Raw genomic sequence first — 113,987 nt, 5'->3', positions numbered from 1 at the left:
GGCCTGGGTGGCATGGGCGGCGCCCAGCCATTGGCCGCAACGCTTGCCGGCGCCTGTTCGCTGAACATCGAGTGCCAGCAGAGCCGCATCGATTTCCGCCTGGAAACCCGCTACGTCGATGAACAGGCCACTGACCTGGATGACGCCTTGGCACGCATCGCCAAGTACACCGCCGAAGGCAAGGCCATCTCCATCGCCCTGCACGGCAACGCCGCCGAAATCCTGCCAGAGCTGGTCAAGCGTGGCGTGCGCCCAGACATGGTCACCGACCAGACCAGCGCCCACGACCCGCTCAACGGCTACCTGCCGGCTGGCTGGACCTGGGAGCAGTACCGCGACCGCGCCCAGACCGACCCGGCTGCCGTGGTCAAGGCCGCCAAGCAATCGATGGCCGTGCACGTCAAAGCCATGCTCGACTTCCAGAAGCAGGGCATCCCGACCTTCGACTACGGCAACAACATCCGCCAGATGGCCAAGGAAGAGGGCGTGGCCAACGCCTTCGACTTCCCGGGCTTCGTGCCGGCCTACATCCGCCCGCTGTTCTGCCGCGGTGTCGGCCCGTTCCGCTGGGCCGCGCTGTCGGGCGACGCCGAAGACATCTACAAGACCGACGCCAAGGTCAAGGAACTGATCCCCGACGACGCCCACCTGCACCGCTGGCTGGACATGGCCCGCGAGCGCATCAGCTTCCAGGGCCTGCCGGCGCGTATCTGCTGGGTTGGCCTGGGCCTGCGCGCCAAGCTGGGCCTGGCGTTCAACGAAATGGTGCGCAGCGGCGAGCTCTCGGCGCCGGTCGTCATCGGCCGTGACCACCTGGACTCGGGCTCGGTGTCCAGCCCCAACCGCGAGACCGAAGCCATGCGCGACGGCTCCGACGCGGTCTCCGACTGGCCGCTGCTCAACGCCCTGCTCAACACCGCGGGCGGCGCCACCTGGGTTTCGCTGCACCACGGCGGTGGCGTGGGCATGGGCTTCTCCCAGCATTCGGGCATGGTCATCGTCTGTGACGGTACCGATGAAGCGGCCGAGCGTATCGCCCGCGTCCTGACCAACGACCCAGGGACCGGCGTGATGCGCCACGCCGATGCCGGTTACCAGATCGCCATCGACTGCGCCAAGGAGCAGGGCCTGGACCTGCCGATGATCACTGGCTGATCGCCGCGCTTTGGATCGCACCCCTCAGGGGTGATACTGAACAACAAGAAGGGGCCCGATGGCCCCAAGCGATTGGAGTAGCGAAGTGACCGAATTGACCCTCAAGCCCGGCACCCTGACCCTGGCCCAACTGCGTGCCATCCATGCCGCGCCTGTACGCCTGCAGCTGGATGCCAGCGCCGCGCCGGCCATCGACGCCAGCGTCGCCTGCGTCGAGCAGATCATCGCCGAAGACCGCACCGCCTACGGCATCAACACCGGTTTCGGCCTGCTGGCCTCGACCCGCATCGCCAGCCATGACCTCGAGAACCTGCAGCGCTCGCTGGTGCTGTCCCACGCCGCCGGTATCGGCGCGCCGCTGGACGACAGCCTGGTGCGCCTGATCATGGTGCTCAAGATCAACAGCCTCAGCCGTGGCTTCTCCGGTATCCGTCGCAAAGTGATCGACGCGCTGATCGCCCTGGTCAACGCCGAAGTCTACCCGCACATCCCGCTCAAGGGCTCGGTCGGCGCCTCCGGCGACCTGGCCCCGCTGGCGCATATGTCGCTGGTGCTGCTGGGCGAGGGCAAGGCCCGCTACCAGGGCCAGTGGTTGTCGGCCACCGAAGCCCTGGCCGTCGCTGGCCTGGAGCCGCTGACGCTCGCCGCAAAAGAAGGCCTGGCGCTGCTCAACGGCACCCAGGCATCCACCGCCTACGCCCTGCGCGGCCTGTTCCAGGCCGAAGACCTGTACGCCGCGGCCATCGCCTGTGGCGGCCTGAGCGTCGAGGCGGCGCTGGGTTCGCGTTCACCGTTCGATGCGCGCATCCATGAAGTGCGTGGCCAGCGCGGCCAGATCGACACCGCTGCCTGCTTCCGTGACCTGCTGGGTGATTCCAGCGAAGTGTCGCTGTCGCACAAGAACTGCGACAAGGTCCAGGATCCGTACTCCCTGCGCTGCCAACCACAGGTCATGGGCGCCTGCCTGACCCAGATTCGCCAGGCCGCCGAGGTGCTGGGCATCGAAGCCAACGCCGTGTCGGACAACCCGCTGGTGTTCGCCGCCGAGGGTGACGTGATTTCCGGTGGCAACTTCCACGCCGAACCTGTGGCCATGGCCGCCGACAACCTCGCCCTGGCGATCGCCGAGATCGGCTCGCTGAGCGAGCGTCGCATCTCGCTGATGATGGACAAGCACATGTCCCAGCTGCCGCCGTTCCTGGTGGAGAACGGTGGGGTCAACTCCGGCTTCATGATCGCCCAGGTCACCGCCGCCGCGCTGGCCAGCGAGAACAAGGCGCTGTCGCACCCGCACAGCGTCGACAGCCTGCCGACCTCGGCCAACCAGGAAGACCACGTGTCGATGGCCCCGGCCGCTGGCAAGCGTCTATGGGAAATGGCCGAGAACACCCGTGGCGTGTTGGCCATCGAATGGCTGGGCGCCTGCCAGGGCCTGGACCTGCGCAAGGGGCTGAAGACCTCGGTCAAGCTGGAGCAGGCGCGCCAGGCGCTGCGCCGCGAAGTGCCGCACTATGACCGCGACCGTTTCTTCGCGCCGGACATCGAAGCAGCCTCCACGCTGCTGGCCAACGGCACCTTGACTGGCCTGCTGCCGGCTGGGGTTCTGCCTAGCCTGTGATACCGCATTCGCCGGCAAGCCGGCTCCTACGGGGTTCTCTGTAGGAGCCGGCTTGCCGGCGAACGGCCCTCATACTCACGACCAGAACAACAATAAGGACGTGACATGCAACAAGCTCAAGGTCTCAAGCGCGGGCTATCGGCCCGGCATATCCGTTTCATGGCGCTCGGTTCGGCAATCGGTACCGGGCTTTTCTACGGCTCCGCCTCGGCCATCCAGATGGCCGGCCCGGCCGTGCTGCTGGCCTACCTGATCGGTGGCGCCGCAGTGTTCATGGTGATGCGCGCCCTCGGTGAGATGGCCGTGCACAACCCGGTGGCCGGCTCCTTCGGTCACTACGCCAGCACCTACCTCGGCCCCATGGCCGGCTTCATCCTCGGCTGGACCTACGCCTTCGAGATGGTCATCGTCGCCATCGCCGACGTGACGGCCTTCGGTATCTACATGGGCTTCTGGTTCCCCGAGGTCGCCCGCTGGATCTGGGTGCTGGGCATCGTCTTCCTGATCGGCGGCCTGAACCTGTGCAACGTGCGGGTCTTCGGCGAGATGGAATTCTGGCTGTCGCTGCTCAAGGTCGGCGCCATCGTCGCGATGATCCTCGCCGGCCTCGGCATCATGGCCTTCGGCTTCAGCCAGGTGGGTACCGGGCACGCGGTCGGGGTGAGCAACCTGTTCGAGCATGGCGGCTTCATGCCCAATGGTGTCAGTGGCCTGATCGCTTCGTTCGCGGTGGTGATGTTCGCCTTCGGCGGCATCGAGATCATCGGCGTCACCGCCGGTGAGGCGAAGGACCCACAGCGCGTGATCCCCAAGGCGATCAACGCCGTACCACTGCGTATCCTGCTGTTCTATGTGCTCACCCTGTTGGTGCTGATGTGCCTCTACCCGTGGCCGCAGATCGGCAGCCAGGGCAGCCCGTTCGTGCAGATCTTCAGCAACCTGGGGATCGGTTCCGCCGCGGCCGTGCTCAATATCGTGGTGATCTCGGCAGCTATCTCGGCGATCAACAGCGACATCTTCGGCGCCGGCCGCATGATGTACGGCCTGGCCCAGCACGGCCAGGCGCCGCGTGGCTTCGGCAAGCTGTCGAAACACGGCGTGCCGTGGATGACCGTGGTGGTGATGGGCGCGGCGCTGCTGGTTGGCGTGCTGCTCAACTACCTGATCCCAGAGAACGTGTTCCTGCTGATCGCCTCCATCGCGACGTTCGCTACCGTGTGGGTGTGGCTGATGATCCTGGTCACCCAGGTGGCCATGCGCCGCAGCATGAGCCGCGAAGAGGTCGCCCAGCTCAAGTTCCCGGTACCGTTCTGGCCTTATGGCCCGGCCCTGGCCATTGCCTTCATGGTGTTCATCTTCGGTGTGCTCGGCTACTTCCCCGACACCCAGGCAGCGTTGATCGTCGGCGTGATCTGGGTGGTGTTCCTGGTGGCATCCTACCTGCTGTGGTGCAAGCCGCGCGCGGGCCGGGGCGAGCCGGCCCAGGAGCCTGTCGAGCTGCACCGTTGAAGCTTACAAGGAGATCCTGATGAGAACCCTCTGGCAGCACTGCCACGCAGCGACCATGACCGAGGGCCGTTACTCGGTCATCGAGGACGCGGCAATCGTCATCAGCGCTGGCCTGATCGAATGGATCGGCCCGCGCGGTGAGGTACCGCCGGTCGCGGCCGACCGCGTCGTCGACCTGGGCGGCGCCTGGGTGACGCCTGGGCTGATCGACTGCCACACCCACGCGGTGTTCGGTGGCAACCGCAGCGGCGAGTTCGAACAGCGCCTGCAGGGCGTGAGCTATGCCGAGATCGCCGCCCAGGGCGGTGGTATCGCCAGCACCGTGCGGGCCACCCGCGCGGCCAGCGAGGACGCGCTGCTGGCCAGTGCCCGCCAGCGGGTCCAGGCGCTGATGCGCGACGGTGTGACCACGATCGAGATCAAGTCCGGCTACGGCCTGGACCTCGAGAACGAACGCAAGATGCTGCGCGTCGCCCGGCGCCTGGGCGAGGAACTGCCAGTGACCGTGCGCAACACCTGCCTGGCCGCCCACGCCCTGCCGCCGGAATACGCGGGCAGGGCGGACGACTACATCGACCATATCTGCGAGCAGATGCTCCCGGCACTGGCCACCGAGGGGCTGGTGGATGCGGTGGATGCGTTCTGCGAACACCTGGCGTTCTCGCCAGCCCAGGTCGAGCGCCTGTTCATCAAGGCGCGCGCGCTGGGGCTGCCGGTCAAGCTGCACGCCGAGCAGTTGTCGTCGCTGCACGGTTCGAGCCTGGCGGCACGCTACCAGGCGCTGTCGGCCGACCACCTGGAGTTCATGACTGAAGAGGACGCCATCGCCATGGCCAAGGCTGGCACGGTCGCCGTGCTGCTGCCGGGTGCGTTCTACTTCCTGCGTGAAACCCAGCTGCCGCCGATGGATGCCTTGCGCCGCCATGGGGTGAAGATTGCCCTGGCCAGCGACCTTAACCCCGGCACCTCGCCGGGGCTTTCGCTGCGCCTGATGCTGAATATGGGGTGCACCTGTTTCCGCATGACCCCGGAAGAGGCCCTGGCCGGCGTCACCCTGCACGCCGCCACCGCGCTGGGGCTGGGCCACAGCCATGGTTCGCTGGAAGTGGGCAAGGTGGCGGACTTCGTCGCCTGGCAGATCGAGCGCCCAGCCGACCTCAGCTACTGGCTCGGCGGCGACCTGCCCAAGCGCGTGGTGCGCCTGGGCCATGAAATATCCAATTGAGCGAGGCGACATGGACAAGGTTTTGAGTTTCCACCAGGGCCGCCTGCCCTTGCTGATCAGCATGCCCCACGCCGGGTTGAACCTGACCGCCGCGGTGCGCGACGGCCTGGTCGAGCCCGCGCGCAGCCTGCCGGACACCGACTGGCACATCCCTCGTCTGTACGACTTCGCCCGTGAACTGGGTGCCAGTGTGGTGGCGGCGGAGTACTCGCGGTTCGTCATCGATCTCAACCGGCCGGATGACGACAAGCCGCTCTATGTCGGCGCCACCACCGGTTTGTACCCGGCGACCTTGTTTGACGGCGAGCCGTTGTTCAAGGATGGCCAGGTGCCGACCGCCGACGAACGGGCAACGTACCTGGAGGGGATCTGGCGGCCCTACCACGAGACGATTCGTCGTGAACTGGACCGCCTGCGCGACGAGTTCGGCTATGCATTGTTGTGGGATGCCCACTCGATCCGTTCGCTGATCCCGCACTTGTTCGACGGCAAGCTGCCGGACTTCAACCTGGGCACCTTCAATGGTGCCAGTTGCGATCCGGTATTGGCCGAGCGGCTGCTGGGTGTTTGCGCCGAGTTCCCGGCTTACAGCCATGTGCTCAACGGGCGTTTCAAGGGTGGGCATATCACCCGCCATTACGGTGATCCGGCCAACCAGATTCATGCGGTGCAACTGGAGCTGGGGCAGTGCACCTATATGAATGAAGTGGAGCCGTTCGGCTATCGCGAAGATTTGGCACAGCCGACGCAGGTGGTGCTCAAGCGCTTGTTGGAGACTGTGCTGGCGTGGGGTGAGGAGCGGTACCGGGGTGGTTCGCGAGGGTAGGGCATTCGACCGCGTCAGGGCTTACAGGTGTTCGCCGCAGGGTTTGTGGCGCCTGTGAGATCGAGCGCCGCCTGCGCGGCGCATCGCGGATGAATCCGCTCCTACAGGGCCAGTTCGGCACGACGCGGTATGTCGCCAGGCGCCAAGGATGGCAACCATGGCCTCGCAGGTGCGGCACGTTGCAATCGATGTAGGAGCGGATTCATCCGCGATGCGCCGCGCGGGCGGCGCTTGATCTCGAGGGCGCTGAAGAGCCCTCGTTGAACACCTGCCAGCCCTGATGCAATCTCAATCCATGCCCTCCGCCCGTGCCTCCCATCGCCAGCAAGCCCAAAAACCCGACGATTCACACGGACACATGCTCTTCGCGCAATTCAGGTTTATGATGCCCAACGGCAGATAAAAACCTCACACGGAGTGCGCAATGCAGACCCTCTACCCGCAGATCAAACCCTACGCCCGGCACGATCTGGCCGTGGAAGCGCCGCATGTGCTGTATGTCGATGAAAGCGGCTCACCGGAAGGTCTGCCCGTGGTGTTCATCCACGGCGGCCCGGGCGCCGGCTGCGACGCGCAAAGCCGTTGCTACTTCGACCCCAATCTGTACCGCATCATCACCTTCGACCAGCGCGGTTGTGGCCGCTCCACGCCCCACGCCAGCCTGGAGAACAACACCACCTGGCATCTGGTCGAGGACCTGGAACGTATCCGCGAGCACCTGGGCATCGAAAAGTGGGTGCTGTTCGGCGGCTCGTGGGGTTCGACGCTGGCCCTGGCCTACGCCCAGACCCACCCCGAGCGTGTGCATGGCCTGATCCTGCGCGGGATCTTCCTGTGCCGCCCGCAGGAAATCAGCTGGTTCTACCAGGAGGGCGCCAGCCGCCTGTTCCCCGACTACTGGCAGGACTACATCGCGCCGATCCCGCCGGAGGAACGCGGCGACCTGGTCAAGGCCTTCCACAAACGCCTGATCGGTAACGACCAGATCGCCCAGATGCACGCCGCCAAGGCCTGGTCCACCTGGGAGGGCCGTACCGCCACCCTGCGCCCGAACCCGCTGGTGGTCGATCGCTTCTCCGAGCCGCAGCGTGCCCTGTCGATCGCCCGCATCGAATGCCATTACTTCACCAACAATGCATTCCTCGAGCAGGACCAGCTGATTCGCGACATGCCGAAGATCGCCCACCTGCCGGCGGTGATCGTGCACGGTCGCTATGATGTGATCTGCCCGCTGGACAACGCCTGGGAACTGCATCAGGCCTGGCCGAACAGTGAATTGAAGGTCATCCGCGACGCCGGCCACGCCGCCTCCGAGCCTGGCATCACCGACGCCCTGGTGCGCGCTGCCGACCAGATGGCCCGGCGCCTGCTCGACCTGCCCCTGGAAGAAGCATGAAGGGGTTGATCCAGCGCGTACGCGGCGCGCGGGTGGAAGTGGCGGGGGAGATCGTCGGCGCCATCGACAACGGCTTGCTGGCGCTGGTGGCGGTCGAGCCTGAAGATACGCCCGAGCATGCCGACAAACTGTTGCACAAGCTGCTGAACTACCGGGTGTTCAGCGACGAGCAGGGCAAGATGAACCGCTCGCTGAAGGACATTGGCGGTGGCCTGCTGCTGGTGTCGCAATTCACCCTGGCCGCCGACACCCGCAACGGCATGCGCCCGAGCTTCTCGACGGCGGCACCGCCGGCCCTCGGCGCCGAGCTGTTCGACTACCTGCTGCAGCGAGCGCAGGGCCAGCACCCGGATGTGGCCAGCGGTCGCTTCGGTGCAGACATGCAGGTGCATCTGGTCAATGATGGCCCGGTAACATTTATGTTACAAATATGAGGTCAAAAAACCCTTTGTTTGTCGAAAAACAAGGGGTTTTGTACGATAAATAGTTTGTCCAGCCTGATGCGTTGTAACGCATCCTGCTGGATAATCGCGCGCTGCATGAACCTGCGTTCGCAGGTTCGTTTCACTTTGACTCGAGCATTGTCAGGATCCGTTTGGGGAATCATTACGCCCTCACGGGGTCCGAACAGTGCTCGCCAACCCGGCATTGGTCGCTGGCCGTTGGTTTCATGATCTGTTTTCGGCGAGGATTGCTCGTGATTGTAAGCCCCTGTATTGCACCTAGAATCCCCGGTACCCGGCTGCGCAAGGCCATGCTGGCCGGCGTGGCGCTGGTCGGCCTGTTGAGCGCGGGCCAGCTGTGGGCATTCAATCTTGACGATGTTGCAGCCAAGGCAAAGGATCTGGCCGGCCAGAAGTACGAGGCACCGAAGAGCAACCTGCCTCCGGTGTTCCGCGACATGAAGTACGCCGACTACCAGAAGATCCGCTTCCTCCAGGAAAAAGCCGAGTGGGCCAAGGACAAGACGCCGTTCAAGCTCTCGTTCTACCACCAGGGCATGCATTTCGACACGCCGGTGACGATCAACGAGATCACCGCCAACAAGGTCGAAGAGATCAAGTACGACCCGAGCCGCTTCGAGTTCGGCGACGTGCCGCATGACGCCGACGCCACCAAGAACCTCGGCTACGCCGGTTTCCGCGTGCTCTACCCGATCAACAAGGCCGACAAGCAGGACGAGATCATGACCCTGCTTGGCGCCAGCTACTTCCGCGTGGTCGGCAAGGGCCACCGCTACGGCCTGTCGGCCCGTGGCCTGGCCATCGACACCGCGCTGCCGTCCGGCGAGGAGTTTCCGCGCTTCCGCGAGTTCTGGATCGAGAAGCCCAAGCCGAAAGACAAGCACCTGGTGATCTACGCGCTGCTGGATTCGCCGCGTTCCACCGGCGCCTACAAGCTCACCCTGCGTCCGGGCGAAGACACCCTGGTCGACGTCAAGTCGCGCGTCTACCTGCGTGACAACGTCAGCCGCCTGGGTATCGCGCCGCTGACCAGCATGTACCTGTTCGGCCCCAACCAGCCGTCGAAAGTCATGAACTACCGCCCGGCCCTGCACGATTCCGAAGGCCTGTCGATCCATGCCGGCAACGGCGAGTGGCTGTGGCGCCCGCTGAACAACCCGAAACACCTGGCCGTGAGCAACTTCAGCGTCGAGAACCCGCGTGGTTTCGGCCTGCTGCAGCGTCAGCGCGACTTCAGCGACTACGAAGACCTCGATGACGAATACGAGAAGCGCCCAAGCACCTGGATCGAGCCGAAAGGCGACTGGGGCAAGGGTACCGTCGATCTGGTCGAGATCCCGACCGCCGACGAGACCAACGACAATATCGTGGCGTTCTGGAGCCCGGAAAAGCTGCCGGAAGTAGGCAAGCCGTTCGAGTACGACTACCGCCTGCGCTGGACCATCAAGGAAGACCAGCTGCACTCGCCTGAGCTGGGCTGGGTCAAGCAGACCCTGCGCTCCACCGGCGACGTCAAGCAGTCCAACCTTATCCGTCAGGCCGATGGCACTGTTGCCTTCCTGGTCGACTTCATCGGCCCGAACCTGGCCACCCTGCCGGCGGACACCGCCGTGCGCAGCCAGGTCAGCGTCGGCGACAACGCCGAAGTGGTTGAGAACAACCTGCGCTACAACCCTGAGACCAAGGGCTGGCGCCTGACCCTGCGCCTGAAGGTGCAGGATCCGAAGAAAGCCACCGAGATGCGTGCCGCGCTGCTGCACGACGTACCGGTCGAGGCGCCGAAACCCGCCAAGGACAGCAAGCAGGACAAGGCCACGGCCAAGCATGCCCACGCCAAGGCTGAAAAAGCCAAGGCCGAGCAGCCTGCCGAGCAACCCGCCGCCGACGCGGCATCCACCAACGGGACCCCGGCCACCACCGAGAAAGTGCTGACCGAGACCTGGAGCTATCAGTTGCCTGCCGATGAGTAACTCAAGCGCAAGGCCGGAATCGCTGAGCGAGTACCTGGCCCACCTCCCCCTGAGCGACGAGCAGCGCGCGGAACTTGCCCGCTGCACCTCGTTCAGCGAGCTGCACCAACGCCTGGCGGCCCAACCGGCCGCCAGCACCACCGAGGCCGCCCAGGCCTCGGTGGGCCCGCGTCTCACCGTCGGCAGCGCCGCCGAACTGGAGGAGGCCGAGATGCTCGGCGTCGACGCCAGCGGGCGGCTGTGCCTGAAGATCGCCCCGCCGATCAAGCGCACCAAGGTCGTCCCCGAACCGTGGCGCACCAATGTGCTGATCCGCATGTGGCGGCGCATGACCGGCCGTACCAACGCCCCGCAGCCGCCCAAGCGCGAGCTGCCGCCGGCGCGCTGGCGCACGGTCGGTTCGATCCGCCGCTACATCCTGCTCACCCTGATGATCGGCCAGACCCTCGTCGCCGGCTGGTACATGAAGGGCATCCTGCCGTACCAGGGCTGGTCGTTCGTCGACTTCGACGAAATCGTCCACCAGCCGCTCTGGGACACGGTGGTCCAGGTCTGGCCCTATGCCTTGCAGACGTCCATCCTGGTGCTCTTCGGCATTCTCTTCTGCTGGGTGTCGGCGGGCTTCTGGACCGCGTTGATGGGCTTCCTCGAGCTGCTCACCGGGCGTGACAAATACAAGATTTCCGGCAGCAGTGCCGGCAATGAGCCGATCGCCCCCGAAGCGCGCACCGCGCTAGTGATGCCGATCTGCAACGAAGACGTGCCGCGCGTGTTCGCCGGCCTGCGCGCAACGTTCGAGTCGGTGGCCGCCAGCGGCAACCTCGACCGTTTCGACTTCTTCGTGCTCAGCGACACCAACGACACCGACATCGCCGTCGCCGAACAGCAGGCCTGGCTGGACGTGTGCCGCGAGGCGAAAGGCTTCGGCCGCATCTTCTACCGCCGCCGTCGCCGCCGCGTGAAGCGCAAGAGCGGCAACCTCGACGACTTCTGCCGTCGCTGGGGTGGCGAGTACAAGTACATGGTCGTGCTCGACGCCGACAGCGTCATGAGCGGTGAGTGCCTGAGCAGCCTGGTGCGCCTGATGGAGGCCAACCCGGACGCCGGTATCATCCAGACCGGGCCCAAGGCCTCGGGCATGGACACCCTGTATGCGCGCCTGCAACAATTCGCCACCCGCGTGTACGGCCCGCTGTTCACCGCCGGCCTGCACTTCTGGCAACTGGGCGAGTCGCACTACTGGGGCCACAACGCGATCATCCGCATGAAGCCGTTCATCGAGCACTGCGCCTTGGCGCCGTTGCCGGGCAAGGGCGCCTTCGCCGGTGCGATTCTCTCCCACGACTTCGTCGAAGCCGCGCTGATGCGCCGTGCCGGCTGGGGCGTGTGGATCGCCTACGACCTGCCGGGCAGCTATGAAGAGTTGCCACCCAACTTGCTCGACGAACTCAAGCGTGACCGTCGCTGGTGCCACGGCAACCTGATGAACTTCCGCCTGTTCCTGGTCAAGGGCATGCACCCGGTACACCGCGCGGTGTTCCTCACCGGGGTGATGTCGTACCTGTCGGCACCGCTGTGGTTCCTGTTCCTGGTGCTGTCGACCGCGCTGCTGGCGACCAATACGCTGATGGAACCGCAATACTTCATCGAGCCGTTCCAGCTCTATCCGCTGTGGCCGCAGTGGCACCCGGAGAAGGCCATCGCGCTGTTCTCCACCACCATCGTGCTGCTGTTCCTGCCCAAGCTGCTCAGCGTCATCCTGATCTGGGCCAAGGGCGCCACCGAGTTTGGCGGACGCATCAAGGTCACCCTGTCGATGTTGCTGGAGATGCTGTTCTCCATGCTGCTGGCGCCGGTGCGGATGATCTTCCACACCCGCTTCGTGCTGGCCGCGTTCCTCGGCTGGGCGGCGACCTGGAATTCGCCGCAGCGTGACGACGACTCCACCCCGTGGAGCGAGGCGGTGCGCCGCCACGGTCCGCAGACTCTGCTGGGCATTGCCTGGGCGAGCCTGGTGGCCTGGCTGAACCCGAGTTTCCTGTGGTGGCTGGCGCCGATTGTCGGTTCGCTGGTGCTGTCGATCCCCGTTTCGGTGATCTCCAGCCGCGTGCGCCTGGGCCTGGCGGCCAGGGACGAGAAGCTGTTCCTCATCCCCGAGGAATACGCCACCCCGCCCGAGCTGCTGGCCACCGACCAGTACACCCACGAGAACCGCTGGCATGCCCTGCACGACGGTTTCGTGCGTGCCGTGGTCGACCCGCGCCAGAACGCCCTGGCCTGCGCCATGGCCACCGCGCGTCACGGCCAGGCGGCACCGATCGAGGCACTGCGCGCCGAACGCGTTGCCAAGGCGCTGGAAGTCGGCCCGAAAGGCCTGGACGGCAACACCCGTCTGGCCCTGCTGAGCGACCCGGTGGCGCTGTCGCGCCTGCATGAGCGGGTCTGGGCCGAGCACAACGCGGCCTGGATCGATGTGTGGCGTGCGTCGATCGACAACGATCCGCACTCGCCGCTGCTGCCGCTGCATCCGGAGAGCGTGGCTCAGCCAGCCCTGGCTTGAGCCTGATCCACCCGTTCGCCGGCAAGCCGGCTCCTACAGGTTCACCCCCGACCTCGTAGGAGCCGGCTTGCCGGCGAACAGGGGCAACACCTCCCGCCTTCTTATTGTTTTTTTGGCCAACAAAGTCCCCCCGGCTCTAGGTCCCAGCCCACGCATGCGTTAGCATCCCACCCGACATTGCGCATCGGTCTGTCAGGCCATGCTTACAAGAACAAATCGTGTACTTCTTGCTAGGGGACTTGGTGATGATGAAGAAATACCTGTCGCGACTGCTGGTCGGTGCGACCGCCCTCATCGCGGTAACCGCCGCCCAGGCCGGCGCCATCGACGACGCGGTCAAGCGCGGCACCCTGCGTGTGGGCATGGACCCGACCTACATGCCGTTCGAGATGACCAACAAGCGCGGCGAGATCATCGGCTTCGAAGTCGACATTCTCAAGGCGATGGCCAAGTCCATGGGCGTCAAGCTGGAGACCGTCTCCACCGCCTATGACGGCATCATCCCAGCCCTGCTGACCGACAAGTTCGACTTCATCGGCAGCGGCATGACCCTCACCCAAGAGCGCAACCTGCGCCTGAACTTCAGCGAACCCTTCATCGTCGTTGGCCAGACCCTGCTGATCCGCAAGGAGCTGGTGGGCGAGATCAAGTCGTACAAGGACCTGAACAACGAGAAGTACCGCATCACCTCCAAGCTGGGCACCACCGGCGAGATGGTCTCCAAGAAGCTGATCGGCAAGGCCAAGTACCACGGCTACGACAACGAGCAGGAAGCGGTGATGGACGTGGTCAACGGCAAGGCCGACGCCTTCGTCTATGACGCGCCGTACAACGTGGTGGCGGTGGAGAAGGCCGGTGCCGGCAAGCTGGCGTTCCTGGAAGAACCCTTCACCTACGAGCCGCTGGCCTTCGGCCTGAAGAAAGGCGACTACGACAGCATCAACTTCATCAACAACTTCCTGCACCAGATCAAGCATGACGGGACCTACGATCGTATCCACGACAAGTGGTTCAAGAACAAGGACTGGCTGAAGGAAATGGAATAAGAGGCAGCTTCAAGCCGCAAGCTGCAAGTTGCAAGAAGAGGCGGGGCGGAGTAAGGCCCATTTTTCTTGCAGCTTGTGGCTTGCGGCTTGTCGCTTTCTGGAGCGAGCAAGTGATCAAACATAAGAAAGCCCAGTGGCCCTGGCATGGGTTGACCGCGCTGGTCCTGGTGGGCCTGGCGTTCAGCCTGTACCTGGCCACCTCGATGATTTCCTACGAGTGGCGCTGGAACCGCGTTCCGCAATACTTTGCCTACAAGGCCGAGGAAACCCAGCGTGCCGCCAACCCAGGCACGATCGAGGAAATCGTGGTGTCCGGCGACAATGCCCGGGTCACCCTGAAAGATGAAGGCGGTGACACCCAGGTCATCGACGTTGCCAAGGACAGTCTGCTGCTGGCCCGTGGCGATGATGTCGCCGAAGGCGACGCCATCGGCGTGACTCGTCATTGGGCTGCCGGCCCCTTGGCCTGGGGCCTGTGGACCACGCTGTGGATTTCGGTGATCTCCGGCGCCCTGGGCCTGGTGATCGGCTTGTTCGCCGGCCTGTGCCGGCTGTCGAACAACCCGACCCTGCGCGACTTGTCCACGGTCTACGTCGAACTGGTACGCGGCACGCCGCTGCTGGTGCAGATCTTCATCTTCTACTTCTTCATCGGTACCGTGCTCAACCTGTCCCGCGAGTTCGCCGGGGTCGCGGCCTTGGCGCTGTTCACTGGCGCCTACGTGGCCGAGATCGTCCGTGCCGGCGTGCAGTCGATCGCCAAGGGCCAGAACGAAGCGGCGCGCTCGCTGGGCCTGAACGGCAGCCAGTCGATGCGCCACGTGATCCTGCCCCAGGCCTTCAAGCGCGTGCTGCCACCGCTGGCCGGACAGTTCATCAGCTTGGTGAAGGATACTTCGCTGGTGTCGGTGATCGCCATCACCGAGCTGACCAAGAGCGGCCGCGAGGCCATCACCACGTCGTTCTCGACCTTCGAGATCTGGTTCTGCGTGGCAGGCCTGTACCTGCTGATCAACCTGCCGCTGTCGCATATCGCCAGCCGGCTCGAGCGGAGGCTTGCGCAAAGTGATTGAAGTCCGTGATCTGCTGAAAGTCTTCGACACCCGCGGCCAGGTGGTGCGCGCGGTGGACAACGTCACCACCGGTGTCGCCAAGGGCGAGGTGGTGGTGGTGCTCGGGCCGTCGGGCTCGGGCAAGTCGACCTTCCTGCGCTGCCTGAACGGCCTGGAGCACTTCGACGATGGGCATGTGTCCATCAATGGCCTGCAACTGGACGACCCGAAGACCGATATCAATGCTTATCGACGCGAAGTCGGCATGGTGTTCCAGCACTTCAACCTGTTCCCGCACATGACCGTGCTGGAGAACCTGTGCCTGGCGCAGAAAGTGGTGCGCAAGCGCGGCAAGGCCGAGCGCGAGGCCAAGGCCCGTGCGTTGCTGGAGAAGGTCGGCATTGCCCAGAAGGCCAACGAGTACCCGTCGCGGCTCTCGGGCGGCCAGCAACAGCGGGTGGCCATTGCCCGGGCCCTGGCGATGGACCCGAAGGTGATGCTGTTCGACGAGCCGACTTCGGCGCTCGACCCGGAAATGGTCGGCGAGGTGCTGGACGTGATGAAGACCCTGGCCCAGGAAGGCATGACCATGGTCTGCGTCACCCACGAAATGGGCTTTGCCCGGGAAGTGGCTGACCGCGTGCTGTTCTTCGACCATGGCAAGCTGCTGGAAGACTCGGCGCCGCGGGAGTTCTTTGCCGCGCCGAAGGATCCGCGCGCGCAGGCGTTCCTGCGCCAGGTCCTGTAGTACCTGTTCGCCGGCAAGCCGGCTCCTACAGGCATTTGTAGGAGCCGGCTTGCCGGCGAACCGGCCTCAAAGGCTGAACCGCCCCACCATCCCCCGTAACGCCCGCCCCAGCTGTTCCAACTCCCCACTTGAAGCCGCCGTCTGCTCACTGGCCTCACGGGTCTGATCGGAAACGTCCCGCACATTCATCACGCTGCGATTGATCTGCTCGGCAACCACGCTCTGCTGTTCGCTGGCGGTGGCAATCTGCTGGTTCATGCCCTGGATGGTCGACACGGTTTCGGTGATCTGCCCCAGTGCATCGCCCGCCTGGCGGCTGAGTTCGACGCTCTGCTCGGTGAGCTGCCTGCTGTCGTCCAGTAGGCCCATCACCTGGTCGGTACCGCTGTGCAGGTTGTCGATCAATTGCTCGATCTCCTCGGTGGACTGCTGGGTGCGCTGGGCCAGGCCACGCACTTCATCGGCGACCACGGCGAAGCCGCGTCCGGCCTCGCCAGCCCGTGCCGCCTCGATGGCGGCATTGAGCGCCAGCAGGTTGGTCTGCGCGGACACCGACTTGATCACATCGAGGATTGAACCGATACGTTGGCTTTCCCCGGCCAGGTGGCCCATGGCGGCCTGGCAGTGTTCCATTTGCCCGGCCAGTTGCTCGATACGCCCGACCGCCTGGGCCACCACCTGGTCGCCGCGTTGCGCCTGCGCATCGGCCGCAGTCGCCGCCCGTGAGGCCTGCTCGGCGTTCTGCGCCACTTCCTGGACCGTGGCACTCATCTGGTTCATCGCCGTGGCCACTTGGTCGGTTTCCTCTTTCTGCTGACCGACCCTGAGCTGAGTCTGCTCGCTGACCGTCGCCAGATCGTCGACTGCCTGGGATAGCTGGGCCACACCGTGGTCAATACCCCCCAGCAGGTCGCGCAGGCTCAAGGTCATCGCGCGCATGCTGCCTTGCAACTGCCCCAGTTCGTCACGACGTTGTACCTCGTCGACCTGGCTCAGATTGCCTTGGGCGATACGTTCGGCCTGGCGCAGGGCCTGTTTCAGCGGCACGGTGATCTGCTGGCTGATCAACCAGGCGGCCAGGGCACCGATCAGCAGGGCCAGCAGGGCGACGCTGGTCATCAAGCTGCGGGCGGCCAGGGCCTGCTCGTCACGCTGTTCGACCTGGTGATTGCTCAGGGCCTGGCTGCTGGCCGTGATCTGGTTGCCCAGCTGCTCCATGTCGTTCTGCAGCTGTTCGACGCTGATCGCTGCCTGGGCATACTGGCTGAGCTGTTCGCGAAAGCGGGCCAGGTTGCTGGTTACAGGAGCGGGCAGGGCGCTGTCGAGATTGACGCGCGGCAACCACTGGCGCAGTTGCTCGAGGGTGGTCTCGGCTCTAATTGCGGCGTTCTGGCCGACCTGCTCGAAGGCTTGCAGCGGCTCGCTGTAATAGGCCGGAACAGAGGCTTGCTGGCTGGCGATCTCCACCTGCCGTTCAAGGGTTTCGATGAAGTTGAGGGCTTCCCCTTGGGCGCTGGTCTGGTTGAGGCGCTTCACGAGCTGGCCTTGCAGCTCACTGATAGCGTGTTCCAGTTCACTGGTTTGGCTCTGCAGCGCGTCGTGCCGCTGTTGTCGAGCTTGCGCGGCGTGCTGGAGCTTGTCGAAGTCGGTCCGGTAGCGGCCGACGATTTCGCCCTTGTCCGTCAGCAGGCGCACATCTTCCGGGGCACTGTAGCGCGGTCGCATGGTGGCCAGCAGGCTTTCGACCTGGCCGAGTGTCTGGGCGAGCTGGGCACGGCTCTCGTCGTCGCCAAGCACCCGGAAGGTGATGCGCTCGGCGCGCAGGTCCTTGCTGTAGTCGTTGAGCTGGGCGATCTGGGTGAGCTTTTCCGAGCGGTCGATGGCATCGTCGAGGGCGAGCCAGCCGGTCAGGGTGGTCAATGAGGTGAGCAGCAGGACCACGGCAAAGCCCATGGTCAGCTTGAGGCGCACGCTGAGGTGGCCAAGCAGGCGGTTGAAAGGTCCGAGCATGGTGAGTCTCCGGCGAATGGGTTCAGGGGACTCATCGGCCGGGACTGCGTGGGACTGGACCTGAGATTTGGGTAGGAAAATTCCTAGCGATAAATAAGAAAATTCGTGAAGAGCGCGCTGGGCTCTGTAGGAGCGGCTTCAGCCGCGATGCAGGCACCGCGGTGTGTGGCACCCGCTTCGCGGGTGATCGCGGCTGAAGCCGCTCCTACAGAGGCCTGGCCATTAAAGCCTGAACCGCCCCACCAACCCTTGCAGGTGAGTGCCCAGCCGCGCCAGTTCGACGCTGGAGCTGGCGGTCTCTTCGCTGGCGGCCGAAGTCTGGTCGGAGATGTCGCGCACGTTCATCACGCTGCGGTTGATCTCTTCAGCGACCGCGCTCTGCTGCTCGGCGGCGGTGGCGATTTGTTGGTTCATCGACTGGATCGACGACACGGTGCGGGTGATGGTGTCCAGCGAACTGCCGGCGCGACGGGTCAGCTCGACACTGCTGTCGGTCAGCTCGCGGCTGCTGTCCATCACGCTGGCCACGCGCTGGGTGCCGCTCTGCAGGCCGGCGATCAGTTCCTCGATTTCCTCGGTGGACTGCTGGGTACGCTGGGCCAGGCTGCGCACCTCGTCGGCGACCACGGCGAAACCGCGCCCGGCTTCGCCGGCTCGGGCGGCTTCGATGGCGGCGTTGAGCGCCAGCAGGTTGGTCTGCTGGGCCACCGATTTGATCACGTCGAGCACGCTGCCGATCTTGTCGCTTTCGCTCTTGAGCTGGTTCATCGCCTCGCTGGAGTTCTGCACTTCGCTGGCCAGGCGCTCGATCTGGGCGATGGCCTCACCGACCACCTTGTCACCTTCGCGGGCTTGCTGATCGGCCATCAGCGCCGCTTCCGAGGCCTGTTCGGCATTGCGCGCCACTTCCTGCACGGTGGCGGCCATCTCGTTCATGGCGGTGGCCACCTGGTCGGTCTCGACCTTCTGGTTATTGACCCCGCTGCTGGTCTGCTCGGTCACCGCCGACAGCTCCTCGGCGGCGCTGGCGATCTGGGTGACGCCGTCGCCGATACCACCAATCAGTTCGCGCAGGCCCTGGGTCATGCGCTGCATGCTGGCCTGCAACTGGCCCAGCTCGTCGCGGCGGGCGACCAGGGTGTCCTGGCGCAGGTCGCCGTTGGCCACGCGTTCGGCGGCGGCCAGTGTCTGGCGCAGCGGCACGATGATCTGCCGGGTGATGGCGAAGGCGGCCACAACGCCCAGCAGCAAAGCCAGGACGGTGGCACCGGCGAGCATGGACTTGGCCTGCTGGGTGCCCTGGTCGCGGACCTGGGTCTGCGAGACGGTCATGTCCTGGCTGGTGCTCAGCAGCACTTGGCCCTGTGCCGACATACGCTGCAACGCCTGTTCGCTGGCAGCCTGGGCGCTGCCAAACTGGTTTACCGCGTCACGGTAGGCGGCCAGCGCGGTGGCGGCGTCGTCGAGGCTGGCGGCGAACTCGGCGGGCAGCTTGGCCGGCAGCGCCTTCAGCACCGGCAGGGCCTGGTCGATGGCGTTCAGCGCGGTCTGCTGGAACTCAGCCTTGCCGCTGTAGGTGTAGCCGCGCACCTGGAAGCGTGCCTGCTGCAACAGGGCGCTGACCTGCACCACCTGCTCGTATTGGCCGATATCGCCGCCCTGCAGCAAGCGCTGCTGGACTTTGCCGATCAGCTCGGCGGCCTTGTCGGCGCTGTCGCCGAGCATGCCGCGGCTGGCTTCGCGGCGCTGGCCGGCCTGCTTGAGCTCGGTGAAGGCCTGCTGGTACTGGCGGATGGCATCCTGTTGCTGGTCCAGGCGCTGACGGTCGCCGGGCAACTCGATCTGCCCGAGCATGAACTGCACCTGGCGCTCGAGGTTGGCCAGGGCCTTCTCCATCGCGCCTACGGCGGCGTCATCGCGGTTGCGTTCGTAGTCCTGGCGGGCGAGGCGCAGGTCCTGGGTGTACTGGTGGATCACCGAGATGTTGCCGAGCTTGTCGCCACGGCTGGTCACGCTATCGATGCCCATCCACCCGGTGAAGGTGATGCCCAGGGTGAGCAGCAGCACCAGGCCGAAGCCGACCCCCAACTTGCGATTGACGCTTACATTCCCCAGTGACTGGGCAAACCAACGGTACATAGACGACTCCCCGGCGCGTGGCAGTGCGGATTATTGTTCTCTTGCACAGGCCATCGGCGAGGGGCGGGGAAACTTGATGGTAAAAACTTGACTCGTGCGTCAGAAAATTCGCGAGAGCAGGGCGGTAACCGCCGTTTCCACGCGCAGGATACGATCGCCCAGTTGTACCGGTGCCAAGCCAGCTTTGCCCAGCAGCTCGACTTCGTAGGGGATCCAGCCGCCTTCCGGCCCGATCGCCAGGGTGACTGGGCCTTTCACTGCGCGCGGGCAGGCCGGGTAGGGGCCGGGATGGCCGACCAGGCCCAGGGTGCCTTCGGCGATGGCGGGCAGGCGGTCCTCGACGAAGGGCTTGAAGCGCTTCTCGATGATGACCTCCGGCAGCACGGTGTCACGGGCCTGCTCCAGGCCGAGAATGAGGTTCTCGCGGATGCTCTCGGGTTGCAGGAACGGCGTCTGCCAGAAACTCTTCTCGACCTTGTAGCTGTTGACCAGGATCAGCCGTGGCACGCCCAGGGTAGCGACCGTCTGGAACAGCCGGCGCAGCATTTTCGGGCGGGGTACGGCCAGCACCAGGGTCAGCGGCAGCTTGGCCGGTGGCGCCTGGTCGAAGGCCACCCGCAGTTCAGCCTCATGGCCTTCCAGGCGGATTACCTCGGCCTTGCCCATCAGGCCGCCGATACGGCCGACGCGCAGGCTGTCGCCCACCGCGACGCGGTGGATTTCCTGCATGTGGGTGAAGCGGCGGTCAGCCAGGATGACGCGGTCGGCCGACACGAAGTCGGCCTCTTCGAGGAGCAACAGGTTCACGGTTGGGTCGCAGGCGGCTGGTCGTTGTGATCGTTGGGGGCTTCATCGTGTTCGTGGCTACGCTTGCGGATCAGGCTGCCGCACAGCACGCCGACCTCGAACAGCATCCACATGGGCACGGCGAGCAGGGTCTGGGAGAAGATGTCCGGCGGCGTGAGGATCATGCCGACCACGAAGCAGCCGATGATCACGTACGGGCGGATCTTCTTCAGGTACTGCACGTCGACCACGCCGATCCACACCAGCAGCACCACCGCCACCGGGATCTCGAAGGCGACACCAAAGGCGAAGAACAGGGTCATGACGAAGTCGAGGTAGCTGGCGATGTCCGTCATCATCGACACGCCTTCCGGCGTGGCGGCGGCGAAGAAGCTGAACATCAGCGGGAACACCAGGAAGTAGGCGAAGGCCATGCCGGCGTAGAACAGCAGGATGCTAGACACCAGCAGCGGGATGGCGATGCGCTTTTCGTGGCGGTACAGGCCAGGGGCGATGAAGCCCCAGATTTGCTGCAGGATGAACGGGATCGCCAGGAACATCGAGACGATCATGGTCAGCTTGAACGGCGTCAGGAACGGCGAGGCCACGTCGGTGGCGATCATCGTCGCGTTGGCCGGCAAGTGGGCGCGCAGCGGCGCCGAGACCAGGGTGTAGATCTGCTGGGCGAAGGAGAACAGCCCGGCGAAGATCAGGAAAATGGCGGCGACGCAACGCAGCAGGCGGGTGCGCAGTTCGGTCAGGTGCGAGACCAGCGGCATCGGCTGGTCATGTTCCGGATTTTCGCTCATGGGGCTCGTGGCGGTTGTGGCGGCTCGGAGGGTGGCACTGCGGCGGGCTGCGCGGGGGCGGCCTCGGCGGCAGGCGTGACGGGCGTTTCAGGGGTGGCCGGCGGCTGCGCGGGCGGCACCAGAGGATTGAGGATGCGCTTGGCCTCCTGTTCCATCTGCAGGATGTGCTCGTTGTGCAACTGGCGGCGGATATCGTCGGCGCCGATCTCGCGCTCCACTTCCATCTTGATGGCGTTGAAGCTGCGCTTCAGCCGGCCGATCCACAACCCTGCAGTGCGCGCGGCGCCCGGCAGGCGCTCGGGGCCGAGCACCAGCAGGGCGACCAGGCCGACGAGCAGCAGCTCGCTGAAACTGATGCCGAACATGGCTCAGTCTTTCCGCTGCGGCTCTTGGACCGGCTGGGCCTGGCCCTCGATGGTGTGGCCTTGGGCCTGCTGCGTGGTGTTCTGTACCGGTGGAACCGGTTGGGCCGGTGGCGGGGTCTGCTCGGCAGGCTTGTTTTCTTCTTCGTTCATGGCCTTGCGGAAGCCCTTGATCGACTCGCCCAGGTCGCTGCCGAAGTTCTTCAGTTTCTTGGTGCCGAACACCAGCACCACGACGACCAGCAGAACGATCCAGTGTTTCCAGTCAAAAATGCCCATTTCGTACTCCTGAGAAATATGTGTCGGTCTATCGGGCCCTGGGGGCTGCTGTGCAGCCCATCGCGGCTCAAGGCCGCTCCTACAGGGGTTTCAGGCGACGCGGCCCCTTGTAGGAGCGGCCTTGCGCCGCGAAAGGGGCGCAAAGCGCCCCCGGCAATCTTCAGGCAGAAGGCTGACGCGCGGCCTTCTCATCATGCCCGGAAAGCCCGAACCGGCGCTCCAGCTCGTCAAGCACCGCCTGTGGATGCTGGCCCAGCGCGCTGAGCATGACCAGGCTATGAAACCACAGGTCTGCGGTCTCATAGATGACATCGCTGTAATCCTTGCTGACGGCGGCATCCTTGGCGGCGATGATGGTCTCGATGGACTCTTCGCCGAGCTTCTCGAGGATCTTGTTCAGCCCCTTGTGATACAGGCTGGCCACATAGCTGCTGTCCGGCGCCGCCTGCTTGCGTTCTTCCAGCACCTCGGCGAGGCGGTTCAGTGTGTCGCTCATGTTAGTGTCCTGCGCTGTAGATGGCGCCCGGATCCTTCAGGACCGGGTCGACGGTTTTCCACTGGCCGTCTTCGAAGACGCGGTAGAAGCAGCTCTCGCGGCCGGTATGGCAGGCGATATGCCCCAGCTGCTCGACCATCAGGATGATCACGTCGGCGTCGCAGTCCAGGCGCATCTCGTGCAGCTTCTGCACATGGCCCGACTCCTCGCCCTTGCGCCACAGCTTGCCACGCGAGCGTGACCAGTAGATGGCACGATGCTCGGCGGCGGTCAGGGCGAGGGATTCACGGTTCATCCAGGCCATCATCAGCACGCGCCCGGTCTTGTGGTCCTGGGCGATCGCCGGCACCAGGCCATCGCTGTTCCACTTGATCTCGTCCAGCCAGTCTTTCATCGTCGACTCCAAACCGGGCCCGCTCCTGTACCGGGCCTCTTGCGCTAGTGTGCCAGCCAGCCGCGCGGCTGGCTATCGGCGCACGATCAGGTACAGGCCCGCGGTCAGCATCAACCACGCAGGCCAGGCGGCTGGAGCGCTGAGACTGACTGCGCCTGCAGCCAGGGTGGCGCCGCCGCCGAGCAGGCCGGCACCGAGCAGGCGCAGCGCCCAGTTGTCGCCTTGGCGGCGCCGCTCAGGCAGCTGTGCATCGTTGAGGTGCGGCTGCGACAGGCGCTCGAGCAGGTCGCGGGTCATGTCGGCCAGGTGCGGCAGCTGCTCGGCCTGGTTGTACAGGTTGCCGATCACCGCCTTCGGGCTCATGCGCTCGCGCATCCAGCGCTCGAGGAACGGCTTGGCGGTGCTCCACAGGTCCAGGTCCGGGTACAGCTGGCGGCCCAGGCCTTCGATGTTGAGCAGGGTCTTCTGCAATAACACCAGCTGCGGCTGGACTTCCATGTTGAAGCGCCGCGCGGTCTGGAACAGGCGCATCAGTACCTGGCCGAAGGAGATGTCCTTGAGCGGCTTTTCGAAGATCGGCTCGCACACGGTACGGATCGCCGCTTCGAACTCGTTGACCTTGGTCTGCGCCGGCACCCAGCCCGAGTCGATATGCAGTTGAGCCACGCGGCGGTAGTCGCGCTTGAAGAAGGCGATCAGGTTGCGCGCCAGATAGTCCTGGTCCTCGGCCGTCAGGCTGCCGACGATGCCGCAGTCGATGGCAATGTACTGCGGGCTCCAGGGCTTGACCGTGCTGACGAAGATGTTGCCCGGGTGCATGTCGGCATGGAAGAAGCTGTCGCGGAACACCTGGGTGAAGAACACTTCGACCCCACGCTCGGCGAGCATCTTCATGTCGGTGCGCTGGTCGGCCAGGGTGGCCATGTCGGTGACCGGCACGCCGTAGATGCGCTCCATCACCAGCACTTTCGGGCGGCACAGGTCCCAGTAGACCTGGGGCACGTACATCAGCTCGGAGCCCTCGAAGTTGCGCCGCAGTTGGCTGGCGTTGGCCGCCTCGCGCAACAGGTCGAGTTCGTCGTAGATGGTCTTTTCGTAGTCGCCGACGATCTCTACCGGGTGCAGGCGACGGGCATCGGCCGAAGCGCGTTCGGCGGCCTTGGCGATCAGGAACAGCCAGGCCAGGTCCTGGGCGATGACCGGCTTGAGGCCCGGGCGCACCACCTTGACCACCACTTCCTCGCCACTCTTGAGGCGGGCGGCATGCACCTGGGCCACCGAGGCGGAGGCCAGCGGCTCGACATCGAAGCGGCTGAACACTTCACCCACCTTGGCGCCGAGCTGCTCTTCGATCAGCGCCACGGCGTGCTGCGGGTCGAACGGCGGCACCCGGTCCTGCAGCAGCATCAGCTCGTCGGCGATGTCGGTGGGCAGCAGGTCGCGGCGGGTAGAGAGCAACTGGCCGAACTTGATGAAGATCGGCCCTAGGTCCTGCAATGCCAGGCGCAGGCGCGCGCCACGGCTCAGCGCCAGCGGCTTGCGCGGCAGCCAGCGCCAGGGCATCAGCAGGCGCAGGCTGGCCAACCACCAGGGCAGCAAGGGTTGTTCGAACAGCAGGTCATCGAGGCGGTAGCGGATCACGACGCGCTGGATGCGCAACAGACGGCGGACGGCGAGCAGCTTCATGCGTTATCGCTGGTATCAAGAGTGTGGGCGAGGCGGCGCAGGCGCGCCTCGAGGCGTTCGATGTCGACTTTCAGCGCATCGAGTTCGCTGAAGGCCGCTTCGGCTTCGCGTTTGCCGACCAGGGTGCGAGATTCTTCGGCCAGGTATTCGGAGAGGTTCTGGCTGAAGCGGGCCAGGCCCTGCTTGGTCCAGCGCGCGCGCAGCCGTAAATGGCCGGCGATCAATGCCGTTGGTACCGGGCCGAGCCAGCGTTGCAGCTCGTATTCCCAGTCCAGGTCGAGGTCCTGCAGGATGCCGAACAGGTCGAGCATCACCGCGCTGTCGCCATGCAGGGCAACCTGCGGGCTGTGCAGCACGGCGGTCTTGTCCTTGGCCAGGGCCAGCTGTGCCAGGCGCCCGGCGGGGGCGCGCAAGGTGCAGTCGACCTCGCCCTGCCAGTGGGCGGCGAGCATCAGGCCTTGTTCATCGGGCAGCACGAACAGCTTGAGGGCCGGCTGCACGCAGTCGATCTCGACCACCTTGCCTTCGAGCATGGCCAGCCGCGGCAGCGCGGTGCTGTCCAGGCGCAGGACGCGGTTGAGCCCGTGCTCGACGCTGGCGAGCAGGCCGGCCAGCAGCATCAGGGCTTGATTCCCCGGTGCACGGCGACGATGCCGCTGGTCATGTTGTGGTAGGTGACACGGTCGAAACCGGCCTCGACCATCATCGCCTTGAGGGTTTCCTGGTCGGGGTGCATGCGGATCGACTCGGCGAGGTAACGGTAGCTTTCCGAGTCGTTGGTGATCAGCTTGCCGGCCAGTGGCATGAAGGCGAACGAGTAGGCGTCGTAGGCCTTGGACATCAGCTTGTTGGTGGGCTTGGAGAATTCCAGCACCAGCAGACGCCCGCCCGGCTTGAGCACGCGCAGCATGGAGCGGATGGCTTCATCCTTGTGCGTCACGTTGCGCAGGCCGAAGGCGATGGTCACGCAGTCGAAGTGGTTGTCCGGGAACGGCAGCTTCTCGGCGTCGGCCTGGACGAATTCGATGTTGCCGGCCACGCCACGGTCGAGCAGGCGGTCGCGGCCGACCTTGAGCATCGATTCGTTGATGTCGGCCAGCACCACCTGGCCGGTCGGGCCGACCAGGCGCGAGAACTTGGCGGCCAGGTCTCCGGTGCCGCCGGCGATGTCCAGCACCCGGTTGCCGCTGCGCACACCGGACAGCTCGATGGTGAAGCGCTTCCACAGGCGGTGCATGCCGCCGGAGAGCACGTCGTTCATCAGGTCGTACTTGGCGGCCACCGAGTGGAACACTTCGGCGACTTTCTTCGCCTTCTGGCTCTCGGGCACGTCCTGGTAGCCGAAGTGTGTGGTGGGTTCGGCGTGGTCGCCTTTGCGCGGGTCGGTCATTTCGCTTCACCAGAAAAAAATTACGGCCATTCTAGGGGGATCGGGCGCATTTGTCTTGACGGGGTGTGCCGTCGGGCGGGCGGGGGCATAATGGCGCCATTGTCTTCATATCCAGGAACACCCGCATGACCCAGATCAGCGTCGAACGCAAACACTCCCTCGGCCGCGAAGCCGTCCGCGCCAAGGCGCAGGCGCTGGTGGACCGGCTGGCCCAGGAGTACGACCTCAAGGCCCGCTGGAACGGCGACCGTGTCGATGTGTCGCGCAGCGGCGCCAATGGCAGCGTGCAGATCTTCGACGACAGCATCCGCGTCGAGCTCAAGCTGGGCATGATGCTGTCGATGATGAGCGGCACCATCAAGGGCGAGATCGAGCGGGCGCTGGACAAGGCTTTGGCCTGAGGGCCGGCAGCTGCAAGCTACAAGCTACAAGCTGAAGCAGGTCGGCGAAGGCTTTGCTTTTGCTTTTGCTTTTGCTTTTGCTTTTGCTTTTGCTTTTGCTTGCAGCTTGCAGCTTGCAGCTTGCAACTGCCTTTAGGGTGTGAATTCTAATTTCCTTCCCTACCTTATGCTCAAGCCCGCAATCCATGGGCAGTTTCTCCCTCCCATCATGAGCATGAGGTGAAGAGCATGGCCAAAGTGAGTCTCAAGCACAAAGACGACGACCAGGGCACCCTGGGCGAAGTGCGCGGCTACGCGCGCAAGATCTGGCTGGCGGGCCTGGGCGCCTACGCCCGCGTCGGCCAGGAAAGCACCGACTATTTCAAGGAGCTGGTCAAGGCCGGCGAAGGCGTCGAGAAGCGCGGCAAGAAGCGCATCGACAAGGAACTCGACGCCGCCAACGGCCAGCTTGACGAAGCCACCCGTGAAGTGACCCGCGTGCGCGGCAAAGTCGAGGTCCAACTGGACAAAATCGAGAAAGCCTTCGACGCCCGCGTCGGTCGCGCCTTGAATCGCCTCGGCATTCCGTCTAAACATGACGTTGAGGCGTTGTCCATCAAGCTTGAACAGCTGCACGAGCTGCTCGAGCGCGTCGCGCACAAACCATAAGGAGAGCAGGATGGCTGGCAAGAAGAACACCGAGAAAGAAGGTAGCTCCTGGGTCGGCGGAATCGAGAAGTACTCCCGCAAGATCTGGCTGGCTGGCCTGGGTATCTACTCGAAGATCGACCAGGACGGTCCGAAGCTGTTCGACACGCTGGTGAAGGATGGCGAGAAAGCCGAGAAGCAGGCGAAGAAAACCGCTGAAAACGTGGCTGAAAGCGCCAAGTCGTCGACCAACTCCCGGGTATCTGGCGTGAAAGACCGCGCGTTGGGCAAGTGGAGCGAGCTCGAAGAGGCTTTCGACAAGCGCCTGAACAGCGCCATCTCGCGCCTGGGCGTGCCCAGCCGCAATGAGATCAAGGCCCTGCACCAGCAGGTCGACACGCTGACCAAGCAGATCGAGAAACTGACCGGTGCTTCGGTCACCCCGATCTCCAAGGCAGGCGCGAGCAAGACCGCGGCCAAACCGCTGGCCAAGGCCGCCGCCAAGCCGGCAGCCAAGACCGCCGCAGCGAAGCCCGCTGCCAAGCCTGCGGCTAAAACCGCAGCGGCCAAGCCTGCGGCCAAACCGGCTGCCAAGCCGGCCGTGGCCAAGAAGCCTGCGGTGAAAAAAGCTGCTCCGGCCAAGCCTGCGGCTGCTGCGCCAGCAGCAACCGCGGCCCCGGCACCCAGCGCGGCGCCGGCCAGCGCCACTCCGTCGGCACCGGTGAACGCGGCCGCCCAGGCCTGACACCGCGTCGCCCTCGATCGCGGGGCAAGCCCGCTTCCACGCAGCTCACCCAGGGCACGTGGGAGCGGGTTTGCCCCGCGATCATTTCAACCCTCCAGGTACCTCATCGCCAACTGTTCCGCCGCCCTGCGCGCCGGTGCCTGCAGATGCGGCGCCACCAGCATCATCACCTGGTACACCACCACCCCCACATCGCCCTCGCGGCCGATCACCCGCTGGTAGTCCAGCGAGCAGATCAGGGTCAGGGTGATCTGTTCCACCAGTTGCCCCAATGCCTGGGTCTCGCTGGTCACCTGGCCCTGGGCCTTGAGGCTGGCCAACAGCGCGGCCAGGGTCCGCTTGAGGGCGTTGATCAGGCTGCGCATGCCCCGCGCCAGCTTGGGCAGGCGGCCGGTGAGGTTGGACAGGTCCTGAAGCAGGAACCGGTACTGGGCCATGCGTTCGACGATCAGGTGCAGGAACAGCCAGTAGTCTTCGGCCTCCAGTTGGACGTCCAGCGGTGGGTCGAGCAAGGTCATCAGCTCTTCCTCGAAGCGCTCGAACAAGCCGATCACCAGCGGTTCCTTGCCGTGGAAGTGGTAGTACAGGTTGCCCGGGCTGATGCCCAGTTCGTTGGCGATCTCCAAGGTCGAGACGTTCGGTTCGCCCTGGCGGTTGAACAACTGCAGGGCGCATTCGAGGATACGGTCGCGGGTTTTCATCCGTTCAGCGGGCCATCACATAGTTGCCCGGCGCAGGGCCCAGCGGTGGATAGGTGGCGTTGCCAAGTTCCGTGCGCTGCGGCTTGAGTGTGCCCGAGCGCTGGCTGATCCACTCCTGCCACAGTGGCCACCAGCTGCCGTCGCGACGCTGGGCATCGTGGAACCAGGCCCGTGGGTCGCTGGACAGCTTGGGGTTCTCGAGATAGTACGACTTGGGGTTGCCGGGCGGGTTGATGATGCTCTGGATATGCCCGCTGTTGGCCAGCAGGAAGCGCCGGTCGCCACCGAGCAGCAGGGCCGAGCGGTACACCGCGTCCCAGGGGGTGATGTGGTCGTTGCTGCCGGCTACGGTGAAGCTGTCGAGGTCGACCTGCTTGAGGTCGATGGGCGTGCCGCAGACTTCGAGCCCTTCGGGGAAGGTCAGCGGGTTGAGCTTGAAGAAGTCCAGCAACTCGCCGTGATAGGCGGCGGGCAGGCGGGTACTGTCGGCGTTCCAGTAGAGAATGTCGAACGCCGGTGGCTTCTTGCCCATCAGGTAGTTGTTGACCCAGTAGTTCCAGATCAGGTCGTTGGGGCGCATCCAGGCGAAGATCCGCGCCACCTCGCCGCCGTCGAGCACGCCGCGCTGGTAGGAGCGACGCTTGGACGCCTCGATGGTCTGCTCGTCGGCGAACAGGCTGGCGGGGCTGTCGAACTGGCTGTCGAGCATGCTGACCAGGTAGGTGGCGCTACGCACCTTGCGCAGTTGCTTCTTGGCCTGCAAGTGGCCCTGCAGGGCCGCCATGGTCAGCCCCCCGGCGCAGGCCCCCATGAGGTTGAGGTCGCGGCTGCCGCTGATGCTGCGGCAGGCATTCAGCGCTTCCTCCAGTGCCTGCACGTAGCTCGACAGGCCCCATTCGCGGTGGCGCGGGTCGGGGTTGCGCCAGCTGACCATGAATACCTGCAGGCCGTTCTTGAGCATGTACTGGACGAAGCTGTTGGTCGGGCTGAGGTCGAAGATGTAGTACTTGTTGATTTGAGGGGGTACCACCAGCAAGGGGCGGGCGTACTGTTGTTCGCTCATGGGCTTGTACTGGATCAGCTCCAGCAGCTCGTTGCGAAACACCACCGCGCCCGGGGTGGCGGCAAGGTTGCCACCGACCTCGAAGGCGCGTTCGTCAACTTGGCGCGGAAGGCCGTCGTTGTGGCGCAGGTCGTCCAGCAGGTAGCTGGCGCCGCGCAGCAGGCTCTGGCCGCCGGTGTTGAACAGCTCCTTGACCGCCAGCGGGTTGAGCAGTGAATTGCTCGGGGCCACGGCGTCGCTGACCAGGGTGAACAGGAACTGCGCACGGGCACGATCGTCGTCACTCAGGGTGCTTTCCTCGATCCAGCGGCGGGTCTGCTTCTGCCAGGCGAGGTAGGCCTGCAGGCCGCGGCGGTAGAGCGGGTTCTCGCTCCAGGTCGGGTCGCTGAAACGGTTGTCGCGGGCATGGGGCTGGAACGGCGTGTCGCCGAGGATCACCCGGCCCAGGGTGCCGCCCAGCTCCAGCAGGTGGCGTGCGGTGTACAACGGGTGGCGCAGGCCGTGGCGGCCGACATGGCGCAGGGTCGACAGCAGGTCGCGACCGCGCAGGCCATTGATTGCGTTCTGCAGGTTCATGCTGGTGGCGGGGACCGGTGTCGTCCCTGTTGCCGGTTTGTCTTTCATGCCAACACTCCATCGTCAGGCCAGCAAGCGCTGGAACACAGCAAGGGCGGGCCGGCGCGTACTCCATGCGCCGGCCCGGCGTCAGCCGCCGGAGGCGGGTCGGGGGTGCATGACCGCGCGCTGGCGCTCTTGCTGGAGGAATTTCATGATGATCGGGGCGACGGCCTCGGCCCGGGTGATCAGGAACAGATGGCCATCGTCGATTATGTGTAGCTGCGCATTGGGAATTCGCCAGGCCAGCAGGCGCATGTTGATCAGCGGGATCAACGGGTCGTCGTCGCCGGCCAGCACCAGGGTGGGCTGGTGGATCTTGTGCAGCCAGTGGATGCTGGTCCAGCCAAGCCCGGCGAACAGCTGCCAGTAATAGCCCAGCTTGCCGCCGGAACGCACCTTCGAGGCATGGTGCAGGGCCAGGTCGGGGTCGCGGCGAAAACCACCGCCATAGATGGTCGGGGCGATGCGGATCACGTGGGACGGTTGGATGTAGCGCCGCGGGCTGGCCATCATCCACAGCACCTTGGGTTTGCCCGGCACCATCACCGCGCCGGCGGCGGTGGCGGCGAGCACCAGTTTCTTGCAGCGCTCCGGGTAGTCGTGGGCGAACTGCTGGGCCAGGGCGCCGCCCCAGGACACGCCGATCGCGTTGACCTGGCCGTAGTCCAGGTAGTCGAGCATGCGCGCCGTCAGCTTGGCCAGCCCGGGGAAGCGGTAGGGGTGGCGGGGCGTCGACGAGCCGCCGACGCCGGGCACGTCGAAGGCGATCACCTCCAGGTCCGGGTCCAGGGCCTCGATGAACGGGAACACCAGTTCGAGGTTGGCACCGATGCCGTTGAAGATCAGCAAGGGTGTCAGGTGCGGCTTGCCCGGACGGACCGCGGTGCGGATGGACTGATCATCCAGCTCGACGGTCCTGAAGATGTAGGGTGGCGGCATACGCGTAACTCTGTGGTGGACGTAGCGCGGTGATGCGCCACGGGGCGCACCACCGCGGTTTCACTCAGCGTTCGTGGACGTAGGTACCCGGCGATGCCTCGCCGGCGGCGTAGGCACGGTTGCCCAGGCGTGTGGGCGCCTTCTTCAGTTCGCCCGCGCGCTCGCCCAGCCAGCTCTGCCAGTGCAGCCACCAGGAGTCGGCGTGCTTGACCGCGTTCTCCTGCCAGGCCACCGGGTCGTCCGGGCGGTCCTCGCCGGTCATGAAGCGTGCCTTGGGGTTGCCTGGCGGGTTGAGGATGCTCTGGATATGCCCGCTGTTCGATAGCACGAACTCGATCTTGCCGCCGAACAGGTGCGCCGAGCGGTAGCACGATTGCCAGGGGGTGATGTGGTCGGCGGTGCCGGCGACGCTGTAGATGTCGCAGTCGACCTGCTTCAGGTCGATGGCGGTGCCGCACACTTCCAGGGCGTTGGAGCGGATCAGCGGGTTGTTCTTGAACATCTCGATCAGGTCGCCGTGGAAGGCGGCCGGCAGGCGCGTGGTGTCGTTGTTCCAGAACAGGATGTCGAACACCGGCGGCTCGTTGCCCAGCAGGTAGTTGTTGACCCAGTAGTTCCAGATCAGGTCGTTGGGGCGCATCCAGGCGAACACCTTGGCCATGTCGCTGCCTTCGAGCACGCCGGCTTGGTAGGAGTGGCGCTTGGCCGCCTCCAGCGTCTGCTCGTCGACGAACAGCGCCACCTGGGTATCGACCGTGGTATCAAGCACGCTGACCAGCAGCGTCAGGGCGTTGACCTTCTTTTCGCCGAGTGCCGCGTAATGGCCCACCAGCGCGGTGCAGGTGATGCCGCCCGAGCAGGCGCCGAGCATGTTCAGGTCCTTGCTGCCGGTGATCGCCAGCACCGCGTCGACCGCTTCCTTGAGCGCGTCGATGTAGGTGGACAGGCCCCACTCGCGCTGCGCCTTGGTGGGGTTGCGCCAGCTGACGATGAAGGTCTGCTGCTGGGAGCGCAGGCAGAAGCGCGCCAGGCTCTTTTCCGGGCTCAGGTCGAAGACGTAGAACTTGTTGATCTGCGGCGGCACCACCAGCAGGGGGCGGGCGTGCACCTGTTCGGTGATCGGGCTGTACTGGATCAGCTCCAGCACGTCGTTGCGGTACACCACCGCGCCTTCGCTGGTGGCCAGGTTCTTGCCTACCTCGAAGGCTTCCATGTTCACCTGGCTGGGCATGCCGCCGTTGTTGACCAGGTCCTTGGCCAGGTGGGAGAGGCCGTCGAGCAGGCTCTTGCCGCCGGTCTCGAAGAAGCGCTTGACCGCAGCGGGGTTGGAGAGGGTGTTGGTGGGCGCCATGGCCTCGGTCATCAGGTTGATGACGAACTGGCCGCGGCTGATGTCCTGGGGCGACAGGTCGCTTTCGCCGATCCAGTCGTGCAGCTCCTTGCGCCAGGCCAGGTAGGTTTGCAGGTAGCGGCGGTACAGCGGGTTGTTGCTCCAGGCCGGGTCACTGAAGCGACGGTCGTCGCTTTCAGGCTGGAGGCTCGATTTGCCCAGCAGCACGTTCTTCAGCTCCAGGCCGAAATGCGCCACGTGCTTGGCGCTGTGTAACGGTTGACGCAATGCCTGGCGCAATACCGTGCGCGCCGAGGTCAACAGATCCTTGCGGCGAATGCCGATGACCGGGTTCAGCCCCAGGGTGTTCTCCGAGGCCTGCCGCTGCAACTCATCGTTGTTCTTGTTACTCATCTACGACGCTCCGTTGTCCTGAGACGAGTACCGGTGTGCTGTGACAGCCCGGTACTGCTACTCGGGTGACCAGTGATAAGGAACAGCGGTGCTGCGACCGGAGGCGTGTCAGTGATGAGCGGCGGGATTTTCTGCGTGTGAAGACAGCCTGCTTTCGCTCGCGACCTCTACCTACCGGCCTGGCCCTGCTTGCTCGAAATGCAATGCAGGGAACTTGCCAGCTCCATTGGTTACCCGACTTTCGTGTAATGCGCAAGACAGCCAGTCTTTGGCTGCCATCCAGGCATTCAAGCAGATGAGATTAGAAAATGCGCTCTAAAGCGTGGGGGCCTTGAGCTAGAGCATCAGTTTCACGACCGATTCCGACGGGTCGCGGGATTTGCCGGCCTTGTGCAATTCGTCCAGATAATCGGCCCACAATTGCGCCTGGCGCAGGCACAGCTGTTCCAGGTATTCCCAGGTGAACAATCCGGAGTCATGGCCGTCGTCGAAGGTCAGTTTCAGTGCATATTGACCGGCTGGTTCCAGGCCGCTGAGGCCGACATTGATCTTGCCGAACTGCAGGATGGGGTTGCCGTGGCCCTGGACCTCGGCGGAAGGGGAGTGCACGCGCAGGAACTCGGCGGGCAAGTGGTAGACCTCGCCGGGGGCGTAGGTGAGGGTGAGGGTCTTCGAGGCTTTGTGCAGGTTGATCGCGGTGGGCAGGCGGGCCATGGGCTAGGTCTCTCTCAGGCTTCAAGCGGCAAGCTTCGAGTGATTTTGGCCATTGTGCAAGGGGCTGCTACGCAGCCCATTCGCGGCACAAGGCCGCTCCTACAGAGGATCGCGATTTCCTGTAGGAGCGGCCTTGTGCCGCGAACGGGCCGCGCAGCGGCCCTATGCGGTCACAGGATGTAGCGCGACAGGTCTTCGTTCTGCGCCAGCTCACCGAGGTGGCTGTTCACGTAGGCCGCGTCGATGTGGATCGGCTTCTCGTCGTGGGTGCTGGCCAGGTCGCCGGCGCTGAACGACACCTCTTCGAGCAGGCGCTCGAGCAGGGTGTGCAGGCGGCGGGCACCGATGTTCTCGGTCTTCTCGTTGACCTGGAAGGCGATCTCGGCCAGGCGCTTGAGGCCTTCGTCGGCGAACTCGATGTGCAGGCCTTCGGTCTTGAGCAGCTCGCGGTACTGTTCGGTCAGCGAGGCGTGCGGCTCTTTCAGGATGCGCTCGAAGTCTTCCGGGGTCAGCGCCTTGAGCTCGACACGGATCGGCAGGCGGCCTTGCAGTTCAGGCACCAGGTCGCTGGGCTTGCTCAGGTGGAACGCGCCGGAGGCGATGAACAGGATGTGGTCGGTCTTGACCATGCCCAGCTTGGTGTTGACCGTGCAGCCTTCGATCAGCGGCAGCAGGTCGCGCTGCACACCTTCGCGGGACACGTCGGCGCCGCCGACATTGCCACGCTTGGCCACCTTGTCGATCTCGTCGATGAACACGATACCGTGCTGCTCGACCGCTTCCAGGGCCTTGGCCTTGAGCTCTTCCTCGTTGACCAGGCGGCCCGCTTCTTCATCGCGGACCATCTTCAGGGCTTCTTTCACCTTCAGCTTGCGGCTCTTGCGCTTGCCCTTGCCCATGTTGGCGAACAGGCTCTGCAGCTGGTTGGTCATCTCTTCCATGCCGGGCGGCGCGGCGATATCGACGCCCATGCTCTCGGCGACTTCGATCTCGATTTCCTTGTCGTCCAGCTGGCCTTCGCGCAGGCGCTTGCGGAACAGCTGGCGGGTGTTGGAGTCGCCGCTGGACTGCTGGGCTTCCTCGCTGAAGCTGCTGACCCGCGCCTGTGGCAGCAGGGCATCGAGGATGCGGTCTTCGGCGGCGTCTTCGGCGCGGTGGCGCACGCGGACGATTTCCTGCTCGCGCAGCATCTTCAGCGCGGCGTCGGCCAGGTCGCGGATGATCGACTCGACGTCACGACCGACGTAGCCGACTTCGGTGAACTTGGTCGCCTCGACCTTGATGAAAGGCGCGTTGGCCAGCTTGGCCAGGCGGCGGGCGATCTCGGTCTTGCCCACGCCGGTGGGGCCGATCATCAGGATGTTCTTGGGGGTGACTTCGGCGCGCAGCTCGGCGGGCAGCTGCATGCGTCGCCAGCGGTTGCGCAGGGCGATGGCGACGGCGCGCTTGGCGTCGTCCTGGCCGATGATGTGGCGGTTGAGTTCGTGGACGATTTCGCGGGGGGTCATGGACATGATGTATGGGCTCCTCGAGCAGGGTGATCAGTGTGGAAAAGTCCCGCTGCGAGCGGGACGCCAAAACAACTGATTCACTCGGCCAGGTCCTGCTCCTCGATGGTCAGGTTGTGGTTGGTGAACACGCAGATGTCGCCGGCGATGTTCAGGGCGGCCTCGGTGATTTCCCGGGCCGACAGGTCGGTCTTGTTCAGCAGGGCGCGGGCCGCGGCCTGGGCGTAGCCACCGCCGGAGCCCATGGCGATCAGGCCGTCCTCGGGCTCGACCACGTCACCGTTGCCGGTGATGATCAGGGATGCGTCCTTGTTGGCCACGGCCAGCATCGCCTCCAGGCGGCTGAGCGAGCGGTCGGTGCGCCATTCCTTGGCCAGCTCGACGGCGGCGCGGACCAGGTGGCCGGAGTGTTTCTGCAGTTGCGCTTCAAAGCGCTCGAACAGGGTGAAGGCGTCGGCGGTGGCACCGGCGAAACCGGCGATGACCTGGCCGTTGTACAGGCGACGGACTTTCTTGGCGTTGCCTTTCATCACGGTGTTGCCGAGGGAAACCTGGCCGTCGCCGCCCATGACGACTTTGCCGTTACGGCGGACAGAAACGATGGTAGTCAAGGGAGAGTCTCCACGCAGCGGGGCGAAAATGCCTGATGCCGACTCATATGGGGGGAGGGGGGAAGGATTTCAACCGCAAAGGATGAGCGGTGCCAAGACAGGATGTTTCCGAAAGCGCAGGACTTGCGTGATCCCCGTAGGAGCCGGCGTTGCCGGCGAACACCGGCATAGCCGGTGCCATGCACCGCGGCGCACGTTTCGCCAGCAAGGCTGGCTCCTACAGGGGGATCATCAGGCCTCGTGGCAGATGTGCCCGTCGACCAGGGTGTAACGCACCGCGCCCGGCAGGCAGTGGCCGATGAACGGGCAGTTCGCGCCGCGGGAGTACCACTGCTCGCCAGCAACGGTGGACGCCTTCGGATCGAACAGCACCAGGTCCGCCGCGCCACCCACCTTCAGCTCGCCGGCCGGCAGGCGCATGGCCGCAGCTGGGCCGCTGCTCAGGCGCGCCAGCAACGTGGGCAGGTCGAGCAGGCCGTCCTCCACCAGGGTCATGGCCAGTGGCAGCAACAGCTCGACGCTGCTGATACCCGGTTCGGTGGCGCCGAACGGCGCCAGCTTGGCATCACGCTCGTGGGGCTGGTGGTGGCTGGAAATCGCCTGGATCACCCCGGACTTCACCGCCTCGCGCAGGCCGTCGCGGTCGGCGGCGGTGCGCAGCGGCGGCTGCACGTGGTACAGGCTGGAGAAGTCGCGCAGGGCCTCGTCGGTGAGGATCAGCTGATACAGCGCCACATCGGCGGTAACCGGCAGCCCCAGCGCCTGGGCCTGGGCGATCAGCCGCGCGCCTCGGGCGCTGGTGATCTGGGTGAAGTGGGCGCGCACGCCAGTCTGCTCGACCAGCAGCAGGTTGCGGGCCAGGGCCACGGTCTCGGCGGTTTCCGGGATGCCGGGCAGGCCGAGGAAGCTGGCCATCGGGCCTTCGTGGGCGAGGCCGCCCTGCGACAGGTCGCGGTCCTGGGAGTGGAACACCACGGTCAGGTCGAAGGTCGCCGCGTATTCCAGGGCACGGGCCAGGGTGCGGTTGTTGGGGATCTCTTTCAGGCCGTTGCCGAAGGCCACGCAGCCGGTGTCGCGCAGGGCGACCAGCTCGGCCAGTTGTTCACCTTCCAGGCCCTTGGTCAGGGCGCCGACCGGGTAGACCTTGCTGTTGGCCGCCTCGCGGGAGCGGTCGAGGATCAGTTCGGCGACGGCGGAGGTGTCGAGAATGGGCTTGGTTTGCGGCGGGCAGCATAGGCTGGTGACGCCCCCGGCCACTGCGGCGCGGGTCTCGCTGGCGATGGTGCCCTTGCGGCTGTAGCCCGGCTCGCGCAGCGATACGCCAAGGTCGACCAGGCCCGGGGCGGCCACCAGGCCATCGGCCTGGATTGTGCGGCTGGCGCTGAAGCCGGCCGGGGCCGCGCCGATGGCGGCAATGCGGCCGCCTTCCAGGTGCAGGTCGGTGACGCGGTCCAGGCCGCTTGCAGGATCGATGACCCGGGCGCCGATAATGCTGATGGTCACTGGGCGTTCTCCTGGTCGAATTGACGTTGCGCGTTCTGCCCGCTCATGGCCATGGACAGCACGGCCATGCGCACGGCGATGCCGTAGGTGACCTGGTTGAGGATCACCGAGTGCTTGCCGTCGGCCACCGCCGACTCGATCTCCACGCCGCGGTTGATCGGGCCCGGGTGCATGACGATGGCATCCGGCTTGGCCCCGGCCAGGCGCGCGGTGGTCAGGCCGAACAAGCGGTAGAACTCGCCTTCACTGGGCAGCAGGCCACCGGCCATGCGTTCACGCTGCAAGCGCAGCATGATCACCACGTCGACGTCCTTCAGGCCTTCGGCGAGGTCGGTGTAGACCTTCACCCCATACTGTTCGATGCCGATCGGGATCAGCGTCTTCGGGCCGATCACGCGGATATCCGGGCAGCCCAGCGCCTTGAGCGCGAGCATGTCCGAGCGGGCCACGCGCGAGTGCAGGATATCGCCGACGATCGCCACCGACAGGTTCTCGAAGCTGCCTTTGTGGCGACGGATGGTCAGCATGTCGAGCATGCCTTGCGTGGGGTGGGCGTGGCGGCCATCACCGCCGTTGATCACCGCCACGTCCGGGCACACGTGCTCGGCGATGAAGTGGGCGGCACCGGAATCGGAGTGGCGCACGACGAACATGTCGGCGGCCATGGCCTCGAGGTTGCGCAGGGTGTCGAACAGGGTCTCGCCCTTGCTGGTCGAGGAGGTCGACACGTTCAGGCTGATCACGTCGGCCGACAGCCGCTGGGCGGCCAGCTCGAAGGTGGTGCGGGTACGGGTGGAATTCTCGAAGAACACGTTGCACACGGTCTTGCCGCGCAGCAACGGGACTTTCTTCACTGCCCGGGCGCCGACTTCGAGGAACGAGTCGGCGGTGTCGAGGATCTCGGTGAGCAGTTCGCGGGGCAAACCGTCGAGCGAGAGAAAGTGGCGCAGCTGGCCCTGGTCATTGAGCTGCAGCGGGCGCTTGGCGTCGAATGGCGTCATCGCGGGGGACTCTTAAAGGGCGGAAGCGGGGGCGAGGTCCTGGCGCTCGAGGGCGAGCGGCGTGGGTCCAGTCAATTTTACCCGTTCATGGGCGGCCAGGGACAGGGTGGCGCCCAGCACGTTCGGGCGGATCGGCAGTTCGCCGGCATCCAGGTCGAGCAGGCACACCAGCGTCACGCTGGCCGGGCGGCCGTAGTCGAACAGTTCGTTGAGGGCGGCGCGGATGGTACGACCGCTCATCAGCACGTCGTCCACCAGCACCAGGTGCTGGCCCTCGATCTCGAACGGCAACTCCGAGGGGCGTACCTGCGGGTGCAGGCCGTTCTGGCTGAAGTCGTCGCGGTAGAAGGACACGTCCAGGGTGCCCAGCGGGCTGTCGTCACCCAGCGCTGTCTGCAAGGCCTGGGCTACCCACACGCCACCGGTGCGGATGCCGATGAAGCGTGGCTCGGTGATTTCACGGCGGGCCAGGTGGGCGCGAAGGTCGACGGCCATCTGCCGGATCAGGTCGGCGGGATTGGGTAGGCTCATTGCGTGCTCCTTGGAGGGCGGGCGCCGGATCCAGCCGGCGGCAAAGCGGAATTAAGTGTTGGCCTCCAGCCAGCCTTGCAGCAGCAGGGCGGCGGCGATGGCGTCGACCGGGTTGTCGCGGTAGCTGCCGTGGCGGCTGCCACGGGCCATCTGCTCGCCCTTGGCTTCGAAGGTGGTGAGGCGTTCGTCGTGGGTGTGCACGGGCAGGTTGAAGCGGCCATTGAGGCGGCGGGCGAACTTCTCGGCGCGCTCGCTCATGTCGCTGGGCGTACCGTCCATGTTCAACGGCAGCCCCACGACGATGGCGTCGGGTTTCCATTCCTTGATCAGCTTCTCGACCTGGTTCCAGTCCGGCACGCCGTTCTGGGCCTTGAGCACGCACAGTTCACGGGCTTGGCCGGTGATCACCTGGCCGACGGCCACGCCAATCTGTTTGCTGCCGTAGTCGAAGCCCAGCAGCAGGCGCAGTTCGGCCATCAGGCGTGGCCCGCCTGGCTGGTCAGCAGGCTGAGGTTGATCCCCAGGCTCGCGGCGGCGGCGCCCAGGCGCTGGTCGCTGGCCAGGCCGAAGATGATCTCGGGGTCGAACGGGCAGTTGAGCCAGGCGTTGTCGGCCAGCTCAGCCTCCAGCTGGCCGGCTTCCCAGCCGGCGTAGCCGAGGGTGATCAGGCTCTTTTTCGGGCCCACGCCGGCGGCGATGGCCAGCAGCACGTCCTGCGAGGTGGTCAGCGACAGCCCTTCCAGTGCCACGGTGGCCTGGAAGCTGCACTCGTCGCTGTGCAGCACGAAGCCGCGGTCGGTCTGCACCGGGCCACCCTGGTAGATGGGCACCTGCAGCGTGCTGGCCGGTGGTTGCTCGTTCGGGCGCAACTGCTCGAGGATGTCGGCCAGGTTCAGCTCCTGCGGGCGGTTGATCACCAAGCCCATGGCACCGTTGGCGTTGTGCTCGACGATGTAGGTGAGGGTCTGGGCAAAGTTCGGATCGGCCATGTGCGGCATGGCGATCAGGAACTGGTGCTTGAGGTAGCTGGGGGCGAAGGTTTTCATGAGCGCTAGTGTGGCGCCAGGTGGTGAGGCTGGCAAGGTGGTCGAGCGCCGCTTATGCGGCGCATCGCGGTTGACGCAGGCACAGGTACGTTGCAAAAGATGTAGGAGCGAATTTATTCGCGATGCGCCGCACGTGCGGCGCTCGATATCCGCACCACCACAAGATCCAGTCTCTTCACCGGCCTGGTCAATTGCTCGACAACCGGTCGCCACGGGCAAAGCGCCAGGTGCGGATGATCTCCAGCCGGTCGAACTCGGCCAGGTCGCCGGTGAACGGCGCGAACGGCGCCGCCAGGCGCACGATGCGCTGGGCCGCCTGGTCCAGCACCGGCTGGCCGGAGGACTCCAGTACCAGCACCTCATACAGTGAACCGTCGCGGTTGATCGACACCATCATCCGCAGGCTGCCGTACATCTGCTGGCGCCGGGCTTCCTCGGGGTAGTTGAGGTTGCCGATGCGCTCGACCTTCTTGCGCCACTCCTCCTTGTACCAGGCGCCCTTGTCGCGCATGGTCGAGGCGGCGTTGAGGCGGTGGATGCGCGGGCGCTTGGCGTACAGCTGCTGTTCGTTGGACAGCTCCGCCTCGAGGCTGGCGATCTGGCTGGACAGCTGCGAGCTGTCGAAGTCCACCACCTTTGTGGCTGGCGCCGTTTGCGGTTTGTTTTCCTTCGGCTTGGGCTCGACTTTCTGCGGCTTGGGCGCCTTCGTCGCGACCACGGATTTCTCCGGTGCCGGTGGCGTTTCCTGGCGGGCGGCGGGCGGCGGGGTGACCTTGTTGATCTTGCTGTCCTGGAACGGCGCCACTTCAGTGGTCTTGGGCACCGCCTTCTTCTCCAGGGTGCCGCTGCCCTGCTGGTTCTCCTGGGCCTGATAGTCGGCCTTCTCAGGCGTTTTTTCGCTCTTGAAGGTGGCCAGGGTGATGTCCATGGTGTGGCGGATTTCGGCCGGCTTGACCACGGTGAAACCCACCCCCAGGATCAGCGCCAGGTGCACCAGGGCAGCCAGGAACAGGGTGAAGCCGAGCCGGTCCACCGGGCGGACGCGGGGTGGCAACAGGTCGGCGGGGATGTCGGCGGGCAGCGTCATCGAGTATCCAAAGGCAGCTTCGAGTCACAAGCTGCAAGCTTCAAGTAAAAGCGGCGTGGTGCAGGCCTGCACATTCTTGCGGCTTGCAGCTTGAAGCTTGCGGCTGCGCATCATACCCCACTGCGCGTGTTTGCCACGTGTCGGCGGTCAGCGTGCCTTCAACTGGCGATCAATGGCGTCCATCAGCTTGCCGCCGATGTCGGTGTTGTAGGCAGCGTCGATCTCGCGGATGCAGGTCGGGCTGGTGACGTTGATTTCGGTGAGATGGTCGCCGATCACGTCCAGGCCGACGAACAGCAGGCCCTTCGCCCGCAGGGTCGGGCCGACCTGGGCGGCGATCCAGCGGTCGCGCTCGCTCAGCGGCCGGGCTTCGCCACGGCCGCCGGCGGCCAGGTTGCCGCGGGTCTCGCCGCTGGCCGGAATGCGCGCCAGGCAGTAGTCCACTGGCTCGCCGTCGATCATCAGGATGCGTTTGTCGCCGTCCTTGATCGCCGGCAGGTAGGCCTGGGCCATGATCTGCTGGGCCCCGAGCGCGGTCAGCGTTTCGAGGATCACCGACAGGTTGGGGTCGCCGACCCGGTGGCGGAAGATCGAGGTGCCGCCCATGCCGTCCAGCGGCTTGAGGATCACGTCACCATGCTGGGCGGCGAATGCGCGGATGATGTCCGGGCGGCGGCTGACCAGGGTCGGTGGCGTGCACTGCGGGAACAGCGTGGCGAACAGCTTCTCGTTGCAGTCGCGCAGGCTCTGCGGGCGGTTGACCACCAGCGCGCCATCGGCCTCGGCCTGCTCCAGCAGGTAGGTGCTGTAGACGAACTCCATGTCGAAGGGCGGGTCCTTGCGCATCAGGATCACGTCCAGGTCACCCAGCAGGTTGTCCTGCTCCTCGCCTAGCTCGAACCAGCGCGCCGGGTCGGCGAACACCTTCAGCGGGCGCATCCGCGCGCGGGCCTTGCCTTCGCCCTGGTACAGGTCGCGCTGCTCCATGTAGAACAGGCTCCAGCCGCGGGCCTGGGCGGCCAGCAGCATGGCCAGCGAGCTGTCCTTTTTATAGGAGATGGACGCGATGGGGTCCATGACAATCCCGAGGCGAACGCTCATGGGGTAATTCCTCTTGGCGGCGGGTGGCCGCGATGGCACGAAAAGAAAAGTGGCTCAGGGTGGCGCCGGGCGCGCCCGCGGTCAAGGGGCTGGCGGATGGAATGGCCATCGGGAGTGTGCTAAAAAGGCTCGATCCAGCTTCAAGCGTCAAGCTTCAAGCTTCAAGCTGCAAGAAAGCCAGACCGCACCGCACACCGATCTGTTTTTCTTGAAGCTTGAAGCTTGCCGCTCAGACCAGAGCTGCAAATGATGGCGAACTTTATGGAACAACCCCTGAAGGTGATGGTGATCGACGACTCCCGCACGATCCGCCGCACCGCGCAGATGTTGCTTGGCGAGGCGGGCTGCGAGGTGATCACCGCCAGCGATGGTTTCGACGCCCTGGCGAAGATCATCGATCACAAGCCGCGGATCATCTTCGTCGACGTGCTCATGCCGCGCCTGGATGGCTACCAGACCTGCGCGGTGATCAAGCACAACAGTGAATTCAAGGACACCCCGGTGATCCTGCTCTCATCCCGCGACGGCCTGTTCGACAAGGCCCGCGGCCGGGTGGTCGGTTCCGACCAGTTCCTGACCAAACCGTTCAGCAAGGAAGAACTGCTCGACGCGATCCGCGCCCATGTGCCCGGTTTCGCCGTGCAAGACCAACCCGCACCCTGACACCGCCAACACCGGCAGGGTTTCACGTTCCTCATGGGGAAACAGCATGGCCCGAGTTCTGATTGTCGACGATTCGCCGACAGAGTTGTACAAGCTGACCGCGATACTGGAAAAAAACGGCCATCAAGTCCTCAAGGCCGAAAATGGCGCCAATGGCGTAGCCCTGGCGCGCCAGGAGAAGCCGGACGTCGTCCTGATGGATATCGTCATGCCCATCCTCAACGGCTTCCAGGCGACCCGCCAGTTGGCCAAGGATCCGGCGACCAAAGCCATCCCGGTGGTGGTGATCACCGCGAAGGACCAGGAAACCGACCGTATCTGGGCCCAGCGCCAGGGCGCCCGTGACTTTCTGACCAAACCCGTGGAAGAAGACGCCCTTATCGCCAAATTGAAAGAAGTGCTCGGCGCTTGACCACCCGGCCTCAGGGCGCGTCGCTGACCGCCTTCGAGCTGTTGCTGGACATCGACCGCCGTTGCCGCCTGCTGGTCGCCGACCAGCCGCCTCAGGACACGCGCCTGCAGCAGTGGAGCGGCATCGGCTTTCGCATTGCCGGGCAGTGGTTCGTCGCCCCCATGGGCGAGGTTGCCGAGGTGCTGCGCGAACCCCGCAGCAGCCGGGTGCCAGGCGTCCAGCCCTGGGTGCGCGGCGTGGCCAACCTGCGTGGGCGCTTGCTGCCGCTGATGGACCTGTGCGCCTTCTTCGGCCTGGGCCCGGCCGCCGCTGCCGGCAAGCAGCGGCGCGTGCTAGTGCTGGACCACGAGGAGCTGTTCGCCGGCCTGCTGGTGGACGAGGTGGTGGGCTTGCAGCACTTTGCCCTCAGCAGCCTGGAGCTGTCACCGCCGCAGCCGCTGATCCGCGCGGCCGCGCCTTTCGTGCAGGGGTATTTCCCCCGTGAACGCAACTGGGCGATCTTCAGCCCTTTCGCCCTGGCCCAGGCCCCGGGTTTTCTCGATGTGGCGTTGTAGAGGATTTTCGACGTGAACAAGCCCGGCCCCACCGTCGTCGCGCCGGCCGTTTCCCCGGCCGCCGTGGCCCAGCGCCCACGCAGCACCGCGCAGATCACCGTGCTGTTCGTGGTGCTGATCCTGTCGATCATCCTGCTGTTCGCCAATTTCGCCTACCTCAACACCCAGGCCAACCACGACAAGCAGTACATCGGCCATGCCGGCGAACTGCGGGTGCTGTCGCAGCGCATCGCCAAGAACGCCACCGAGGCGGCGGCGGGCAAGGCACTGGCATTCAAGCTGCTCAGCGATGCGCGCAACGACTTCGAGCGCCGCTGGAGCTACCTGCGCGAGGGCGACAAGGCCACTGGGCTACCGCCCGCGCCAGTGACAGTGCGCGACGAGATGGACGCGGTGCGCCAGGACTGGGAAAACCTGCGCAAGAACACCGATACCATCCTCGCCAGCGAGCAGACCGTGCTGTCGCTGCACCAGGTCGCGGCCACGCTGGCCGAGACCGTGCCGCAATTGCAGGTCGAATACGAAAAGGTGGTGGAGATCCTGCTGCAGAGCGGCGCCCCGGCCAACCAGGTGGCGGTGGCCCAGCGCCAGTTGTTGCTCGCCGAACGGATTCTGGGTTCGGTCAATACCGTGCTGGCCGGCGACGACACCTCGGTACAGGCGGCCGATGCCTTCGGCCGCGACGCCAGCCGTTTCGGCCAGGTGCTCGAAGGCATGCTCGCCGGCAACCCAGCGATCCAGGTGACCCGGGTCGAGGACGCCGACGCTCGCGCACGCCTGGCCGAGATCGCCGAGCTGTTCCAGTTCGTCGCAGGCTCCGTGGACGAGATCCTCGAGACCTCGCCCGAGCTGTTCCGTGTGCGCGAGGCCGCCGGTAACATCTTCAGCCTGTCGCAAACGCTGCTCGACGAAGCCTCGCACCTGGCCAACGGCTTCGAGAACCTGGCCGGCGGGCGTACCCTCGACACCGTCGGCGGCTATGTGCTCGGCTTGCTGGCGCTGGCCTCGATCATCCTGATCGGCCTGGTGATGGTGCGCGCCACCAGTCGCCAGTTGCGCGAAACCGCCGAGAAGAACGAACGCAACCAGCAGGCGATCATGCGCCTGCTCGACGAGATCGAGGAGCTGGCCGACGGCGACCTGACTGTCACCGTATCGGTCACCGAGGACTTCACCGGTGCCATCGCCGACTCGATCAACTATTCGGTCGACCAGCTGCGCGACCTGGTCGCCACCATCAACCACAGCGCCGAGCAGGTGGCCGCGGCGGTGCAGGACACGCAGAACACCGCGCGCCAGCTGGCCAAGGCCTCGGAACACCAGGCCGAGCAGATCAGCGAGGCGTCGGAGGCGGTGGGCGACATGGTGGAGTCGATCGACCGGGTGTCGGCCCATGCCTACGAGTCGGCCAAGGTCGCCGAACGTTCGGTGGCCATCGCCAACAAGGGCAACGAGGTGGTGCACAACACCATCCATGGCATGGACAACATTCGTGAGCAGATCCAGGACACTGCCAAGCGGATCAAGCGCCTGGGTGAGTCCTCCCAGGAGATCGGCGACATCGTCAGCCTGATCGACGACATTGCCGAGCAGACCAACATCCTTGCCCTCAACGCCGCCATCCAGGCCTCGCTGGCCGGCGAGGCCGGGCGCGGCTTCGCCGTGGTCGCCGACGAAGTGCAGCGCCTGGCCGAGCGCTCGTCCTCGGCCACCCGCCAGATCGAGGCGCTGGTGCGCACTATCCAGGCCGATACCAACGAAGCGGTGATCTCCATGGAGCAGACCACCGCCGAAGTGGTGCGCGGCGCGCGCCTGGCCCAGGACGCGGGCGTGGCCCTGGCCGAGATCGAAGGGGTATCGCAGACCCTGGCCGACCTGATCCACAGCATCTCCGATGCGGCCCAGTTGCAGACCTCGTCCGCCGGGCAGATCTCCCACACCATGGCGGTGATCCAGCAGATCACCGCGCAGACCTCGGCCGGCTCTGGCGCCACCGCCGACAGCATCCGCCACCTGGCGCGCATGGCCAGCGAGATGCGCCGTTCGGTGTCCGGCTTCACCCTGCCCAAACCGGTCGAGCGTCAATGAAAGGGGCGAGTGTGATGGCCGGCCCGCTCAGCGGCGCGCGGCACGACACCGTCGCCCTGGCCTGGACCAAGGCGCCGATCCTCGATTGCCTGGGCCAGGCGCGCCAGGCCCTGGAGCGCTTTACCGGCATGCCCGAGGATCTGTCGATCCTCGCGTTCTTCGTCGACAACCTGCACCAGGTGCACAACTGCCTGCGGCTGCTCGAACTGCCGGGTGCCGCGCGCCTGGCCGAAGAGCTGGAACTGCTCGGGCGGGCCATGGCCGAGGGCCAGGTCAGCCCCCGTGGCGAGTGCCTGGGCGCGTTGTTCCGCGGCCTGGAGCAGTTGCCTCCGTACCTCGACCGCTTGCGTGGCGCACGGCACGACCTGCCATTGGTGGTGATGCCACTGCTCAACCAGCTGCGTGTCTGCCGGGGCGCCGAGCCCCTGGCCCAGGGCAGCCTGCTGGGCGACCTCGGCCAGCGCCTGGCGGGCGCCGAAGACCTGGCCAACCTCGACCTGTCGCTGGGCAACTGGCGGGAGCACATGCAGGCCGGCTCCGGTCGCGATGCGTTGCGTTCGGTGGTGATGGCGCTGTGTGACGACCTGATGCGCATCAAGGAGCGCCTCGACCCGTTCGTCAGTGGCGAGCGACAGCCTCGCGAGCCTCTGGAAAACCTGCTGGCGCCGTTACGGCATGTGGCCGACACCCTGTCGGTGCTGGGCTTCCAGCAACCACGGCGGGTAATTATCGATCAGGTGCTGGCGTTGCAGGCCCTGGTCGAGCGGGACGATGGCGTGGACGAAGCGGTGCTGATGGACGTGGCTGGCGCGCTGCTCTACGTGGAAGCGACCCTGAATGGCATGGTGGGGCCGCTGGAGGAGACCGCGCCGGGCAACTTGCCGGGCTCGGACCTTGCGGAGATTCGCCAGCTGGTACTCAGTGAAGCGCTCAACGTGCTGCAACAGGCCAAGGACCTGATCGGCGACTGCCTGGAGTCCGACTGGTCGCGCCAGCGCCTGCAGGCCCTGCCTGGGCTGTTGCACCAGGTGCGTGGTGCCCTGGCGATGCTGGCGCTGCCCGCAGTCGCCGAAGTGTTCGCCGGCTGTGCCGGGTATGTCCAGGGCTGGTTGGTGCACCTCGAGGAGGAGCCCCTGCCCGACGAGCTGGCGCACCTGGCCGACGCCCTCAGCGCCGGCGAGGCCTATCTGCAATGGCGCGTGGCCGACCCGCTGGCCGACGCCCAGCGGTTCATCGACATGGCCCATGCCAGCCTGGCCGCCCTGGGCGTGCAATGCCAGCGAGTCGATGCCGGGCAGTCCATCGATGGCATCGACGATGAGTTGCGCGACGTGTTTCTCGAGGAAGCCAACGAACTGCTGCCCGAGACCGAGCGCCACTGGCTGCGCTGGCGTGCGGACAACAGCCTACGCGAACCGCTGGTCGAAGTGCGCCGGGCCTTGCACACGCTCAAGGGCAGTGGGCGCATGGTCCATGCCGAAGCCGTGGCAGAGCTGGCCTGGGGCGCCGAGCACCTGCTCAACCGCGTGCTGGAAGGGCGCATCGTGCTCAGCCCGGAAGGGTTGGTGGCGTTGCAGCAGGTGTTCGTGCGCCTGCCCGACCTGCTGGCCGATTTTGCTGCCAGCCAGTTGCCGCCTTCGGCCGAGATCGAACAGTTGGCGGGCCACCTGCATGCACTGGCACTCAACGATACGCCGGCCAGCGCCAGCATCGACGGGCTCGACCCGCACCTGCTGGAGATTTTCCGCAACGAGGCCCTTGGTCATCTGGCCGGGCTCGATACGTTCCTGCAAGGCGCCGATGTGCAGGGCACCGTGGTCAGCGACAGCCTGCAGCGCGCGTTGCACACGCTCAAGGGCAGCGCCGCCATGGCCGGGGTGATGCCGGTGGCGGAGCTGGCCACCGCGCTTGACCGCCTGGTGCGGGAGTACAAGGGGCACCAGCTGTCGCTGCACATGGCCGAGATCGAACTGCTTGAGGCAGCCCGTGCCTTGTTCCACCTGGGCCTGGCCCAGCTGGGCAGCACGCCGCTGGCCGCCATTCCCGGCGCTGCACAGTTGATCGAGCAGGTCGGACAGACCGTCGACAACCGTCTGGCGCAGCATCAGGACGACCTGCATCAGCCACGGCGCAGCCGCCGCGACCCGCAGTTGATCAGCAGTTTCCTGGCCCAGGGCATGGACATCCTGCTCGATGCCGAAGCGCTGCTGATGCATTGGCAGGCGCACCCAGGCGAGCGCCAGCCGCTGGAGACCTTGCTGGATGACTTGACCAACCTTGGACACAGCGCCCATCAGGCCGAGCTGTGGCAGGTGGATGAGATCTGCGAAGGGCTGCTCGACCTGTACGGCGCGGTGGAGGAGGGTAGCCTGGCGGTCACGCCACGGTTGTTCGCCGTGGCGCAGCAGGCCCATGAAGCGCTGCTCGACATGTTCGATGAGATTGCCGCCGGGCAGGACCTGGATGCCCGTCCGGAGAGCTTGGCGGCATTGCGCGGCCTGTTGGACGATGCGCTCGAACCGGGTGCCATGGGTGTGGTTGGCGCTGACCGAGTGACGCCGCTCCCGGGTTCAGGCGAACTGCCGGACCCTGCGATGGTCGAGCTGTTCCTGGAAGAGGCGCGGGACATCCTCGACAGCGCCGACCAGGCCTTGCAGCAGTGGAAGGCCGATCCGGGCAGCCTCTGCGCGCTGTCGGCCCTGCAGCACGATGTGCTGACGCTCAAGGGTGGAGCACAGATGGCCGCCATTGGCGCGGTGGAGCTCCTTGCCCAGGAGCTGGCGCTGCTCTACGAAGGCCTGGTTGACCGCCGCCTGGGTGCCAGCGCGGCGTTGTTCGACCTGCTCGGGCGTAGCCACGGCGCGCTGGCCGGGATGCTGCACAGCGTTCAGCAGGGCCATATACCCGCATCGGCGGTGGCGCTGCTCGGCGAACTGCGCGAGTTCCGCCATACCTCGCCGCCACCGGGCCAGACAGAACAGCTTGAGGAACAACACGAGGCCGCAGGCGACAAGGAGCTGTTGGAGGTTTTCCTCGAAGAAAGCTCCGATATCGTCGAGAGCGCCGCGCAATCGCTGGCCCTCTGGCAGGCCGACCCGCGCAACACGGTCGAAGTGGAGAACCTGCTGCGCGACCTGCACACGCTCAAGGGCGGTGCACGGATGGTGGAGATCGCCGCCATCGGCGACCTCGCCCATGAACTGGAGTTTCTCTACGAGCTGTTGGCTGCCGGGCGCCTGCCATCGACCCCGGCGCTGTTCAGCCTGCTGCAGAACTGCCACGACCGCCTGGCGCACATGCTCGACGCGGTACGCCTGGGGCAGCCGCTGCACGCCGCCACGGCGCTGATCGACTACATCCGCAACTTCTCCAGCGCCGCCCTCACCGACAGCGCGGCTGGCCAGGTCCAGGGCGAAGTCGCCCCGGCCGATACACCGACCGCCGCGCCCGAGAGAGCCGCGGGGGACATGGTCAAGGTCGACGCCGAACTGCTCGATGATCTGGGCAACCTGGCCGGCGAGCATTCGGTGATCCGCGGGCGGATCGAGCAACAGGTCAACGACGCCCAGTTCGCCCTGAACGAGATGGAAACCACGCTGGAGCGCATGCGCGACCAGCTGCTGCGCCTGGACATCGAAACGCAAGGGCGGATCTCCAGCCGGCAACAGTTCGAAGGCGATGCCTACGACGACTTCGACCCGCTGGAGATGGACCGCCATTCACAGTTGCAGCAGTTGTCCCGGGCCCTGTTCGAGTCGGCCTCGGACCTGCTCGACCTGAAGGAAACCCTGATGCAGCGCGCCCAGGAGGCGCACAGCCTTCTGCAGCAGCAGGCGCGGGTCAACAGCCAGTTGCAGGAAGGCCTGACCGCCACGTTGATGGTGCCGTTCGAACGCCTGGTGCCGCGTTTGCAGCGGGTGGTGCGGCAGGTGGCCAGCGAGTTGGGCAAGCAGGTCGAACTGGTGGTCGGCAACGCCGAGGGCGAGCTGGACCGCAGTGTGCTCGAACGCATGGTTGCGCCGCTGGAGCATATGCTGCGCAACGCGGTCGACCACGGCCTTGAAGCCCGCGAATCCCGTCTGGCCGCCGGCAAGCCGGAGCTGGGCACCATCCACCTGAACCTGTTGCACGAGGGCGCCGATATTGTCATCGAGATGAGCGACGACGGTGCCGGCGTGCCGCTGGAGGCGGTGCGCAACAAAGCCATCAAACGTGGCCTGCTCGACCCGCAGGCGCGCCTGAGCGACCACGAGATCCTGCAGTTCATCCTGCGCCCGGGGTTCTCCACGGCGGAGAAGATCACCCAGATCTCCGGGCGCGGCCTGGGCATGGATGTGGTCCATGAAGAGGTCAAGCAGCTGGGTGGCTCCATGAGCATCGAGTCCAGCCCTGGCAAGGGCGCGCGCTTCCTGATCCGCCTGCCGTTCACCGTGTCGATGAACCGGGCGCTGATGGTGCACCTGGGGGAAGAGCAGTACGCCATTCCGCTGAACACCATCGAAGGTATCGTCCGGGTGCCGCCTGCTGAGCTGGAGGCTTGCTATCGGCTCGACCCGCCGCGCTACAGCTATGCCGGACACGACTACGCACTGCGCTACCTGGGCGAGCTGGTACAGGGCGGTGGGCAGCCAAGCCTGCTGGGCCAGAGTGTGCCAGTGCCGGTGCTGCTCACCCATTCCCACGAGCAGTCATTCGCTATCCAGGTCGACAACCTGTCGCCCAGCCGCGAGATCGTGGTCAAGAGCCTGGGGCCACAGTTCGCCGCCGTGCCTGGGTTGTCGGGCGCGACGTTGCTTGGCGATGGCCGGGTGGTGCTGATTCTCGACTTGCTCGGCCAACTGCGTGGCCAACAGCGGCGCCTGGCACGTCTGCCGGGTGCGGCGGGCAGCCAGCGCGGGCTGGTCGGGCCGACGCAACGGCGGCCGCTGCTGGTGATGGTGGTGGACGACTCGGTGACTGTGCGCAAAGTCACCAGCCGCCTGCTCGAACGCCATGGCATCAGCGTGCTGACCGCCAAGGATGGTGTCGATGCCATGGCCTTGCTCGAGGAGCACCGCCCGGATGTGCTGCTGCTGGACATCGAGATGCCGCGCATGGACGGTTTCGAGGTGGCCACCCGCATTCGCCGCGACGAACGCCTCAAGCAGTTGCCGATCATCATGATCACCTCGCGCACCGGGCAGAAGCACCGCGAGCGGGCGATGGCCATCGGCGTCAACGAGTACCTGGGCAAGCCTTACCAGGAATCGGTGCTGTTGCAGAGCATCGCCCATTGGAGCCAGAACCATGCTTGACCACATCGCCGGCCAGCGCAGCAGCCTGACCGGGCTGTTGCTGCCCCTGGGCGACCGGACGCTGGTGTTGCCCAACGTCGCGGTGGCCGAACTGATCGGCCAACCTGCCATCGCCTGCGAGCCCGGTGAGCCGGCCTGGCACCTGGGCTGGGTCGACTGGCGCCAGCAGCGCCTGCCGCTGATTGGCTTCGAGACGGCTTGTGGTGGTCATACCCCGTCTGGCGAGCGGGCGCGGATCGTCGTGCTCAATGCCTTGGGCGACACGGGGCTACGCTACCTGGCGATGCTGCTGCAGGGGATTCCGCGTTCGTGCAAGCTCGACAGCCAGCTCAACTACGTGGATGTACCGCTGGCCGAGTTCGAGCTGGCGGCGGTGCAGGTGGGCGAGCAGGTGGCGCGGGTGCCGGACCTGGCGGGGTTGGAACGGTTGGTGCGTGACGCCGAACTGCAATCAGCGGCCAATTAGAATGGACCGATTCGCCGGCGACCCCGCCGAACCTGTAGGAGCCGGCTTGCCGGCGAACCGGTCGCAAAGCAGTCTTTTCCGGAACCCGCACCGCTTCAGGAGGTCTGTGCCTGCATGTACCATGGTGAACGTTTCAACGCCTGGACCCACCTGGTCGGTGCGGTGCTGGCCTGCATTGGTGCGGTCTGGCTGATCGTCGTGGCCGGGGTCCAGGGCGACCCCTGGAAGATCGTCAGCTTTTCCATCTATGGCTTCACGCTGCTGCTGCTCTACAGCATCTCCACCCTCTACCACAGCACCCGCGGGCGGGCGAAGCGGGTCATGCGCAAGCTCGACCACCTGTCGATCTACCTGCTGATCGCCGGCAGCTACACCCCGTTCTGCCTGGTCAGCCTGCGCGGGCCCTGGGGCTGGAGCTTGTTCGGGGTGGTCTGGGGGTTGGCGGTGATTGGTATGCTGCAGGAGATCAAACCGCGTTCGGAAGCACGCATCCTGTCGATCATCATCTACGCGGTGATGGGCTGGATCGTACTAGTGGCGGTCAAGCCGTTGCTGTCTAGCCTGGGGGCAGCAGGCTTCGCCTGGCTGGCGGCCGGCGGCGTGTTCTACACCGTCGGCATCATTTTCTTCGCATTCGACAGCCGGTTCCGCCACTGGCATGGCATCTGGCACCTGTTCGTGATTGCCGGGAGCCTGATGCACTTCGTGGCGGTGTACCGCTACGTACGCTAGAAGTCGCCCCACAGCTGCTGCGCCACCGACAGCGCCACCACCGGCGCAGTCTCGGTGCGCAGCACCCGCGGGCCTAGGCGGGCGGCGTGGAAACCAGCGGCCTTGGCCTGCTCGACCTCGGTATCGTTGAGGCCGCCTTCGGGGCCGATGAGGAAGGCCAGGCGGGCGGGCTTGGCATGGCTGGTCAGCGGCGCCGCCACGGGGTGCAGGACTAGCTTGAGGTCGGCGTCGCAGCCCTTGATCCATTCCGCCAGGGTGACCGGCGGGTGGATGACTGGCACGCTCGAGCGGCCGCACTGCTCGCAGGCGCTGATCGCCACCTGGCGCCAGTGGGCCAGGCGCTTGTCGGCGCGCTCGTCCTTCAGACGGACCTCGCAGCGCTCGCTGACGATCGGCGTGATTTCGTTGACGCCTAGTTCAGTGGCTTTCTGGATCGCCCAGTCCATGCGTTCGCCGCGGGACAGGCCCTGGCCGAGGTGGATGTGCAGCGACGATTCGGCTTGGCCGGGGAGGGCCTGGTCGAGGCTGACGCGCACGGTTTTCTTGCCCACCTCGAGGAGTTGGCCGAGGTATTCCTGGCCACTGCCGTCGAACAGCTGCACGGCGTCGCCGGGGGCCATGCGCAGTACGCGGCCGATGTAGTGGGCCTGGGCTTCGGGGAGCTCGTGCTCGCCGAGGCCAAGCGGGGCGTCGATGAAGAAGCGGGAAAGTCTCATGGTTCTACTCGGAATCTGATGGAGGCACCGCCCTCTGTAGGAGCGGCCTTGTGCCGCGAAAGGGCTGCGAAGCAGCCCCAGGTTTTCAGCTTCGCAGCAGAAATTGCCGGGGCTGCTCCGCAGCCCTTTCGCGGCACAAGGCCGCTCCTACAGGGACCGGGTGACGGCATGGGGCCTAGCCCGGATCACGGAAATCGGGGTGGAAATCGGCCGGTACCGCCACGCTGACACTGTCACGGGTGGCGATGTCGATCCCTTCGCTGGCCACTTCGGCCAGGAAGTCGATCTGCTCCGGTGTGATCACGTAGGGCGGCAGGAAATACACCACACTGCCCAACGGGCGCAAGAGCGCGCCACGGCTCAGGGCATGTTCGAACACCTTCAGGCCACGGCGCTCCTGCCAGGGGAAGGCGACCTTGCCGGCCTTGCCCTTGACCATCTCGATGGCCAGGGCCATGCCGGTCTGGCGCACTTCGGCGACGTGGGCGTGGTCGGCCAGGTGCGCGGTTGCGCTGGCCATGCGCGCCGACAGGGCCTTGTTGGCTTCGATCACGTTGTCCTGGGCGAAGATGTCCAGGGTCGCCAACGCCGCGGCGCAGGCCAGCGGGTTGCCGGTGTAGCTGTGCGAATGGAGGAAGGCGCGCAGGGTCGGGTAGTCATCGTAGAACGCCTGGTACACCTTGTCGGTGGTCAGGCAGGCGGCCAGCGGCAAATAGCCGCCGGTCAGGGCCTTGGACAGGCACAGGAAGTCCGGGCGGATGCCGGCCTGCTCGCAGGCGAACATCGTCCCGGTACGGCCGAAGCCTACGGCGATTTCGTCGTGGATCAGGTGCACGTCGTAGCGGTCGCAGGCTTCGCGCAGCAGCTTGAGGTACACCGGGTGGTACATGCGCATGCCCCCGGCGCCCTGGATCAGCGGCTCGACGATCACGGCGGCGATGGTGGCATGGTGCTCGGCCAGGGTTTGTTCCATGGCAGCGAACAAGTTCCGCGAGTGCTCCTCCCAGCCCATGCCTTCGGGGCGCAGGTAGCAGTCCGGGCTGGGCACCTTGATCGTTTCCAGCAGCAGGGCCTTGTAAGTCTCGGTGAACAGCGGCACATCGCCCACCGACATGGCGGCGATGGTCTCGCCATGGTAGCTGTTGGTCAGGGTGACGAAGCGCTTCTTCTGGGGTTTGCCGGTGTTCTGCCAGTAGTGGAAGCTCATCTTCAGCGCCACTTCGATGCACGACGAGCCGTTGTCGGCGTAGAACACCCGATCGAGGCCGGCCGGGGTCATGGCCACCAGGCGCTCGGACAGCTCGATCACCGGCTGGTGGCTGAAACCGGCGAGGATCACGTGCTCGAGCTGGTCGACCTGGTCCTTGATGCGCTGGTTGATGCGCGGGTTGGCGTGGCCGAACACATTGACCCACCAGGAACTGACCGCGTCCAGGTAGCGCTTGCCCTCGAAGTCCTCGAGCCAAACGCCTTCGCCGCGACGGATCGGGATCAGCGGCAGCTGCTCGTGGTCTTTCATCTGGGTGCAGGGGTGCCACAGGACCTTCAGGTCGCGTTGCATCCACTGATCGTTGAGGCCCATGGGCGCTTCTCCTGGCATTGCGGCTTGGTTGGACCGCGTAAGCCTAAGCAATGCGACAGGGCAGGACAACCTTGGGGCTCATTGACGACGGATGGGCGTCCATTTCAGGTTGCGGATATGCAGCTGCGCGTGCTGGGAGGTCGACAGGGTCAGGCGGCGCAACGGCCCTGGCAGAACCTGCCACCTGGGCTCGGTGGCGTAGGCCCCGGGAACGCTGTCGATGGAAAAGTCTTCGGCAAGGGTCAGCCAGAAGAAATGGGCGGGCTCATCGGGCCGGTCAGCCTGGTCGGGGCGTTCGATCTCCAGCAGGGTCTGGGGGCACTGATCGGCGTCGTCGCAGACCGCGTAGAACTCCATGGCCAGGCAGTCGACCTCGCGGGCGAAGCTGATTTCGACATCGCATTGGCTACCGATGATCAGTTCGGTATCCCTTTGCCCGGCAGATGGCCAGAAACCTGTGCACAACGAGCCATTCGACTTGATCTGCAAGCCCGACGAGGTGCGCCAGGGCTGCTTTTTCTCGAGCAATTGCGGGGACACGCTGGCGAACCGCTTCTGATAGATCATCGCGCCTCCTGGCAGGCGAATGGGGCCAGGGCGAGCATTGACCAAACGTTGCACCGTGGGCAACTGACAAAATTACCAGTTGCCAAAGGCACTTGATGGCACTGCGGTGGCAGGGTGGGCAGAGGTGACGTATTCTTAACGCATCTGCCCCGGGGGGCGTTCCCCTCCTTCTTCCCTAAAAACCCTCTTACCGGAGTTCGCCATCATGGCTGCTGCTTGGGTGCGCCTGTGCGCGTTTGTATTGATTGGGGTGTCCAGCGGCGCGACGCTGGCCAAAGACAAGACTGCGATCGTTGTCGGCGGCGGCCTGGCGGGCCTGACCGCCGCCTACGAGCTGCAAGGCAAGGGCTGGCAGGTCACCCTGCTGGAAGCCAAGCCGGGCATGGGCGGGCGTTCGGGCCTGGCCACCAGCGAGTGGATCGGCAACGGCAAGACCCAGCCGGTGCTCAACCAGTACCTGGAGCAGTTCAAGGTCGCTACGTTGCCAGCGCCGGAGTTCGTCCGCACCCCCGGTTACCTGATCGACGGTGAGTACTTCAGCGCCGCCGACCTTACCGCCAAGCAACCGACCACTGCCGAAGCGCTCAAGCGCTACGAGAAGACCCTCGACGACCTGGCACGCTCCATTGAAGACCCGCTCAACCCTGCGGCCAACAGCACCTTGTTCGCCCTGGACCAGATGAACGTATCCACCTGGCTCGACAAGCTGCAACTGCCGGCGACCGCCCGTCAGTTGGTCAACCAGCAGATCCGCACCCGCTACGATGAACCGTCGCGCCTGTCGCTGCTGTACTTCGCCCAGCAGAACCGTGTCTATCGCAACATCAGCGACCGCGACCTGCGCGCCGCACGCCTGCCAGGCGGCAGCCCGGTGCTGGCCCAGGCGTTCGTCAAGCAACTGAAGACCATCAAGACCAGCTCGCCGGTCACCTCCATCGTCCAGGACAAAGACGGAGTGACGGTCAAGGTCGGCAGCGTCGGCTACCAGGCGGACTACCTGGTGATGGCCGTGCCGCTGCGCGCCCTGGCCAAGATCCAGATGACCCCGGGCCTGGACAACCAGCACCTGGCTGCGCTCAAAGGCACCAACTACGGCTGGCGCGACCAGCTGATGCTCAAGTTCAAGAACCCGGTCTGGGAAAGCCGCGCGCGCATGTCCGGCGAGATCTTCAGCAACGCCGGCCTGGGCATGCTGTGGATCGAACCGGCGCTCAAGGGCGGGGCCAATGTGGTGATCAACCTGTCCGGCGACAATGCGCGCCTGCTGCAGGCGTTCGGCGACAAGCAGATGGTCGACCAGGTGCTGATTCGCCTGCATGCGTTCTATCCGCAAGCCCGTGGCGCGTTCACCGGCTACGAAGTGCGCCGCTACAGCACCGATGCCGGTACCGGTGGCGCCTACCTGGCCTACGGCCCAGGCCAGATCAGCAAGTACTGGCGCCTGTGGGAGCGCCCGGTGCAGCGCATCACCTTTGCCGGTGAGCACACCGACGCGCTCTATCCAGGCACCCTGGAAGGCGCCCTGCGCAGTGGCCAGCGTGCCGCCAGCCAGGTGCAGGAGCTGGCGGCAGGCAAGTCGTTCGACCCGGTCAAGGCCGCGCCGGTGGCTGCCGCCGCTGCGGTGGGCGCTGTTGCGGCCAAGGACAAGGGAGGGTTCTTCTCCAACCTGTTCGGCGGCTCCTCCGACAAGGCACAGCCAGCACCTGCCAAGGTCGAGCCGGTCAAGACCGAAGCCGCTGCGCAGGACAAGCCAGGCTTCTTCTCCCGTCTGTTCGGGGGTGGCGACAAGCCGCAAGCCAAGGTTGCACCGGTTGCCAAGGCTGAAGAGGCAGCACCTGCGCCTGCCCAGGCTCCTGCTCCGGTAGCCCCGGTAATCGAGGCAAAGGAAGAGCCCGTCAAGCCGACCGCTACCAAGCCAACCCCGGCCAAGGCAGTCGCCAAGCCAGCGGCCAAGCAGGCAGCGCATAAGCCCGCGACCAAGCCTGAGCCGGTCAAGAAAGCCACGGCCAAGTCCGAGCCTGTGAAAAAGCCAGTGGTGAACAGTCAGGCCAACGCGAACTGATAACTGGCTCTTCGCCAGCAAGCCGGCTCCTACGTAGGAGCCGGCTTGCTGGCGAAATGTTGGCGCACCCCTCCCGGATTGGCAGCCTCCCTCGCAACGTCTATCGTTAATGTTTCCTTAATGGGAAGGTTGCAGACTAAATATCGGATTTTTCGATTATCCGAAGCAATTTTTTCCGCTTTTATTCGATACGTTACGCGCTAGTCTGTGCACAGCTTTCACGGGGAAATACGCCAACATGCAACTGCGCAACTCATCTTCTCGCTATGGCCTGGTCAGCATCGTCCTGCACTGGGGCGTGGCGCTGGCGGTCTTCGGCCTGTTCGGCCTGGGGTTGTGGATGGTCGGCCTGGATTACTACAGCCCCTGGCGCAAATCCGGCCCCGACCTGCACAAGAGCATTGGCCTGGTGCTGTTGGCGGTCATGCTGCTGCGCGTGCTCTGGCGTTTTGTCAGCCCGCCACCGCCAGCACCGGCCAACCACGGCAAGGCGACCCGCCTGGCCGCCAAGCTTGGCCACCTGGCGCTGTACCTGGGGTTGTTCGCGGTGATGATCGCGGGCTACCTGATCTCCACTGCCGATGGCGTCGGCATTCCGGTATTCGACCTGTTCGAGGTGCCGGCCTTGGTCAGCGACCTGCCAGACCAGGCTGATACTGCCGGGGTGATCCACCTGTGGCTGGCGTGGGGGCTGGTGATCTTCGCCGTCCTGCATGCACTGGCGGCACTCAAGCACCATTTCATCGACCGTGACGCGACCCTGACCCGTATGTTGGGCCGCAAAGCTTGACCCTCAACCTCAATTGCAATGGAAGGAACGTAAGGATGTTGAAAAAGACTTTTGCCGCCCTGGCGCTCGGTACTGCCCTGATTTCCGCCGGCCAGGCCATGGCTGCCGAGTACAAGATCGACAAGGAAGGCCAGCACGCGTTCGTCGACTGGAAGATCAGCCACCTGGGCTACAGCTTCATCCACGGCACCTTCAAGGATTTCGACGGTAACTTCACCTGGGACAGCGCCAAGCCCGAGGCCAGCAAGATCAACGTCGACCTGAAGACTGCCAGCCTGTGGTCGAACCACGCCGAGCGTGACAAGCACATCGCCAGCAAAGACTTCCTGGATGTGAAAAAGTATCCGGAAGCCAAGTTCGTCTCCACCAGCGTCAAGTCGACTGGCGACAAGACCGCTGATGTGACGGGCGACCTGACCATGCACGGCGTGACCAAGCCGGTCACCTTCAAGGCTGTGTTCAATGGCGAAGGCAAGGACCCGTGGGGCGGCGAGCGTGCTGGCTTCAACGCCACCACCACCCTGAACCTGAACGACTTCGGTATCAAGGGCCCGGGCGCTACTTCGCAGACCCTAGACCTGGACATCAGCGTCGAAGGCGTTAAGCAGAAGTAATCAGTTGTACCAACAAAAACGCCGCCCATTGGGCGGCGTTTTTGTTGGTGTGCCGTACAGCTTCGCCGGCAAGCCGGCTCCTACGATGATCGGTGTAGGAGCTGGCTTGCCGGCGAACGGGCCTCAACCCTTGCGGGTCAGCAGAGCCGGACGCTCACCCCGTGGACGGCTTGGCAGGTCGTCCAATTGCTCGGGTGTCGGATAACGGTCGAGCTTGGATTCCTTGCGAATGATCACTGGCGCGCTCTGCGGCTCGCGCGGGTTACGCACGGCCGGTTCCTGGCGCGCGGTGTCGTCGCGACGGTTGCGGCCACCATTGTTGTCACGACGAGCACCGCCGCTACCGCCACCATTGCGGGCACGTTTTTCGCCGGAACCCTGGTTCTGGCCCTGACGTTGCTGGCCGTTGCCACGGCCTTGACCCTGACCCTGGCCACCGCCGCTACGCTGGCCGGAGCCCTGGGCTTGACCGGCACTACCGCCCGGACGGCGGTTGCGGCCCTGGTTCTTGGCGTTCTGGTAGGGGCTGACGTAATCGGCGCGGTTACCGAAGTTGTCGACATCGTCGTCCAGGAACTCTTCCGGATCACGGTCGGCCGGTGCCGACTGGGCGGGTTTCTGGCCTTGGCCGGTTTGCTGCTGGCGCGGCTTCTTGTCACGCGGCTTGCGTTGCTGGCCTTGCTGTTGCTTGTCGCCGGACTTTTCCTTGTCGGCCTGTTTTTCAGCGGCAGGCTTTTGCTTGCCTTTGTCCTTGCCCTTGTCCTTGCGCCCGCCACTGCCTTCCTTGCCGCCTTCGCCGCGAGGTTGCTGGTTGCGGCCACCGCGGCCATTGTTCTGCTGGCGCTCGCGGACTTCCGGCTTCTCCGCCTCGACGGTCGATGCATCGAAGCCCATCAGGTCACCATCGGGGATCTTCTGCTTGGTGACGCGCTCGATGCTCTTGAGCAGCTTCTCTTCGTCCGGCGCGACCATCGAGATGGCCTCGCCCGAGCGACCGGCACGGCCGGTGCGGCCAATGCGGTGTACATAGTCTTCCTCGACGTTGGGCAGTTCGAAGTTGACCACGTGGGGCAGCTGGTCGATGTCCAGGCCGCGGGCGGCGATGTCGGTGGCGACCAGCACACGCACGGTGTTGGCCTTGAAGTCGGCCAGGGCCTTGGTGCGGGCGTTCTGGCTCTTGTTGCCGTGGATCGCAGCGGCGGTCAGGCCGTGCTTTTCCAGATACTCGGCCAGGCGATTGGCGCCATGCTTGGTGCGAGTGAACACCAGCACCTGTTCCCAGGCACCCAGGGTGATCAGGTGCGCCAGCAGTGCGCGCTTGTGGCTGGCTGGCAGGCGATAGACGCGCTGCTCGATACGCTCGACCGTGGTGTTCGGCGGCGTGACCTCGATACGCTCGGGGTTGTGCAGCAGCTTGTCGGCCAGGTCGGTGATGTCTTTGGAGAAGGTGGCCGAGAACAGCAGGTTCTGGCGCTTGGCCGGCAGCCGCGCGAGCACTTTCTTCACATCGTGGATGAAGCCCATGTCGAGCATGCGGTCGGCTTCGTCCAGGACCAGGATCTCGACGCGGGAGAGGTCAACGCTGCCTTGGCCGGCCAGGTCGAGCAGGCGGCCAGGGCAGGCGACCAGCACGTCGACGCCCTTGGCCATGGCTTGGACCTGAGGGTTCATGCCAACGCCGCCGAAGATGCAGGCACTGATGAAATTCAGGTCGCGGGCATAGACCTTGAAGCTGTCGTGCACCTGGGCTGCCAGCTCGCGGGTTGGCGTGAGCACCAGCACGCGCGGCTGGCGCGGGCCATGGCGTTGCGACTTGTCGGGGTGGCCACCTGGGAACAGGCGCTCGAGAATCGGAAGCGCGAAGCCGCCGGTTTTACCAGTACCTGTCTGGGCGGCAACCATCAGGTCGCGGCCTTGCAACACGGCGGGAATGGCCCGCTGTTGCACCGGAGTGGGCTGGGTATAGCCCGCAGCCTCGATAGCGCGGACAAGAGCCTCGGAGAGACCGAGGGAAGCAAAGGACATGGGCAATCCTGTTCTCGTGGGGGCTGGGCCCGATGGGGTGTTCTGCCTGGCGCGACGGGCATCGGAGGGATGCGATCGCGTCCGGTCCAGCTGGGCTGTCACGGTGTATCCGGGGAACGGTTGGCGGGCATCTTTCATGCGCTGCCGTCGTTTGGGATGCCCGTGGTGAGGCCGAGCGTCCGGGCGTGAGCCTGGCGGGAAGGCCCGAGTATAACAGAGCAATCAGCGCGTGCTGCGTTCCTGCTGCTCAACGGTGACAGGAAAGTTATCCAGGTTGTCATACCGCAAGGCAATGGCGGCGTAGGCGGGCTCCTGCTTGAAGCGCCGCAGTTCATCTGAAAAGGCCTTGGCCAGCTGCTCCCGGCCCGGTTTGCGCGCCAGCCCCAGGTACTGCTGGCGACGGCTGATCACCATGGGCAGGGCCTCGACCGTCTGCTCCATGCCGAGTTGCCGGCTCAGGAAGCGACCGACCCGGCGATCGGTCACCAGCAGGTCGATGCGCCCCAGCGCCAGCTTGCCGAAATTGGCTTCCTGGGTCGGGGCCGACTCGCGGCGAAACAACGCTGAATTGTCGAAGGCATCACCATAGTTGTAGCCCGGTGAGGTCCCCACGGTCAGGCCGGCCAGGTCTTCAGGGCGTTCGATGGTGTGGCGCCGGGCGCGGGCCTGATACAGGATGAACTCGACATCCGACATGGGCTCGTCCGGATAGATCAGGAAGCCCTGACGCGATTCGACCCGAAAAGTATCCATCACGCCGTCAGCCAGCCCTTGCTGGATCATCGCCATGCAGCGCTTCCAGGGCAGGAATTCCCACTCCACCTCGACACCCAGGCGTTTGAATACCTCGTTGGTGACTTCGTAGTCGATGCCTTTGGCCTGGGCATTGTCCTGGTAGAGGTAAGGCGCCCAGTCATCACTGACGATACGCAGCCGCTCACTGTGTGCCTGGGGGCTCAGGCATAGGAGCAGTAGAAGACAAGCAGGACGCAGGAGTGAGAGCAGGGCGCGTGTCAGGGGCAAGGTCGGTGCCCCTGTGGTGACGTGCCCGGCATGTCGATCAGGCCTGTTGCTGCTGGAGCAGGTGGGTTTCTATGGCCTGCCGATGCTTGCCAAGCGCCAGGCGCAGCCCGGGTTGGCGCAGGCATTGGCGCAATTGCGCCGCATCCAGTTGGCCATGACGTTGGCGGAGGTTCTCGAGGGCCTTGTCCCACCAGGCAGACGCGCAGGCGCGGTCGAACTCGTTCTCGTAGGGATAGCAGCCGTACAGCAACTCCCGGGCAAACTGCCGCTGGCTGTGTGGCAAGGTGAGGCTCAGAGCCTTGTAGCCCAGGCGCTGTAGCCTGGGAGGGCGAGGCAGTTGGTCATTGACCAGGCGCACATCGGCAAGCGCTGCGGCGCTCAGCGGTGCGTCACCATGCTTGCGCAGCCAGGCCTGGATCTTGGCACGGAACTGGGCCTTGCGGCTCCAGTAGTGGTGGATCACATCGGTGCAGGTGTTGACCTGCAGTGTGCGGTAGGCCGCTACTGCCAGGCAGAACTCCTCGAGGATGTAGGCTTTTTGGGCGAGCAGGTAGAACTCGTCCATCATGGCGATGGAGTGATCCAGTATCGAGGCGTCTTCTTTTGCCAGGCCGATCACACCGGAGTTGAGCAGCGGCATCTGGCGGTCGGCCAGGTCACGGGCCTCAAGCGTTGACAGCAGGTGCTTGTACAGCAGGCACTCGGGGTGCTCGCCATAACGCCCGACGATGGCGTTGCACAGCAGGCTGCCAGGGGCGACTCGCCGAAACAGCTGCACGGGGGATGTGCGGAAGAACGTGTCGGTGTCGATGAGCACGGCCAGCGGGTGGTGCTCGAGGACCTGGCGCAGCAGCACGTGCTTGCTGCGGAAATGATAGCCGTGGGGCTGGTTCCAGGCGTTTCGCGTGGCCTCGTCGAGCAGGTGCAGGGTCACGGGCAGCTTGCCATAAGGCGCGGGGTCGTCGGTGTAGACCTGAAAGTCCATGGTCTCGCCCGGTTGCAGATGGGCCAGGGCGCTGACAATGCTGAAGCACGCCTCCTGGTGGTAGGTGGCCGCACCGAATGCCAGGTAGACGAGCTGAGGAGTGGTGTTATGAGGGTGTTGCATGCTGGCCGCTAACCTATTGCGAGGCGAAAGTGAATAAGGCTTTAGCCTAAGCCAAAGCCTTCTTCATAGCTCGAAATAATTATTACCGGGAAATACCTTTAGCGCGGCAGCTTCAAGTTGTTCCAGATGGCCAGGCTCGGCTCGGCCTGGTTGAGGGTGTAGAAGTGCAGGCCAGGCGCGCCGCCTTGCAGCAACTGCTCGCACATGCGGGTGATCACTTCCTCACCGAAGGCCTGGATGCTGGCGGTGTCGTCGGCATAGGCTTCCAGCTGCTTGCGGATCCAGCGCGGGATCTCGGCGCCGCAGGCGTCGGAGAACCGTGCCAGCTTGCTGTAGTTGGTGATCGGCATGATGCCGGGCACCACCGGGATGTCCACGCCCAGCTTCTGCGCGCGCTCGACGAAGTAGAAGTAGCTGTCGGCGTTGAAGAAGTACTGGGTGATGGCGCTGTCGGCGCCGGCCTTGACCTTGTGCGCAAAGTTGGCCAGGTCCACTTCGAAGTTGCGTGCCTGGGGGTGCATCTCCGGGTAGGCAGCGACTTCCAGGTGGAAGTGATTGCCGGTTTCCTGGCGAATGAACTCGACCAGGTCGCTGGCGTAGCGCAGCTCGCCGCTGGCCATGCCCATGCCGGAGGGCAGGTCGCCGCGCAGGGCGACGATGCGCTTGATGCCGGCGGCTTTGTATTCGGCGAGCAGGGCGCGCAAGTCGTCCTTGCTGTCACCCACGCATGACAGGTGCGGGGCGGCGGGGACCTTCACTTCGCTCTCCAGCTGCAGCACGGTGTTGAGCGTGCGGTCGCGGGTCGAACCACCGGCACCGTAGGTGCAGGAGAAGAAGTCCGGGTTGTAGCTGGCCAGCTGGCGGGCGACGCCCATCAGCTTTTCATGGCCGGCGTCGGTCTTGGTGGGGAAGAACTCGAAACTGTAGCGGCGTTCCTGAGACATCACTCGTTCCTCAAGCAGCAAGCTTCAAGCGACAAGCTGCAAGTAAAAGCCAGACCGGTGATGGCCGATCTGGCTTGGGTACATTCAAGAGCTTCCAAGGCTGAGTCGCAAGCGGCAACGGCACGGTCTGCCGTATCTTGCCGCTTGCAGCTTCAAGCTTGCCGCTTAGTAGCGGTAGGCGTCCGGCTTGAACGGACCTTCGACGGTCACACCGATGTACTCAGCCTGTTGCGGGGTCAGTTGGGTGACCACGCCACCAAAGCCGCGGACCATTTCCAGGGCCACTTCTTCGTCCAGCTTCTTCGGCAGCACTTCCACGGTCAGGCGCTCGGCCTTCTTCGCGGCAGGCAGCTCGGCGAACTTCTGCTCGAACAGGAAGATCTGTGCCAGGACCTGGTTGGCGAACGAACCGTCCATGATGCGGCTCGGGTGGCCGGTGGCGTTGCCGAGGTTCACCAGGCGGCCTTCGGCCAGCAGGATCAGGTAGTCGTCGTTCTGCGGGTCGAAGGTGCCGGCGCCGGTGCGGTGGATCTTGTGTACCTGTGGCTTGACCTCTTCCCACGCCCAGTTCTTGCGCATGAAGGCGGTGTCGATCTCGTTGTCGAAGTGGCCGATGTTGCAGACCACGGCGCGCTTCTTCAGGGCCTTGAGCATGTTGGCGTCGCAGACGTTGACGTTACCGGTGGTGGTGACGATCAGGTCGATGCGGCCCAGCAGGTCCTTGTTGATGCCGGCTTCGGTACCGGTGTTGATACCGTCCTTGAACGGCGAGACGACTTCGAAGCCGTCCATGCAGGCTTGCATGGCGCAGATCGGGTCGACTTCGGTGACCTTGACGATCATGCCTTCCTGGCGCAGGGACTGGGCCGAACCCTTGCCCACGTCACCGTAGCCGATCACCAGGGCCTGCTTGCCCGACAGCAGGTGGTCGGTGCCGCGCTTGATGGCGTCGTTCAGGCTGTGACGGCAGCCGTACTTGTTGTCGTTCTTGCTCTTTGTGACCGAGTCGTTGACGTTGATCGCCGGGACTTTCAGCTCGCCTTTGGCCAGCATGTCCAGCAGGCGGTGCACGCCGGTGGTGGTCTCTTCGGTCACGCCGTGGATCTTCTCCAGCATGGCCGGGTATTTCTTGTGCAGGATTTCGGTCAGGTCGCCACCGTCGTCCAGGACCATGTTGGCGTCCCAAGGCTGGCCATCCTTCAGGATGGTCTGCTCGATGCACCACTCGTATTCCTGCTCGGTTTCGCCTTTCCAGGCGAACACCGGGATGCCGGCGGCGGCGATGGCGGCGGCGGCCTGGTCTTGAGTGGAGAAGATGTTGCAGGACGACCAGCGTACTTCAGCGCCCAGGGCGACGAGGGTTTCGATCAGCACGGCGGTCTGGATGGTCATGTGGATGCAGCCGATGATCTTTGCGCCCTTGAGCGGTTGCTCGGCTTGGTACTTGCGGCGCAGGCCCATCAGCGCGGGCATTTCCGATTCGGCGATGATGACTTCCTTGCGGCCCCAGTCGGCCAGGGAGATGTCGGCGACCTTGAAGTCGGAAAAACCAGCAGGCGTGTTTATAGCGCTCATTGAGAGCCTCCATTCGTAGTGTGCGAATGGGCGCCGTTGTGCGTTGAGCGTCCGCTGTGCGGACAACGCCCCAACCGAGCCTGACAGGACGAACCTGCTGCAGCGCCCCTCGGATGGGTGGCGGGAACGGCGGCCGCAGGGGCCACCGTCGAAAGTGCCGGGCGATTATAGCGGGGCTTTCGATGCATCCCAAGGGCTAAACAGCACAGACGGGCTCACTGAGGGCGGCCGTTGGTCCGCAATGCAAGACGCAAGGTGAGGTGGGCCATGGGGTCGCAGCCCTGGGCCAGTACCATTACCTGCCAGCTCAGCGCGAACTCGCCCGGTGTGTCGCACTGGATACGCCAGTGATAAGTATCGACCAGGCGGCTTTCCGGTTGCAGGGGGGCCGAGTCATCGGGAAGCGCCAGGGGCAGGTCGCGTTGCTCGACCAGCTCGATGTCCAGCGGCGGTTCGCTGGCGGGGCTGTGGCTGAACAGCATTTCTTCGCCGAGCAGCGCCACCGGGACCACCTTGAGGAGCAGGGTGTCTCCGGTCGCCACGTCCAGTGCTGGCGAGTCGAGAAGCAGGGTTTCGTCCGATGTCGGGCGGGTGTGCAGGATGCACAGGTGCCGGGGATCGAGTTCGGCGGGTGCGCCGGGGTCGTCGGGGAGTTGCGCGAAGGCCTCCAGCAGGCCCCGGGTGTCGACGATCAGCAGCAAGTGGTGGGGGGCGTTCTCCGTAATCATGATGCGCTCCTTCCTTGAGCACCAACGATAGAGCCGGGTACAGGCGCGCACCGCCGGCCCGAGGCTCGGCAGTGCGCGGCGTGGATCAGTTGGTGATGGTGATGAACGGATCCCATTCGAAGTAGCCACAGCACTTGCAGTCACGGTCGATGATCATGAACTTGAAGTGGTAGGTGACCTTGCCTTGCGCGAGCAGGTCGCCGCGCCAGTAGTAGTTTTCGTTGACCTGGCAGGTTGGCACGGTCTTGTTGTTGGCGTTTGGTACGGCGGTCTGCACCTTGGCCTTGAGGGCGCGCGGATCCTCCAGCAGTTGATGGTTCGGATCGTCCGATACGAACCCATAGAGGATCACCGACTGCTCGAAGCCGAACGAGATGCTTTGCTCGCGCCAGCGGACCACATCGCCCACCCGGCCCTTCAGGTGCAGCTCACCCCCGGCCTGGCCGGAGATGACGTTGTCCTGGTAGGTGACCATGTAGATGTGTTCCGGCTGGATGAACGTGGGCTTGTTCGGGTCCTTGCTCGCGTTGGGGAACTTCTTGAGGATGGTTTCGGTATCGAAATTGATGCTGACATCAATGATTCTGGACATAGTGGATTCCCTTTCACTGATTTCGAGTAGGTCAATGGTGAGCCTCAGTCGCTCTCCACTGGCACTGCCCGGAGCCTCGCTTCCTGCGAATGCCGGTCTAGCCGCGCCGTATGCCAAGTTCCGGTTGTCCGACCACTTGGAGTGACCTGCGGGTCACAGGATCAGGCTAGATCCGTGGGGGTGGGTGTCAAACCGCGGCCTGCGGATACTGACCAATGGTCGTAGGGCGTGGACATGGTTGACGCAAGTCAATGGGACTACCATGTAGGGCGTGGCTGGACCGGCTGATCCGCCGCCCGCCACTCGACGTTCATGAGGCCACCGGCCAGGAGTACAGATGAACTTTCACACCCGCAAATGGGTAAAACCCGAAGACCTCAACCCCAACGGCACGCTGTTCGGCGGCAGCCTGCTGCGCTGGATCGACGAAGAGGCGGCGATCTACGCCATCGTCCAGCTGGGCAACCAGCGCGTGGTGACCAAGTACATTTCCGAGATCAATTTCGTCAGTGCCTCGCGCCAGGGCGACATCATCGAGCTGGGCATCACCGCCACCGAGTTCGGTCGCACCTCCATCACCCTCAAGTGCGAAGTGCGCAACAAGATCACCCGCAAGGCGATCCTGACGGTGGACAAGATGGTCTTCGTCAACCTGGGCGAGGATGGCCAGCCGGCACCGCACGGGCGCACCGAGATCAAGTACATCCAGGACCAGTTCCCGGACAGTGCCGTCGAGTAAACGCCGCAAGGAAGGTAGGAGCCAGCCTTGCTGGCGAACCCCAGGCACCGCGGTGCATGGCACCGGCCATGCCGGTGTTCGCCGGCAAGGCCGGTTCCTGCGCCGCGGGTCATTCGGCCGGTTGGCTCACCTTGCGCACCACTTTCCCGACCGTCAAACCCTGCACCAGGATCGACGACAGCACCACGATGTAGGTGATCGACAGCAGCAGGTCGCGCTCATCGCCCTGCGGCAGCGACAACGCCAGGGCCACCGACACACCCCCGCGCAGGCCACCCCAGGTCAGCACGCGAATAGTGCCTTGGGGCACGCTGCGCCAGCGGCGTAGCAAGACGATGGCCGGCGCCACGGTCAGCAGCCGCGACAGCAGCACCGCCACTGCCAGCACGCCACCGGCCGCCAGGTGCAGCCAATTGAACGGCAGCAGCAACAGTTCCAGGCCGATCAGGGCGAACAACAGGGCGTTGAGCATGTCGTCGATCAACTCCCAGAACCCGTCCATGTAGCGGCGGGTCATATCGTTCATCGCCAGGTTGCGCCCCAGGTTGCCGATGATCAGGCCGGCCACGACCATGGCGATCGGCGCCGAGACATGCAGCTCGTAACACATTGCCGAACCACCGATGACCAGTGCCAGGGTCAGCATGACCTCGACCTGGTACTGCTCGACGCTCTTGATCATGCGGTAGGTGGCATAGCCGATCAGGCCGCCGAAGACAATGCCACCGATGGCTTCGCGGGCAAACAGGGTGGCGGTTTCGGCGACGCTCGGGGTTTCACCCAGCTGGATGATGCCCAGCAGCACGGTGAACACCACCACCGCCGTGCCGTCGTTGAACAGCGACTCACCGACGATGGTGGTCTTCAGCGGTTTCGAGGCGTTGGCGGTACGCAGGGCGCCCAGCACGGCGATCGGGTCGGTCGGCGAGATCAGCGCGCCGAACAGCAGGCAGTAGATCAGCGGCACGTTCCAGCCGAACAGGGCGAACACCCAGTGCGCCAGGTAGCCGATCACCACGGTGGCGATCAGCACGCCCAGCGTGGCCAACAGGCCGATCGGCCAGCGGTAGCTGCGCAGGTCGGCGAGGTTGACGTGCAGGGCGCCGGCGAACAGCAGGAACGACAGCATCCAGTGCATCAGCAGATCATTGAAGTCGATCTGGTTCATCAAGCCTTCGACGCGCTCTTCCAGGCCGGGGAAGCCGATCAGGCTCAGGCCCTGGAGCAGCAGGGAGAACAGCAGTGCGGTGACCATCACGCCGATGGCCGGCGGCAGGCCGATGAAGCGGTAGTTCACGTAAGTGAGGAGGGTGGTGAGGCAGATAAACGCGGCAACTAATTCAAGCATCCCGAATCCTGTGACAGTGGCTTCCAAGTCGTTACCCGAAGTGCCCGGGCAGTTCTTTGATGATCTGGCGGCGGGCTCGGGACACACCCTATGACCGGAATTACCAAATTCGTCCCGCCCCCCCCTGTAGGAGCCGGCTTGCCGGCGAACCAGCCGGCACGCTATATAGTGATCGCCTCTCATCGGCCCCAAGGATCCAAAGGCGTGTTGGCAACCTCCCTGGTACTGGTCGCGGCCCTGCTGCACGCCACCTGGAACACCCTGATCAAATTCAGCGCCGAACGCCTGCTGGTCATAGCCAGCATGGACCTGGTCGCGCTGGTCTTCGCGGTACTGGCGGTGGCTTTCGTCGACTTTCCACCGGCCACTATCTGGCCTTGGCTACTGGCTTCGGCGCTCGCCGAACAGCTGTATCGCTACCTGTTGATAAAAGCCTACAAAGTGGGTGACCTCGGCCTGGTCTATCCGCTGATGCGTGGCCTGTCGCCATTGGTCGTGCTGGGGCTGACCCTGGCCTTTGCCGGCGAGTCGCTCAGCCAGCAACAGATCATCGGCATCCTGCTGATCCCGTGTGGCATGGCCTGCCTGCTGTGGCAGGGCGGGGGCGGTGATCGCCTGCCCTGGTCGATGCTGCCGGTGGTGGCGCTGATCGGCCTGTGCATTGGCTGCTACACCTGGTTCGATGGCCAGGCCGTGCGCCTGTGGGGCAAGCCCATGGACTACCTGGTATGGCTGACCCTCCTCAGTGCCTGGCCGTTCCCGCTGTTGGCCGGCGTTGCCCGCCGCCCGCAGTTCGCGCTGTTCTGGCGCACCCAGTGGCGGCTGGGGCTGGCCGTGGGGCTGTGCGTGCTGCTGAGCTACGCTCTGGTGCTGTGGGCCATGCACCTGGGCTCGGTGGCCGAAGCGGCGGCGTTGCGCGAGCTGAGCGTGATCCTCGTGGTGCTGCTGGGCATGCGTTACCTCAAAGAACCTTTTGGCGGGCCGAGACTCCTAGCTTGCGGGCTGGTGCTGGCAGGCATGCTGGTGATGAAGCTCTGAACCTATCCCTGTGAACAAGGAGTCCTGTGCATGACCGTAGCCCTGTGGTGCATCCTGATCGCGTTGGTCCTGCCACCGCTTTGTGCATTGATTGCCAAAGTGAGCAGCGGCCGCTTCGGGCTGAAGGACAATCACGATCCGCGCGCGTTCCTCGACAAGCTGGCAGGCCTGCCGCGGCGTGCCCATGCCGCGCAGCAGAACGGCTACGAAGCATTTCCGGCGTTTGCCGCGGCGGTGCTGGTGGCCGATATCGTCGGCAATGCCGAGCAGGTGACGCAGGATGTGCTGGCGGTGCTGTACATCACCAGCCGGCTGCTTTACATCATCTGCTACCTGGCGGACTGGGCGGCATTGCGCTCGCTGGTCTGGTTTGCCGGGCTGGCGTTGATCGTGTCGTTCTTCGTGGTATCGATCTAGCACCGCGTCGCCCTCTTCGCCGGCAAGGCCGGCTCCTACAGGTACGGCGGGCCCCTGGGGGGCCGCCATGCCGATTCAGGGGACTTTGGGTACGTCTGGCAACGGCTTGCCCTTGGGCCAGAGCATCCAGATCTGCCCCTGCTGTTTCATGTTGCCCGCTAGCTCGCCGGCCGCAGGCCCAGTGCCCCAGAACAGGTCCGCACGCACCTCGCCGGTAATGGCGCCACCAGTATCCTGCGCACCCACCGGGCGCACCACCGGCGAGCCGTCGGGGCGTGTGGTGGAGAGCCATAGCAGGCTGCCCAGTGGAATCACCTTGCGATCGATGGCCACGCTGTAGCCGGCGGTCAACGGCACGTTGAGCGACCCGCGGGGGCCTTCGTTGCTGTCCGGGCGGGTGCCGAAGAACACATAGCTGGGGTTGCTGGCCAGCAGTTCCGGTACGCGCTGCGGGTTGGCCTGGGCCCAGGCGTGGATGGCGCCCATGCTCACGTCCTCTTTCTTGAGCTGGCCCTGCTCGATCAGCCAGCGGCCGATCGGCCGATAGGGGTGGCCGTTCTGGTCGGCGTAGCCCAGACGCAATTGCCGGCCGCTTTCCAGCTGGACGCGGCCGGAGCCCTGGATCTGCAGGAACTGTAGGTCCATCGGGTCGGTCAGCCAGGCCAGCACGGGGGCCTTGGCGCCCTCGCGGTTGATCACCTCGGCGGTGTCGTAGGGCTTGAGCACGCGGCCTTCAAGGCGCCCGCGCAGGCGTTTGCCCTTGAGCTCGGGGTACACGCTTGCCAGGTCGACCACGATCATGTCTTCGGGGACGCCATACACCGGTACCTGGGCAGCTTCGGTGCGTGTCAGGCTGCCGGGGTAGACCGGTTCGTAGTAGCCAGTGATCAGGCCGTTGGCATTGTTCTCGGCCGAGCGCAGGCCGTGGACCTGCAGGTTCTGCTGCAGGAAGGCGCGTACCTGGGCAGGGTCTGCCGCGACGCCGGTGGCAGCCGTGCAGGTGTCAGCCCAGACCGGGTCGCGGGTGAGTTTCTCGCAGCCATTGCGCCAGGCCTGGAAACCGGCCAGCAGGTCGTTGTCGTTGACCGTGGGCAGGTCTTGCCAGGTGGCGTTGGTGTAGGTGGCAATGGCATGGGGTTCGGGCTTGGCGTTCTCGCCGCCATTGCAGCCGGCCAAGAGGGCCAAGGCCGGGAATGCCCAAATGAGATGGCGCATTACAGATGTCATGAATGTGATCCTGATGCGGGCGAAGATGAAAAATCGCCCCTGTTTTCTGTGTGGCTATTGGTCTTTGCCCGACAGGCGGTGATACTGGCCGCCCGTTTTGCCAGGCCAAAGTGACCGTGATGTTCAAGCGATTGACCGTAGTTCTGCTCGCCGCCCTTGCCCTGAGTGCCTGTGACCGCGTCGACCCCAACTCGCCGTTGGGCCAGCGCAAGGCCATTTTCAAGGCGATGCTCAAGACCAGTGAAGACATGGGCGGCATGTTGCGTGGCCGCTTGCCGTTCGATGGCGCCAAGTTCGCCGACGGTGCGGCGAAGCTCGATGGCCTGTCCCATCAGCCCTGGCAGCATTTCCCGCAAGTGCGTGACCAGGGTGACAGCAGCGCGCGGCCGGAAGTCTGGGAGCGTCAGGCCAGGTTCCAGGAGCTTGCCCGCCAATTGGAGGGTGTTACCGGCGAACTGGTCGAGGTGACCCGCACCCAGCCGCTGGATGTTGCGCAGATGAAGGCGCCGATGGACAAGGTCGAGGCGGCGTGCAAGGCCTGTCATAGCGAGTTTCGCAATCATTGAAGTATCGGGGCTGCGGAACAGAGTCCTCTGTAGGAGCGGCTTTAGCCGCGATGCAGGCGGCACGGTGTGCGGCACCCGCTTCGCGGGTGATCGCGGCTGAAGCCGCTCCTACAGTGATCGTGTGAGGGCTAGCGCTCCAGCTCATCCACGGCTTCCTGCAGTTCTTTCTTCGCTTCGGCGAGCTTGTCCTTGCGCTTGTTGATCTTCTCCGCGTCGCCCTTCTTCATGGCCTTGTCCAGGTCCTTGGTGCGCTGGTTCACTTCGTGACGGGCATCGAGCACTTTCTGTTCGCGCTCCTTGCGCAGGCCCGCATCGGTGCAGTGTTCGGTGACTTCGGCGAGGGCTTTCTCCAGCCCGGCCTGCTGGTCGCTGTTGCCATGGGCACGGGCCTGTTCGATCTGCTCGCCGATGGCCTGGCGCTTGGCCGCGCAGCCGGTCAACGCGGGTTGCTCCTCGGCGGCCAGCGCGGCCTGGGCAGTCAGGCCGAGCAAGGCGGACAGTGCGATGGACGAGAGCAGTTTCATCAGGGACTCCATTCGAAGGCTGGGCAACGGAAAGCGAAATGCTGCCCTGATCCGAGGAAATTAGAAACCCTCGATTTCATGGGCGCGCAGGCGTTGGGCCAAGGCTTGCACCTGCTCATGGGAGAGGAATGCCTGCAATTGCGCGGCGCGACCGGCACCGACACCCGGTTCGGCAAGCCATTGCTCGATGTTTCTGGAGGCCAGGGCGGACCAGTCGGCCCCTGGCGAGAAATGGCTTGGGGCCGGCAGGCCAAGGCCCCGCAGCCAACGTTCGAAAGGTTGCCGGCGCCCACGGGAAAACGCCTGTAGCAAGCGTTCGGCTCGCGTCTGGGCGATACCCGGCACTTCCAGCAGGTCCTCCCGGGTCAGCTCCAGCCAATCGCTCAAGGTGGTGACCTTTCCGCTTTCGACCAGTTGGCGCCAGACGCCGGAACCGACCCCGGCCATGTCCAACCCCTTGTTGCCACCCAGCCAGGCCAGGCGGGCGAGAAACTGCTGCTGGCAGGCCGCGCTGGCCTGCCAGCAGCTCAGGAAGTGATGGTCCGCTGGATCGGGCGCGACCACTGCCGCGCGCAGCGGGCTGCGATGTACCACGCTTTCCACCCGTGGGATGGTCAAGCCCGCCAGGCTTACCGCCACCTGGTCACCCGAGCGGATGTCCAGTTGCGCCCAGCGGGCCAGTGAACCGAGGCTGACCTGGCTGATCCGCCGGTCATCCAACTGAAGAGGTTCCAGTTGCAAAAGCGGTGTGATTCGCCCGGTCCTGCCGATGCGAAAGCGAACGTCGCGAACCTGTGCCAGGGCCTGGCTGAAGGGGTATTTCCAGGCGGCGATCCAGTAAGGGGCCTGGGCTCTCCAGCGCTGTGCCGGTGGTCGGCTGTCCTGGCGCAGGATCACGCCGTCGGTGGCAAAGGGCAGGGCGGTCCGGTACCAGTGCTGGCGCCAGTGCGCCGCGGCGTCGAAACCCTCGATGGCGACGCTGAAACGCTGGCTGTCGACAAAGCCCAGGGCGGTCAGTTGTACCAACCGTTCAGCCTGGGTGTCTGGCCCCGAGGGCCAGTCCCAGACGAACAGGCCGATGCCCGCGCCCTGCTCGTCGCTCAGTTGCTTGCGTGCCAGCAACCCGGCGACGATGCCTCGCGCGTTGGCGCTGCCCGCCTCGGCTTGCACGTGGTCGGCGAGGCGCCAGTAGAGTTCGCCTTGGAAAACGGTGTCCAGCGGTTGCGGCAGTTGCCGCACGATACGACCCAGCCGGGGGATGTGTCGGCTCCAGTCATGCCCCAGCACGCCATCACCTCGGCTGAGCAACTGGGTCAGATGGCCTTGTTGGTACACCAGTGACACGGCCACGCCATCGACCTTGGGCTGTATCCACACGCCCTGCCGGCCCTGAAGCCAGCGCTGTACCGCAGGCTCGTCGCGCAGCTTGTCGACGCCGGTGTGCGGCACCGGGTGAGGGACCTGGCCACGTGCGCTGGCCAGGGGAGCATCGTTGCTCGCCAGGTCGAAACAGCCTTGCAGGTGCCGAAGGTGTTGGCGGCTCTGGTCGTAGAGTTCGTCCGCCACCAGCGCGACGCCCTGGCGATGATAGTGATCGTCCCAGTGGGCGAGGGTCTTGAGCAGTTGACTGACCTCGGCCCGGGCGCGCTGTGCCGGCCAGTCGGGACACGGCCCGTGATCGGCCAGGGCCAGGCCAGGAACGAACAGCAATGGCATGAGCAGGCGCAGCAGCATGGCCAGCCTCCTTGCGTGGCGCTTTGGAGTGCTCAGCCTAGGCAGGGGTGGTGGATTCTGCGCCGGGGAAATGTCAGCCGGTATTTCACGAAAAAGCCCCTGCCGATCGCTCGGCAGGGGCTTTCGTTTACCGCTGTAGGAGGCTTACAGGCCGGCAGCGTCACGCAGCGCCTGGGCACGGTCGGTGCGCTCCCAGGTGAAGGTGGTGAAGGTGTCGTCGCCGACGGTCTTCTGCTGCGGGGTACGGCCGAAGTGACCGTAGGCGGCGGTTTCCTGGTACATCGGGTGCAGCAGGTCGAGCATCTTGGTGATGGCGTACGGGCGCAGGTCGAAGCACTCGCGTACCAGCTGGACGATCTTGTCGTCGGACACCTTGCCGGTGCCGAAGGTGTTGATCGAGATGGAGGTCGGCTGGGCCACGCCGATGGCGTAGGACACCTGGATCTCGCAGCGCTCGGCAAGGCCCGCGGCGACGATGTTCTTGGCTACGTAACGGCCGGCGTAAGCGGCCGAACGGTCGACCTTGGACGGGTCCTTGCCGGAGAACGCGCCACCGCCGTGGCGGGCCATGCCACCGTAGCTGTCGACGATGATCTTGCGACCGGTCAGGCCGCAGTCGCCCACCGGGCCGCCGATGATGAAGTTGCCGGTCGGGTTGATGTGGTACTGGGTGCCCTTGTGCAGCAGCTCGGCCGGCAGGGTGTGCTTGACGATCAGTTCCATCACCGCTTCCTGCAGGTCTTTCTGCGACACTTCAGGGTTGTGCTGGGTGGACAGGACGACGGCGTCGATACCCACGACCCGGCCGTTTTCATAGCGGCAGGTGACCTGGGACTTGGCGTCCGGGCGCAGCCAAGGCAGCAGGCCGGACTTGCGCGCTTCGGCCTGACGCTCGACCAGGCGGTGCGAGAAGCAGATCGGGGCGGGCATCAGCACGTCGGTCTCGTTGCTGGCGTAGCCGAACATCAGGCCCTGGTCGCCGGCGCCCTGGTCTTCCGGCTTGGAGCGGTCGACGCCTTGGGCGATGTCCACCGACTGCTTGCCGATGATGTTCATCACGGCGCAGGTGGCGCCGTCGAAGCCGACGTCGGAGCTGTTGTAGCCGATGTCGATGATCACTTTGCGCACCAACTCTTCCAGGTCGACCCAGGCCGAGGTGGTGACTTCGCCGGCGATGATGGCGACACCGGTCTTGACCAGGGTCTCGCAGGCGACGCGGGCGTATTTATCCTGGGCGATGATCGCGTCCAGGACTGCGTCGGAGATCTGGTCGGCGATCTTGTCCGGATGCCCTTCGGACACGGACTCGGAGGTGAAAAGGGAGTATTCGCTCATCTCGATGGGTTCCTGAAATTTACCGATGTTGTGTGTCGCCAGCGGCCCGCTGGAAGTGCCGGACCTGGATCTGGAAACCGTTACGCAAGCCTACGTAGAGGCTGTCCCCGGGGGTCAGCCCGGCAGCGTCGGCCCAACGGGCCAGGTCGTCCTGCTCGAAGCCAAGCCACAGGTCGCCGCAGGCTTCGCGGGCCCACCCCTGGTCATGGCTGCACAGCTCGGTGACCAGCAGGCTGCCGCCCGCCTTCACCCGTTTGGCCAGCAGGCGCAAGGCCAGGGCCGGGTCGCTGAAATGGTGCAGCACCATGTTCAGCACGACGCAGTCGGCTTCCACATCCGTTGCACCCAGTGCATCGGCCAACTGCAGGTTTACGTTACTCAATTCGTTGCGCTCGCAGACCTGGCGGGCCAGTTCGAGCATGGTCGGGCTGTTGTCCATGGCCGTGACCTGGGCGAAGCGCCGTGCCAGGTCGGGCAGGAAACCGCCGTCACCGGGGCCGACCTCCAGGGCACTGGCGCCGGCCTCGAAACTCAGGTTGTCGAGCAGCGCCAGCAGGCTCTCGCGGTATTGCGGCAGGCCGGCAATCAGGTCTTGCTGGGCGCGGAACTTCTCTTCCACGCGCAGGAAGAAGTCCTGGCTGGTGGCCGCGCGGCGCTGTTGGACCTGGGCGATGCGCGCTTGCACGTCCTGGGCCAGCGCGAGGTCGTCCACCTCTTCGAGCAGCGCCGTGTGCAGGCGGCCGCCCAGGCGCTGGCTGTCGGGCAGGGCGCGGCGGTAGAAGATCGCGTTGCCTTCGCGGCGGGTCGCGACCAGGTCGGCCTGGGCCAGCACTTTCAGGTGGTGGCTCATGCCTGACTGGCCGATGTCGAAGATCTGCGCCAGTTCCAGCACGCCGAACGAGTCGTTGGCCAGCGCCCGCAGCACGTTCAGGCGCAACGGGTCGCCGCTGGCCTTGCACAGGGCGGCCAGTGCGTCGTTACGTTGAGGCGTGATAGGGGCGTTGACGTTCATGGGGCGGGAGTCTAGACAGGCATCGTTGCCCTAGCAAGACCAATATCAAAAAGTTTTGATATTGGCGACAGGCTGCAAGCGGCAAGCACCAAGCCGCAAGATAAAGGGCAGATCAGCTGCCCCGCTATCTTGGCTTGCAGCTTAAAGCTTGCCGCTTGGCGCTTAAATGTTTGCCCCCGGCCCCCGCAGTGGGCGAAAATGGCCGCCTTTTTTCGTTTCACTACTTATTCAAGCCCCAGGAGACTCAGCGATGCCCAGCCGTCGTGAACGTGCCAACGCCATTCGTGCCCTCAGCATGGATGCCGTGCAAAAGGCCAACAGCGGCCACCCAGGTGCCCCCATGGGTATGGCGGATATCGCCGAAGTGCTTTGGCGCGACTACCTGAAGCACAACCCGAGCAACCCGAGCTTCGCCGACCGCGACCGCTTCGTGCTGTCCAACGGCCACGGCTCGATGCTGATCTATTCGCTGCTGCACCTGACCGGCTACGACGTCACCATTGATGACCTCAAGTCGTTCCGCCAGCTGCACAGCCGCACCCCGGGCCACCCGGAGTTCGGCTACACCCCGGGCGTCGAGACCACCACCGGCCCGCTGGGCCAGGGCCTGGCCAACGCCGTGGGCTTCGCCCTGGCGGAAAAAGTACTGGCCGCCCAGTTCAACCGTGAAGGCCACAACATCGTCGACCACAACACCTACGTGTTCCTCGGCGACGGCTGCATGATGGAAGGCATCTCCCACGAGGTCGCCTCGCTGGCCGGCACCCTGGGCCTGAACAAGCTGGTCGCCTTCTACGACGACAACGGCATCTCCATCGACGGTGAAGTGGAAGGCTGGTTCACCGACGACACGCCGAAGCGCTTCGAGTCCTACGGCTGGCTGGTGATCCGCAACGTCGACGGCCATGACGCCGACGAGATCCGCACCGCGATCGACACCGCGCGCAAGAGCGACCGTCCGACCCTGATCTGCTGCAAAACGATCATTGGTTTCGGCTCGCCGAACAAGCAGGGCAAGGAAGACTGCCACGGTGCTCCGCTGGGCAACGACGAAATCGCCCTGGCCCGCAAGGAACTGAACTGGAACCACGCACCGTTCGAAGTCCCGGCCGATATCTATGCCGAGTGGGATGCCAAGGCCAATGGTGCCAAAGTCGAAGCCGAGTGGGACCAGCGCTTCGCTGCTTACGCTGCTGCCTTCCCTGAGCTGGCCAGCGAGCTCAAGCGTCGCCTGAGCGGCGAGCTGCCGGCTGACTTCTCGGAAAAGGCCGCCGCCTACATCGCGGAAGTCGCCGCCAAGGGCGAAACCATCGCCAGCCGCAAGGCCAGCCAGAACGCCCTGAATGCCTTCGGCCCGCTGCTGCCTGAGTTCCTCGGCGGCTCGGCCGACCTCGCCGGCTCCAACCTGACCCTGTGGAAAGGTTGCAAGGGCGTCGAAGCCAACGACGCCAGCGGCAACTACGTCTTCTACGGCGTACGCGAGTTCGGCATGACCGCGATCATGAACGGCGTCGCCCTGCACGGCGGCCTGGTCCCTTACGGCGCGACCTTCCTGATGTTCATGGAGTACGCCCGCAACGCGGTGCGCATGTCCGCGCTGATGAAGCAACGTGTGATCCACGTCTACACCCACGACTCCATCGGCCTGGGCGAAGACGGCCCGACCCACCAGCCGATCGAGCAGCTGACCAGCCTGCGCAGCACCCCTAACCTGGACACCTGGCGCCCGGCCGACGCGGTCGAGTCCGCCGTGTCCTGGAAAGCTGCCCTGGAGCGCAAGGACGGCCCGTCGGCGCTGATCTTCTCGCGCCAGAACCTGCAGCATCAGCCACGCGACGCCCAGCAGATCGCTGATATCGCCCGTGGCGGTTACGTGTTGAAAGACTGCGCCGGCGAGCCAGAGCTGATCCTGATCGCCACCGGTTCCGAAGTGGGCCTGGCGGTTCAGGCGTTCGACAAGCTGACCGAGCAGGGCCGCAAGGTTCGCGTCGTGTCGATGCCGAGCACCAGCGTGTTCGACGCCCAGGATGCCGCCTACAAGCAGTCGGTACTGCCGCTGCAAGTCGGTGCGCGCATCGCCATCGAAGCCGCTCATGCTGACTTCTGGTACAAGTACGTCGGCCTCGAAGGCCGCGTGATCGGCATGACCACCTACGGTGAGTCGGCGCCGGCCAGCGCGCTGTTCGAGGAGTTCGGTTTCACCCTGGACAACATCCTGGGCACCGCCGAAGAGCTGCTGGAAGACTGATACAGGAAAGGCGAGGGCCTTTGGCCCTCGTTCGCGGCACAAGGCCGCTCCTACAGGGCACTGCGCATGCCGTTCCCTGTAGGAGCGGCCTTGTGCCGCGAATGGGCCGCGCAGCGGCCCCGTTCAACCGCCGGAGTTCAAGAGCTACCTATGCCCCACCCGCGTCCCTACAAAGTTGCACTCAACGGTTACGGCCGCATCGGCCGCTGTGTCCTGCGCGCGCTGTTTGAGCGAGGGGCGAAGGCCGGTTTCGAGATCGTCGCGCTGAACGACCTGGCCGACCAGGCCAGTCTGGAGTACCTGACGCGCTTCGACTCCACCCACGGGCGTTTCCCCGGCGAGGTGAAGGTCGACGGCGACTGTCTGCATATCAATGGCGACTGCGTGAAAGTGTTGCGCAGCGCCACCCCTGAAGGCATCGATTGGGCGGCCCTGGGCATCGACCTGGTGCTGGAGTGCTCCGGTGCCTACAACACCCGGGCCGACGGTCAGCGTTTCATCGACGCCGGCGCGCCCCGGGTGCTGTTCTCCCAGCCCATGGCCAGCGAGGCGGATGTCGATGCCACGGTGGTCTATGGCGTGAACCAGGATTGCCTGACCGGCGACGAGCTGCTGCTGTCGAACGCTTCGTGCACCACCAACTGCGGCGTGCCGCTGCTGCGCGTGCTGGACCAAGCCTTCGGCATCGAGTATGTGCAGATCACCACCATCCACTCGGCGATGAACGACCAGCCGGTGATCGACGCCTACCACCACGAAGACCTGCGCCGCACCCGTTCGGCGTTCCAGTCGGTGATCCCGGTGTCCACTGGCCTGGCGCGCGGCATCGAGCGCCTGCTGCCGGAACTTGCCGGGCGAATCCAGGCCAAAGCGGTACGTGTACCCACTGTCAACGTGTCGTGCCTGGACATCACCCTGCAGACCTCCCGCGACACCAGCACCGAGGAAGTCAACCGGGTGCTGCGCGAGGCCGCCCTGGACGGCCCGCTGAAAGGCCTGCTGGCCTACACCGAGCTGCCCCACGCCAGCTGTGATTTCAACCATGACCCGCATTCGGCCATCGTCGATGCCAGCCAGACCCGCGTCTCAGGCCCACGCCTGGTGAACCTGCTGGCCTGGTTCGACAACGAATGGGGGTTCGCCAACCGTATGCTCGACGTTGCCGAACACTTTCTGCACGTCGTCCACCCCACCCGCAGCAAACAGCCCTGAAGGACTGCATTCATGACCGTGTTGAAGATGACCGACCTCGACCTGCAAGGTAAGCGCGTACTGATCCGCGAAGACCTCAACGTGCCTGTGAAGGACGGTGTGGTAACCAGCGACGCGCGTATCCTGGCAGCGCTGCCGACCATCAAGCTGGCCCTGGAAAAGGGTGCGGCGGTAATGGTCTGCTCGCACCTGGGCCGCCCGACCGAAGGCGAGTTCTCCGAAGAGAACAGCCTGAAGCCGGTCGCCGCTTACCTGAGCAAGGCCCTGGGTCGCGACGTGCCGCTGGTCGCCGATTACCTCGACGGCGTCGAAGTGAAGGCCGGTGACCTGGTGCTGTTCGAGAACGTGCGCTTCAACAAGGGCGAGAAGAAGAACGCCGACGAGCTGGCGCAGAAGTACGCTGCCCTGTGCGACGTGTTCGTCATGGACGCCTTCGGCACCGCCCACCGCGCCGAGGGTTCCACCCACGGTGTTGCCAAGTTTGCCAAGGTCGCGGCCGCAGGCCCGCTGCTGGCTGCCGAGCTGGATGCCCTGGGCAAGGCCCTGAAAGCCCCGGCCAAGCCGATGGCCGCCATCGTCGCCGGCTCCAAGGTTTCCACCAAGCTGGACGTACTGAACAGCCTGAGCACCGTGTGTGATCAGCTGATCGTCGGTGGCGGCATCGCCAACACCTTCCTCGCCGCCGCCGGTCACCCGGTCGGCAAGTCGCTGTACGAGCCTGACCTGGTCGAGACCGCCAAGGCCATCGCCGCCAAGGTCAGCGTGCCGCTGCCGGTCGATGTGGTGGTTGCCAAGGCATTCGCCGAAGACGCCGAAGCCACTGTGAAGGCCATCGCCGACGTGGCGGCCGACGACATGATCCTGGACATCGGCCCAAAGACCGCCGAGCAGTTCGCCGAGTTGCTGAAGACCTCGAAGACTATCCTGTGGAACGGTCCGGTTGGCGTGTTCGAGTTCGACCAGTTCGGCAACGGCACCAAGGTGCTGGCCAAGGCCATCGCCGACAGCGCCGCGTTCTCCATCGCCGGTGGCGGTGACACCCTGGCGGCCATCGACAAGTATGGCGTTGGTGCCGATATCTCCTACATTTCTACCGGTGGTGGCGCGTTCCTCGAGTTCGTCGAGGGCAAGGTCCTGCCAGCGGTGGCAATCCTGGAAGAGCGGGCCAAGGCCTGATTTTGAAGGCGCCTGGCAAAGGGAGCGACCTGATGGTCAAGCAATTGCCTGTGATGATCGTGGCCGTGTTGCTGGGCGCCTGCTCCAGCAACCGGGGCAGCGACGCAGACCCGGCGCAGCCGCCCCAGGGCGGCTGCTACCAGTCCCAGTGGCAGGCCGAGACCGCGCCGGTGATCAACAAGCGCCTGGGCCCGGACGGCCTGGAAAAATACGACGACGAACACCAGCGCAAGGCGGCGGGCTGCCCTTGATCGGGTGGCGGGCAACCTAAAGCAGGTTTCGTGGTCTTGGACATTGGGGCCGCTGTGCGGCCCATCGCCGGCAAAGCCGGCTCCTACAGGCGACGCGATCCTTGTAGGAGCCGGCTTTGCCGGCGATGGGCTGCATAGCAGCCCTCAACGAGGTTTTAAGATGAAAGCGCTTCTGGCCGCTCTGGCCCTGGCGACTCTGGCAGGCTGCTCGATGCTGCAACCTGCCCAGCCTGCCCCGGCGGACAACTGGACCCGCTGGGTCTGCGACAGCCAGGCCGAGGTGTTGTGGCGTTTCGCTGACGCAAAACAGGATGCGGTCGACGTGCGCCTCGGCGGCGGCGACCAGGTCTACCGGCTCAAGTCCGAGCCGGGCGCCTCGGGCGCGCTGTACAGCGATGGCGTGCTGGCCCTGCACACCAAAGGCAATGAAGGCCTGGTGTACTGGGTGGCGACCAACGATCTGATTGGGCGGGGCTGCAAGGCACCGTGACTGGCCGGGCCGCATGGATGGCCCACACTACTTGAACAGCAACCGCCCCTGCGGCAGGCTTGCACGAAACAACGACGCTTGTCGGGAGAGAGATACACAATGGCACTCATTAGCATGCGCCAGATGCTGGACCACGCCGCCGAGTTCGGTTACGGCGTTCCAGCTTTCAACGTCAACAACCTTGAGCAGATGCGCGCCATCATGGAAGCCGCCGACAAGACCGACTCTCCGGTCATCGTCCAGGCCTCCGCCGGTGCGCGCAAGTACGCGGGTGCCCCGTTCCTGCGCCACCTGATCCTGGCGGCCATCGAAGAGTTCCCGCACATCCCGGTGTGCATGCACCAGGACCACGGCACCAGCCCTGACGTGTGCCAGCGCTCGATCCAGCTGGGCTTCAGCTCGGTGATGATGGACGGCTCGCTGGGTGAAGACGGCAAGACCCCGACCGAGTACGAGTACAACGTCCGCGTCACCCAGCAGACCGTTGCCATGGCGCACGCCTGCGGTGTTTCGGTGGAAGGCGAGCTGGGTTGCCTGGGTTCGCTGGAAACCGGCATGGCCGGTGAAGAAGACGGCATCGGCGCCGAAGGCGTGCTGGACCACAGCCAGATGCTGACCGACCCGGAAGAAGCCGCCGACTTCGTCAAGAAGACTCAGGTGGACGCCCTGGCCATCGCCATCGGTACCAGCCACGGCGCCTACAAGTTCACCAAGCCACCGACCGGTGACGTGCTGGCGATCGACCGTATCAAGGAAATCCACAAGCGCATCCCCAACACCCACCTGGTGATGCACGGTTCGTCCTCGGTGCCGCAAGAGTGGCTGGCGATCATCAACCAGTACGGTGGCGACATCAAAGAGACCTACGGCGTGCCGGTCGAAGAGATCGTCGAAGGCATCAAGTATGGCGTGCGCAAGGTCAACATCGACACCGACCTGCGCCTGGCCTCCACCGGCGCCATGCGTCGCCTGATGGCGCAGAACCCGAGCGAGTTCGACCCACGCAAGTTCTTCGGTGAAACCGTCAAGGCCATGCGTGACGTGTGCATCGCTCGCTACGAAGCCTTCGGCACTGCCGGCAACGCCTCGAAGATCAAGCCGATTTCCCTGGAAGGCATGTTCCAGCGCTACGCCAAGGGCGAGCTGGCCGCCAAGATCAACTGATCCGGCGCCGCTTCACGAAAGAACCCGCAGCGATGCGGGTTTTTTTTGTGCGTGTGAATCCCCTATGCCTTTTCCCTTGAGGGGCGTGACAGTCTCGCAGGTGTTCATGATTCACACCGGCCCCTGAAGGAGCGGCCTTGTGCCGCGAAAGGGCTGCGTAGCGGCCCCAGGATTTCAGGTTGAACAAAGATCGCCGGGGCCGCTTTGCGGCCCTTTCGCGGCACGAGGCCGCTCCTACAGGCGTCGCGCAAGGCTTTGGCTGGTAAGCCCGCTCCCGCACGTTCATGTGTCGCTCGCGCGGCGCTTATACCGTTAGTCGGCTAACATCACTTCCGATGGCTTATAGCCATCTGCACGCGTTGCGTCTTCGGTCGCCGAGTCTAGAGTAAAGATCGGATCCAATGGCTCGTCGTAATCGGCCTAACAAGAGAAGCAGCATGGATGTCGCTCACACTCAACCACCGGACAATCGCTCGGTTCTGCTCGTCGTAGACGATTATCCGGAGAATCTCATCAGCATGCGGGCCTTGCTGTCCCGCCAGGACTGGCAAGTATTGACCGCCAGCTCAGGGATGGAAGCCCTGAGTGCCCTGCTGGAAAACGAGGTCGACCTCGTGCTGCTCGATGTGCAGATGCCCGAGATGGACGGCTTCGAGGTCGCCCGGCTGATGCGTGGCAGCCAACGCACCCGGCTGACGCCGATCATTTTCCTCACCGCCAATGAACAGTCCGAGGCCGCCGTGCTCAAGGGCTACGCCAATGGCGCGGTGGACTACCTGTTCAAACCGTTCGACCCGCAGATCCTCAAGCCGAAAGTCCAGGCGCTGCTCGAACAACAGCGCAATCGGCGCATGCTGCAGAGCCTGACCCGCGAGCTGGAATCGGCCCGTGCCTTCAATGCCTCGATCCTGGAAAACGCCGCCGAGGGCATCCTGGTGGTGGACGAGTCGGGCACCATCAATTTCGCCAACCCGGCCATCTCGCGCCTGCTCGACACACCGGTGGAGAAGCTGCAGGGCGCGCATGTGCTGGACCTGATCCAGTTGCCATGCGCCAACCTGTGGCATGAGTCGGACTTTTACCAGGCTTACCTCAAGCGCCAGATCTTCCGGGTCCACGACGCGCAATTGCGCTCGGTCAACGGCCAGCTGATACCTGTGGCACTTTCCTGCGCGCCGCTGCCCGCCGAGCAGCGGGCGATGGTGGTGACGGTGCTGGACATGTCGGTGGTGCGCAGCCTGCACCAGCAGTTGGAGTACCAGGCGGTCACCGACCCGCTGACAGGCCTGCTCAACCGCCGTGGTTTCTACCAGGCCGCCGAGGGCGCGTTGATGCGCAACGAGCGCTCCGACAAGGTCCGTGCCCTGATGTACATGGACCTGGACGGTTTCAAGCGGATCAACGACCTGCTCGGGCATGAAGCCGGGGACAAGGTGCTGCGCTGGGTCGCCGAGCAGCTCAAGGAATGCCTGGGCAGCGAGGCATTGCTGGCGCGCATGGGTGGGGACGAGTTCACCGCGCTGTTCGACGGTTTGCCCTACCCGGAGCAGGCCGGGCGTTATGCCGAGAAACTGCTCGAACGGATGTGCAGCTTCCAGCAACTCGATGGGTTGGAAGTCAGCCTCGGCGTGAGCATCGGTATCGCCACCTACCCGGACTGCGGCGCCAACGTCGAAGGGCTGCTGCGCGCGGCCGACGCTGCCATGTATGCGGCCAAGCAAGCCGGGCGCCAGCAATATCGCTTCTATGACGAAGAGCTCAATGGCCGCGCCCGTTCGCGGCTGATGCTCGAAGACAGTGTGCGCGAAGCCATCGAGCAGAACGACTTCACGCTGGTCTACCAGCCCCAGGTAGCCTTTGCCGATGGTCGCCTGCGCGGCTTCGAAGCGCTGCTGCGCTGGCAGCACCCGAGCGTCGGCGATGTGCCGCCCGGGCTGTTCATCCCGTTGCTGGAAGAGGCACGGCTGATCAACCGCCTGGCCAGCTGGATCTACCGCAAGGGCGCCGCCCAGCGCCGGGAGTGGGACGAGCGCTTCGGCTCGCAGCTGGTCCTGGGGATCAGCCTCAGCCGGGCGCAGTTCGCCATGCCGGGCCTGGCCGACGAGCTGGCGCGGGTGCTCGACGAGCATGGATTACAGCCGGCCCAGCTGGAAGTGGAAGTGGCCGAGACTTCGCTGATGTACAACATCGACGCCGCGGTGAAGCAGGTGCATCGTCTGCGTGAGCTGGGCATTCGCGTGGCGCTGGATGATTTTGGCGCTGGCGACTGTTCGTTGCGCATGTTGCGCGACCTGCCCATCGACACGTTGAAGATCGACCGCCACTTGGTGGCGCGGCTGCCGGAATCGGCGGCGGACATCGCCATGGCCCGCAGTGTCATCGGCCTGTGCGCCGACTATGGCATCACGGTGATCGCCGAGGGCGTTGAAACCAAAGCCCAGGCCGATTGGCTCAAGAGCAGCGGTTGCACCTATGTGCAGGGGTTCCTGGTCGCCCGCCCGATGACTGCCAGCGATGCCAGTGGCTTTGCGCCGATTTTCCCCTGGACCCCGTGATTGGCTACACTCGCGTCTTCCCAGTCCGACCCACCCGCCATGACCGCACTTCGCTATCTGCAAGCCTACCCGCCTCACCTCCAGGAACAGGTGCGCCAGATGATCGCCAGCCAACGCCTGGGCGACTATCTGCAGCAGCGTTACCCCGAGCGTCACGCGGTGCAGAACGACAAGGCGCTGTACACCTACGCCCAGGACCTCAAGCAACAATACCTGCGCAGCGCGCCGCCGCTGGACAAGGTGCTGTTCGACAACCGCCTGGACCTCACCCATCGCGCGTTGGGGCTCAACACCGCGGTGTCGCGGGTGCAGGGTGGCAAGCTCAAGGCGAAGAAGGAGATCCGCGTCGCCTCGCTGTTCAAGGAGGCTGCGCCGCAGTTCCTGCGCATGATCGTGGTGCATGAGCTGGCGCATCTGAAGGAGCGCGACCATAACAAGGCGTTCTATCAGCTCTGCCAGCATATGGAGCCGGACTACCACCAATTGGAATTCGACCTGCGCGTCTACCTGACCTATCGGGAGCTGCCAGGCAACACCTGAGGGACAAGCACCCCATGACCACGGAAGTGAGCAAGACCCGCAGCAGCTTCTACCGCCGCCTGTACGTGGCCTGGCTGATCGACAGCCAGACCGCCACTAGCGTACCGGCATTGATGGAGGCCACCGGCATGCCGCGGCGCACCGCCCAGGACACCATCACCGCCCTGGCTGACCTGGATATCGTCTGCGAGTTCGAGCAGCAGGCCGGGGCGCGCAACCATGCCGGGCATTACCGCATCCGTGACTGGGGCGCCATCGACAAGCAGTGGATCATCCAGCATCTGCGCCAGATCCGCGAAGTGCTGGGCTATCCCTGAGCGGGGCGTGCGATGCAACCTCTGTAGGAGCGGCTTCAGCCGCGATCACCGGCGTAGCCGGTGCCATGCAGCGTGTCGCTTGTATCGCGGCTGAAGCCGCTCCTACAGGGGGCCGCGCGGTCTCTTCACACCACACCCAATTTTCAGGATGTTCCGATGTCTGCCAAGGCCATCAACGCACGTTTCAGCAACTACGCCGCCATGGCCGATGGTGTCGCCACCCTGCTGTTCCCCCACGCCGAAGTCGTGGTCCATGACCTGCGCAGCCAGACCGTGGTGCATATCGCCAACAACATCTCCAAGCGGCAGTTGGGTGATGACTCGGCGCTCGAGGACCTGCCAGGTGAGCTGAGCACCGACACGCCGTTGGGGCCCTACGAAAAACTCAATTGGAACGGTCAGAAAGTTCGCTCGATCAGTAGCGTCATGGTCGATGACGCTGGGGTTCCTGAGGCGCTGCTGTGCATCAATTTCAATGTCTCGGTGCTGGAGCAGGCCAAGCAGGCGCTGGACCTGTTCTTCCAGGCCAGCCGCTTGCTGCCCCAGCCCGACGTGCTGTTCCGCGACGATTGGCAGGAGCGCATCAACACCTTCCTGCATGGCTGGCTCAGGGAGCATGGCCTGAGCCTCGATGGCCTCACCCGCGAGCACAAGCGCGAGCTGGTGGAGGCGCTGCACGGTGAAGGGGCTTTCCGCGGCGGCAGCGCCTACGACTACGTGGCCAATGTCTTGGGCATGGGCCGGGCGACGATCTACAAGTACGTGAAGATTGCCCGGGAGGCCTGAGGCCTGCGCGGCAGTGGTCTGTTGCCGGCTTGTTTTTAGTGGAAAAATATTCTACGGTGGATTTTTATTCCATTGATGGCGGCCTGTACCCGCCGTCTGACCCAGGAGTATCCACCCGTGGCAATCGACGACATTGCGCTCGATCAGCTGTACCAGTCCATCCACCTGGCCCATGCCGCCCTGCGCCCCCAGGTGCCGGTGACGCCGCTGACGCGTAGCCCCGGCCTTTCGGCCATGACAGGATGCGACGTCCACCTGAAGTGCGAACACCTTCAGCTCACCGGCTCCTTCAAGTTTCGCGGCGCCAGCAACAAGCTGCGGCTGCTGGGTGCCGAGCAACGTACCAAGGGCGTAATCGCGGCCTCTTCCGGCAATCATGGTCAGGGGCTGGCGCTGGCCGGGCAGCTACTTGGCGTGCCGGTGACCGTGCATGTCAGCCATGAAGCCTCGCCCGTGAAGATCGAGGCCATGCGTCAGCTCGGCGCCGAGGTGTCGGTGCTGGACGTCGATTCCCTTGGCGCCGAAATGCAGGCCCGCCGCGAAGCCGAACGCCACGGCAAGCCGTTCGTCTCGCCCTACAACGACCTGGAAGTAATCGCCGGGCAGGGCACCATCGGCATGGAGTTGTTCGACCAGGCGCCGGACCTGGATGCGGTGTTCGTCGCCGTGGGTGGCGGCGGCATGGTGTCCGGCATCGCCACCGCCTTGCACAGGTTGTCCCCTTCGACCGAAATCATCGGTTGCTGGCCGGCTAATGCGCCGACCTTGCAGCGCTCGCTCGAGGTTGGCCGGATCATCGACATGGAGGAGCAACCCACGCTGTCCGATGGGACCGCCGGAGGCGTGGAACAGGACGCCGTCACCTTCCCGATTCTCCAGCGGCTGCTGAAGAAAACCGTGCTGGTCAGTGAAGATGAAATCAAGCAGGCCATGCGTGACGCCGCCGCTTGCGAGCGCTGGATCATCGAGGGTGCCGCCGCGGTGGCCCTGGCAGGCATGAAGCAGGTCGCGGGAGACTACCAGAGCAAGAAAGTGGCGGTGGTCTTGTGCGGGCGCAACGTGAAGCTGGAGACTTTCCTCGAGGCCATGGCATGAAAATCCATGAACGTGACGCGATCATCGCCAGCCTGGACCTCGACGAGGCCGTGCGCTGGCTGGAGCAGGGCTTCGTGGCCTATTCACAGGGGCGGGTCCAGGTGCCCCCCGTGCAGGCTTTCGCGTTTGCCCAGGCCAATGGCGACTGCTGCGTGAAGTCCGCCTACCTCGAAGGCGGCGATACCTTCACCGTCAAGGTATCCACGGGTTTCTACGACAACCCCGCGCAGGGCTTGGCAAGCAACGACGGCCTGATGCTGGTGTTCAGCGCGCGCACGGGCCAACCGCTGGCCCTGCTGGCCGACCAGGGCTGGCTGACCGGCATGCGCACCGCCCTGGCCGGGCGCATCGTGGCGCGGTTGCTGGCGCCACGCCAAGTCGAGCGCATTGGCATCCTGGGCACCGGCACCCAGGCACGCATGCAGCTTGAGCAACTGATGCCGGTCACCCCCTGCCGCGAGTTGAGTGCCTGGGGCCGCAGCGAAGCTGGGCTGGCCAGTTACCGTGATTTCGCCGAGCGGCTGGGCTTCACGGTACGCCTGGAACGTGAGCCGCAGTCCGTGGCAGAGGCCGCGAACCTCATCATCAGCGCAACGCCTTCGCGTGAAGCCCTGCTCGAACGCGATTGGGTCCGCCCTGGCACTCATATCACCGCAGTCGGTGCCGATGCGCCTGGCAAGCAGGAACTCGCTGCATGTCTGGTGGCGAAGGCCGACCTGGTCGTAGTCGATTCGCTCAGTCAATGCAGCCAGTACGGCGAGGTCTCCCATGCGTTGCAGGCCGGGCTGCTCGAGCGCTCGCGCCTGTTGGAACTTGGCGCCTTGCTCGGCAATCCCAGCATGGGGCGCACCAGTGACGAACAGTTGACTGTGGCGGACTTGACCGGCGTCGCAGTCCAGGACGCGCAGATCGCTTGCTACGCTTACCAGGCGTTGCGGCACTGAGGACCCTGTAGTTCGACCAAAATAGAGGCTATTTGATATTACTTGCCGCTGCCGTCGGCCACAGGCTTTGTGTAATCTGCAAGGTCTGTAGCGAAGATCGCCATTTCCAGCGTGTGCCCCCCACTGCGAAAGGATTTGAGCATGCGGCCACTGCTTTGCGTTCTTGGATTGCTGTGTGTGTTGTGCGCAGGTCCGGCCTCCGGCCTGGAGAAGCTGCGCCTGGTGGCGGACAGCTGGCCGCCCTTCACCGACAGCGGGATGCCCGGCGGCGGCCTGGCGACCAATATCGTCACCACCGCCCTCACGCGTGCCGGCTATGCCACCGAGTTCGAAGAGGTGCCCTGGGCCCGGGCGCTGATGGGGGTGGGGGAAGGGCGCTACGACGTGTTGATCAACGCATGGTTCAATGACGAGCGCACCCGCATCGGCCAGTTCTCGGATGCTTACCTCACCAACCGCATTCGCCTGCTGAAGCATGAAGGTGAAACCTTCGGCTACCAGAAACTCGCCGACCTCTACCCCTATAGCATTGCCGTGGTGCGTGACTACGCCTATTCACCGGCTTTCGACAGTGATACCCGGCTGAACAAGGTGCCGGTGCGCAGCTTTTCGTCGGCAGTGCGCATGTTGGCAGCGGGCAGGGTCAACCTGGCGGTGGAGGACGAGTATGTGGCGCGCTACAACCTGCAGCGCGAGCCGCCACAGGTGCGCGAGGCGGTGACCTTCGTCGAACCGCCGCTGGCGGAAAACAGCCTGCATATCCTGGTGAGTCTCAAGCATCCCGGGCACCAGCAGATCGTCAAGCGCTTCGAGAAGGCCATTGCGGCGATGAAGGCCGACGGGAGCTATGACCGGTTGTTGCGCCAGCATGGCTTTTGACGTGAGGGCCCGTTCGCCGGCAAAGCCGGCTCCTACAGGTTGCGGGTTTTCGCTGCATCTGTAGGAGCCGGCTTTGCCGGCGAAAAGGCTATCACCTCATGCGGGCTCGCCTTCCTTGATCAGATGCCCGGCCAGCGTGCGCAAAGGCCCCAACTGGCGGCAGATCAACGCCAGTTGCGACTGCACCAGGCGCTGATGCTCATCCAGTTCCTCGGGCATCTGCTCCAGGCTGTTGGCCAGTGCCTCCTCGGCATCGCTGTGAATCGCAACCGGCAGCCGCGCCGCCAGGCCATTGGCGATCTCGTCGAGGCTCGCGGCCAACGCTTGCCCGGCCCCCTCGATAAGTTGCTCGTGCACCTCGGCCGGCAGCGCCGTGTCGCGGTGTGCCCCCAGCCCCGAGAGGTAGCTGAGCAAGGTGTGCGACAGCACCAGGAAGCGGAAGCCCACATCGGCCTCCTTACGGAAATGCCCAGGCTCCATGAGCATGTTGGCCAGGGTGGTCGACAGCGCCGCATCGGCGTTGTGCGCGTTGCGCCGGGCCAGGCGGTAGGCGAGGTCGTCGCGCTTGCCGTGGGCGTACTGCTGCATGATCTGGCGCAGGTACTGGCTGGCGCAGGCCAGGGTGTTGGCCAACACCTTGTTCAGGCGTCGGCCCTGCCAGTCGGGCAGGAACAGGAACACCGCGAGGATGGCGATCAGGCTGCCGACCAGGGTATCGAACAGGCGCGGCAGGAACAGGCCGTAGCCATCGCCGATCTGGTTGAAGCAGAACAGCACCATCAGGGTGATCGCCGCCGTGGCCAGGGTGTAGCGGGTGGTGCGGTTGACGAAGAACACCACCCCGGCCACCACGGCGAAGGCCGACTGGATCAACGGGTTGGGGAACAGGTCGAACAGCGCCCAGCCCACGGTCAGGCCGATGGCCGTGCCGAAGATCCGCTGCACCAGCTTGCGTCGGGTGGCGCCATAGTTGGGCTGGCAGACGAACAAGGTGGTGAGGATGATCCAGTAACCCTGCGTCGGGTGGATCAAGTGCACCATGCCATAGCCGATCGACAGCGCCAGGGGCAGGCGCAGGGCATGGCGGAACAGCAGCGAGGTCGGGGTCAGCTGGGTGCGCAGGCGCGTCCAGACATCCTTCAATGTGCGTGGCGAGCGGTCGAGCAGGCTGCTGTCGCTGGCATCGGCCAGGCTGTCGGGGTTGCTGGCGGCGCTGAGCAGGCGGTCGAGGGTCGCCAGGTTGGCCGCCAGTGCCCGCAGCGAGCGCAACAGGCTGCGCCAGGCCGGGTTGCTCTGGATGCGCAGGTGCTCCAGCGAGGCATTGAGGTCTTCCAGGGCCTCGGGGTAGCCGCTGGCCAGCACGAAGGGCTGGCGCAAGCGGATCGACCGGGCCAGTTCCTGGCAGGACGCGCCCTGTTTGCGCAGCAGGCGCTGGCAGCGGAACATCACGTCGCTGTGGAAAAACGCATCGGTCAGGGCGTTGTAGGGGTAGTGCGAGGCGCTGACCCGCTCATGAATGTCCTGGGCCAGGAAATACAGCTTGAGGTAGCGGCTGACCTTGGAGTTGGGTTGGCTGTTGCCGACCCGGTGCAGGATGATCTCCTTGGCGGCGTTGAGCGCGGCCACCACCTTGCCATTCTGCTTGGCCAGTTCCAGGCGCGTGGCCTCGACGTCGAGGGTGCGCACCGGTTCGAACAAGCTGGCCTTGAGCTTGAGGTAGCTGCCCAGCTCGTAGAACAGCTTGGCCAGGCTCTGCTGCACCGGCTGGTTGGAGAACAGCGCCTGCCACAGCACCGACAGCGACCCGTACCAGGCCGCGCCAGCCACCAACAACAAGGGCTCGTGCCAGAAGTCGCTGACTTCGCCGCCGCGCTGGTCCACACCGATCATGGTGTACACCGACAGGATCAGCGTCGCCGAGGCGATCGCGCCGTAGCGCTCGCCCAGGGCCCCGAGCATGGTCAGGCCGAAGGCCGCCAGGGCCAGGGCGCCAGCGAAGATCCAGGGGTAGGGGAACAGCAGCTCCACCGACAGGGCGGCGATGGCGAAGCACACCAGGGTGACGGCCAGGGCGCTGAGGCGGCCCTGCCAGCCGTCGTCGGTCTCGGCCAGGGCGCTGGCGATGATGCCGAGGAACAATGGAATCAGCAGGCTCATCTCGTTCTGGTACCAGCACCAGGCCATGCTGCCGGTGAGGGCGATGGTCACGCGGATGGCGTAGCTGAACTTGTCTTGGCCCCACAGGCGACGCAATGAATGGCGGAACGAGCTCGATGACATGATGGCCCTGGGCTGAGTTCAGATGAATACCGTTGAGGCCGTTCGCCGGCAAGCCGGCTCCTACAAGAGATTGCGCTTTCCTGTAGGAGCCGGCTTGCCGGCGAAGGGCTGCAAGGCTGCCCCGAAAATGGCACTCCGAGCACAGACCAGCAAGAAGCGTTCCGTGCTGCTGAATGGATTCTACTCTACACGAACTGCGCCGCGGCGTTGGCCGAAGCCCAGGCCCACTGGAAGTTGAAACCGCCCAGGTGCCCACTCACGTCCAGCACCTCGCCAATGAAGTAGAGCCCCGGGCTCTTCAGCGATTCCATGGTCTTGGACGACACTTCGCGGGTATCGACGCCACCCAGGGTGACCTCGGCGGTGCGATAGCCCTCGGTGCCTGAAGGCACCACCTGCCAGGCCGACAGTTTCTCGGCGATCTGGGTCAATTCTGCCGGCGTGTACTGTTTCAAGGGTTTCGAAACGAACCACTGCTCGGCCAGCAGGGTGGCCAGCTTGCGGGTGAACACCTCGCCCAGCACAGTCTTCAGCTCGCTGTTGGGGCGTTCGACCTGCTGGCCCTGCAGCCACTCCAGCGCATCGCGGTCGGGCAGCAGGTTGATCTCGACCGTGTCGCCGGCCTCCCAGAACGACGAGATCTGCAGGATCGCCGGGCCGCTCAGGCCGCGGTGGGTGAACAGCAGGTTTTCGCGGAAGCTCGTGCCGTTGCAACTGGCGACGCAATCCAGCGAGGTGCCGGACAACTCGGTGCACAGTGCCTTGAGCTGGGGCTCGGTGATGGTGAACGGCACCAGGCCGGCGCGGGTCGGCAGCAGCTCATGGCCGAACTGGCGGGCGACCTGGTAGCCGAAACCGGTGGCGCCCAAGGTCGGGATCGACAGGCCGCCGGTGGCGATCACCAGCGACTGGCAGGCGAACGGCCCGGCGCTGGTCTGCAAGGTGTAGCCGGCCTCGGTTTTCTCGATCTGTTCGATGCTGGTGTTCATGCGCAATTCGGCGCCCGCGTTATCGCACTCGGCCAGCAGCATGTCGAGGATGTCGCTGGACTTGTTGTCGCAGAACAGCTGGCCGAGCTTCTTCTCGTGGTACGGCACGCCGTGCTTGCACACCAGCTCGATGAAGTCCCATTGGGTGTAGCGGGCCAGCGCCGACTTGCAGAAGTGCGGGTTGTGCGAGAGGAAGTTGGCGGGTTCGGTGTACATGTTGGTGAAGTTGCAGCGCCCGCCGCCGGACATGAGGATCTTCTTGCCCGGCTTGTTGGCGTGGTCGAGCACCAGCACCCGGCGCCCGCGCTGGGCGCTGAGCAGGGCACACATCAGGCCGGCGGCGCCGGCGCCGAGGATGATCACGTCGGTGGAGTGCACGGTGTTACCTCTTCAGAATTGCCGGGGCTGCCTTGCAGCCTTTCGCGGCACAAGGCCGCTCCTACAGGATGTACGCGATCCCTTGTAGGAGCGGCCTTGTGCCGCGAAAGGGCCGCAAAGCGGCCCCAAATAGATCAGACGATGCGGACTTTCAGGGCGCGGCCCTTGATCTTGCCGCTGTTCAGCCGCTGCATGGCCTGCTTGGCCACCGCCCGCTCCACGGCGACGAACGCCACGAAGTCGAAGATGGCGATCTTGCCCACCTGCTTGCCCGGCAGCCCGGCATCGCCGGTCAGCGCGCCGAGGATGTCGCCCGGGCGCAGCTTGTCCTTGCGCCCGGCGCCGATGCACAGGGTGGTCATCGTCGGCAGCAGCGGCTCGCCACCCTTGCTCTTGAGGTTGTCCAGTTGCTCCCAGCGCAGCGGCTTGTTCTGCAGGTCCTCGATGGCCTGGGCGCGATGGCCTTCGGCCGGGGCCACCAGGCTGATCGCCACGCCTTTCTCGCCGGCACGGCCGGTCCGGCCGACACGGTGTACATGGATCTCTGCGTCACGGGCCAGCTCGACGTTGATCACCAGGTCCAGGCCGTCAATGTCCAGGCCGCGGGCGGCCACATCGGTGGCCACCAGTACCGAGCTGCTGCGGTTGGCGAACATCGTCAGCACCTGGTCGCGGTCGCGCTGCTCCAGGTCGCCGTGCAGGGCCTGGGCGACGATGCCCTTGGCGGTCAGGTGTGTGACCAGGTCCTCGCACTGCTGCTTGGTGAAGCAGAACGCCACGCAGGACTGCGGGCGGTAGTGGCCGAGCACGCGAGTCACGGCTTCCAGGCGCTGTTGCGGGTCGATCTCGATGAAACGCTGCTCGATCTGGCTGTCGCTGTGCAGCGCCTCGACCTTGACCTGCTGTGGCTGGCGCATGAAGTCCTTGGCCAACTGCTCGATGCCGGCCGGGTAGGTGGCGGAGAACAGCAAGGTCTGGCGGCGCGACGGGGTCTTGCCGATGATGCTGGCGATGGCGTCGAAGAAGCCCATGTCGAGCATGCGGTCGGCTTCGTCGAGCACCAGGGTGTTGAGCCCGTCGAGCACCAGGGTGCCTTTGTCCAGGTGCTGCTGGATACGGCCCGGGGTGCCGACGATGATGTGCGCGCCGTGCTCCAGCGAAGCGATCTGCGGGCCGAGCGACACGCCGCCGCACAGGGTGAGGATCTTGATGTTGTCCTCGGCGCGGGCCAGGCGGCGCAGCTCCTTGGCCACCTGGTCGGCCAGTTCCCGGGTCGGGCACAGCACCAGCGCCTGGCAACCGAAGTAGCGCGGGTTGATCGGGTTGAGCAGGCCGATGCCGAAGGCGGCGGTCTTGCCGCTGCCGGTCTTGGCCTGGGCAATCAGGTCCTGGCCCTTGAGGATGACCGGCAGGCTCTGGGCCTGGATCGGCGTCATCGAGGCATAGCCCAGGGCGTCCAGGTTGGCCAGCATGGCGGTGGACAGCGGGAGGGTGGCAAAGGCGGTGGTTTCAACGGTCACGAGGCGGGCCTGCGGTGCGAAGCGAAAAATGCCGCACAGTCTACCAGCCTCGTGGCCATTCGCCCTACGACTCGACGTGATGTTCCGGACGACGGGCGCGCCTTCCGTCTGTCGGCGCCAGTTGCAGGAAGATCGCCGCCGCCAGCATGGCCATCACCCCGATGGTGACGAAGGTCAGCTGGAATGCGCCCAGCGTGCTCTCCACGCCCTCGGCGCTGCCGGCCGCGGTGAAGCCGCCGAGCAAGGCGCCGGCGCAGGCCACGCCCAGGCTCAGCGACAACTGTGCTACCACCGACAGCAGGCTGTTGCCGCTGCTGGCGCTGGCGTCGTCGAGGTCGATCAGGGTCACCGTGTTCATTGCGGTGAACTGCATCGAGTTCACCGCCCCCAGCAGCGCCAGTTGCGCCAGCAGCAAGGCATAGGGCGTCTGTTCGTCGACCAGCCCCAGGCTGGCCAGCAGCAGGCCCAGCAGCAGGGTGTTGCCGGTGAGCACGATGCGGTAGCCCAGGCGCTCGATCAGTGGCCGGGCGACGGACTTGGCAACCATTGCCGCCGCCGCCAGCGGGATCATGCTCATGCCGGCCTGGGCCGGCGAATAGCCCAGCGCCACCTGCAGCAGCAAGGGCACGAGGAAGGGCAGGGCGCCGCTGCCCAGGCGGGCGAACAGGTTGCCGAGGATGCCGATGGCGAAGGTGCGCACGCGAAACAGCGACGGCGAGAACAGTGGCTCCGGATCACGCCCGGCACGCAGCCAGTAGGCAGCCAGGCAAGCCATGCCGGCGAACAGCAACAACATCACCCGCAGATGCGGCAGGTGCAGTTCGCCCAGGCCTTCCATGGCGATGGTGATCAGCACCATCGCCGCGCCGAACAGCAGGAAGCCCGGGCCGTCGAAGGTGGTGCGTTCGGCGCCGCGCAGGTCAGGGATGAACTTCCATACCGCGTAGCAACCCAGTGCGCCCACCGGCAGGTTGAGCAGGAAGATCCAGTGCCAGGTGAGGATCTCCACCAGCCAGCCGCCCAGGGTTGGGCCCAGCAGTGGGCCGAGCAGGCCGGGAATGGTGATGAAGCTCATGATCCGCACCAGTTCGGTGCGTGGGTAGGCGCGCAGTACCACCAGCCGCCCGACCGGCAGCATCAGCGCGCCGCCCAGGCCCTGGATCACCCGGGCCAGGATCAGGAAGCCCAGGCTGTTGGCCATGGCACACAGCAGCGAGCCGAAGCTGAACAACAGGATGGCGCTGAAGAAGATGCGCTTGGTCCCGAAACGGTCGGCGATCCAGCCCGAGGCCGGGATCAGCAGGGCCACGGTGAGCATGTAGGCGATGATCACCCCCTGCATGCGCAGCGGGTCTTCGGCCAGGGAGCGGGCCATGGCCGGCAGCGCGGTGTTGAGGATGGTGCCGTCGAGCGACTGCATGAAGAAGGCGATGGCCACCACCCAGGGGATCCAGCGGGCGGTGACGGGGTCCAGCGGGGCACGGTCGGGCATGGGGCCTCTCTTTGTTCTGCATTCAGGCCTGTTCGCCGGCAAGCCTGCTCCTACGTGCAACCCCCTGTAGGAGCCGGCTTGCCGGCGAACAGGCCGGACCTGCCAATCACAATGTCAGGGTCAACCCTTTGACCAGCGCCCCCGGCAGATGACTCGACCCGGTACTGCGCTGCCCATAGGTGCTGGTCGACAGGATCATCTCGCGCTCCTGGGTCAGGTCTTCCAACTGGCTGCCTAGCAGGTTGTACAGGCTGTCGTCGAAGCGCATGGTGCTCACTGGCCCCTGGATCTTGCCGTTCTCCACCCAGAACGTGGCGAAGCGGGTCAGTCCGGTCATGCGCGCCGCCGGCAGGTCCGAATAGTTCAGGTACCAGAGGTTGCTGATGTACAGGCCGGTGCCGAGGCGCTCAAGGATCTGCGCGCTGGGCAGGTTGCCCGGCGCCAGGCTGAGCGCGCAGGGCGATTCATGGCTGTCGGCGCCGTTGGCCACAAGCTTGAACTCGGCGGCGCTACGGGCGCTCACCAACCGCTCCAGCCCACGTCCTTCGCCAATCAGCAGCAGGTCGCGACGAGGCGAGCCTTCGTCGGAGAACGCCGGGCTCAGTGAACCACTGACCTGCTCGCTGAAGCTCACCAGCGGGCTCAGCCGCGCGTCGCCGTTGTACAGGCGTTGCAGCGAACTGTTGCCGGTGGCCAGGGACTGCGCGGAGAAGCCGCCCCAGCAGAGCATGCCGGCGATTTCGTCCATCGCTGCGGGCGCCAGGTAAGCGCGATAGCTGCCGGGTTTGAGGGTGATGGCCGGGCGCCCCAGATGCTCCAGCTGCTCACGGGCCTGACGCAGGCGCGCGGCGAATTTTTCGCCACGCCAGGTTTGCCCCGCGTAATTGGCCTTGACCGCCTGGCCGTTGGCGTGGAACAGGCTCCAGTCGATGTTGAAGCTGTTGGCCTGGTGCCAGCCGAAGGCGCCGAAGGAGCTGGCGAAGCCCCGGCAGATGGGGCCGGCGGCGTGTATGCCGACCAGGTCCAGATCACCCGCTTCGCGCTCGATCAGGGCCAGCACCTCGTCCAGCTCGGGCAGCGGCGGCTCCAGCAGGCTATGGCTGTGCCAGGCGCTTTCGTCGAGGCTCAGGTAAGGATCCGGCGGCAGCAGAGGCAAGGTCTGGCGCAATTGCGCCAGTGCCTCGTGCAGGCGCTGGCGATTGAGTTCGGCCTCATCGCCCAGGGTGATCTGCTGTTCAGCCTGGCGCCCGTCACGCACCAGGCGCAGTTGCGCACTGGCCTGGCTGACCAGGCCGGCCTGGCGCACCTTGGCGTGGTTGAAGCGCACGAATTGCGATTGTTCGGCACTGTAGCCGAGGGTGAACTGCTCGCCCGGTTGCACGGCGGCGTTCAGGCTGTCGAGCAGGCTTTCGAAGCGTTGTTGATACACGGAGCTCATCAGGCATCCCCTCCGAAGACGTCGATCTGGCTGAACACGCAGGCCGGCGAGGCATGGCCGACCCGCACCACCTGGTTGGGCTCACCCTTGCCGCAGTTGGGTGTGCCGAGTACCTGGAAGGTGCTGCGGTCGCCGACCGCCGACAGGTTGCGCCAGAAGTCGGCGGAGATGCCGCGGTAGTTCGGGTTCTTCACCACGCCCTTGAGTTCGCCGTTCTCGATCAACTGCCCCCACTCGCAGCCGAACTGGAACTTGTTGCGCGCATCGTCGATGGACCAGGAGCGGTTGGTGCGCATCAGGATGCCGTGCTCGATACCCCCGACCAACTGCTCCAGCGACTGGTCGCCCGGTTCGATGTTGAGGTTGGCCATGCGGTCGATCGGTGCCCGGTTCCAGCCACAGGCGCGGCTGTTGGCGACACCGTCCAGGCCCGAGCGCAGCTGCGACAGCGCGCCGCCCAGGGGACGGACCAGCAGGCCGTCGCGAATCAGGTACTGCTTGCTGGCCGGGGTGCCGTCGTCGTCGAAGCTGTAGCTGGCCAGCTCTTCGCCGATGGTCGGGTCGAAAGTCACGTTGAGCCGCTTGGAGCCGTACTGCAGATGACCGAAGTCGGTGGCTTTGACGAAGCTGGTGCCGGCGTAGTTGCGCTCGTCGCCGAGGATGCGGTCCATCTCCAGCGGGTGACCGATGGATTCATGGATCTGCAGCATCATCTGGTCGGGCATCAGCAGCAGGTCACGCTTACCACTTGGTGTGTTGGGGGCCAGCAGCAGTTGCAGGGCCTCGTCGGCCACCCGCCGTGCCGCGCCGACCAGGCCGCAGCGCTCGATCACCTCGTAGCCGCCTTGCTGGCCGAAGTTCTCCCGGCCCAGGCTGCGGCTCTGGCTGTCCTGGCCGTCGCTTGCGGTGACGCCCAGGCCTGGGTAGATGAAGCGCTGGGCGTGGCGCAGTTCGGCGCCGGCGGAGTTCAGGTAGGTTTGCTCGACCAGGCTGATGCCCAGGCTCGCCTGCCAGTCCACCAGGCGACTGTCCTTCGGCACGCTCGCCGATTCTTTGGCCAGCAGCTCCAGGCACTCGGCGAGGTTGGGCAGTGCCTGTTCGAAGTTGGGCGAGACGTGATCGTGACGGCCGGATGGCGCTGGCTGGCCGCTCAGGTCCAACAGGCTGCTGGCCTTGATCCGCCGGGCCAGCGCCTCGGCCTGTTCCAGGGCGCGTTGCAGGCCGGCCTGGGAGAGGTCGGCGGTGGCCGCGTAGGCCTCGACGCCGGCAACCCGCACGGTAAGCATGGCGCCCTCGTCCTGGCTGAAGAAGGGCGGCTCGGCGACATTGCGCCGAACCGACAGTGACTGGTGCGATTGCTTCACGTGGCGAAGCGAGAACAGTTCGGCCGTGCTGCGCAGCGCGTTGAAACGCTGGCGCAGCAAGGTGCTGGAGTCGAACATCGGAAACCTCCGTGTGTGCGGTGGCTCCCCCTAGAACCACCCCTCTTGCATGCCCAGGCACGTGTCGTCGCGGGCCTCGAGCAAAGCGAGGTCATTATGGCAGCCCGGCACTTCCCAGGTGAGGAAATAACGCGCGGCCTGGAGCTTGCCCTGATAGAAGTCGCGATCGCTGCCCTTGAGCAGGCCAACTTCGGCATGAATGGCCTGCTCCAGCCAGCGCCAGCCGATCACGCAGTGGCCAAACACCTTGAGGTACAGCGCCGAGTTGGCCAGCGCGCCGGCGATCTTGCCGCTGGCCAGGTCGCCAAGCAGGGCAAGGGTGACGGCCTGCAGCCGCGTGACCAGGTGCTCCAGTGGCTGACGCAGCGCGTCGAGGTTCGGGTGATGGCTGGCGCGCTCGCAGGTGCCGGCGATCAGGCGGATCAATTGCTTGAGGCCGGCGCCGTTGTTCTGCGCCAGCTTGCGCCCGAGCAGGTCGAGGGACTGGATGCCCTCGGTGCCCTCGTGGATCGGGTTGAGGCGGTTGTCGCGGTAGTACTGTTCGACCGGGTACTCGCGGGTATAGCCGTGACCACCGAGGATCTGGATAGCCAGTTCATTGGCCTTGAGGCAGAACGCCGAGGGCCAGGACTTGACGATGGGGGTGAGCAGGTCGAGCAGTTCCAGGGCTTGCCGGCGTGCGTCTGCATCTTCGGCGGTGTGGGTGTCATCGAACAGCCGGGCCGCGTACAGGCCCAGGTCGAAAGCACCCTCCACGTAGGCCTTCTGTGCCAGCAGCATGCGCTTCACATCGCTGTGCTCGATGATCGGCACGGCGGGACTGTGCGGGTCCTTGTTGTCCGGCAGGCGGCCTTGTGGGCGTTGGCGGGCGTAGTCCAGCGAATAGAGGTAGCCGGCGTAACCCAGCATCACCGCACCCATGCCGACGCCGATGCGCGCCTCGTTCATCATCTGGAACATGCAGGCCAGGCCTTGGTGCGGCTGGCCGACCAGGTAGCCCACGCACTGGCCGTTGTCGCCGAAGTTCAGCGCGGTGGAGGTGGTGCCGCGCCAGCCCATCTTGTGGAACAGGCCGGCCAGCAGCACGTCGTTGCGCGGGCCCAGGCTGCCGTCGGCGTTGACCAGGTACTTGGGCACGATGAACAGCGAGATGCCCTTCACCCCGGGGGGCGCGTCCGGCAGCTTGGCCAGGACCATGTGCACGATGTTCTCCGACAATTCGTGGTCGCCGCCGGAGATGAAGATCTTGTTGCCCTTGAGCCGGTAGTTGCCGTCGCCTGCGGGTTCGGCGCGGGTGCGGATATCGGCCAGGGACGAGCCGGCATGGGGCTCGGTCAGGGCCATGGTGCCGAAGTAGCGGCCCTCGATCATCGGTTGCAGGAACAGGCGCTTTTGCTCATCCGTGCCGAAACTCTCGATCAGGTTGGCGGCGCCCATGGTCAGGAACGGGTAGGCCGTGGTGCCGGCGTTGGCGGCCTGGAAATGGGCGAAGCAGGCCTGCGATACCAGGCTTGGCAGCTGCATGCCGCCGACTTCGAAATCGCGGTTGGCATTGAGGAAGCCTGCGTCGAGGAAGGCGTTGACTGCAGGCTTCACTTCCGGGATCAGCTCGGCGCGACCGTCCACGTAGCGTGGCTCGTGTTCGTCGCCCTTGCGGTTGTGCGGGGCGAAGTATTTTTCGGCGAGGGTGCGGGCGGTGGTCAGCGCGGCGTCGAAGGTCTCGCGGCTGTGCTCGGCGAAGCGTGGGCGCTGGGTCAGGGCCTCGGCGTCGAGGACCTCATAGAGTTCGAAGGCGAGGTTGCGGCTGCTTAGGAGTTGCTCGGACATGGCGGCATTCCTGGTTCGGGATGCAGCGAGTCTAGGCGGGTTAACGGGGCAGGGGACAGGTTAATTGGTTTGGGTGATATGGGGGCAGAAATCGCTAACGGCGGACTGTAAACGATGTTCGAAGTTAGAGTTGCAGCGCCTGTGAGATCGAGCGCCGCGCGGGCGGCGCTCGATCTGCTAGGCGCTGCAAAGATCGTGGCGAGCACCCCTGTCGTGCGCCTGACGGTATGCAGGTGGACGTCATCCGTCGCAAAACCTTGTCATGCAATATCGCTTATATCGATACCGATATAGTTCTATCGTTGCCTCATCACGATGCACAGAGGGATTTGCGATGACAAACGAACGCTCCACTTCGGTATGGGATGCGCTGTTCGACTCACCCGAAGAGGCCGAGAACCTGCGGCTTCGGGCGAAGCTGATGCGGGTATTGACCAAGATTGTCCGATCCTGGGATCTGCCGCAGAAAGACGCAGCACGGCGACTGCATCTGACTCAGCCACGCTTGAGTGACTTGCTCAATGGCAAGATAGACAAGTTCTCGCTGGATGCTCTGGTGAATATCCTGGCGAACGCCGATCTGGAAGTCGATTTTACGGTGAAAAAGAAATCGGCCTGATGGCTGCTTTGGCCTCAAATTAATCGCAGCTTTCCAGTCGCACCTATGGCTCGAATGGCCGAGCCGCAGTGCGTTTCCTACGCAGATTCCAAGACTTTCCCTATTCCATGTAGTCCAATTCCCAAACATACTCCCAAGCCCTTTCAAGCCATTGCGGCGCTCTGGGCTGGCCTCTAGTCTCGGACGGTCGCTGCAAAATCAGCGACCGACTTTGACAGGTCGATTATCAAGAGCTTACTCAACGGCTTTGCCCTTTATGGCGGCTGTATGTGGGGCACTTCGCGTGCGCCGGGGTTTTGCTCTTGCTGACCGGTCTGTCAACCCATGTACAGCTGCCACCTTCTTGTTTGACAGCAACGGGTGGTGGTCCCACTTGATCAGCAAGAGGTAGCTATGTTGAAGATTGTCCCCGATCCACCCCACAACCCTCATTCCCTCGAAGACACCCTCATCCAGGCCTCCGAGTACGCCCTGTGCGCCTTGACCGTGGCCCATCATGCCGTGCAGCTCAAACCCAGGTCGCCGGCTGCCGTGTTGATGATGGCGTCGATGCATGAAATGGAGTCGCAGCGCGTGTTGCTCGAAGCGGCGTTGATCCAGGTACAGATGCCAGCGCAGGCGCCGACGTTGCATTAAGCCCGATCGCGGGGCAAGCCCGCTCACACGCCAGGCCTGTGCAGGTCTGCGCAGGACTCAACTGCGTGGGAGCGGGCTTGCCCCGCGATGGCGTCCACACAGGCACCGACCCTTTCAGGGAGAACAACCATGACCACAGACAACACCCCCACCACCGCCGGCAAGACCAAGTTCTACCAGGGCGAAGGCATGACCGACCCGCTGTTCTGCATCGAACCCGGCATCCCCTGCCAGCACGCCCGCGACCAGGCCTCGGAGCTGATGGGCTGCGTGCGCGACCTGACCATCGCCGGGATCATGGAGGAAAAGCCCCAGTTGCTCTGGGCGTCGTACTACCTGAGCGCCTTGGCCAAGGCATTAATGGATGATGCCGAGCTTGGGATGAAGCACTGATACGTTGATGTACTGCAGGGAAGGCGAGGCACCGTATGGGCCTCGCTTACCCTGAGAGTGCGTTTAGTCTTGAGAGATTCGCTCTGTGGAGCCGCTGCAACTGATTGACCACAACTGTAGCCATCGGTGATGCTAAGCACCATTTGAGTCTTGCATGTGCCCCGCTTTCTAGTCCGAATGCGACTCTGATGGGGCGTAGTACCGCAATGACTGGGCCTTAATTTGGCATTCACTGGAGAGACACAATGAGTCGCCTGCGCATCAAGAATTTTGGCCCGATTGGTTCAGGTCTATCCGAGAATGATGGTTGGATGGAAATAAAGCCTGTCACTGTATTTATTGGCAATCAAGGGTCAGGAAAAAGCACAGTGGCAAAACTGTTCTCGACCTTCTGCTGGATTGAAAAGGCTTTGGTGCGGGGCGATTATGAGAAAAAGTGGTTCGAGCGTAAAGGACGTTTCAAGAATCAGTTTCTGACTTACCACCGACTTGAAAATTATGTAGAGACAAGCGGTCGGGGAGAGGTTGAAATTGAGTACGAAGGCAAGGCGCGCACTATCCGGTATGCACGTGGTCAATTAAGTGTCACGGACAACGGACGGCAAGGGTATGCCTTGCCACAGGTAATGTACGTGCCTGCCGAGAGAAACTTTATTTCCTACGTTAGAAACCCCAAGGAGCTGAAGCTTTCTTCTGAGTCGCTCAAGGAGTTCCTTAGCGCCTTTGATCAGGCTAAAGACAACCTGCGCGGCGTGTTGAGGCTGCCCATCAATGATAGCGAAATTGAGTATGACAAGCTCAATGATGTCCTCAACCTGAAAGGTGCTGATTATAAACTCAGATTGACGGATGCTTCGAGCGGGTTCCAGTCCTTCGTACCAGTATACTTGGTAAGCCGCTATCTTGCCGATGCCGTGCAGGAACAAAGTCAGAGAAGTCAGCAGCCAATGAGTGCTGATGAACTGGAACGATTCAAGAAAGGCGTGGAGAGCGTCTTCGCCAACGACAGCCTGACAGAGGAACAGAAGCGCGCAGCGCTATCGGTGCTGTCAGCCCGCTTCAACAAGACCGCTTTTATCAACATTGTGGAAGAGCCGGAGCAGAATTTGTTTCCCTCGTCGCAATGGGATACGTTGAAAAGTTTGCTTTCGTTCAATAACCAAGGTCGGCGTAATCAATTGATACTGACCACCCATAGTCCTTATGTTGTGAATTATTTGAGTCTTGCGATACAAGGCAAGCACTTGCAGCAACGGATCATTGAGCGGGGGGGTGAAGATTTATTGCCGGAGCTTTATAAGGTCGTGCCTGAACAAGCCTTATTAGCCGCCGATGATGTGGTCATTTATCAGTGCAGCGAGATCGATGGCAGCATTAATCGTCTCTCGTCCTTCGAAGGTATTCCGTCGGATCGTAATTTGCTTAATGACTGGTTGCAGGAGGGTAATGAACTATTCGACAGATTGCTGGAATTGGAAGAGGCGATTTGAATGGATTTCTTCAAGCCGGCCTGTCAAAGCGGTCCGTTCAATGAAGTGACATTCGGGCTGTGCGATGATCAGAACGCGAGATGCGCTTATGTTGATACGACAACACCAGACAATTGGACTGCCACCGTTAATAACCCTGCGCAGAGAGCTATTACATTCACTGCGGTTGACAAGTGTGTGATTCAAGATGGTGAAGAGACAGATCGACCGCGTTGCGATGGTATGTTAACAGCGGAGGATCTATTGTATCTGGTTGAGCTGAAAGATCAGAGAGCTGATTGGCAGTCACAAGCAAAAGCGCAATTGATATCAACGATTCAGTTTCTGCATCAATACCATTCAGAAGATCTGAAGCGTTTTCGCCATAAAAAAGCGTTTGCATGCAACAAGCGCGGCGGCGGATTCAGGGTGGTGAGCCAGGAAGAGCAGCGTCGATTTTTCCACCAGTACGGTTTTCGACTTGATGTTCAGTCGACTGTGCTGGTGCCGGCTGGGGTTGGGGGCTAGCTGAGTAGGTCGTTCACACAAACATGAAAAAGGAGAGCCTGAGCTCTCCTTTTCCGTTCAACGACCGTCAGCGTCAGCCGATGGTCATCAGGCTGGCGTTACCACCTGCCGCTGCAGTGTTCACGCTCACCGCTCGCTCGATCACCAGGCGCTCCAGGGCGATCTGATGATCGCCGCTCGACAGCCCGTGCACGCCGACGATCGCCCCGGCACGCTTGGCCACCTGCTCGCAGATACCGCGCAGCTGGTCGGAGTGACCGTGGTGGATGACCGCGTCGAAGGCGACGTCGTCCTTGTTCCAGTCGGCCACCAGCTTGATCTTCGCTTGCAGCTCTTTCGGCAGGCGGGCACGCACGGTCTTGGCCGGCTCGCCGTCCTGGAACACCGCCGAGCTACCCACGGCCAGTACCGCCGCCAGTTGCGCCAGCAGGTCGGCCTCGTTGTCGGCCAGGCACAGCACGTGCTCGCGCGGCAACACGGTGTAGGTGTTGCGCTCGCCGGTCGGGCCCGGCAGCACACGGCTGATGCCGCTCTGCGACTGTTCGGCGAACTGCTCGCACAGCGCGGCCAGGTCGCTCATCTGGCTGCTGGCCGCCCAGGTCTTGAGGGTGGTCAGCGGCTTGATCTGCTGGTCGCGCAGGGTGGTGTCGGCCTGGCTGCGCGCATCGTCGGCCTGGAAGTGGCGGGCGATGGCGTCGGCCGGGCGGGTCGACAGCAGGCGGTACAGGTACAGCGGGCCGCCGGCTTTCGGGCCGGTGCCCGACAGGCCTTCACCACCGAACGGCTGCACACCGACCACGGCACCGACAATGTTGCGGTTGACGTACATGTTGCCGGCGTTGACGTTGTCCACCACCTTGGCGATGGTCTCGTCGATACGGGTGTGCACGCCGAGGGTCAGGCCGTAGCCGGAGGCGTTGATCTGCTCGATCAGCTGGTCCAGGTCCTTGCGGTTGTAGCGCACCACGTGCAGCACCGGGCCGAAGATCTCGCGCTTGAGCTCGTCGAAGCTTTCCAGCTCGATCAGGGTCGGCATCACGAAGGTGCCGCGCTTGATCTCTTCGCCTTCGGCGATGGCTACCTGGTAGACCGTGCGGCCTTTGTCGCGCATGCCCTGGATGTGCTTCTCGATGCCGGCCTTGGCTTCGGCGTCGATCACCGGGCCGATGTCCACGGATAGGCGCTCGGGGTTGCCCAGGCGGCTTTCAGCCATGGCGCCCTTGAGCATTTCGATCACGCGGTCGGCGGAGTCTTCCTGCAGGCACAGCACGCGCAGGGCCGAGCAACGCTGGCCGGCACTGTCGAACGCGGAGGACACCACGTCGATCACCACCTGCTCGGTCAGCGCCGAGGAGTCGACGATCATGGCGTTCTGGCCACCGGTTTCGGCGATCAGCGGGATCGGCCGCCCCTGGTTGTCCAGGCGGCCGGCGATGTTGCGTTGCAGCAGGCGAGCAACTTCGGTGGAGCCGGTGAACATCACGCCCTTGACGCGTTCGTCACCAACCAGGCCGGCACCGACGGTTTCACCCTGGCCCGGCAGCAGTTGCAGCACGCCTTCGGGGATGCCGGCTTCCAGCATCAGGCGCACGGCCTGGGCGGCGACCAGCGGGGTCTGTTCGGCTGGCTTGGCCAATACCGGGTTGCCGGCAGCCAGGGCCGCGGCCACCTGGCCGGAGAAGATCGCCAGCGGGAAGTTCCACGGGCTGATGCACACCACCGGGCCCAGTGGGCGGCAGTTGTCGTTACGCAGGTCGTTGCGAGCCTGCACCGCGTAGTAGCGCAGGAAGTCCACGGCCTCGCGCACTTCGGCGATGGCGTTGGCGTAGGTCTTGCCGGCTTCGCGCACCAGCAGGCCCATCAGCGGCTGGATGTCGGCTTCCATCAGGTCGGCGGCGCGCTCGAGGATCGCGGCACGCTCGGCCGGTGGAGTGGCCTGCCAGATCGGCGCGGCGTTCAATGCGCACTGGATGGCGTTGTCGACGTCGGCGACGGTGGCTTCCTGCACGTGGCCCACGACATCGCGGTGGTCGGCCGGGTTGAGCACCGGCGCGGCCGGCTGCTCGCTGGCCGCGCAGCCCAGCAGCGGGGTCGCTTTCCAGTCGTTGTGGGCGGTGGCCAGCAAGGCGCAGGACAACGACGCCAGGCGGTGTTCGTTGGCCATGTCGATACCGGCCGAGTTGGCCCGCTCGCTGCCATACAGCTCGCGCGGCATCGGGATGCGCGGGTGCGGCAGGCCAATGCTGCCTTCCTGGGTGCCCATGCGCTCGATGCTGGCGACCGGGTCGGCGACCAGTTCCTGGATGGAGATCGAGTGGTCGGCGATGCGGTTAACGAACGACGTGTTGGCGCCGTTTTCCAGCAGGCGACGGACCAGGTAGGCCAGCAGGGTTTCGTGGGTGCCAACCGGTGCGTACACACGGCACGGACGGTTCAGCTTGCCTTCGGAGACCTTGCCTACCACTTGTTCGTACAGGGGTTCGCCCATGCCGTGCAGGCACTGGAACTCGTACTGGCCCGGGTAGTAGTTCTGCCCGGCGATCTGGTAGATGGCCGACAGGGTGTGGGCGTTGTGGGTGGCGAATTGCGGGTAGATGGCTTCCGGCACCGACAGCAGCTTGCGCGCGCAGGCAATGTAGGAAACGTCGGTGTACACCTTGCGGGTGTACACCGGGTAGCCTTCCAGGCCTTCGACCTGGGCGCGCTTGATCTCGCTGTCCCAGTAGGCGCCTTTCACCAGGCGGATCATCAGGCGGTGACGGCTGCGCTTGGCCAGGTCGATGACGTAGTCGATCACGTACGGGCAGCGCTTCTGGTAGGCCTGGATGACGAAGCCGATACCGTTCCAGCCGGCCAGCGACGGTTCGAAGCACAGGCGCTCGAGCAGGTCCAGCGACAGCTCCAGGCGATCGGCTTCCTCGGCGTCGATGTTCAGGCCGATGTCGTATTGCTTGGCCAGCAGCGTGAGCGATAGCAGGCGCGGGTACAGCTCGCTCATTACGCGCTCGTACTGGGCGCGGCTGTAGCGCGGGTGCAGGGCCGAGAGCTTGATCGAGATGCCCGGGCCTTCATAGATGCCGCGGCCGTGGGAAGCCTTGCCGATCGAGTGGATCGCCTGCTCGTAGGAGGCCAGGTATTTCTGCGCGTCGTGTTCGGTCAGGGCCGCTTCGCCGAGCATGTCATAGCTGTAGCGGAAGCCCTTGGCTTCGAACTTGCTGGCGTTGGCCAGGGCCTCGGCGATGGTTTCGCCGGTGACGAACTGCTCGCCCATCAGGCGCATGGCCATGTCGACGCCCTTGCGGATCATCGGCTCGCCGCTCTTGCCGATGATGCGGGTGAGCGAGGAGGTCAGGCCGGATTCGTTGTGGGTGCTGACCAGCTTGCCGGTCAACAGCAGGCCCCAGGTGGCGGCGTTGACGAACAGCGACGGGCTGTTGCCCAGGTGCGGCTGCCAGTTGCCGGTGCTGATCTTGTCGCGGATCAGCGCGTCGCGGGTACCTTTGTCGGGGATGCGCAGCAGGGCTTCGGCCAGGCACATCAACGCCACGCCTTCTTGCGAAGACAGCGAGAATTCCTGCAGCAGGCCTTGAACGATGCCAGCGCGGCCACCGGCGCTCTTCTGGTTGCGCAGCTTGTCGGCCAGGCTTGCGGCCAGCTTGTTGGTGGCTTCGGCTTGCGCGGCGGGCAGGCGTGCCTGCTCCAGCAGCATCGGTACCACTTCCTGCTCGGGGCGGCGGTAGGCGGCGGTGATCGCCGAGCGCAGTACCGACTGCGGCAGGATGCTTTCGGCGAATTCCAGGAAGCATTGGTGGGCGTGGTCGGCGGCGACTTCGCCGGCGTCATCGCCAGCAGCGGCGGCGTGGCCGTTGAGGTCGTTCAGGGTGGCGCCACCCTCGAGCTTCTCGAGATAGTTGAAGATCGCTTGCTTGATCAACCAGTGCGGCGTGCGGTCGATGGACTGCGCAGCTGCTTTGAGTCGCTCACGGGTCGGGTCGTCGAGTTTGACCCCAAGGGTGGTCGTCGCCATTTCTTATCCTCGTTATTGGCCACGGGTGTGGCCTAAGCTGGAGGCAAGATTAGCCTGTAGGACAATTCAGGTGCAACCGGGTGCAACCCGAAATCTTCATGGCAAAGGTGCAACTCGTCTGAAGGGTGTTTTTGAAGGGGTGCAAGGCGCCGTTTTGGTGCGTTTGATTATGTAAAACACGATGTTTGCTCCGAAAAGGAGCAAAAAAGGTGCTTTATCCGAAAACACATGGTTGGGTGCAACTTGCAAATGAAAAATGGTTGCACCTCGTTCATGTTGTTGCATAGGATGCGCCGCCTGGGTGCAACCGTCGTCGTGCACGGCGGTCGCAAGAGATAAAAACAACGCCAGGGCACAACTCATGGGCAATCCACTAACGATCACCTTCGTGATCTACATTGCGGCAATGGTGCTGATCGGCTTCGCCGCCTATCGCTCCACCAAGAACCTTTCCGACTATATTCTCGGCGGCCGTAGCCTCGGCAGCGTGGTCACCGCGCTTTCCGCCGGCGCATCGGACATGAGCGGCTGGCTGTTGATGGGCCTGCCGGGCGCCATTTACTTCGCAGGCCTTTCCGAGGCCTGGATCGCCATCGGCCTGACCGTCGGCGCCTACCTGAACTGGCTGTTCGTCGCCGGCCGCCTGCGCGTGCAGACCGAGCACAACGGTGACGCCCTGACGCTGCCGGACTACTTCTCCAGCCGCTTCGAAGACAAGACTGGCCTGCTGCGGATCATTTCCGCGATCGTCATCCTGGTGTTCTTCACCATCTACTGCGCCTCCGGCATCGTCGCCGGCGCCCGCCTGTTCGAAAGCACCTTTGGCATGTCCTACGAGACCGCCCTCTGGGCCGGTGCTGCGGCAACCATCGCCTACACCTTCGTCGGTGGATTCCTGGCGGTGAGCTGGACCGACACCGTGCAGGCCTCGCTGATGATCTTCGCGCTGATCCTGACGCCGATCATCGTGCTGATCTCCACCGGTGGCTTCGATACCACCTTCCTGGCGATCGAGGCGGTGAACCCGGCTCACTTCGACATGTTCAAGGGCGCCACCTTCATCGGCATCATCTCGCTGATGGGCTGGGGCCTGGGCTACTTTGGCCAGCCGCACATCCTGGCGCGCTTCATGGCCGCTGATTCGGTGAAATCGATCGCCAATGCCCGCCGCATCTCCATGACCTGGATGATCCTGTGCCTGGGCGGCACCTGTGCCGTCGGCTTCTTCGGTATCGCCTATTTCTCGGCGCACCCTGACCTGGCGGGTCCGGTCACCGAGAACCATGAGCGTGTGTTCATCGAACTGGCCAAGATCCTGTTCAACCCATGGATCGCCGGTGTGCTGCTGTCGGCCATCCTGGCCGCGGTGATGAGCACCCTGAGCTGCCAGTTGCTGGTGTGCTCGAGCGCCCTGACTGAAGACTTCTACAAGTCCTTCCTGCGCAAGAATGCCTCGCAGACCGAGCTGGTCTGGGTCGGTCGCCTGATGGTTCTGGCCGTTGCGCTGATCGCCATTGCCATGGCCGCCAACCCGGAAAACCGCGTACTGGGCCTGGTTGCCTACGCCTGGGCTGGTTTCGGTGCCGCCTTCGGCCCGGTGGTGCTGATCTCGGTGCTGTGGAAAGGCATGACCCGCAACGGCGCGCTGGCCGGTATCGTGGTCGGTGCGCTGACCGTGATCCTGTGGAAGAACTACGTGGGCCTGGGCCTGTACGAAATCATTCCGGGCTTCCTGTTCGCCAGCATCGCCATCCTGGTGGTGAGCAAGCTGGGCAGCCCGTCGAAGAGCATGGTTTCGCGCTTCGAAACGGCTGATGCGGCGTATCACGCCGACAAGTGATCTTCGAGCGGTTCGCCGGCAAGCCGGCTCCTACAAGATGATGCTGTACCTGTAGGAGCCGGCTTGCCGGCGAACGTTTCAGCACCGATCGACCGCCGCACCTGACGACGCCGTCGCGACAAGGTAAACTTGCCGCCCCCGCAGGAGTCGCCATGAACTATCGTCACGCCTTCCACGCCGGCAACCATGCCGACGTCCTCAAGCACATCGTGCTCACCCGCCTCATCGCCCTGATGTCGCGCAAGGAGCAGCCGTTCGCCTACATCGACACCCACGCCGGCCTTGGTCTCTATGACCTGCAAGGTGACCAGGCGAGCCGTACCGGCGAATACCTCGAAGGTGTCGCCCGCCTGTGGGGCCGCGACGACCTGCCGGAAGTGACCGCCGACTACCTGCGCATCATCAAGCGCCTGAACCAGGATGGCGAGCTGCGCTACTACCCTGGTTCCCCTGAGCTGGCCCGTCGTTTGATGCGTCAGCAGGATCGTGCCCTGCTCAACGAGAAGCACCCTGAAGACGGGGCGCTGCTCAAGGAAAACATGAAGAAGGACCCGCGGGTCACCGTGCACCTGGGTGAAGGCTGGCACATCCCGCGGGCGCTGCTGCCGGTGCAGGAAAAGCGCGCGATCATGCTGATCGACCCGCCGTTCGAGCAGGCCGACGAACTCAAGCGTTGCACCGTGGCCATGAAAGAGGCGATCGGTCGCATGCGCCAGACCGTCGCGGCTATCTGGTACCCGATCAAGGATCAGCGCTCGCTGACGCGCTTCTACCAGGACCTGACCAGCACGGGTGCACCCAAGCTGCTGCGGGTGGAGCTGTATGTGCATCACCAGGACAGCCCGCAGGGCCTGAACGGTTCGGGCTTGGCCATCGCCAACCCGCCGTGGGGCCTGGAGGACGAGCTCAAGGCGCTGCTGCCCTGGCTGGCCAAGGAGCTGGCGCAGACCGATGGCAGCTTCCGCATGGACTGGTTGATCGCCGAATAAGCTGCGGATGCGCCTCCCTGTAGGAGCGGCCTTGTGCCGCGAAAGGGGCGCGTAGCGGCCCCAGGCTTCAGTGGCACCGCTGGAATTGCCGGGGCTGCTTCGCAGCCCTTTCGCGGCACAAGGCCGCTCCTACAAGGGGGGCGGTGTGTCCTTGATCTTTGCGTTATAATCCCGCCCTTTAGCCGCCATCCGCCCAAGAGGCCGCTGGCGCATTTCTACCGATTTGAGAGGCTAGACCCTTGGCACTGACGATTCTTGGCCTGTCCGGCGCCCTTAGCCATGACCCTTCCGCGGCCCTGTACATCGACGGCAAGCTGATCGCCGCCGCCGAAGAAGAGCGCTTCGTGCGTGACAAGCATGCGAAGAACCGCATGCCCTACGAGTCAGCGAAGTTCTGCCTGGAGCAGGCCGGCATCAAGCCATCGGACGTTGACGTGGTGGCGATCCCCTTCGCCCCAATCAGCCTGTTCGGCAAGGCCCGCTGGCACTATGCCAAGCGCTACTGGTACGCCCCGGACCGCGCCCTCGACGCGCTGCTGATGGGCAACCGCCGCTACAAGCGCTACCGCAAGAAGATCGTCTGGTGCCTGGAGCAGTTGGGCTTCGACCCGAAGAAGATCAAGATCGAGCCGGTCGAGCACCACCTCGCCCATGCCTCCAGCGCCTACCACTGCTCGGGCTTCAAAGAGAAGACCGCGATCCTCGGTATCGACGGCAAGGGTGAGTACGCCACCACCTTCTTCGGCTACGGCGAAAACGGCAAGATCCACAAGATCAAGGAATTCTTCGACCCGGATTCGCTGGGCGGCCTGTATGGCGCGATCACCGAATTCCTCGGTTTCGAGATGCTCGACGGCGAGTTCAAGGTCATGGGCATGGCGCCGTACGGCGATGCCAGCAAGTACGACTTCTCGCGCCTGGCCAGCTTCGAAAACGGCGAACTGGTGATCAACACCGAGTACGCCAACGTCATCGGCCTGCGCCGCTATAAAGAGAAAGGCAAGGGCTTCTACTTCTCGCCCAAGCTGATCGAGTGGCTGGGCCCGAAACGTGAAGGCGACATCGCCGACGAGCCGTACATCCACTACGCGGCGAGCATGCAGGCGCTGTTCGAGAAACTCGCCCTGCAGATGATCGACCACTACCTGGGCGACACGTTGAAGGAAACCGGCAAGCTGGCCTTCGCCGGCGGCTGTGCGCTGAACGTCAAGCTGAACCAGAAGATCATCGCCCGTGACGACGTGAAAGAGCTGTTCGTCCAGCCGGCTTCCGGTGACGCGGGTACTGCGGTGGGTGCCGCTGCCTACGTGTCCCACGCCCGTGGCGTGCCGGTCGAGAAGATGGAACACGTCTACCTCGGCCCTGCGTATTCCAACGAAGACGTGATTGCCGCCTGTGCCCGCCACCCGAGCCAGCCGAAATGGCGCAAGCTCGAGAACATGCCTGAGCAGATCGCCAAGATCATGGTCGATGGCAATCCGGTGGCCTGGTTCCAGGGCCGCATGGAGTTCGGCCCGCGCGCCCTGGGCGGCCGCTCGATCATTGGCTGCCCAAGCGTGGAAGGCGTGGCTGACCGCATCAACCATCAGATCAAGTTCCGCGAGCGTTGGAGGCCTTTCTGCCCGTCGATGCTCGACACCGTCGCGCCGCAGATGATCAAGATCGATCACCCGGCCCCGTTCATGACTTTCACCTTCGAAGTGGCTGAAGAGTGGAAGACCCGCGTGCCGGAAGTGGTACACGAGGACGGTACTTCCCGTGCCCAGGTGCTCAAGCGCGAGTACAACCCGCGCTACTACGACATGATGAAGGCGCTGGAAGACCTGACCGGCAACGGCGTGTCGCTGAACACCTCGCTCAACCGCCGTGGCGAACCCATGATCTGCTCGCCGACCGACGCCCTGAACATGTTCTTCGGCTCGGACCTGCAGTACCTGATCATGGAAGACATCCTGGTGGTCAAGGATGGCGCGGCGCCGTATGACCAGCCGCTCTGAGCCCCGGATCCTGCAGTTCTGCCATGGCTATGACGGGCCGTTCCTCGATTGCGCCCGTCAATATGCCAGCCTGTTCCAGGGCAGCGGCTACAAGGTCACCACCGTCTTCCTCACTGGGGCAGCCGACGCGC

100 protein-coding genes, 2 pseudogenes and 1 riboswitch (2 of these 103 running past the window's edge) are annotated in these 113,987 nt (G+C 64.6%); of the genes and pseudogenes, 52 read left to right on the top strand and 50 right to left on the bottom strand.

All coding sequences use genetic code 11. The annotated features are described in order from the left end of the window. The 12 genes from hutU to NGM28_RS01705 all read left to right on the top strand — a co-directional run. Window positions 1-1,155, top strand: the 3' portion of a protein-coding gene (gene hutU / locus NGM28_RS01760; RefSeq protein ID WP_011536088.1) for a urocanate hydratase. It extends 519 nt beyond the left edge of the window; only the last 1,155 of its 1,674 coding nucleotides appear in the window; the start codon falls outside the window, past its left edge; it ends in the stop codon at window positions 1,153-1,155. Between the two features lie 58 nt (window positions 1,156-1,213). Next, on the top strand, window positions 1,214-2,773 hold the full coding sequence (gene hutH, locus NGM28_RS01755; RefSeq protein ID WP_252088487.1) for a histidine ammonia-lyase: 1,560 nt from the start codon (window positions 1,214-1,216) through the stop codon (window positions 2,771-2,773). Between the two features lie 105 nt (window positions 2,774-2,878). Then, entirely contained in the window at window positions 2,879-4,282 is a 1,404-nt protein-coding gene (locus NGM28_RS01750; protein ID WP_240066927.1) for an L-histidine transporter HutT, read from the top strand. 19 nt (window positions 4,283-4,301) lie between these two features. Continuing rightward, window positions 4,302-5,507, top strand: a complete 1,206-nt coding sequence (hutI, locus tag NGM28_RS01745) for an imidazolonepropionase (protein WP_252088486.1) — start codon at window positions 4,302-4,304, stop codon at window positions 5,505-5,507. Between the two features lie 10 nt (window positions 5,508-5,517). Then, the gene (gene hutG / locus NGM28_RS01740; RefSeq protein ID WP_240066925.1) at window positions 5,518-6,333 is read left to right on the top strand and encodes an N-formylglutamate deformylase; all 816 of its coding nucleotides are present in this window, start codon (window positions 5,518-5,520) and stop codon (window positions 6,331-6,333) included. Window positions 6,334-6,757: 424 nt separating this feature from the next. After that, window positions 6,758-7,729, top strand: a complete 972-nt coding sequence (gene pip / locus NGM28_RS01735; RefSeq protein WP_240066924.1) for a prolyl aminopeptidase — start codon at window positions 6,758-6,760, stop codon at window positions 7,727-7,729. After that, window positions 7,726-8,163 (top strand): D-aminoacyl-tRNA deacylase, encoded by a 438-nt coding sequence (dtd, locus tag NGM28_RS01730; protein WP_011536082.1) that lies wholly within the window; start codon window positions 7,726-7,728, stop codon window positions 8,161-8,163. Before pip ends, dtd begins: the two co-directional genes overlap by 4 nt. Window positions 8,164-8,426: 263 nt before the next feature. Beyond that, window positions 8,427-10,163 carry a glucan biosynthesis protein G gene (locus NGM28_RS01725; RefSeq protein ID WP_345791132.1) on the top strand — a complete coding sequence of 579 codons (1,737 nt, stop codon included), beginning with the start codon at window positions 8,427-8,429 and terminating at the stop codon, window positions 10,161-10,163. Beyond that, the gene (gene mdoH / locus NGM28_RS01720; RefSeq protein WP_240066922.1) at window positions 10,156-12,723 is read left to right on the top strand and encodes a glucans biosynthesis glucosyltransferase MdoH; all 2,568 of its coding nucleotides are present in this window, start codon (window positions 10,156-10,158) and stop codon (window positions 12,721-12,723) included. Before NGM28_RS01725 ends, mdoH begins: the two co-directional genes overlap by 8 nt. Window positions 12,724-12,971: 248 nt before the next feature. After that, the gene (locus tag NGM28_RS01715) at window positions 12,972-13,769 is read left to right on the top strand and encodes a transporter substrate-binding domain-containing protein (RefSeq protein ID WP_044488904.1); all 798 of its coding nucleotides are present in this window, start codon (window positions 12,972-12,974) and stop codon (window positions 13,767-13,769) included. Window positions 13,770-13,879: 110 nt separating this feature from the next. Next, window positions 13,880-14,842 carry an amino acid ABC transporter permease gene (locus tag NGM28_RS01710; protein WP_213658642.1) on the top strand — a complete coding sequence of 321 codons (963 nt, stop codon included), beginning with the start codon at window positions 13,880-13,882 and terminating at the stop codon, window positions 14,840-14,842. Beyond that, window positions 14,835-15,569: an amino acid ABC transporter ATP-binding protein gene (locus tag NGM28_RS01705; protein WP_240066936.1), complete on the top strand. Its 735-nt coding sequence runs from the start codon at window positions 14,835-14,837 to the stop codon at window positions 15,567-15,569. The genes NGM28_RS01710 and NGM28_RS01705 overlap by 8 nt, the downstream gene beginning before the upstream one ends. A 66-nt stretch (window positions 15,570-15,635) precedes the next feature. Here NGM28_RS01705 and NGM28_RS01700 read toward each other — a convergent pair whose 3' ends face one another. The 11 genes from NGM28_RS01700 to ubiE all read right to left on the bottom strand — a co-directional run bounded on the left by NGM28_RS01700 (window position 15,636) and on the right by ubiE (window position 25,920). After that, window positions 15,636-17,579 carry a methyl-accepting chemotaxis protein gene (locus NGM28_RS01700; protein ID WP_252088485.1) on the bottom strand — a complete coding sequence of 648 codons (1,944 nt, stop codon included), beginning with the start codon at window positions 17,577-17,579 and terminating at the stop codon, window positions 15,636-15,638. 222 nt (window positions 17,580-17,801) lie between these two features. Further along, on the bottom strand, window positions 17,802-19,718 hold the full coding sequence (locus tag NGM28_RS01695) for a HAMP domain-containing methyl-accepting chemotaxis protein (protein ID WP_252088484.1): 1,917 nt from the start codon (window positions 19,716-19,718) through the stop codon (window positions 17,802-17,804). A 99-nt stretch (window positions 19,719-19,817) separates the two neighbouring features. Then, on the bottom strand, window positions 19,818-20,525 hold the full coding sequence (locus tag NGM28_RS01690; RefSeq protein ID WP_252088483.1) for a 16S rRNA (uracil(1498)-N(3))-methyltransferase: 708 nt from the start codon (window positions 20,523-20,525) through the stop codon (window positions 19,818-19,820). Beyond that, window positions 20,522-21,313 (bottom strand): twin-arginine translocase subunit TatC, encoded by a 792-nt coding sequence (gene tatC, locus NGM28_RS01685; protein ID WP_240066918.1) that lies wholly within the window; start codon window positions 21,311-21,313, stop codon window positions 20,522-20,524. Before tatC ends, NGM28_RS01690 begins: the two co-directional genes overlap by 4 nt. Further along, window positions 21,310-21,678 (bottom strand): Sec-independent protein translocase protein TatB, encoded by a 369-nt coding sequence (tatB, locus tag NGM28_RS01680; protein WP_240066917.1) that lies wholly within the window; start codon window positions 21,676-21,678, stop codon window positions 21,310-21,312. The genes tatC and tatB overlap by 4 nt, the downstream gene beginning before the upstream one ends. 3 nt (window positions 21,679-21,681) lie before the next feature. Further along, window positions 21,682-21,954, bottom strand: coding sequence for a twin-arginine translocase TatA/TatE family subunit (locus tag NGM28_RS01675; RefSeq protein WP_213658636.1), 273 nt, complete (start codon window positions 21,952-21,954; stop codon window positions 21,682-21,684). Between the two features lie 160 nt (window positions 21,955-22,114). Beyond that, a complete protein-coding gene (locus tag NGM28_RS01670; RefSeq protein WP_213658635.1) occupies window positions 22,115-22,450 on the bottom strand; it encodes a phosphoribosyl-ATP diphosphatase in 336 nt (111 codons plus the stop codon). A 1-nt stretch (window position 22,451) separates the two neighbouring features. Beyond that, window positions 22,452-22,844 (bottom strand): phosphoribosyl-AMP cyclohydrolase, encoded by a 393-nt coding sequence (hisI, locus tag NGM28_RS01665; protein ID WP_240066916.1) that lies wholly within the window; start codon window positions 22,842-22,844, stop codon window positions 22,452-22,454. 72 nt (window positions 22,845-22,916) lie between these two features. Then, entirely contained in the window at window positions 22,917-24,530 is a 1,614-nt protein-coding gene (gene ubiB, locus NGM28_RS01660) for a ubiquinone biosynthesis regulatory protein kinase UbiB (protein ID WP_252088482.1), read from the bottom strand. Continuing rightward, the gene (locus tag NGM28_RS01655; protein ID WP_240066914.1) at window positions 24,527-25,150 is read right to left on the bottom strand and encodes a ubiquinone biosynthesis accessory factor UbiJ; all 624 of its coding nucleotides are present in this window, start codon (window positions 25,148-25,150) and stop codon (window positions 24,527-24,529) included. The genes ubiB and NGM28_RS01655 overlap by 4 nt, the downstream gene beginning before the upstream one ends. Beyond that, window positions 25,150-25,920 carry a bifunctional demethylmenaquinone methyltransferase/2-methoxy-6-polyprenyl-1,4-benzoquinol methylase UbiE gene (gene ubiE, locus NGM28_RS01650; protein WP_011536066.1) on the bottom strand — a complete coding sequence of 257 codons (771 nt, stop codon included), beginning with the start codon at window positions 25,918-25,920 and terminating at the stop codon, window positions 25,150-25,152. The genes NGM28_RS01655 and ubiE overlap by 1 nt, the downstream gene beginning before the upstream one ends. A 125-nt stretch (window positions 25,921-26,045) precedes the next feature. Between ubiE and NGM28_RS01645 the strand changes: the two genes are divergently transcribed. From NGM28_RS01645 to NGM28_RS28870, 4 genes and pseudogenes are all read left to right on the top strand, one after another. Then, entirely contained in the window at window positions 26,046-26,321 is a 276-nt protein-coding gene (locus NGM28_RS01645) for a polyhydroxyalkanoic acid system family protein (RefSeq protein WP_240066913.1), read from the top strand. A gap of 228 nt (window positions 26,322-26,549) precedes the next feature. Beyond that, complete coding sequence (locus tag NGM28_RS01640; protein WP_011536064.1) at window positions 26,550-26,969, top strand: phasin family protein; 420 nt, start codon at window positions 26,550-26,552, stop codon at window positions 26,967-26,969. Then, window positions 26,896-27,318: pseudogene (locus NGM28_RS28875) on the top strand (phasin family protein); the annotation flags it as partial. The gene NGM28_RS01640 and the pseudogene NGM28_RS28875, both read left to right, overlap by 74 nt. 90 nt (window positions 27,319-27,408) lie before the next feature. Further along, window positions 27,409-27,693, top strand: a pseudogene (locus tag NGM28_RS28870) (hypothetical protein); the annotation flags it as partial. Between the two features lie 86 nt (window positions 27,694-27,779). Here the strand turns inward: NGM28_RS28870 and NGM28_RS01630 are convergent. The 14 genes from NGM28_RS01630 to gshB all read right to left on the bottom strand — a co-directional run bounded on the left by NGM28_RS01630 (window position 27,780) and on the right by gshB (window position 41,860). Beyond that, the gene (locus tag NGM28_RS01630) at window positions 27,780-28,394 is read right to left on the bottom strand and encodes a TetR/AcrR family transcriptional regulator (RefSeq protein ID WP_011536062.1); all 615 of its coding nucleotides are present in this window, start codon (window positions 28,392-28,394) and stop codon (window positions 27,780-27,782) included. Window positions 28,395-28,398: 4 nt separating this feature from the next. Continuing rightward, complete coding sequence (gene phaC / locus NGM28_RS01625; protein ID WP_252088480.1) at window positions 28,399-30,081, bottom strand: class II poly(R)-hydroxyalkanoic acid synthase; 1,683 nt, start codon at window positions 30,079-30,081, stop codon at window positions 28,399-28,401. Between the two features lie 81 nt (window positions 30,082-30,162). After that, on the bottom strand, window positions 30,163-31,014 hold the full coding sequence (gene phaZ / locus NGM28_RS01620) for a poly(3-hydroxyalkanoate) depolymerase (RefSeq protein ID WP_011536060.1): 852 nt from the start codon (window positions 31,012-31,014) through the stop codon (window positions 30,163-30,165). 64 nt (window positions 31,015-31,078) lie between these two features. Beyond that, complete coding sequence (gene phaC / locus NGM28_RS01615; RefSeq protein WP_240066910.1) at window positions 31,079-32,758, bottom strand: class II poly(R)-hydroxyalkanoic acid synthase; 1,680 nt, start codon at window positions 32,756-32,758, stop codon at window positions 31,079-31,081. Between the two features lie 336 nt (window positions 32,759-33,094). Then, window positions 33,095-33,472, bottom strand: coding sequence for a gamma-butyrobetaine hydroxylase family protein (locus NGM28_RS01610; protein ID WP_240066909.1), 378 nt, complete (start codon window positions 33,470-33,472; stop codon window positions 33,095-33,097). Between the two features lie 170 nt (window positions 33,473-33,642). Continuing rightward, window positions 33,643-34,986 (bottom strand): ATP-dependent protease ATPase subunit HslU, encoded by a 1,344-nt coding sequence (gene hslU / locus NGM28_RS01605; RefSeq protein WP_240066908.1) that lies wholly within the window; start codon window positions 34,984-34,986, stop codon window positions 33,643-33,645. Between the two features lie 74 nt (window positions 34,987-35,060). Further along, window positions 35,061-35,591 (bottom strand): ATP-dependent protease subunit HslV, encoded by a 531-nt coding sequence (gene hslV / locus NGM28_RS01600; RefSeq protein WP_011536056.1) that lies wholly within the window; start codon window positions 35,589-35,591, stop codon window positions 35,061-35,063. A gap of 231 nt (window positions 35,592-35,822) precedes the next feature. After that, window positions 35,823-37,094, bottom strand: coding sequence for a dihydroorotase (locus tag NGM28_RS01595; protein WP_240066907.1), 1,272 nt, complete (start codon window positions 37,092-37,094; stop codon window positions 35,823-35,825). Continuing rightward, window positions 37,091-38,095, bottom strand: coding sequence for an aspartate carbamoyltransferase catalytic subunit (locus NGM28_RS01590; RefSeq protein WP_011536054.1), 1,005 nt, complete (start codon window positions 38,093-38,095; stop codon window positions 37,091-37,093). Before NGM28_RS01590 ends, NGM28_RS01595 begins: the two co-directional genes overlap by 4 nt. Before the next feature lie 12 nt (window positions 38,096-38,107). After that, window positions 38,108-38,626: a bifunctional pyr operon transcriptional regulator/uracil phosphoribosyltransferase PyrR gene (gene pyrR, locus NGM28_RS01585; RefSeq protein WP_252088479.1), complete on the bottom strand. Its 519-nt coding sequence runs from the start codon at window positions 38,624-38,626 to the stop codon at window positions 38,108-38,110. A 51-nt stretch (window positions 38,627-38,677) separates the two neighbouring features. Then, complete coding sequence (gene ruvX, locus NGM28_RS01580; protein ID WP_240066905.1) at window positions 38,678-39,103, bottom strand: Holliday junction resolvase RuvX; 426 nt, start codon at window positions 39,101-39,103, stop codon at window positions 38,678-38,680. Continuing rightward, window positions 39,103-39,672 carry a YqgE/AlgH family protein gene (locus NGM28_RS01575; protein ID WP_240066904.1) on the bottom strand — a complete coding sequence of 190 codons (570 nt, stop codon included), beginning with the start codon at window positions 39,670-39,672 and terminating at the stop codon, window positions 39,103-39,105. The genes ruvX and NGM28_RS01575 overlap by 1 nt, the downstream gene beginning before the upstream one ends. A 187-nt stretch (window positions 39,673-39,859) precedes the next feature. After that, complete coding sequence (locus NGM28_RS01570) at window positions 39,860-40,759, bottom strand: energy transducer TonB (RefSeq protein WP_252088478.1); 900 nt, start codon at window positions 40,757-40,759, stop codon at window positions 39,860-39,862. A 147-nt stretch (window positions 40,760-40,906) separates the two neighbouring features. After that, a complete protein-coding gene (gshB, locus tag NGM28_RS01565) occupies window positions 40,907-41,860 on the bottom strand; it encodes a glutathione synthase (protein WP_240066998.1) in 954 nt (317 codons plus the stop codon). A gap of 261 nt (window positions 41,861-42,121) precedes the next feature. On the opposite strand from gshB, the gene pilG reads away from it, so the two are divergent. From pilG to trhA, 7 genes are all read left to right on the top strand, one after another. Beyond that, complete coding sequence (pilG, locus tag NGM28_RS01560) at window positions 42,122-42,523, top strand: twitching motility response regulator PilG (RefSeq protein ID WP_044488517.1); 402 nt, start codon at window positions 42,122-42,124, stop codon at window positions 42,521-42,523. Between the two features lie 46 nt (window positions 42,524-42,569). Beyond that, window positions 42,570-42,935, top strand: a complete 366-nt coding sequence (gene pilH / locus NGM28_RS01555) for a twitching motility response regulator PilH (RefSeq protein ID WP_240066996.1) — start codon at window positions 42,570-42,572, stop codon at window positions 42,933-42,935. After that, the gene (locus tag NGM28_RS01550; protein ID WP_011536046.1) at window positions 42,932-43,489 is read left to right on the top strand and encodes a chemotaxis protein CheW; all 558 of its coding nucleotides are present in this window, start codon (window positions 42,932-42,934) and stop codon (window positions 43,487-43,489) included. The genes pilH and NGM28_RS01550 overlap by 4 nt, the downstream gene beginning before the upstream one ends. Before the next feature lie 63 nt (window positions 43,490-43,552). Further along, window positions 43,553-45,577 carry a methyl-accepting chemotaxis protein gene (locus tag NGM28_RS01545; protein ID WP_252088558.1) on the top strand — a complete coding sequence of 675 codons (2,025 nt, stop codon included), beginning with the start codon at window positions 43,553-43,555 and terminating at the stop codon, window positions 45,575-45,577. A 14-nt stretch (window positions 45,578-45,591) separates the two neighbouring features. After that, entirely contained in the window at window positions 45,592-50,871 is a 5,280-nt protein-coding gene (locus NGM28_RS01540; protein ID WP_252088477.1) for a hybrid sensor histidine kinase/response regulator, read from the top strand. Then, window positions 50,864-51,337, top strand: a complete 474-nt coding sequence (locus tag NGM28_RS01535; protein WP_252088476.1) for a chemotaxis protein CheW — start codon at window positions 50,864-50,866, stop codon at window positions 51,335-51,337. The genes NGM28_RS01540 and NGM28_RS01535 overlap by 8 nt, the downstream gene beginning before the upstream one ends. Before the next feature lie 114 nt (window positions 51,338-51,451). Continuing rightward, window positions 51,452-52,069: a PAQR family membrane homeostasis protein TrhA gene (gene trhA / locus NGM28_RS01530; protein WP_252088475.1), complete on the top strand. Its 618-nt coding sequence runs from the start codon at window positions 51,452-51,454 to the stop codon at window positions 52,067-52,069. Here the strand turns inward: trhA and NGM28_RS01525 are convergent. From NGM28_RS01525 to NGM28_RS01515, 3 genes are all read right to left on the bottom strand, one after another. After that, the gene (locus tag NGM28_RS01525) at window positions 52,066-52,785 is read right to left on the bottom strand and encodes a 16S rRNA (uracil(1498)-N(3))-methyltransferase (protein ID WP_252088474.1); all 720 of its coding nucleotides are present in this window, start codon (window positions 52,783-52,785) and stop codon (window positions 52,066-52,068) included. The genes trhA and NGM28_RS01525 overlap by 4 nt on opposite strands. A gap of 175 nt (window positions 52,786-52,960) precedes the next feature. Then, complete coding sequence (locus NGM28_RS01520) at window positions 52,961-54,367, bottom strand: adenosylmethionine--8-amino-7-oxononanoate transaminase (protein WP_252088473.1); 1,407 nt, start codon at window positions 54,365-54,367, stop codon at window positions 52,961-52,963. A gap of 78 nt (window positions 54,368-54,445) precedes the next feature. Further along, a complete protein-coding gene (locus NGM28_RS01515; protein ID WP_252088472.1) occupies window positions 54,446-54,934 on the bottom strand; it encodes a hypothetical protein in 489 nt (162 codons plus the stop codon). Window positions 54,935-55,139: 205 nt separating this feature from the next. On the opposite strand from NGM28_RS01515, the gene NGM28_RS01510 reads away from it, so the two are divergent. The 3 genes from NGM28_RS01510 to NGM28_RS01500 all read left to right on the top strand — a co-directional run bounded on the left by NGM28_RS01510 (window position 55,140) and on the right by NGM28_RS01500 (window position 58,400). Further along, window positions 55,140-56,996, top strand: coding sequence for a flavin monoamine oxidase family protein (locus NGM28_RS01510; protein WP_252088471.1), 1,857 nt, complete (start codon window positions 55,140-55,142; stop codon window positions 56,994-56,996). Between the two features lie 238 nt (window positions 56,997-57,234). Further along, on the top strand, window positions 57,235-57,786 hold the full coding sequence (locus NGM28_RS01505) for a cytochrome b (protein ID WP_240066987.1): 552 nt from the start codon (window positions 57,235-57,237) through the stop codon (window positions 57,784-57,786). A gap of 35 nt (window positions 57,787-57,821) precedes the next feature. Next, the gene (locus NGM28_RS01500; RefSeq protein WP_240066986.1) at window positions 57,822-58,400 is read left to right on the top strand and encodes a YceI family protein; all 579 of its coding nucleotides are present in this window, start codon (window positions 57,822-57,824) and stop codon (window positions 58,398-58,400) included. A 123-nt stretch (window positions 58,401-58,523) separates the two neighbouring features. On the opposite strand, the gene rhlE2 is transcribed toward NGM28_RS01500, so the two are convergent. The 7 genes from rhlE2 to NGM28_RS01465 all read right to left on the bottom strand — a co-directional run bounded on the left by rhlE2 (window position 58,524) and on the right by NGM28_RS01465 (window position 66,395). Continuing rightward, complete coding sequence (gene rhlE2 / locus NGM28_RS01495; RefSeq protein ID WP_252088470.1) at window positions 58,524-60,425, bottom strand: RNA helicase RhlE2; 1,902 nt, start codon at window positions 60,423-60,425, stop codon at window positions 58,524-58,526. A gap of 222 nt (window positions 60,426-60,647) precedes the next feature. Further along, window positions 60,648-61,448, bottom strand: a complete 801-nt coding sequence (locus NGM28_RS01490; RefSeq protein WP_240066984.1) for a substrate-binding periplasmic protein — start codon at window positions 61,446-61,448, stop codon at window positions 60,648-60,650. A 37-nt stretch (window positions 61,449-61,485) separates the two neighbouring features. Beyond that, window positions 61,486-62,556, bottom strand: coding sequence for a hypothetical protein (locus NGM28_RS01485; RefSeq protein ID WP_252088469.1), 1,071 nt, complete (start codon window positions 62,554-62,556; stop codon window positions 61,486-61,488). Between the two features lie 98 nt (window positions 62,557-62,654). Continuing rightward, window positions 62,655-63,500 carry a methylenetetrahydrofolate reductase [NAD(P)H] gene (gene metF, locus NGM28_RS01480; RefSeq protein ID WP_240066982.1) on the bottom strand — a complete coding sequence of 282 codons (846 nt, stop codon included), beginning with the start codon at window positions 63,498-63,500 and terminating at the stop codon, window positions 62,655-62,657. Window positions 63,501-63,665: 165 nt separating this feature from the next. Continuing rightward, entirely contained in the window at window positions 63,666-65,075 is a 1,410-nt protein-coding gene (gene ahcY / locus NGM28_RS01475) for an adenosylhomocysteinase (RefSeq protein ID WP_252088468.1), read from the bottom strand. A 21-nt stretch (window positions 65,076-65,096) separates the two neighbouring features. Further along, window positions 65,097-65,192, bottom strand: a riboswitch (S-adenosyl-L-homocysteine riboswitch). A gap of 98 nt (window positions 65,193-65,290) precedes the next feature. Next, the gene (locus NGM28_RS01470; RefSeq protein ID WP_240066980.1) at window positions 65,291-65,803 is read right to left on the bottom strand and encodes a hypothetical protein; all 513 of its coding nucleotides are present in this window, start codon (window positions 65,801-65,803) and stop codon (window positions 65,291-65,293) included. Between the two features lie 85 nt (window positions 65,804-65,888). Further along, window positions 65,889-66,395 (bottom strand): inclusion body family protein, encoded by a 507-nt coding sequence (locus NGM28_RS01465; RefSeq protein ID WP_240066979.1) that lies wholly within the window; start codon window positions 66,393-66,395, stop codon window positions 65,889-65,891. 337 nt (window positions 66,396-66,732) lie between these two features. On the opposite strand from NGM28_RS01465, the gene NGM28_RS01460 reads away from it, so the two are divergent. Beyond that, window positions 66,733-67,134, top strand: coding sequence for an acyl-CoA thioesterase (locus NGM28_RS01460; protein WP_050707228.1), 402 nt, complete (start codon window positions 66,733-66,735; stop codon window positions 67,132-67,134). 109 nt (window positions 67,135-67,243) lie between these two features. Here the strand turns inward: NGM28_RS01460 and NGM28_RS01455 are convergent, their stop codons facing one another. After that, the gene (locus NGM28_RS01455) at window positions 67,244-68,482 is read right to left on the bottom strand and encodes a cation:proton antiporter (protein ID WP_240066978.1); all 1,239 of its coding nucleotides are present in this window, start codon (window positions 68,480-68,482) and stop codon (window positions 67,244-67,246) included. 204 nt (window positions 68,483-68,686) lie between these two features. On the opposite strand from NGM28_RS01455, the gene NGM28_RS01450 reads away from it, so the two are divergent. Further along, window positions 68,687-69,520, top strand: coding sequence for an EamA family transporter (locus NGM28_RS01450; protein WP_252088467.1), 834 nt, complete (start codon window positions 68,687-68,689; stop codon window positions 69,518-69,520). Window positions 69,521-69,550: 30 nt separating this feature from the next. Beyond that, window positions 69,551-69,937, top strand: a complete 387-nt coding sequence (locus NGM28_RS01445) for an MAPEG family protein (protein WP_213658600.1) — start codon at window positions 69,551-69,553, stop codon at window positions 69,935-69,937. Window positions 69,938-70,012: 75 nt separating this feature from the next. Here the strand turns inward: NGM28_RS01445 and mltA are convergent, their stop codons facing one another. Continuing rightward, complete coding sequence (gene mltA, locus NGM28_RS01440; RefSeq protein WP_252088466.1) at window positions 70,013-71,164, bottom strand: murein transglycosylase A; 1,152 nt, start codon at window positions 71,162-71,164, stop codon at window positions 70,013-70,015. 119 nt (window positions 71,165-71,283) lie between these two features. Here mltA and NGM28_RS01435 point away from each other — a divergent pair, with 119 nt between their 5' ends. Further along, window positions 71,284-71,730 (top strand): c-type cytochrome, encoded by a 447-nt coding sequence (locus NGM28_RS01435; protein WP_252088465.1) that lies wholly within the window; start codon window positions 71,284-71,286, stop codon window positions 71,728-71,730. A gap of 128 nt (window positions 71,731-71,858) precedes the next feature. Here NGM28_RS01435 and NGM28_RS01430 read toward each other — a convergent pair whose 3' ends face one another. From NGM28_RS01430 to NGM28_RS01415, 4 genes are all read right to left on the bottom strand, one after another. Beyond that, complete coding sequence (locus NGM28_RS01430) at window positions 71,859-72,254, bottom strand: DUF1090 domain-containing protein (RefSeq protein WP_240066974.1); 396 nt, start codon at window positions 72,252-72,254, stop codon at window positions 71,859-71,861. Window positions 72,255-72,314: 60 nt separating this feature from the next. Further along, window positions 72,315-73,988, bottom strand: coding sequence for an NAD-dependent DNA ligase LigB (gene ligB / locus NGM28_RS01425; protein WP_502943813.1), 1,674 nt, complete (start codon window positions 73,986-73,988; stop codon window positions 72,315-72,317). Window positions 73,989-74,132: 144 nt separating this feature from the next. Beyond that, a complete protein-coding gene (metK, locus tag NGM28_RS01420) occupies window positions 74,133-75,323 on the bottom strand; it encodes a methionine adenosyltransferase (RefSeq protein ID WP_011536020.1) in 1,191 nt (396 codons plus the stop codon). A gap of 19 nt (window positions 75,324-75,342) precedes the next feature. After that, window positions 75,343-76,335, bottom strand: coding sequence for an ArsR/SmtB family transcription factor (locus tag NGM28_RS01415; protein ID WP_240066973.1), 993 nt, complete (start codon window positions 76,333-76,335; stop codon window positions 75,343-75,345). Window positions 76,336-76,585: 250 nt separating this feature from the next. Here NGM28_RS01415 and tkt point away from each other — a divergent pair, with 250 nt between their 5' ends. From tkt to NGM28_RS01350, 13 genes are all read left to right on the top strand, one after another. After that, a complete protein-coding gene (gene tkt, locus NGM28_RS01410; RefSeq protein WP_252088464.1) occupies window positions 76,586-78,583 on the top strand; it encodes a transketolase in 1,998 nt (665 codons plus the stop codon). A gap of 150 nt (window positions 78,584-78,733) precedes the next feature. After that, window positions 78,734-79,795: an erythrose-4-phosphate dehydrogenase gene (gene epd, locus NGM28_RS01405; RefSeq protein ID WP_252088463.1), complete on the top strand. Its 1,062-nt coding sequence runs from the start codon at window positions 78,734-78,736 to the stop codon at window positions 79,793-79,795. 12 nt (window positions 79,796-79,807) lie between these two features. Further along, window positions 79,808-80,971, top strand: a complete 1,164-nt coding sequence (locus NGM28_RS01400) for a phosphoglycerate kinase (RefSeq protein ID WP_213658591.1) — start codon at window positions 79,808-79,810, stop codon at window positions 80,969-80,971. After that, on the top strand, window positions 80,971-81,222 hold the full coding sequence (locus NGM28_RS01395) for a hypothetical protein (RefSeq protein WP_430624235.1): 252 nt from the start codon (window positions 80,971-80,973) through the stop codon (window positions 81,220-81,222). The genes NGM28_RS01400 and NGM28_RS01395 overlap by 1 nt, the downstream gene beginning before the upstream one ends. Before the next feature lie 160 nt (window positions 81,223-81,382). Next, window positions 81,383-81,712: an MliC family protein gene (locus NGM28_RS01390; protein WP_240067181.1), complete on the top strand. Its 330-nt coding sequence runs from the start codon at window positions 81,383-81,385 to the stop codon at window positions 81,710-81,712. Window positions 81,713-81,811: 99 nt separating this feature from the next. Continuing rightward, the gene (gene fba, locus NGM28_RS01385) at window positions 81,812-82,876 is read left to right on the top strand and encodes a class II fructose-bisphosphate aldolase (RefSeq protein ID WP_011536013.1); all 1,065 of its coding nucleotides are present in this window, start codon (window positions 81,812-81,814) and stop codon (window positions 82,874-82,876) included. Window positions 82,877-83,313: 437 nt separating this feature from the next. After that, window positions 83,314-85,431, top strand: a complete 2,118-nt coding sequence (locus NGM28_RS01380) for a putative bifunctional diguanylate cyclase/phosphodiesterase (RefSeq protein WP_240067182.1) — start codon at window positions 83,314-83,316, stop codon at window positions 85,429-85,431. Between the two features lie 39 nt (window positions 85,432-85,470). Continuing rightward, window positions 85,471-85,971: a M48 metallopeptidase family protein gene (locus NGM28_RS01375; protein WP_213658587.1), complete on the top strand. Its 501-nt coding sequence runs from the start codon at window positions 85,471-85,473 to the stop codon at window positions 85,969-85,971. Window positions 85,972-85,985: 14 nt separating this feature from the next. Further along, the gene (locus NGM28_RS01370) at window positions 85,986-86,288 is read left to right on the top strand and encodes a winged helix-turn-helix domain-containing protein (RefSeq protein ID WP_011536010.1); all 303 of its coding nucleotides are present in this window, start codon (window positions 85,986-85,988) and stop codon (window positions 86,286-86,288) included. Between the two features lie 156 nt (window positions 86,289-86,444). Next, on the top strand, window positions 86,445-87,074 hold the full coding sequence (locus NGM28_RS01365; protein WP_240067183.1) for a helix-turn-helix transcriptional regulator: 630 nt from the start codon (window positions 86,445-86,447) through the stop codon (window positions 87,072-87,074). A 75-nt stretch (window positions 87,075-87,149) separates the two neighbouring features. Beyond that, complete coding sequence (locus NGM28_RS01360; protein WP_252088462.1) at window positions 87,150-88,169, top strand: threonine/serine dehydratase; 1,020 nt, start codon at window positions 87,150-87,152, stop codon at window positions 88,167-88,169. Further along, complete coding sequence (locus NGM28_RS01355) at window positions 88,166-89,113, top strand: ornithine cyclodeaminase family protein (protein WP_240067185.1); 948 nt, start codon at window positions 88,166-88,168, stop codon at window positions 89,111-89,113. The genes NGM28_RS01360 and NGM28_RS01355 overlap by 4 nt, the downstream gene beginning before the upstream one ends. Before the next feature lie 141 nt (window positions 89,114-89,254). Continuing rightward, complete coding sequence (locus tag NGM28_RS01350; RefSeq protein WP_252088461.1) at window positions 89,255-89,992, top strand: substrate-binding periplasmic protein; 738 nt, start codon at window positions 89,255-89,257, stop codon at window positions 89,990-89,992. A 96-nt stretch (window positions 89,993-90,088) separates the two neighbouring features. On the opposite strand, the gene yccS is transcribed toward NGM28_RS01350, so the two are convergent. From yccS to NGM28_RS01315, 7 genes are all read right to left on the bottom strand, one after another. Continuing rightward, the gene (gene yccS, locus NGM28_RS01345) at window positions 90,089-92,272 is read right to left on the bottom strand and encodes a YccS family putative transporter (protein WP_252088460.1); all 2,184 of its coding nucleotides are present in this window, start codon (window positions 92,270-92,272) and stop codon (window positions 90,089-90,091) included. A 185-nt stretch (window positions 92,273-92,457) separates the two neighbouring features. Continuing rightward, entirely contained in the window at window positions 92,458-93,639 is a 1,182-nt protein-coding gene (locus NGM28_RS01340; protein ID WP_240067188.1) for a BaiN/RdsA family NAD(P)/FAD-dependent oxidoreductase, read from the bottom strand. Between the two features lie 134 nt (window positions 93,640-93,773). After that, window positions 93,774-95,111, bottom strand: a complete 1,338-nt coding sequence (gene dbpA / locus NGM28_RS01335) for an ATP-dependent RNA helicase DbpA (protein WP_231845326.1) — start codon at window positions 95,109-95,111, stop codon at window positions 93,774-93,776. Window positions 95,112-95,223: 112 nt separating this feature from the next. Next, window positions 95,224-96,651 carry a multidrug transporter subunit MdtD gene (gene mdtD / locus NGM28_RS01330; RefSeq protein ID WP_240067189.1) on the bottom strand — a complete coding sequence of 476 codons (1,428 nt, stop codon included), beginning with the start codon at window positions 96,649-96,651 and terminating at the stop codon, window positions 95,224-95,226. A 106-nt stretch (window positions 96,652-96,757) separates the two neighbouring features. Further along, on the bottom strand, window positions 96,758-98,089 hold the full coding sequence (locus tag NGM28_RS01325) for a TldD/PmbA family protein (RefSeq protein ID WP_252088459.1): 1,332 nt from the start codon (window positions 98,087-98,089) through the stop codon (window positions 96,758-96,760). Further along, the gene (locus tag NGM28_RS01320; RefSeq protein WP_240067191.1) at window positions 98,089-99,531 is read right to left on the bottom strand and encodes a TldD/PmbA family protein; all 1,443 of its coding nucleotides are present in this window, start codon (window positions 99,529-99,531) and stop codon (window positions 98,089-98,091) included. Before NGM28_RS01320 ends, NGM28_RS01325 begins: the two co-directional genes overlap by 1 nt. Before the next feature lie 30 nt (window positions 99,532-99,561). Further along, window positions 99,562-101,358: an acyl-CoA dehydrogenase gene (locus NGM28_RS01315; RefSeq protein WP_252088458.1), complete on the bottom strand. Its 1,797-nt coding sequence runs from the start codon at window positions 101,356-101,358 to the stop codon at window positions 99,562-99,564. Between the two features lie 334 nt (window positions 101,359-101,692). Here NGM28_RS01315 and NGM28_RS01310 point away from each other — a divergent pair, with 334 nt between their 5' ends. The 5 genes from NGM28_RS01310 (at window position 101,693) to NGM28_RS01290 (ending at window position 105,003) form a co-directional block, all read left to right on the top strand. Further along, window positions 101,693-101,977 (top strand): helix-turn-helix domain-containing protein, encoded by a 285-nt coding sequence (locus NGM28_RS01310; protein ID WP_252088457.1) that lies wholly within the window; start codon window positions 101,693-101,695, stop codon window positions 101,975-101,977. A gap of 393 nt (window positions 101,978-102,370) precedes the next feature. After that, window positions 102,371-102,613 carry a hypothetical protein gene (locus NGM28_RS01305; RefSeq protein ID WP_252088456.1) on the top strand — a complete coding sequence of 81 codons (243 nt, stop codon included), beginning with the start codon at window positions 102,371-102,373 and terminating at the stop codon, window positions 102,611-102,613. 129 nt (window positions 102,614-102,742) lie between these two features. Then, window positions 102,743-103,006: a DUF3077 domain-containing protein gene (locus NGM28_RS01300; RefSeq protein WP_252088455.1), complete on the top strand. Its 264-nt coding sequence runs from the start codon at window positions 102,743-102,745 to the stop codon at window positions 103,004-103,006. Between the two features lie 245 nt (window positions 103,007-103,251). After that, a complete protein-coding gene (locus tag NGM28_RS01295) occupies window positions 103,252-104,496 on the top strand; it encodes an AAA family ATPase (protein ID WP_252088454.1) in 1,245 nt (414 codons plus the stop codon). After that, window positions 104,497-105,003 carry a hypothetical protein gene (locus tag NGM28_RS01290; RefSeq protein WP_252088453.1) on the top strand — a complete coding sequence of 169 codons (507 nt, stop codon included), beginning with the start codon at window positions 104,497-104,499 and terminating at the stop codon, window positions 105,001-105,003. A 73-nt stretch (window positions 105,004-105,076) separates the two neighbouring features. On the opposite strand, the gene putA is transcribed toward NGM28_RS01290, so the two are convergent. Together putA and NGM28_RS01280 are read right to left on the bottom strand one after the other, a co-directional pair. Beyond that, entirely contained in the window at window positions 105,077-109,030 is a 3,954-nt protein-coding gene (gene putA, locus NGM28_RS01285) for a trifunctional transcriptional regulator/proline dehydrogenase/L-glutamate gamma-semialdehyde dehydrogenase (RefSeq protein WP_240067195.1), read from the bottom strand. 96 nt (window positions 109,031-109,126) lie between these two features. Next, window positions 109,127-109,393 carry a hypothetical protein gene (locus NGM28_RS01280; protein ID WP_252088452.1) on the bottom strand — a complete coding sequence of 89 codons (267 nt, stop codon included), beginning with the start codon at window positions 109,391-109,393 and terminating at the stop codon, window positions 109,127-109,129. Here NGM28_RS01280 and putP point away from each other — a divergent pair. The 4 genes from putP to NGM28_RS01260 all read left to right on the top strand — a co-directional run. Continuing rightward, window positions 109,392-110,870, top strand: a complete 1,479-nt coding sequence (gene putP / locus NGM28_RS01275; RefSeq protein ID WP_240067197.1) for a sodium/proline symporter PutP — start codon at window positions 109,392-109,394, stop codon at window positions 110,868-110,870. The genes NGM28_RS01280 and putP overlap by 2 nt on opposite strands. A gap of 152 nt (window positions 110,871-111,022) precedes the next feature. Further along, a complete protein-coding gene (locus NGM28_RS01270) occupies window positions 111,023-111,859 on the top strand; it encodes a 23S rRNA (adenine(2030)-N(6))-methyltransferase RlmJ (protein ID WP_240066938.1) in 837 nt (278 codons plus the stop codon). Between the two features lie 239 nt (window positions 111,860-112,098). After that, window positions 112,099-113,856 carry a carbamoyltransferase family protein gene (locus tag NGM28_RS01265; protein ID WP_011535995.1) on the top strand — a complete coding sequence of 586 codons (1,758 nt, stop codon included), beginning with the start codon at window positions 112,099-112,101 and terminating at the stop codon, window positions 113,854-113,856. Continuing rightward, window positions 113,840-113,987 carry the beginning of a glycosyltransferase gene (locus NGM28_RS01260; RefSeq protein ID WP_252088451.1) on the top strand. 983 nt of this gene lie beyond the right edge of the window, so the window shows 148 of its 1,131 coding nt (coding positions 1-148); it begins with the start codon at window positions 113,840-113,842; the stop codon falls past the right edge of the window. The genes NGM28_RS01265 and NGM28_RS01260 overlap by 17 nt, the downstream gene beginning before the upstream one ends.

The sequence above is a fragment of the Pseudomonas sp. MWU13-3659 genome (genome assembly GCF_023757525.1).
GTDB lineage: Bacteria > Pseudomonadota > Gammaproteobacteria > Pseudomonadales > Pseudomonadaceae > Aquipseudomonas > Aquipseudomonas entomophila_E.
Note: the sequence above shows the minus strand (reverse complement) of the source record. Positions and strands in the feature narration are given on the sequence as shown.

What these genes read in the sequence shown, in the direction of transcription:
- phaC (WP_252088480.1), bottom strand. Translation starts at nt 30,081, where the DNA reads ATGAAAGACAAACCGGCAACAGGGACGACACCGGTCCCCGCCACCAGC.
- NGM28_RS01590 (WP_011536054.1), bottom strand. Translation starts at nt 38,095, where the DNA reads ATGACGCCATTCGACGCCAAGCGCCCGCTGCAGCTCAATGACCAGGGC.
- NGM28_RS01400 (WP_213658591.1), top strand. Translation starts at nt 79,808, where the DNA reads ATGACCGTGTTGAAGATGACCGACCTCGACCTGCAAGGTAAGCGCGTA.
- NGM28_RS01320 (WP_240067191.1), bottom strand. Translation starts at nt 99,531, where the DNA reads ATGTTCGACTCCAGCACCTTGCTGCGCCAGCGTTTCAACGCGCTGCGC.
- NGM28_RS01515 (WP_252088472.1), bottom strand. Translation starts at nt 54,934, where the DNA reads ATGATCTATCAGAAGCGGTTCGCCAGCGTGTCCCCGCAATTGCTCGAG.
- NGM28_RS01485 (WP_252088469.1), bottom strand. Translation starts at nt 62,556, where the DNA reads ATGCAACACCCTCATAACACCACTCCTCAGCTCGTCTACCTGGCATTC.
- tkt (WP_252088464.1), top strand. Translation starts at nt 76,586, where the DNA reads ATGCCCAGCCGTCGTGAACGTGCCAACGCCATTCGTGCCCTCAGCATG.
- NGM28_RS01675 (WP_213658636.1), bottom strand. Translation starts at nt 21,954, where the DNA reads ATGGGCATTTTTGACTGGAAACACTGGATCGTTCTGCTGGTCGTCGTG.
- NGM28_RS01435 (WP_252088465.1), top strand. Translation starts at nt 71,284, where the DNA reads ATGTTCAAGCGATTGACCGTAGTTCTGCTCGCCGCCCTTGCCCTGAGT.
- NGM28_RS01460 (WP_050707228.1), top strand. Translation starts at nt 66,733, where the DNA reads ATGAACTTTCACACCCGCAAATGGGTAAAACCCGAAGACCTCAACCCC.
- hisI (WP_240066916.1), bottom strand. Translation starts at nt 22,844, where the DNA reads ATGAAAGACTGGCTGGACGAGATCAAGTGGAACAGCGATGGCCTGGTG.
- NGM28_RS01510 (WP_252088471.1), top strand. Translation starts at nt 55,140, where the DNA reads ATGGCTGCTGCTTGGGTGCGCCTGTGCGCGTTTGTATTGATTGGGGTG.
- mltA (WP_252088466.1), bottom strand. Translation starts at nt 71,164, where the DNA reads ATGACATCTGTAATGCGCCATCTCATTTGGGCATTCCCGGCCTTGGCC.
- epd (WP_252088463.1), top strand. Translation starts at nt 78,734, where the DNA reads ATGCCCCACCCGCGTCCCTACAAAGTTGCACTCAACGGTTACGGCCGC.
- NGM28_RS01380 (WP_240067182.1), top strand. Translation starts at nt 83,314, where the DNA reads ATGGATGTCGCTCACACTCAACCACCGGACAATCGCTCGGTTCTGCTC.
- phaZ (WP_011536060.1), bottom strand. Translation starts at nt 31,014, where the DNA reads ATGCCGCCACCCTACATCTTCAGGACCGTCGAGCTGGATGATCAGTCC.
- NGM28_RS01290 (WP_252088453.1), top strand. Translation starts at nt 104,497, where the DNA reads ATGGATTTCTTCAAGCCGGCCTGTCAAAGCGGTCCGTTCAATGAAGTG.
- pip (WP_240066924.1), top strand. Translation starts at nt 6,758, where the DNA reads ATGCAGACCCTCTACCCGCAGATCAAACCCTACGCCCGGCACGATCTG.
- NGM28_RS01750 (WP_240066927.1), top strand. Translation starts at nt 2,879, where the DNA reads ATGCAACAAGCTCAAGGTCTCAAGCGCGGGCTATCGGCCCGGCATATC.
- NGM28_RS01370 (WP_011536010.1), top strand. Translation starts at nt 85,986, where the DNA reads ATGACCACGGAAGTGAGCAAGACCCGCAGCAGCTTCTACCGCCGCCTG.
- NGM28_RS01360 (WP_252088462.1), top strand. Translation starts at nt 87,150, where the DNA reads ATGGCGGCCTGTACCCGCCGTCTGACCCAGGAGTATCCACCCGTGGCA.
- NGM28_RS01295 (WP_252088454.1), top strand. Translation starts at nt 103,252, where the DNA reads ATGAGTCGCCTGCGCATCAAGAATTTTGGCCCGATTGGTTCAGGTCTA.
- ubiB (WP_252088482.1), bottom strand. Translation starts at nt 24,530, where the DNA reads ATGAAGCTGCTCGCCGTCCGCCGTCTGTTGCGCATCCAGCGCGTCGTG.
- phaC (WP_240066910.1), bottom strand. Translation starts at nt 32,758, where the DNA reads ATGAGTAACAAGAACAACGATGAGTTGCAGCGGCAGGCCTCGGAGAAC.
- NGM28_RS01365 (WP_240067183.1), top strand. Translation starts at nt 86,445, where the DNA reads ATGTCTGCCAAGGCCATCAACGCACGTTTCAGCAACTACGCCGCCATG.
- NGM28_RS01315 (WP_252088458.1), bottom strand. Translation starts at nt 101,358, where the DNA reads ATGTCCGAGCAACTCCTAAGCAGCCGCAACCTCGCCTTCGAACTCTAT.
- NGM28_RS01305 (WP_252088456.1), top strand. Translation starts at nt 102,371, where the DNA reads ATGTTGAAGATTGTCCCCGATCCACCCCACAACCCTCATTCCCTCGAA.
- NGM28_RS01610 (WP_240066909.1), bottom strand. Translation starts at nt 33,472, where the DNA reads ATGGCCCGCCTGCCCACCGCGATCAACCTGCACAAAGCCTCGAAGACC.
- NGM28_RS01575 (WP_240066904.1), bottom strand. Translation starts at nt 39,672, where the DNA reads ATGAAAACCTTCGCCCCCAGCTACCTCAAGCACCAGTTCCTGATCGCC.
- NGM28_RS01570 (WP_252088478.1), bottom strand. Translation starts at nt 40,759, where the DNA reads ATGACGCTGCCCGCCGACATCCCCGCCGACCTGTTGCCACCCCGCGTC.
- NGM28_RS01695 (WP_252088484.1), bottom strand. Translation starts at nt 19,718, where the DNA reads ATGTACCGTTGGTTTGCCCAGTCACTGGGGAATGTAAGCGTCAATCGC.
- NGM28_RS01470 (WP_240066980.1), bottom strand. Translation starts at nt 65,803, where the DNA reads ATGATTACGGAGAACGCCCCCCACCACTTGCTGCTGATCGTCGACACC.
- NGM28_RS01670 (WP_213658635.1), bottom strand. Translation starts at nt 22,450, where the DNA reads ATGAGCGACACACTGAACCGCCTCGCCGAGGTGCTGGAAGAACGCAAG.
- hutH (WP_252088487.1), top strand. Translation starts at nt 1,214, where the DNA reads ATGGCCCCAAGCGATTGGAGTAGCGAAGTGACCGAATTGACCCTCAAG.
- hslU (WP_240066908.1), bottom strand. Translation starts at nt 34,986, where the DNA reads ATGTCCATGACCCCCCGCGAAATCGTCCACGAACTCAACCGCCACATC.
- pyrR (WP_252088479.1), bottom strand. Translation starts at nt 38,626, where the DNA reads ATGAGCCTACCCAATCCCGCCGACCTGATCCGGCAGATGGCCGTCGAC.
- fba (WP_011536013.1), top strand. Translation starts at nt 81,812, where the DNA reads ATGGCACTCATTAGCATGCGCCAGATGCTGGACCACGCCGCCGAGTTC.
- NGM28_RS01700 (WP_252088485.1), bottom strand. Translation starts at nt 17,579, where the DNA reads ATGCTCGGACCTTTCAACCGCCTGCTTGGCCACCTCAGCGTGCGCCTC.
- NGM28_RS01505 (WP_240066987.1), top strand. Translation starts at nt 57,235, where the DNA reads ATGCAACTGCGCAACTCATCTTCTCGCTATGGCCTGGTCAGCATCGTC.
- yccS (WP_252088460.1), bottom strand. Translation starts at nt 92,272, where the DNA reads ATGTCATCGAGCTCGTTCCGCCATTCATTGCGTCGCCTGTGGGGCCAA.
- dtd (WP_011536082.1), top strand. Translation starts at nt 7,726, where the DNA reads ATGAAGGGGTTGATCCAGCGCGTACGCGGCGCGCGGGTGGAAGTGGCG.
- NGM28_RS01375 (WP_213658587.1), top strand. Translation starts at nt 85,471, where the DNA reads ATGACCGCACTTCGCTATCTGCAAGCCTACCCGCCTCACCTCCAGGAA.
- NGM28_RS01645 (WP_240066913.1), top strand. Translation starts at nt 26,046, where the DNA reads ATGACCCAGATCAGCGTCGAACGCAAACACTCCCTCGGCCGCGAAGCC.
- NGM28_RS01310 (WP_252088457.1), top strand. Translation starts at nt 101,693, where the DNA reads ATGACAAACGAACGCTCCACTTCGGTATGGGATGCGCTGTTCGACTCA.
- NGM28_RS01655 (WP_240066914.1), bottom strand. Translation starts at nt 25,150, where the DNA reads ATGCTGCTGGCCGGCCTGCTCGCCAGCGTCGAGCACGGGCTCAACCGC.
- pilH (WP_240066996.1), top strand. Translation starts at nt 42,570, where the DNA reads ATGGCCCGAGTTCTGATTGTCGACGATTCGCCGACAGAGTTGTACAAG.
- NGM28_RS01715 (WP_044488904.1), top strand. Translation starts at nt 12,972, where the DNA reads ATGAAGAAATACCTGTCGCGACTGCTGGTCGGTGCGACCGCCCTCATC.
- NGM28_RS01350 (WP_252088461.1), top strand. Translation starts at nt 89,255, where the DNA reads ATGCGGCCACTGCTTTGCGTTCTTGGATTGCTGTGTGTGTTGTGCGCA.
- NGM28_RS01415 (WP_240066973.1), bottom strand. Translation starts at nt 76,335, where the DNA reads ATGAACGTCAACGCCCCTATCACGCCTCAACGTAACGACGCACTGGCC.
- rhlE2 (WP_252088470.1), bottom strand. Translation starts at nt 60,425, where the DNA reads ATGTCCTTTGCTTCCCTCGGTCTCTCCGAGGCTCTTGTCCGCGCTATC.
- putP (WP_240067197.1), top strand. Translation starts at nt 109,392, where the DNA reads ATGGGCAATCCACTAACGATCACCTTCGTGATCTACATTGCGGCAATG.
- NGM28_RS01500 (WP_240066986.1), top strand. Translation starts at nt 57,822, where the DNA reads ATGTTGAAAAAGACTTTTGCCGCCCTGGCGCTCGGTACTGCCCTGATT.
- hutG (WP_240066925.1), top strand. Translation starts at nt 5,518, where the DNA reads ATGGACAAGGTTTTGAGTTTCCACCAGGGCCGCCTGCCCTTGCTGATC.
- NGM28_RS01430 (WP_240066974.1), bottom strand. Translation starts at nt 72,254, where the DNA reads ATGAAACTGCTCTCGTCCATCGCACTGTCCGCCTTGCTCGGCCTGACT.
- pilG (WP_044488517.1), top strand. Translation starts at nt 42,122, where the DNA reads ATGGAACAACCCCTGAAGGTGATGGTGATCGACGACTCCCGCACGATC.
- ruvX (WP_240066905.1), bottom strand. Translation starts at nt 39,103, where the DNA reads ATGGCCGAACTGCGCCTGCTGCTGGGCTTCGACTACGGCAGCAAACAG.
- hutI (WP_252088486.1), top strand. Translation starts at nt 4,302, where the DNA reads ATGAGAACCCTCTGGCAGCACTGCCACGCAGCGACCATGACCGAGGGC.
- NGM28_RS01280 (WP_252088452.1), bottom strand. Translation starts at nt 109,393, where the DNA reads ATGAGTTGTGCCCTGGCGTTGTTTTTATCTCTTGCGACCGCCGTGCAC.
- tatC (WP_240066918.1), bottom strand. Translation starts at nt 21,313, where the DNA reads ATGAGCGAAAATCCGGAACATGACCAGCCGATGCCGCTGGTCTCGCAC.
- NGM28_RS01535 (WP_252088476.1), top strand. Translation starts at nt 50,864, where the DNA reads ATGCTTGACCACATCGCCGGCCAGCGCAGCAGCCTGACCGGGCTGTTG.
- NGM28_RS01540 (WP_252088477.1), top strand. Translation starts at nt 45,592, where the DNA reads ATGGCCGGCCCGCTCAGCGGCGCGCGGCACGACACCGTCGCCCTGGCC.
- NGM28_RS01630 (WP_011536062.1), bottom strand. Translation starts at nt 28,394, where the DNA reads ATGAAAACCCGCGACCGTATCCTCGAATGCGCCCTGCAGTTGTTCAAC.
- putA (WP_240067195.1), bottom strand. Translation starts at nt 109,030, where the DNA reads ATGGCGACGACCACCCTTGGGGTCAAACTCGACGACCCGACCCGTGAG.
- NGM28_RS01640 (WP_011536064.1), top strand. Translation starts at nt 26,550, where the DNA reads ATGGCCAAAGTGAGTCTCAAGCACAAAGACGACGACCAGGGCACCCTG.
- NGM28_RS01525 (WP_252088474.1), bottom strand. Translation starts at nt 52,785, where the DNA reads ATGAGACTTTCCCGCTTCTTCATCGACGCCCCGCTTGGCCTCGGCGAG.
- trhA (WP_252088475.1), top strand. Translation starts at nt 51,452, where the DNA reads ATGTACCATGGTGAACGTTTCAACGCCTGGACCCACCTGGTCGGTGCG.
- mdoH (WP_240066922.1), top strand. Translation starts at nt 10,156, where the DNA reads ATGAGTAACTCAAGCGCAAGGCCGGAATCGCTGAGCGAGTACCTGGCC.
- NGM28_RS01445 (WP_213658600.1), top strand. Translation starts at nt 69,551, where the DNA reads ATGACCGTAGCCCTGTGGTGCATCCTGATCGCGTTGGTCCTGCCACCG.
- NGM28_RS01455 (WP_240066978.1), bottom strand. Translation starts at nt 68,482, where the DNA reads ATGCTTGAATTAGTTGCCGCGTTTATCTGCCTCACCACCCTCCTCACT.
- metK (WP_011536020.1), bottom strand. Translation starts at nt 75,323, where the DNA reads ATGAGCGAATACTCCCTTTTCACCTCCGAGTCCGTGTCCGAAGGGCAT.
- ligB (WP_502943813.1), bottom strand. Translation starts at nt 73,988, where the DNA reads ATGCTGCTGCGCCTGCTCATGCCATTGCTGTTCGTTCCTGGCCTGGCC.
- NGM28_RS01325 (WP_252088459.1), bottom strand. Translation starts at nt 98,089, where the DNA reads ATGAGCTCCGTGTATCAACAACGCTTCGAAAGCCTGCTCGACAGCCTG.
- NGM28_RS01355 (WP_240067185.1), top strand. Translation starts at nt 88,166, where the DNA reads ATGAAAATCCATGAACGTGACGCGATCATCGCCAGCCTGGACCTCGAC.
- NGM28_RS01520 (WP_252088473.1), bottom strand. Translation starts at nt 54,367, where the DNA reads ATGGGCCTCAACGATCAGTGGATGCAACGCGACCTGAAGGTCCTGTGG.
- NGM28_RS01390 (WP_240067181.1), top strand. Translation starts at nt 81,383, where the DNA reads ATGAAAGCGCTTCTGGCCGCTCTGGCCCTGGCGACTCTGGCAGGCTGC.
- dbpA (WP_231845326.1), bottom strand. Translation starts at nt 95,111, where the DNA reads ATGCTGGCCAACCTGGACGCCCTGGGCTATGCCTCGATGACGCCGATC.
- NGM28_RS01270 (WP_240066938.1), top strand. Translation starts at nt 111,023, where the DNA reads ATGAACTATCGTCACGCCTTCCACGCCGGCAACCATGCCGACGTCCTC.
- ubiE (WP_011536066.1), bottom strand. Translation starts at nt 25,920, where the DNA reads ATGACCGACCCGCGCAAAGGCGACCACGCCGAACCCACCACACACTTC.
- mdtD (WP_240067189.1), bottom strand. Translation starts at nt 96,651, where the DNA reads ATGCCCGACCGTGCCCCGCTGGACCCCGTCACCGCCCGCTGGATCCCC.
- ahcY (WP_252088468.1), bottom strand. Translation starts at nt 65,075, where the DNA reads ATGAGCGCTATAAACACGCCTGCTGGTTTTTCCGACTTCAAGGTCGCC.
- gshB (WP_240066998.1), bottom strand. Translation starts at nt 41,860, where the DNA reads ATGAGCGTTCGCCTCGGGATTGTCATGGACCCCATCGCGTCCATCTCC.
- tatB (WP_240066917.1), bottom strand. Translation starts at nt 21,678, where the DNA reads ATGTTCGGCATCAGTTTCAGCGAGCTGCTGCTCGTCGGCCTGGTCGCC.
- NGM28_RS01465 (WP_240066979.1), bottom strand. Translation starts at nt 66,395, where the DNA reads ATGTCCAGAATCATTGATGTCAGCATCAATTTCGATACCGAAACCATC.
- NGM28_RS01300 (WP_252088455.1), top strand. Translation starts at nt 102,743, where the DNA reads ATGACCACAGACAACACCCCCACCACCGCCGGCAAGACCAAGTTCTAC.
- metF (WP_240066982.1), bottom strand. Translation starts at nt 63,500, where the DNA reads ATGTCTCAGGAACGCCGCTACAGTTTCGAGTTCTTCCCCACCAAGACC.